Below are 100,076 nucleotides of genomic sequence, written 5' to 3'. Positions count from 1 at the left end.
TTAATTGCGCTTTTCTATCGAATAAAGGAAAAGCGCCTATATATAGAAGCGATCCTCAGTCTGATTCGAAATCGATCAGAAAACACGCGCGCACCCTATACCCAATGGTTTGGGCACCTAGAGGTGAGCAAGCACTGAGAATGGGGGCTTCAACAATAGATGGTGTCCCAGGGCAGGTTCGAACTGCCAACCTTCCCCTTAGGAGGGGGATGCTCTATCCAATTGAGCTACTGAGACACACGTTTTGATGCAGCAGACGCTGCATGACGAACGGCGTGCATGTTAACGACCGAACCGCGATTTGTCATGTCGTCCGCAGGCTTTTTAAGTGTAGGCAGGCGTCGTGCATTCCTGCGGGAAGAATTACCGTGCATTTTGCACTTCCAATAGAAAGCCAGCATTGCAGATTGCAATCCTCCTAACTCAAGAAATACGCTTAACCTATTGTTTTTAAAAGAATTAATAGAGGTTAGACTGTTGGCACGACGGCTGCTTTGCCTGTTTTATACAAGAACATTCGGAGCACGCCCCATGAACAGCACCCTTTTGCTTGCAAACGCAATTGCCCTGGCGGTTTTGGTGAGTTTTCACTTCATGGCCGACAATGGTGGGACGGCGCCATTGGCTCAGCGCATGCCGCATTATTTGCAGGTACAAAAAGCGCCACAACTGGCAGTGCTAAGCGATCAAGACACCCCTACCCCGCAAGCCGTCAGGAATTCTGAGCAAGCGCTCTCTGAACTGACGTCCGAACATCTGATTTTTTGAAATATCTTCAGGAGCAAAACATGTCCAAGTCAGCTGCGGGATTTCTGATCCTCGCCTTATTGAGTGGCGTGGTGCATTTATCGCTATTCGACGGAATCGAAATCAGCCCGCCACTGGTTGGTTGCGGCTTTTTTGCCGTGTTATTTGTGCTGGCATTGGCCGCGGGACGAAAAATCAAATTTGATCCGGTTTTACGCTGAGTTCAATCAACAGCAAAAGATTATTGACAGCCTCCGCCAGATTGCCAGAGTTATCGATGTGATGGGCCGGCCCATCACTTGAACGCCGATCCTTGAATAACGCATTGCGAGCCAGCCTTGCATCAATCTGCTCAAGCGTCTCCCGCCCACGAATGAGCAGGCGATCTCGTAACACCTCATCCTTGACCGTTAGCAAAACAGGTAACAGCGTAGGGTAGCGCTCCATCGCTTTTCGCAGATTCGCCCGAGAGCCATTCACTAAAACATGCACACCAGCATTCAAAAGCTGATCCATTTCCACGGGAATGCCATAGGCAAGACCATTGGCACGCCAAGCCAGCGAAAAATGGCCTGCTCGCTCGCGACGTTCGAATTCTTCCGATGTCACGCCAATTGCATCCTCCCCAACTGATTCGGCAGATCGCGTGATCACTCGGCGCATCACCTGGCAATTCAAAGCACGCAAGGGCTCCCGAGCCGCCCCAATCAAACTGTCCTTGCCTGAACCGGACGGCCCCATCAAATAAATCAGCTTGCCATCCATCCTGAAAAAGCCCTCCAGCAGTTGCCCGCCCCTAGTAAATCGGCAATTTGCCACTATCCTGTATAAGTAAGGAACAAGGATGCAGACCCGCACAGCATGCACGTTCTGATGCCTTCGGACATCAATTGATGTAGAGCAGGAAGCATACAAGGGCGCGGGTAGAGACGAAGATTTCAAACCAGTCCGCATTTCTGATGATTGGTGCTGGCATTACGCCTTTACCCAGCTCAATATTTGTCACAGAATTGACGCCAATGATCTGGCAATTTTGAGGCATGATGCGGGCCTCTTAACAATTCAGGTTGAACCATTTGGCGCGGATGCTTGTCCTACCACACATCCTGCGGCCAATCCCGAGAACCGCTCCCCTGAACTAACCGGTTAAATATATGCGCCCATTGAAACAGGCAATTTATTCCAGCCGTACGGCTGACAAGTTCGTCGTACGTCTGCCAGACGGAATGCGTGAACGCATTGCCGAGGTGGCTCGCAATCATCATCGCAGCATGAACTCCGAGATCATTGCGCGCCTTGAGCAGAGTCTTATTCAGGAAGGTGCGCTGGGCGAAGAGCTGAGCATGCGCCTGGACAGCCCGGAGCTGTCATTGCACGAGCGCGAGCTGCTGCAACGCTTCCGCCAGCTGTCTCACCGTCAACAGAACGCCTTGGTGTCCTTGATTGCCCACGACGCTGAAATGGCAGCCGACGCGTCCTGAGCATTCCGAACATCTCAAGCCAGCTTAATTGCTGGCTTTTTTTTGCGCGAATTTTGAGTTTTCCAGGCACAAAAAAGCCCGCCAGACTGGCGGGCTGTTTTTGCTGTAGCTGATCAGAGCAGGAAGATCGTCGCCAACCCAAGGAAGATGAAGAAACCACCGCTGTCGGTCATCGCAGTGATCATTACACTCGCCCCCATCGCCGGATCTCGCCCCATCTTAGCCAGCGTCATCGGGATCAACACCCCCATCAATGCAGCCAGCAATAGATTGAGCGTCATTGCCGCGGTCATTACCACACCCAACGACCAACTGCCATAAAGCAGATAAGCAACGACACCGATCACACCACCCCAGACCAAGCCGTTGATCAAGCCAACCGCCAGCTCCTTGCGCATCAGGCGCGAAGTATTACCGGTGCTGACCTGGTCGAGTGCCATGGCGCGAACAATCATGGTGATCGTCTGGTTACCGGAATTACCGCCAATACCCGCTACGATCGGCATCAACGCCGCAAGTGCTACCAGCTTCTCGATCGAGCCCTCGAACAGACCGATCACTCGAGACGCGACAAACGCAGTGATCAAGTTGATCGCCAGCCATGCCCAACGGTTACGCAGCGACTTCCAGACCGACGCGAAGATATCTTCCTCTTCACGCAGACCCGCCATGTTGAGCACTTCGCTCTCGCTTTCTTCACGAATCAAGTCGACCATTTCGTCGATAGTCAAACGGCCAATCAATTTGCCGTTCTTGTCGACTACCGGGGCCGAGATCAAGTCATAACGCTCGAACGCCTGCGCGGCGTCGTAGGCATCTTCGTCCGGGTGGAAACTCACCGGATCGCTGGCCATCACTTCGGCAACTTGTTTGTCCGGGTCGTTGACCAACAGGCGTTTGATCGGCAGCACCCCTTTGAGCACGCCGTCGTAATCAACCACGAACAACTTGTCGGTATGGCCCGGTAGCTCTTTGAGGCGACGCAGATACCGCAGAACCACTTCGAGACTGACATCCTCACGGATGGTCACCATCTCGAAGTCCATCAGCGCACCAACCTGCTCCTCGTCGTAAGACAATGCCGATCGCACGCGCTCGCGCTGCTGGTTATCCAGACTCTCCATCAGCTCATGGACGACATCTCGCGGCAGCTCGGAAGCCAAGTCAGCAAGTTCGTCGGCGTCCATGTCCTTGGCCGCAGCCAGGAGCTCGTGATCGTCCATGTCGGCGATCAGGGTTTCACGAACGGAGTCGGATACTTCGAGAAGAATGTCGCCGTCGCGATCAGCCTTGACCAATTGCCAAAGCGTCAGACGGTCGTCCAGCGGCAAGGCTTCGAGGATGTAGGCGACGTCGGCGGAGTGCAGATCATCGAGCTTGCGTTGCAGCTCGACGAGATTTTGCCGATGAACCAGGTTTTCGACGCGATCGTGATGCGCACCTTCCTGACGATGAGTCAGGTCTTCGACGACCCGCTGGCGCTGCAGCAACTCGACGACCTGAGCCAGGCGATCCTGCAGGCTTTCTTGTGTTTTCTTTACTTCGATTTCAGACATAGGCGAACTCCACTCCCAGCAGCGGGGCACGCCGGAAGAATCAATCAGTCAATTCATGATTGGTGAAACGGGCTACTGAGTAACTACTGGGTAAGTCCATGGAATTTTTCCATAAGCCCCGGCGGGGCTGACGGGCGCAATGATACACCGCCTGACGGTTTAAAACGTTAAAAAATCGCGGTCGAAACAAGCGCTTGCGAAACAAACCTGAGCGCCCTCCTGATCCTTGCTATGCGACGACTCATTCTGAAAAGAAAACACACCGGCGTCGAAAAATGCAGCGTCTACCCTTGAGCGTAGATCGTCATGGAGGACGTCGAATGCCCCTGAAAACATCTCACCTCGTAATCGCCAGCCTGCTTTGCTTTCCGCCTAGCGGGGCCGCCGTTACCCTACATCGCTGCGAAGCCGATGATGGCAGCATCACCTTCACCTCGATGAGCTGTGCGCACGGCGAGCGGCGCTCAGCACAGGAAGTTCATCCTTATGCTCCTGGATCAGTTGTGGCGGTGATGCCGGAACACAACCATGAGGTGATATCCGGCATGACTTCCAAAGCTCGTGCACCAGGGATTGTTGGCCACGCTGAAGACCGATGCGGAAACTTGATCGACGCCAGGCAACGTCGCGAAGCGATCATCAATCGCCGTGTCATTGCCGGTATGAGCCAGCAAGATGTCGAGAGCGCGCTAGGCAAGCCGGACAAGGTAAATATCCGAACATCGACGACGAGCTATCGATACGACCTCAAGCGAGGACGTTCGGCTCAGATTGATTTTGATGAGCAAGGATGCGTGAAGGCAAAAGCCAAATCCCGGACAGCAAAAAGCCCGCGTTGAACGCGGGCTTTTCGGTATATGGTGCACTCGACAGGATTCGAACCTGTGACCGCTCGGTTCGTAGCCGAGTACTCTATCCAGCTGAGCTACGAGTGCATTTGTGTTTTTAGACCAGACCACAACTGGTTGAAACCAAGTTATTCACATTGCTGCAACTAACTCTTAAATGGTGCACTCGACAGGATTCGAACCTGTGACCGCTCGGTTCGTAGCCGAGTACTCTATCCAGCTGAGCTACGAGTGCATTTGTGTTTGTTGGACCAGATCACACCTGGTTGAAGCCAAGTCATTTACATTGCTGTAACTGACTCTTAAATGGTGCACTCGACAGGATTCGAACCTGTGACCGCTCGGTTCGTAGCCGAGTACTCTATCCAGCTGAGCTACGAGTGCATTTGTTGCGCCGCATTATAGCCCGTCTAATCTCTATTCCAACCACTTTTTCTATTAATTTCAACAACTTACAGAAAAAGCCAGATTACAACGTACTAAGCAAATAATGGCGGAGAACGGGGGATTCGAACCCCCGACACCCTTGTGAGGTGTACTCCCTTAGCAGGGGAGCGCCTTCGGCCACTCGGCCAGCTCTCCGCAACACGGGGCGTATCTTAACCAACCTTTTCCCCGTTTGCAAACATAAAAATCGATAAAAATTAATGGCTTGGTTCTTCGTCCTTCTCTTTCTTTATACGCAGGTAAATTTCCTCACGGTGCACTGCAACCTCTTTCGGGGCATTGACGCCGATACGCACTTGGTTTCCTTTAACGCCGAGCACGGTCACGGTGATTTCGCCATCACCGATAATCAGGCTTTCTGCGCACCGACGAGTCAGAATCAGCATACCTTTCTCCTCACGCAATTCAGTTCAGGGACAACAGTCTGCAAAAAAAAGGCACCCGACCTACAACCGGAGCGATCGTAGCCCTACATGCCTGAGTATTGACCAGCGCGAGCAAAAGAACAGTTCAGGGCTCGCGCCATTCAAAAATAAAGGGCGCGGTCAGACCGCGCCCTTCAAGAAACGGAATTACTCGCCCTGACGGGCCGGAGCATCCAGTTCGAAAGCCGTGTGCAGGGCGCGCACCGCCAGTTCCAGGTACTTCTCTTCAATCACCACGGAAACCTTGATTTCCGAAGTCGAGATCATCTGGATGTTAATGCTTTCTTTTGCCAGGGATTCGAACATGCGGCTGGCCACGCCCGCGTGGGAACGCATGCCGACACCGACGATCGAGACCTTGGCAATCTTGGTGTCGCCGACGACTTCACGGGCACCGATCTCGCGAGCAGTGTTTTCCAGCACGGTTTGTGCGGCCTGGTAGTCATTGCGGTGCACGGTGAAGGTGAAGTCGGTGGTGTTATCGTGCGCGACGTTCTGCACGATCATGTCGACTTCGATGTTCGCGGCACTGATCGGGCCGAGAATCTTGAACGCCACACCCGGGGTGTCTGGCACGCCACGGATGGTCAGCTTGGCTTCATCGCGGTTGAAAGCGATGCCGGAAATGATCGGCTGTTCCATGGTTTCCTCTTCATCAATAGTAATGAGGGTGCCCGGACCCTCCTTGAAGCTGTGCAGTACGCGCAGCGGAACGTTGTACTTGCCGGCGAATTCCACCGCACGGATCTGCAGCACCTTGGAACCGAGGCTGGCCATTTCCAGCATCTCTTCAAAGGTAATCTTGTCCAGCCGCTGAGCGACCGGTACAACGCGCGGGTCGGTGGTGTAGACACCGTCAACGTCGGTGTAGATCTGGCACTCGTCAGCCTTCAACGCGGCAGCCAGTGCCACGCCAGTCGTGTCGGAACCGCCACGCCCCAGCGTGGTGATGTTGCCGTGCTCGTCGACGCCCTGGAACCCGGCGACAACCACCACGCGACCGGCCTTCAGATCACCACGAATCTTCTGGTCATCAATCTGCAAGATACGCGCTTTATTGTGCGCACTGTCCGTCAGGATCCGCACCTGATTACCGGTGTACGACACCGCCGGCACACCGCGCTTGATCAGCGCCATGGCCAACAGGGCAATCGTCACCTGCTCACCGGTGGAAACGATCACGTCCAGTTCGCGCGGAACCGGTTGAGTATCGCCACTGATTTGCTTGGCCAGATCGATCAGACGGTTGGTTTCGCCGCTCATTGCAGACAGCACAACCACCAGGTCATCGCCGGCATCGCGGAATTTCTTAACCTTGTCGGCGACCTGCTCGATTCTCTCGACAGTACCGACCGAGGTGCCTCCAAATTTCTGTACGATCAAAGCCATTTCAAAGCCGCCTCTGCCCATGAAGGGCGCCCAATAATCACTCGAACAGCCGCCCGGCCCACCACTAGACTGCGGGCCGGACGGACTGCCTTATAAACCCTGCTCGACGAATGGAACGGTCAGTGCCAGTGCGCCGTCCAGCGCGCCGGCGTCGACACCGCCGCCCTGCGCCATGTCCGGACGACCACCGCCCTTCCCGCCCACTGCCGCAGCAGCCTGCTTCATCAAATCACCGGCTTTGAGTTGGCCAGTCAGGTCCTTGGTTACGCCTGCAACCAGTACGACCTTTTCCTCATGGACACTGCCGAGCAGGATCACTGCGCGGCCGAGTTTGTTTTTCAGTTGATCGACCAGCGCCAGCAGCGCCTTGCCGTCCTGACCATCCAGACGTGCAGCCAGAACCTTCACATCCTTGACGTCCACTGCCGAGGCCGACAGATCGTCGCCCGCGGCGCTGGCAGCCTTGGCCTGCAACTGCTCGAGTTGTTTCTCCAGTTGCCGATTGCGCTCCAGCACAGCCGACAGCTTGTCGATCAGGTTGTCGCGGCTGCCCTTGACCAGGCTGGCCGCTTCCTTGAGTTGTTCTTCTGCCGCGTTCAAGTAGGCCAGTGCCGCAGCACCAGTGACAGCCTCGATACGACGCACGCCCGATGCCACGCCGCCTTCACTGATGATTTTCAGCAAACCGATGTCACCGGTACGGTTGGCGTGGATACCGCCGCACAGCTCGACGGAGAAATCGCCGCCCATGCTCAGCACGCGCACGCTGTCGCCGTACTTCTCGCCGAACAGCGCCATGGCGCCTTTGTTCTTGGCGGTTTCGATGTCGGTCTCTTCGGTTTCAACGGCGGAGTTCTTGCGAATCTCGGCGTTGACGATGTCTTCCAGTGCTTTGATCTGTTCCGGCTTGATCGCTTCAAAGTGGCTGAAGTCGAAACGCAGACGCTGGCTGTCCACCAACGAACCTTTCTGCTGAACGTGCTCGCCCAGAACCTGACGCAATGCAGCGTGCAGCAAGTGGGTGGCCGAGTGGTTCAGCGAAGTCGCGTGACGCACTTCGGCGTCGACGTGGGTTTCCACCGGCGCGCCGATGGTCAGGCTGCCCGAATCCAGCACGCCGTGGTGCAGGAACGCGCCGCCGGTCTTGGTGGTGTCACGCACATCGAAACGCGCGCTGCCTGCCTGCAGGAAACCGCAGTCGCCGATCTGGCCGCCGGATTCAGCGTAGAACGGCGTCTGATTCAGCACGATCACCGCCTCTTCGCCTTCATTCAAGACGTCGACCGACTGGCCATCTTTATAGATGGCGACGATTTTTGCCGAACCGCTGGTGTCCTTGTAACCGGTAAATTCGGTGGCGACATCAACCTTGACCAGGGTGTTGTAGTCCAGACCGAACGAGCTGGCCGAACGTGCACGAACACGCTGGGCTTCCATCTCACGCTCGAAACCGACTTCGTCCACGGTCAGGCCGCGCTCACGCGCGATGTCGGCGGTCAGGTCCATCGGGAACCCGTAGGTGTCGTAGAGTTTGAACACCACGTCGCCAGGCACCACGGTGCCTTTGAGTTCCAGCAGATCCTGCTCGAGGATCTTCAGGCCGTGCTCCAGCGTCTTGGAGAACTGCTCTTCTTCGGCCTTGAGCACGCGCTCGATGTTGCTCTGCTGCTTCTTCAGTTCCGGGAACGCTTCGCCCATCTCGGCGACCAGCGCCGCAACGATCTTGTAGAAGAAGCTGCCGGTCGCGCCCAGCTTGTTACCGTGACGGCAAGCGCGGCGGATGATCCGGCGCAGTACATAACCGCGACCTTCGTTGGACGGCAGCACGCCGTCGGCGATCAGGAAACCGCACGAACGAATGTGGTCGGAAACCACTTTCAGCGAGGATTGATCGCCGTTTTCGCAACCGATGGCTTCAGCCGACGCCTTCAGCAGGTTCTTGAACAGGTCGATGTCGTAGTTGGAATTGACGTGCTGCATCACCGCACTGATCCGCTCCAGGCCCATGCCGGTGTCGACCGACGGCGCTGGCAACGGATGCAACACGCCATCGGCGGTGCGGTTGAACTGCATGAACACGTTGTTCCAGATCTCGATGTAACGGTCGCCGTCTTCTTCTGGCGAACCCGGTGGGCCGCCCCAGATGTGGTCGCCGTGATCGTAGAAAATCTCGGTGCATGGGCCGCACGGGCCGGTATCGCCCATGGTCCAGAAGTTGTCGGAGGCGTACGGCGCGCCTTTGTTGTCGCCGATGCGGATCATGCGCTCGACCGGCACACCGATTTGTTGGGTCCAGATGTCATACGCTTCATCGTCGGAGGCGTAGACGGTGACCCAGAGTTTTTCCTTCGGCAGTTGCAGAACGCCGGTCAGGAAGGTCCACGCGTAGGTAATCGCGTCCTTCTTGAAATAGTCACCGAAGCTGAAGTTACCGAGCATTTCGAAGAACGTGTGGTGACGAGCGGTATAACCGACGTTTTCCAGATCGCTGTTCTTGCCACCGGCACGCACGCACTTCTGGCTGCTGGTCGCACGGGTGTACGCACGTTTTTCCTGGCCCAGGAAGCAGTCCTTGAACTGGTTCATCCCCGCGTTAGTGAACAGCAGGGTTGGGTCGTTGCCCGGAATCAAAGAGCTGGAGGCTACACGGGTGTGGCCTTGCTCTTCGAAGAAGCGAAGGAAGGCTTCACGGATTTCTGCGCTTTTCATTAGGTTCTTCCACGGAGGCTGCGGCCAAAGGCCTGTTCGAAACGTCAACAGACGAAGCGACGGCAAAGGGCCGCATTATATCGGCCCTGCGCGCGGGGTACAGCGTGTTTATACGATAGAAACGGTCAATTGGACGGCTAACGCTGTCACTTGCGCGAAAACTCGACGAATGTCGCGATCACTTGCTCGATTTGCGAGCGATTGACGTCCATGTGCGTGACCATGCGCAGACGCGCAGCGGCGCTCAACTTGATCCCGCGCTCGCTGGCAAACGCCTTGAGCGCTTCGGCTTCGTCGCCCATTTGCACATAAACCATGTTGGTTTGCACCGGTTCGACGATGAAACCTGCTTCACGCAGGCCGTCGGCCAGCAACTGAGCGTTGGCATGGTCGTCCGCCAGACGTTCGATATTGTGGTCCAGCGCATACAGCCCCGCCGCTGCCAGCAGCCCGGCCTGACGCATGCCGCCGCCGACCATTTTGCGCAGACGACGGGCCTTGCCGATCAGTTGTTCAGAGCCGCACAACACCGAGCCGACCGGCGCGCCGAGGCCTTTGGACAGGCACACCGACACCGAATCAAAGTACTGAGTGATTTCCCGAGCCTCGACGCCCAGCTTGACTGCGGCGTTGTAAAGGCGCGCGCCGTCGAGGTGCAGTTGCAAGCCTTTGTCCTGAGTGAAGCGGCGGGCGCGGGCCAGATACTCCAGCGGGAGCACTTTGCCCTGCATGGTGTTTTCCAGCGCCAGCAGACGAGTCCGGGCGAAATGGAAATCGTCAGGTTTGATCGCTGACGCGACCTGATCGAGATCCAGCGAGCCATCGGTCTGTACTTCCAGCGGCTGCGGCTGGATCGAGCCGAGCACCGCCGCCCCACCGCCCTCGTATTTGTAGGTATGTGCCTGCTGACCCACGATGTATTCGTCGCCGCGCTCACAATGCGCCATCAACCCCAGCAGGTTGCTCATGGTGCCCGTCGGCACAAACAAAGCGGCGGCGAAACCCAGTCGTTTGGCCAGTTCGGCTTCCAGACGATTGACCGTCGGATCTTCGCCGTACACATCATCCCCGGTATCCGCCGCAGTCATCGCGTCGAGCATGGCGGGAGTCGGTTGGGTGACGGTGTCGCTGCGAAGATCGATAACGCTCATGAACCTGGCCTCAAGTCAGCAGGGGAAATCCCTTTACGAATTGGAATTACTGCGGTCATCGCGCGGATTAATCAACCCTTGCGCAAGGAAAAGTCGTTTCGAATGGCCAGAAAACTCGATGGCAATCATCAGAAAGGCGCAATGCACAGAGCCACAATCTGTGTTAAAAACGCTGCGCTGCCCGAGAAAGGGCGGCAAAAACGTTCTCAGGGCGGGGTGCAATTCCCCACCGGCGGTAATTGCGCGCAATGCGCATAGCCCGCGAGCGCTTGGTGACGGACACAGCTTTGGCGGTGCACGGCGGCAAGGTCAGCAGACCCGGTGTGATTCCGGGGCCGACGGTCATAGTCCGGATGAAGAGAGAACGGGATTGACGCCAAAGGGCCGTCCGCGTGCATTCGTGCGTGCGCTCGTACCCTTGAATCCCTTTCGATTCATATCGCCCTGTTTTTCACACAAACAGGAGTCAGAACATGCAACCCACCGCTATCGACAGCAAAAGCAAACACCCTCAGGGCGAGCGCGTCGCGTTCATTCAAGCCTGCTGGCACAAGGAAATCGTCGATCAGAGCCGTAAAGGCTTCGTCGCCGAAATGATTGCCTTGGGTTATCAGGAATCGGACATCGACATCTTCGAAGTCGGCGGCGCCTTTGAAATGCCTCTGCACGCCAAGTTGCTGGCCAAGACCGGTCGTTATGCCGGCATCGTCGCGGCAGCGCTGGTTGTGGACGGCGGCATCTACCGTCACGAATTCGTCGCCCAGTCGGTGGTCAGCGGTCTGATGCAGGTGCAGCTGGAAACCGAAGTGCCGGTGTTCTCGGTATCCCTGACCCCGCATCACTTCCATGCTGGCGACGAACATCAGAAGTTCTTCTTTGAGCATTTTGTGCACAAGGGCCAGGAAGCGGCGCGGACTTGCGCCGATACGCTGCGCAAGGTTCGCGCATTGCGCCGTACCGAGCCGCATGCGGTAGCCGTGTAACGTCGAGTGAGTTTTTGACCTCACTCAAATCAAATGTGGGAGCGAGCCTGCTCGCGATGAGGGACTGCCAGCCGACGACAAGTTGACTGGTAGGCCGCTTTCGCGAGCAGGCTCGCTCCCACATTGGTTTTGTGCCGATTCAAATGTCGCTATCAGGCGAGGTTTTCGTCGGTGGTCGGGACGATCAGGATGCCCGCGCGCAAGCCGTTCTTGACCTTGGGATTGGGGAAGATGATCCGTGCGCCCTCTTCCTCGATGATCCAGCGGGTATTGGCCAGATCTTCGGCCAACACGTAGCCCATCTCCAGCTCGGAAAAGTTTTCGATGTCCTGCGGCAGGTTCAGGCGGAACGCATCGCTGTGCTTGATGATTTCCCGCGCAACGCTGAACAGCTGCAAACCATCCAGTCCCTGTTCCGCCATCTCCGGCTCGGTGCCTTCGATGATCTGTTGCAAGCGCGTTTCCAGCAACGCGACATTGACCCCGTCGTTCTGCCCGAAAGGCCGTGCCTTGCCCAGTTCCAGCGTGAAAGACTCGGCGCCAAGCTTGTCGTAGGTGTAAGAGCTGAACACGATCGACGGTTTATTCTGCAGCAACACCGCTTCCATCCCGGCAGCGCGCAGGCGTGCCAGTTGCAGACGCGAATGTTGACGTCCCTCCTTCCACGGATACAGTGCGAATTGTTCGATCTTCGAACCACGGATCGCCGTGTGCAGGTCGTAATGCAAACGCTGACGATCCGGCAGGCTGAAGAAACTCGCCGCCAGACGTTCCAGCTCACAGGCTCGCAGCGCTTCGCTGCCACTGCTTTGTTCATGACGGCCGTTGAACAGCCGATTGACGTCCTGCTCGACGAAACGCTCACCTTTGCGAATCGCTTCCGGGTTGCCGAACAGGAACAGAATGCGCGCGCGCGGCTTCAGATCGCCGCGGGCGATGTCGTGCAGCAGCCGATCAAGCAACTCGATCGGCGCCGTTTCGTTGCCATGGATACCCGCTGACAGCAGCAGGTCCAGGCCATTGTCGCGTGCTTCAGGTGGCCGGACTTCCAGCGCACCTTCGCTCAACCAGCGCATACGCACGCCTTCGACTGTCAGTTGAGTCTTCTCCGCCGGTTCGCGGCCGGCGAGGGTCAGTTCAAGCAGTTTGCCGAGGGCGAGCATAGAGCGGTTTCCTTAGTGGTCGTGGTTGCAATCCGGGCCGTGCACGTGGTCTTCATCGTCGCCGACGTCAGCCGGTTCCATTTCCAGTTGCAGACTTACCAGATTAGTCGCCAATGGGCGCAGCAGCAGGTTGGCGTACTCTTCGTCACCTTCCTCGACGTCCACGCCGATCAGCAGTTGGCCACGGCCGTCCTGCTGGATCCACAGCTCTTTGCCTTGCCACATGACCGCGACGCGGGTGCACGAGGTTTGCAGTTGCGTGCCGTCGGTGTCTTCAAGGATCAGCTGCAGGGAATCGCTCATGTTTTTACTCTCTTGGGGAGACAAGCCGCGCGCCACGTTCAGGCGACGCGCCGGCCATCAATTGATCTGGAATGGATAAACCGCGCCCAGTTTAAGGATTTGCGTCAGTTCATCCAGTGCCGTCCGGCATTCAAGCAGCAATTGCGGATCCGCCAGATCGGTTTCGCTCAGGCGGTCGCGGTAGTGCTTTTCAACCCATGCGGTCAACGAACCGTACAACGGTGGCGTCATGATAACGCTTGGGTTGACCGCCGCCAGTTCGGTTTCGTTAAGCGCGACGCGCAGACGCAGACACGCCGGGCCACCGCCGTTCTGCATGCTTTGCTTGAGATCGAAGACTTTCACTTCGCGAATCAGACCGCCGGAGCTGGTCAGTTCTTGCAGGTAAGTCCAGACGCGCTCGTTGGCCTGGCACTCTTGCGGCACGATCAGCAGCATCGAACCGTCAGGACGTGAGAGCAACTGGCTGTTGAACAGATAGGAGCGCACCGCGTCATCCACGGTGACTGCCGAACGCTGCACACACACCGACTGGAAGTTGCCGCCGACTTTGCCGAGTTTGCCTTGCAATTCGGCCAACATTTGATCGGTGTCGAGGAATGCATCCTCGTGATAGAACAGCACTTCCCCGTTACCCACGGCGATCACGTCGTTGTGGAACACGCCCTGATCGATCACGTTCGGATTTTGCTGGGCATAGACCACGCCTTCGTCTCGCAGACCGTGCAGACGGGCAACGGCTTGCGAAGCTTCAAGGGTCTGGCGCGCCGGGTATTTCTGCGGCGCCGGGAAACGGTTGTCGAACGCACTGCGACCGAACACAAAAAACTCGACGCCCGCCTCGCCGTATTCACGGCAGAAACGTGTGTGATTGGCCGCGCCTTCGTCACCGAACTGCGCCACTGCCGGCAACGCGGCGTGATGAGCAAAGTGCTGCTGATTGGCAAACATCGCGCCGAGCACGCGACTGGTGGTCGGGTGCTCGATGCTGCGGTGGTATTTGCAGTTGAGGTTGGCGGCGGTGAAGTGCACGCGACCGTCAGCGGTGTCGGCACTCGGGCTGACCGTGGCAGCGTTGGCTACCCACATGCTCGACGCCGAACAACTGGCAACCAGCAGCGGCATGGCTTCTTTGGCGGCGCGCTCGATCACTTGCGCATCAGTGCCACTGAAACCCAAGCGGCGCAGAGCGGCCACGTCCGGGCGTTCCTGTGGCGCCAGCACGCCTTGCTGAAAGCCCATTTCCATCAGCGCTTTCATCTTCGCCAGACCTTGCAGCGCCGCTTCCTTCGGATTCGATGACTGCTGGCTGTTGCTCTGGGAGGCAACGTTGCCGTAGGACAGGCCACCGTAATTATGGGTCGGCCCCACTAGACCGTCAAAATTGACTTCATAGGATTTCATCAGCGAGGCTCCACGAGAATCTGTTGTTATAGGCTTCAGGTAACAATTCAGTCAGACCGCGTCGCGGCTATCGCGAGCTGGCTCACTCCTACAGGTTTAGCGGTGAACACACATGTTGTGTACGACACATATCCTGTGGGAGTGAGCCTGCTCGCGATGGCCGTTACGCCATTTTCACGCCGGGCGTCAGGGCTGCTGGCAAAGTCAGGCTCGGGGTTTCCAGCGATGCCACCGGGTACGCGCAGTAATCCGCCGCGTAATAGGCACTGGCGCGATGGTTGCCCGAGGCCCCGACACCACCAAACGGTGCGCTGCTCGCAGCGCCGGTCAGCTGCTTGTTCCAATTGACGATGCCGGCACGACTTTCCAGCCAGAACTGCTGATAACGCGCTTCGGAATCCGACAACAGACCTGCGGCCAGGCCGTAAGCGGTGTCATTGGCTTCAGCGATCGCTGCTTCGAAATCGGCGTAGCGAATCACTTGCAGCAACGGGCCGAACAGTTCTTCGTCCGGACGCTCGGCCACCGCAGTGACATCAAGAATCCCCGGGGTCAGCAGCGCGGCTTGTGGCTGTGGCTGCGTCATCGCCAGCAGCGACACGGCGCCATTGGCCAACAGATGTTCTTGCGCATCCATCAGCGCTTTCGCCGCGCCGAGGGAAATCACCGCGCCCATGAACGGCGCCGGTTGCTGATCGAATGCACCGACTTCAATACTCGCGCTGACTTCCACCAGACGCTTGAGCAGGCTATCGCCCCAGGCGCCTTGCGGCACCAGCAGACGACGGGCGCAGGTGCAGCGCTGGCCGGCAGAAATGAACGCCGACTGAATGATCGCGTAAACGGCTGCGTCGAGGTCGGCGACCTGATCGACCACCAAAGGGTTGTTACCGCCCATTTCCAGCGCAAGGATCTTGTCCGGACGCCCGGCGAATTGCTGGTGCAGATGGTTGCCGGTGCGGCTCGAACCGGTAAAGAACAGACCGTCGATACCTGGGTTCGCCGCCAGCGCGATGCCGGTTTCGCGAGCGCCTTGCAGCAGATTCAAAACACCTGCCGGCAGACCGGCTTCGATCCAGCACCTGACTGTCAGCTCGGCGACTTTCGGAGTCAGTTCGCTGGGCTTGAACAGCACGCTGTTACCCGCCAGCAGCGCCGGCACGATGTGGCCGTTCGGCAAGTGACCCGGGAAGTTGTAAGGACCGAACACCGCGACTACGCCGTGCGGTTTGTGGCGCAGTACGGCAGTAGCATCGCCCAGCGGGCCACTCTTCTCGCCGGTGCGTTCGCGGTAGCTCTGCACCGAGATCGCGATCTTGTTGACCATGCTGGTGACTTCGGTCGCGGCTTCCCACAACGGTTTGCCGGTTTCCTCACCGATGGTGCGGGCCAGTTCGTCACTGTGGTTTTTCAGGGCGGCAGCAAACGCTTCGAGGACGCTGATGCGCTCCTCCAGCGTGCGACGTGCCCAACCCGGAAACGCCTGACGCGCAGCCTGCACAGCTGATTCAACCTGAGCTGTCGTGGCGCCCTCCCCTGACCACAGCACTTGCTGGGTCACCGGGTTCAGCGATTGAAAGGCTTCGCCCTGACCGGTCAGCCACTCACCTGCGATGTATAGCGAATTCATTATTTCGACTCCCGTGCAGCGGACAACGCTACGGCGCGCACTTGGTCGCCGGCGTTGAGTTGAAGACGTTTGGCGGTCTGCGGATCGACCACCAGCGTGCCGGCAGCGAGACGCGCCGGCGCAGCGGTGATGCGGCAGTCTTCGCGCTTGCGGTTATGGATGATGAACGGCGTGGCGTCATCGCCCGGCGTACCCACGGCCAGCACCAACGCTTCACTGTCACGCACGGCGCGGATCTTGCCGGTTTCGCATTCGATGGCCGGACCTGCGTCGAAGATATCGACGTAACCCTGATAACTGAAACCTTCGCTCTTGAGCATCGCCAGGGCCGGCTCGGTATCCGGGTGCACCTGCCCGATAACGTTACGCGCGCTTTCGGACAGGAAGCAGGTGTACAGCGGGAACTTCGGCATCAGTTCAGCGATGAAGGCCTTGTTGCCGACACCGGTCAGGTAATCGGCCTGGCTGAATTCCATCTTGAAGAAGTGGCGACCGAGGCTTTCCCAGAATGGCGAACGGCCGGCGTCATCGGAGACACCGCGCATCTCGGCAATGATCTTGTTGCCGAACAATTCAGGGAATTCAGCGATGAACAGCATCCGCGCCTTGGACAGCATGCGACCGTTCAGACCGTTGCGAAAATCGGCGTGCAGGAACAGCGAGCACAACTCGGAATTGCCGGTCAGGTCGTTGGCCAGAAACAGCGTCGGAATCTCGCGATAGATGTTCAGCTCTTGCGAAGCGCTGACGGTCAGGCCGACACGGAAGTTATACCAGGGCTCACGCAGACCGACGGCGCCAGCAATGGCGGAAATCCCTACCACACGACCGTCGTCATCTTCGAGCACGAACAGGTAGTCCGCATCGCCACGGCCAGCCTCGCCGCGAAAGGTCTTCTCGGCCCAGCCGACCCGGTGGGCCAGACGTTCTTCGTTGGCCGGCAATGTGGTCAGGCCGGTACCGGTGCTGCGTGCCAGGTCGATCAGCGCGGCTAAATCGCTGCTGCGTACGGGACGAACAATCATGCTATCTCCTCAAACGGGCCGCCTTCGCCACCCGTGAAACTCGCTAAGGCGTTAAACCGCCACCAGGCGCACGCTGGCACCTTCACCGACGCCCAGGGCTTCGGCCGCTTCCAGATCAAGAGTCACCGGTTTGCCCGGCGCGTAATCCAGCTCCAGCAACACCGCGCGGTAATCCTGCAACTGCGCGTTGGCCACCAGATACTGACGCCCGGCACCCTTGACCGGCTCGCCGATCTTCACCGGCACCACGCGGCTCTGGGCGATCGAACGGATCCCCGAAACACGCGCATGCAGGGTCGGACCACCGTCGAAAATATCGATGTAGTGATCGGTCTCGAAGCCTTCACGCATCAGGATGTCGAAGGTGATCTGCGCACGCGGGTGCACCTGGCCCATCGCCTCTTGGGCGGAATCCGGCAGCAGCGGTACGTAGATCGGGTAATGCGGCATCAGCTCGGCGAGGAACGTGCGGCTTTTCAGGCCGCACAGGCGTTCGGCTTCGGCGTAGTTGAGGTCGAAGAAGTTGCGACCGATGGCATCCCAGAATGGCGAGTCGCCGTTCTCATCGCTGTAACCGACGATCTCGGTCACCACCGAATCGGCGAAACGCTCAGGGTGGCTGGCGACGAACAGCAGACGGCCACGGGAATTGAGTTCGGACCATGGCGAACCGACCAGCTCGCGCTGCACGTAGAAACTGGTGAGCAAGCTGTTGCCGGTCAGGTCGTGGCACTGCGAAAGCACATGGATCTTGTTGTGGATCTTCAGCTCGCGCGAGGCGTGCACGAAGGTCTCGTTGCGAAAGCTGTAAAACGGCTCTGAATAACCGGCCGAAGCAACAATCGCCGAGCAACCCACCAGCTTGCCGGTGGTGGTGTCTTCGAGGACGAAGAAATAGCTTTCCTCACCGTTGAAGCTCACTTCGGCAGCAAACGACGCTTCGCTCGCCGCGATCTTGTCGCTCAGACGTTCCACGTCATCCGGCAAGGAAGTGACACCAATCGGGCTGTCCGCGGCCAGACGCTGTACCTCGCCCAGATCAGCCATTTGCGCAGGGCGCATCACCAGCATGGTGTCACTCCTTTCTCTTATCAATTCACAGAAAAAAACACCGGACACTGTGGGAGCGAGCTTGCTCGCGAAAGCGGTGTATCAGTCAGCATAGATGGCGACTGAAACTCCCTCTTCGCGAGCAAGCTCGCTCCCACAATGAATCTCACCGGCATCAAAAATTGGGTTCGACGCCTGAAAAACTCGAGGCGCCGAAAAGTCCATCAGGCTTGCGTCAACTTCGCAGCAGCGCGTTCGAAGCGGTCCAGACCGGCATCGATATCGGCGTCTTCCACCACCAGGCTCGGAGCGAAACGGATCACGTCCGGGCCGGCCTGCAGAATCATCAGGCCTTCTTGTTCAGCGGCGTTGAAGATGTCTTTGGCCTTGCCTTTCCAGGCATCGCTGAGCACACAACCAATCAGCAGACCGAGACCACGCACCTGAGTGAACAGGCCGTACTTCTCACCGATCTGCTCAAGGCGCGCCTTGAACTTGTCATGCTTGGCGTTCACGCCGTTCAACACTTCAGGGGTGTTGATCACGTCGATCACTGCTTCCGCAACAGCGCACGCCAGCGGGTTGCCGCCGTAAGTGGTGCCGTGTGTACCGACGACCAGATGTTTGGCCAGCGCTTCGGTGGTCAGCATGGCCGCAATCGGGAAACCGCCGCCAAGGCTCTTGGCGCTGGTCAGGATGTCCGGGGTCACGCCGTAATGCTGGTAGGCAAACAGCTTGCCGCTGCGGCCCATGCCGGTCTGCACTTCGTCGAACACCAGCAGCGCGTTGTTTGCGTCGCACAGTTCGCGGGCACCTTGCAGGTAAGCCAGTTCGGCTGGCAGCACGCCGCCCTCGCCCTGGATCGGTTCCAGCACGACCGCGCAGGTCTTGTCGGACACCGCTGCTTTCAGGGCCGCCAGGTCGTTATAAGGCACGTGGGTGATGCCAGTGATTTTCGGGCCGAAACCGTCGGAGTACTTCGACTGGCCACCGACGTTGACGGTGAACAGGGTACGGCCATGGAAGCTGTTCAGCGCCGCGATGATTTCGTATTTCTCAGTGCCGAAACGGTCGAACGCGACACGACGGGCCAGCTTGAACGCGGCCTCGTTGGCTTCGGCGCCGGAGTTGCAGAAGAACACGCGCTCGGCAAACGTAGCGTCGATCAGCTTGTGCGCCAGGCGCAGGGCCGGTTCGTTGGTGAACACGTTGGACACGTGCCACAGCTTGTTCGCCTGTTCGGTCAGTGCACCGACCAGCGCCGGGTGCGCGTGGCCCAATACGTTAACGGCAATCCCGCCGGCGAAGTCGATCAGCTCGCGGCCGGCCTGATCCCAGACGCGGGAACCGGCGCCACGCACCGGAATGAAAGCGGCAGGCGCGTAGTTGGGAACCATAACCTGGTCGAAATCGGCGCGTTGTACCGCAGCGTGCTCAACGGACATCGGAGTCTCCTGATGAGAAACACTCGCCTGAAACTGGCGAGCGATGGGGGGATTGTAAGGACAGTTTTGTGCCCGGCCTTGTCGCCAAGCGACAACTTCTTATAGCGCAAACCCCGGATTTTCCCGGGTTTACGGCAATGCGACATATAGCGTCGCAAAGGCGCAGTTTAAACGTCGCTGTCGATTTGCGGCAGGTCCGGGAGGATATCAACTCAACGATGCTTCACAGGTATATATATGTACCGCACGGTCGCTCCATGGTTCTGATTTGCTGGGTACTTTCTCAACGCCAAGGATTGGCCCAATGCCATCGACCGTACATTCGACTGCCGTCACAATCGACACGCCTTACGGGAAACAACCCGACACTCATTATCTGCACCTGCAAGCCAGCCTCCCCACATGGCTCGGCCACGCCTCATCAACCAGGCGCGAGGCATTGAAAAATACTCCGCCAACGATGCCCCTTCGGCTCCAGGCGCTTTCAGCTACAGAGCATCAAACCCTCAAGACACTCAATACCAGCCACTGGTCCGCACAAAACGACGTGGACCGGCAACTGGAGCAATTCCGCGACATCAACGCCTTTGCCGAACCGCTGCTCAAGGCCGAGATCAAGGCCCGCTTCGATCTGGAGCTGGACGTAAAGAAAACCCTGTTGCGTCTGTATGTCCCGGCCACCACGCCGCTGTTCGGCATCAAGACCGGAGCGCGCGCCTGGACCGTGTCGCTGCTGGAGGCGGCGCTGCATAACTTCGAGGAAAAAGAGACGAAGGACGATGCCTATAACGCCGCTTCAACGTACATTGTGCAGTCCATTCCTCCGGGGCAATCGGACGCTCGGCGCGCGATAACCGTGCAGCCCGACACTCAACCCTCGCCCCCCGTACAGTTCGAAACCCTGCCCTGGCTCAAGCAAAAACTGAGCATTCCGGCCTTCACTAAAATGTGCCGGGAGCTGGACATCGGCGCGCAGTACCAGAGCTATCTGGAAGATCACCTCGGCATCAGCAATGCCGAAAAAGGCGCGGCCCTGCGCAAAAATGTCGACAAAAGCCAAAAAGCTGCGCTCAAGGCAGCCCTGCAATTTGCTCGCTTGAACGGCGATATCAGCGGCGGTTACTTTCGCACGATCCAGGCCCTGATCGATGGCGTGCAACATCTGCGCGTCAAGCGCCAGCACTTGCAGAGTCAGGAGCTGACGATGATGGGCGCACCGCTCACCGGCATTCTGGTGTTTGCCCCGCAAGCCGATGAAGCGCGCACGCTGGCGCGGGTGGTGGCTTACGTTCCGGACGACCCGGAGCATCCGATCAAGGAGTACGCCTCTTCGGCGGAGCTGGAAAAGGAGCTGACCCGTCAGTTGCGCTCGAAGGACTATCAGAAGTTTTTCAGCCGTTTCGTCAACCACGAACATCGCGGCTTTTTCTTCTCCAGCCTGAACAGTCGCCTGAGCGAAGTGACGTGGCATACACCGGTGGCCGGCAGCCCGGACCCGGTCTGGCGAGATGAGCCGTTCGAACAGCCGGACCTGCAAGTGGCCGCCACGGTGATCCCGGGTGATTTGTGGCAGCACCAGTACCAGAAAAAACTCAACAAGATCCTCAATGATGGCAAGGTCATCGCGGTGCCCACCGCCACGGTCGACTCGAAAGCCCGCTGGGCGCTGTGGGATTCCTTCGTCGGAATCGCCTCGGCCATTTTGCAGACCGCCGCGTTCATCATCGCGCCGTTCGTGCCCGGGCTGGGAGAGCTGATGATGGCCTACATGGGTTATCAGTTTCTCGACGAAGTGTTCGAAGGCATCGTCGACTGGGCGCAAGGCCAACTCACCGAAGCGTTCAAGCATCTGGTCGGGTTGATGGACTCGGCGATTCAACTGGGATTGTTTGCCGTCGGCGGTTCGATTGCCGTGGGCGAGTTTCGTAAAGTGCTGCCCAAGGAAGTCATCGCGTTCATCGAGCGCTTCAAACCGGTGAAGCTGGCGAACGGCAAGACCCGCTACTGGGATCAGGATCTGACCCGCTATCAGCAGAAATCCCTGCCGCCCGCCGACTCCAAACCCTCCCCATCGGGTCTGCACGACCATCAGGGCAAACAGATTCTTCCCCTGGAAGACGCGCACTTCGCCGTCAGCGAGTCGGCAACCCCTGGTCGCTACCGCATCGAACACCCGACCCGACCCGAGGCTTACCAACCTGTGGTGCGCCACAACGGCGACGGCGCCTGGCACACCGAACTCGAGCAACCGCTGGAATGGGACAAAGCCACCGCGTTGCGCCGCATCGGCCATGAAATGCAAGCCTTCACCCCAGAGCGTCGTGAACGCATTCTGCAGGTCAGCGGCTGCAGTGAAGACGCGCTGCGCAAAATGCACGCCGATCAGGAAACCCTGCCGCCCCTGCTGGCCGACACCATCACCCGCTTCAAAATCGATCAGGATCTGCAAGTATTCATCGACCAAATGGCCAGCGACCAGCCCGAACAATACCGTCGCGCCGATGCGCAGACTCAACTGCAACTGCTTACGGAACACGGCCGCTGGCCGGCCGGCAAACGCTTGCGGTTGCTGGATGGACAGGGAGAAGTGATCTGGCAATCGTCGAGTGACGAAGCCTTGCCGGTGACCGATCTGCGACAGAACAGCCTGATCGACAATGATGTACTCACACCACTGCTGCAAGTCATGAGCGAGGAGGAGGCCAAAGCCTTGCTCGGCGAACCGTTCGGTGGCCCGAACCTGCCGCTGGACATCCGCACCGGTGAGTTGCGCAAACAACTGCTGCAATTGGCCAACGCCCAACGCGGCGATCTGTTCGAATCACGTTACAGAACCAGCGAGAACGTCGACGACCCATTGCACACCACCCTTGCACAGTTCGAACCGCCCCTGCCATCGCGTGTCACCGAGGAACTGCTCAATACCACCCGCAGTGATGAGTTGCTGCAAATCAGCGAAGGCCAATTGCCCGAGCGACAGCAGGCACTGATGCAGGTGGCCAGCGAAGAAGTTCGCGTCACCCGCGCTTTCGAAGGTCTGGAACTCGATTCGGTGAACAATCCGGACACCGATACCCTGATTCTGCACAGCCTGCGAAACTTGCCTGGCTGGAGCGGCGAGGTCCGCCTGGAAATCCGCGAGGGTTCTTTCGAGGGTAACGTGATCGACAGCACCGGGCGCGTTGATGCGCCGGAACGAAAGGTACTGGTGCGCAAACACGAGGGTACTTATCAGCCCTTCGATGATCGCGGGCAAGAGTTGCATGTGGCCACCGACATCTACTCCAGCATCCTCCATGCCCTGCCGGACACAGAGCGTCAGGCCATGGATATCCATATCGGTCAGACAGAAAAACTCAAGGCCGCCATCCGCGCACGGCCGTTCGATCGCAGCGATTTTCGCGTGGCGATAGCACCGCAATCCATACGTCAGCCGGCAGTGGACACCCTGCGTCTGCGCGGACAGGAGAGTTACGAGGGACCATCTCCCGTGGTAGACGTCGCTACGCCGCCGCACCTGAGGGGGGATCGGCTTCAGGATGGGATCCGCCTGATCTATCGCGGTTACAACGAAGAGGACGCGCGAGCCTTCGCCGCCAGGTTTGGGGAGAACCCGAGAGACATTGCCAATGAACTCACCCGCTTGAGAAACGAATTCACGCAACTGCGCGACAGCCTGCGTGAGTGGGAAACCCGTATTCCAGCGAACGACCCGCAGAGCGCAATCCCGCTGACAGAGACGCAACGGCGCGCGGCACAACAAAGCCGCCGGGCCTTCACAGAAGCAATCGAGCGCTGCTGGCGCCGGGAAACACGTGAACCGGCCGGATATCTGCTGCAGATCGAGGATCCGATCATGGGCGATCTACCGATCCTGAGTGGCGACTTCAGTCATGTCAGGTCGCTGATCTTGAAGGGCAGCGCCAGCACCCGTGGTCTTGAACCGTTTTTACGGCAATTCCCGGGAGTGCTGTCCCTGAACGTGCGCAACCTTCACCTGCCGAACCTGCCGCCAGCCCTGACCTCGATGCCAAGTCTGCAGCGACTGGTCATGAATGACTGCGGCATCTCCCTGTCACCGGCGAACCGGGCGACACTTGCGTCCCTGCCCCGCATCTCCGTGCTGGATCTTTCAAACAACCCGCTCGGTGAGCCGCTCGATGTTCACTCGATGCCCACATTGGGCTATCTCAACCTCGACAACACAGGCATTTCGACGGTGCCGGCTGGCATGCTTGAACATCCACGCCTGGTCACCGGCCGGTTCGCGGGGAACCAGATCACTGAAATCCCCGACGAATTTTTCAGCCTCGCCACCACACTCAGTGACGGATACCGCTTCGGCAACAACCCGCTGTCCGCGGCCAGCCGGGAGCAGGTGAAGCTGTACTATCGCTTGACCCGAAAGTACTTCGGCGTGCTGCCCGACCAGGCTGAAATACAACTGACCAGACGGCTGTTTCCTGCGGTCGACGCTAATCGCGCAGTGGAGCTGATTTATCAACTGCCCGGAACACTGGTTGAGGGCCGCGCCAGACTCCAGGCATGGGAAGCAGAGCTTGGGCGGTTACGCAACGGTCTCGCGAATTGGTGCAACCAAGTGCCTCACCGCTCTCCCGCTACCCAGGAACCTTTGACTGTCGGGGAGCGAAACAGCGAACGCCTGGCCAGGCTGGAATTCAGCCAGAAACTGGTCAATTTCTGGCGTGACCGATCACCATTCCCGCCCCACATCAGGAACAGCCAGCTGGAGCTGACCCTGGACTTCGTGGGCGACATGCCGGTGCTCGATACCGATTTCAATCATGTGGGCCGCCTGACACTCCATGGCAACAAAGGGGTAACCGGGGTACTTCCGTTCCTGCGAGGCTTTGAGCAACTGACATCACTGGAGCTGAGTTATTTCGACTTCGACCCGGCCTCGCTGACAGCGATCGACCTGCCCGAGCTGGAGACACTGCAACTGAAACATTGCGGTGTCGTGATGACACCGGAAAACCAGGCAAAGCTGGTTTCGATGCCGCAATTGAAAATGCTCGATTTGAGTGATAACCCGCTGGGCACGTTCCCCGACGTCACTCAGCTGCCCGAACTGACCCATATCGATCTGTCCAATACCGGTCTGACGCAGGTTCCCGCAGGGCTGGCCGATCATGCCAATCTGAGCATCAGGGTATTGAGCGGCAACCGCTTCACCGAACTGCCCGAAGCCTTGTTTGAACTGCCCGCCGATCGCACCGACGGCATCGACTTTGCCAATAACCCGCTATCACTCGCGACTCGCGAACAGATAAAAATCCATTACCGCAAAACCGGACAAGACTTCGATGTCCTGGCCGCCCCTCTAGACGTCGCGCTGGCGCAAACGCTGTTCCCGTCCCTGGACAAGTTCGAGGCCAGCCAAATCATCTATGACTTGCCTGGAACGCTTGCAGAGGCGCGGATCCGCCTCCGCACCTGGCAGGTCGAACTCGCTACATTGCAGGCGGATCTCACCGCCTGGGTGATTCAAGTGCCAACCCAACACCCCGTAACAGGCGAAGCGATCAGTGTCGCCGAACAACACATCAACCGCACCACCCGACGAGACTTTGCCCAGCGTGTCGAAGAGTTCTGGCGCAGCCGCTCAAGCACCTCCGGCATGCGCGAGGACGCCTTCGAGGCGAATCTGACGTTCCAGGGTGATATGCCCACGCTGACAGCGGACTTCAGTCATGTCGCACGGCTGGTACTGCGCGGCAACCCCGCGATCAGCGCAACCGGGCAATTCCTTGAGCGGTTCCCCACTCTGCAGATTCTGCAACTCCACGACTTCTCCCTGGGCGAAATACCTGCATCCCTGACACGTTTGCCGGAACTCAAGGAAGTCACGATGGCCAACTGCAATCTGACACTCACCAACAACGGCCAGTCCGTGCTTGAATCACTGTCTGAACTTGAGTTGCTGGATCTGAGCAGTAACCCTCTGACGCTGACTCCGGATATCACAAACATGCCGTCGCTCAATGACCTTCGTCTGTCTGGCAGCGGCATTACCGCAGTGCCGGACGGTATCGGCACGCATCCGAGCCTGCGCCACGCGCAGCTCGACAACAACACGATCACTGAGCTGCCCGAAGCTTTTTTCGATCTTGACCTTTATCTCGCCGATGCGACCAACCTGTCCGCCAATCCTCTGTCCCTGGCCGCAAGGGAACGCATCAAGGTTTATTACACGCAACGCGGGCGCAACTTCGGCATTCTGCCGGATCCGACCGACATCAGCAGGACACAGCAGTTGTTTCCAGCGCTGAATGTCGAGGACGCCGCGCACGTGGTTTATCGTTTGCCAGGGACGCTGGCCGATGGCACCGCGCAATTGGCGAACTGGGAAGCGGAGATCGGCACAATGCTCAGCGACCTCGAAACGTGGGTGCAGCGCATCCCTGTGCGTACCCCCGATGGCCAGATCATAGACATTACGGATCGCGCAACACAGAGCCTGGACAGGCAAGCGTTCAGCCGGAAGGTCGAGCAGTTCTGGCGTAAACGGTTTCACCCCAAGTCACAGCCCAGCTCCAGCAGCTTTATTGCCGAACTGACTTTTTTTGGTGAGTTGCCAGCGCTGACGGCTGACTTCAACCACGTCGTTCAGCTCTCCCTGACAGGCCACAAGGGGTTAACCTCCGCTGAAGGTTTCCTGCGGTGCTTTACCGGATTGAAGGCACTTGAAGTACGCGACTTCGCCCTGGGCAGGTTCCCTGAAGCTGTCGCCACCATGCCCGGCCTCAAAGCGCTGGTGCTGAGTCGCTGTGACATCGTTTTCGACGAACCCGCGCAGACGCGCCTGTCTTCCCTGAGCAACCTGCGATCGCTGGACCTGTATGACAATCCCCTGGGCCGGGTCCCGGACCTTTCCCAGCTGCCAGAACTCAGCGTCATCGACCTCGCCAGCACTGCCATCGACCAGTTCCCCATCGGACTCGCGGAACGCCCTCGACTCACCATGGCGATGCTCAGCGAAAACAACATCATCGAGCTTCCCGAAGCACTGTTCCGGGTAGCCGCAAGAATCAGTGACGGCTTCGATTTGAGCGGCAATCCGTTGTCAGAAGCCGCTCGCGACCGGATAAAAGTCTACCGTCGAAACACCGGAAGCGATTTCAGTGTTCCGGTCGAATACGAGGATATCGAACTGGCGCAGACACTTTATCCTCGCCTGGATGGCGCGCGCTTGAACGACATCGTCTACAGCCTGCCGGGAACACTCGCCGAAGGACGCCTTGAACTGGTGCGCCGCCAGAGCGAAATCGCCACGATGTCCCACGATCTTGAATCGTGGGTAAATACAGTACCCGTCGATCCGGTCACTCAGCTGCCGCTGGCCGGCGATGCGCTACAGCTGGAAACGGCCAACCGGACGGCATTCAAGGCAAGTCTGGAAGATTGCTGGCGGCGGGTTACCCACGACGACTCTTCAGAGTTCAAGTTCTCATCCAGCATTCCCATCACCGGTGAACTGCCAGTTGTGTCGGCTGACTTCGGGCATATTTCCAGAGTGAACCTGAGTTGTGAAACCGACATTGCCCCGCGTATCGGCCAATTTCTCAATCGTTTTCGCAATGTGAAAAAACTGTATATCCAAGGGTATCAACTGGGGACTATTCCCGAGGTGATCCTGGAAATGGAGCATTTGGCCGAGCTCAGCCTGCAGGAATGTGGTATCGCACTCACAGAGGAAACAGTTCAGGCCCTGAGCCGGATGAACACCCTCATCAGGCTGAGCCTGAAGAACAATCGGTTAACCGTCACACCGGATCTCAGTCAGATGACGGCATTGGTCTGGCTGGACCTGAGCGGCACGGGGCTCAACGCAGTTCCAGCAGGATTGCTCGACCGTCCTTACCTGGAGTATGCCGACCTGTCCAACAACGCCATCATTGAGTTGCCCGCCAACTTCTCGAGCGCCAAGATGACGAGCTTCAATTTCAGCGGCAATCCGCTCTCTGAAGAAAGCCTGCAATATGTGGAGGCGCAGCGACTGGCGAACGCAAACGCACTGGCCGAGAAGCAACGACTGCAGCAGGAAATCATCGACTTTTCCGGCTCGGACGTTTCCTCTGACAACGGCCACTCATCCACATCAAACGGACTCTCGGAATCGTCCGCCTGACAGGTCGCGTTTAGCTACGCTCTGCCGGCACTGACGACAATTCGAAAGGGCTGCTGCTGCGCCGCTGGTTGCGATCTTCCCGCGGCGTGGCTCCGAAGAAGTTGCGATAGGCGCTGGAGAAATGCGGCCCCGAAGAGAAGCCACAGGAGAGGCCGATCTGGATGATCGACTTGCTGGTCTGCATCAACATCTGCCGGGCCTTGTTCAGACGCAGCTCCAGGTAGTACTGGCTCGGCACACGGTTGAGGTATTGCTTGAAGATCCGTTCCAACTGCCGGCGAGACACGCACACATGCTGGGCGATTTCGTCGGTGGTCAGCGGTTCTTCGATGTTGGCCTCCATCAGCAACACCGCTTGGGTGAGCTTCGGATGACTGGAACCGAGACGGTTCTGCAACGGGATGCGCTGACGCTCGCCACCTTCGCGGATGCGTTCAACGACCAGTTCTTCCGAAACGGCGCCGGCCAGTTCCGCACCGTGATCACGGGCCAATACCGCCAGCAGCAGATCAAGCACGGACATGCCGCCGCACGCCGTCAGGCGATCGCGATCCCAGTCGAACAGGTGGCTGGTGGCGATGACTTTCGGGAAGCGCTCGGCGAAATCGTCCTGCCAGCGCCAGTGCACGGCGGCGCGATAACCGTCGAGCAAACCGAGTTGCGCCAACGGATATACCCCGGCAGACAGACCGCCAATGATCGTACCGGCACGTACCAATTGCTTGAGCGCACTGCTGAGTGCCGGCGCCAACGTGGTCGGTGGTTCATCAGCGAGCAGAAACAGTTTCTGGAAATTTTCGAGCTTTCCGGTCCAGCTTTCGCCGGGCAACTGCCAGGCACCTTCGACCGCAGCCGCTGTTACGGCTTCGGCCTGCAGGAACGACAGTTCGTAAACCACCTCCGGGTGCACCCGTTGAGCAACACGCAAGGCTTCCTCCGCCAGCGCCAGCGTCAACGGCTTAGTGCTGGGCCAAATCAGGAAACCAATTCGATGGGCAGTCATGGGCGGGCGATCCGAAACGAAGAACAGTGATGAAGATAAGGGCCAATGCTAGCCCGTAAATGAACACAAATCATGAGGCTGACAGAGATCCATTGTGGGAGCGAGCTTGCTCGCGAAGGCGTCGGATCAGACAGCAATGATGTCGACTGATATGCCGCTTTCGCGAGCAAGCTCGCTCCCACAGGGATCCGCGCCAATCTCTAGGTCGCGAAGCATGACCTGATTTGGTGCATAACGGCAGCGATTACTTGAGGCTGCCCGAAAGGAATTGTTGCAAACGTTCCGATTGCGGATTGACCAGCACTTCGCGCGGGTTGCCGCTCTCTTCCACCACACCTTTGTGCAGGAACACCAACTGGTTCGACACTTCACGGGCGAAACCCATTTCGTGCGTGACCACGACCATGGTGCGACCTTCCTGAGCCAGTGCTTGCATGACCTTCAGTACGTCGCCTACCAATTCCGGGTCGAGAGCTGAGGTCGGCTCGTCGAACAGCATCACTTCCGGTTCCATCGCCAACGCACGGGCAATTGCCACACGCTGCTGCTCGCCACCGGACATGTGCCCAGGGAACGCGTCTTTACGATGGGCCACACCGACCTTGTTCAGGTAGTACTCGGCTTTTTCGCGGGCTTCGTACTTGGGTACGCCCAGTACGTGAACCGGCGCTTCCATGATGTTTTCAATAGCGGTCATGTGCGACCACAGGTTGAAATGCTGGAACACCATCGACAGGCGCGAACGCATGCGTTGCAGCTGCTTCGGATCAGCGGCTTTCAGCGCGCCGTCCTTGTTCGCCACCAGTTTCAGCTCTTCGTTGTTGAGCAGAATCTTGCCCGCGTGCGGCTGCTCGAGCAGGTTGATGCAGCGCAGGAAAGTACTTTTGCCGGAGCCACTGGAGCCGATGATGCTGATCACATCGCCGGCTGCAGCTTTCAGGGACACGCCCTTGAGCACTTCGTGACTGCCATAGCGTTTATGCAGGTCTTGGACTTCAAGTTTGTACATGCGGTCGGTTCTCACAAAAACAGTCAGTCAGTCGTTGAGCAAGCGCCCGTGACGCAACGCTTCGCGCCCCGCCACCTTGGCCAGCCAGAAACCGGGTTGGGCATAACGCAGCCGTTCAATGGCAAACAGCACCCCGGAGGTACCAGCACACACCGTGCTGACCCGATCGGACAGAGGATCAATTACTTCAAAAATCTCGTCGCCCGCCTCGACCCATTCGCCGGGCTTGCGCAGAAAACTCACCACGCCCGGATGCGGCGCGAACAGCAACTCGGTGCCTTCGAACGGCATGCCTTCACAGGCTTCGTGTGCCGGGCTCGGCCACTCGCCGGTGATCAGGCCTTGCTCGGCGAGGAACGCGAGAATGCCTTCAGCATACGCGCAGGCTTCGGCGCGACCGGTATCGGCCTGACCGCCCAGTTCGATTGTCGTGGCCAGGCACGCCAACGGAATCTGCGCATCAGGGAACTGCCGCGACAGTCGCAGCCACGGCAGCGAGCAAGCCTCATCAAATGAGCTGCCACCGGAATCTTCCGCCAGCAAACCCACCTTCACATTCAAATGCGCAGCCAGCGAACGCCACTGCGGCCAGTGCTGTGGCAGCGCATACATGTGCAGCGCGGCTTCGGCATCGCAGTGCAGATCAAGCACCACATCAGCGGTGCAGGCATGGCTGAGCAACACGCGCTGCATGCCTTGCAACTGGCTGCTCGGCTCCGGCAATGCCGCGAGATGATCAGCCATGGCCTGACGAATCAGACGCACATTGGCGTGCGGATCATCCCCGAGACGCTCGGCCAATGCGGCCGCAACCGGCGCGCTCAGCTCGACGAAATCACGGTTGAAATTCTTGCCGCTACCGGCCTCGAAACGGCCCTGGTGATTGCCTTGCAGCAACTGCCCAAGCCCCAACGGGTTGGCGACTGGCACCAGCTCGATGACACCGTTGAGCAAGCCTTTGGCTTCGAGTTCGCCGAGGCGCTTTTTCAGCTCCCAGGCGGTGCGCATGCCCGGCAATTCATCAGCGTGCAGGCTGGCCTGAATGTAGGCCTTGCGCTCGCCATGACCGAAGCGGAAAACGGAAATCTTGCGCTCGCTGCCCAGGTGGCTCCACGGCAATACGTGGTCGATGCATTCCATATCAGTGCTTCCGCGGGGCCAGGTAGCTCAACCAGCGACGCTCGGCCAGTTTGAACAGTTTGACCAGAATGAAGGTCAGGCACAGGTAGAACACGCCAGCGGTAATGTACGCCTCGAACGGCAGATAGAACTGCGCGTTGACCGTGCGCGCCGCACCGGTGATGTCGATCAGCGTCACGATGGAGGCCAGACTGGTGGTCTGCAGCATCATGATCACTTCGTTGCTGTACTGCGGCAGTGCCCGGCGCAGGGCCGATGGCAGCAGGATGCGCTTGTACAGTTTGAAGCGCGACATACCCATGGCCTTGGCCGCTTCGATCTCACCGTTCGGCGTGGCCTTGAGGCTGCCGGCGATAATTTCCGCGGTGTAGGCGCTGGTGTTGACCGCAAAGGCCAGGCACGCACAGAACGTTGCGCTGGACAGCCACGGCCACAAGAAGCTTTCGCGTACCGCTTCGAACTGCGCCAGACCGTAGTAGATCAGAAACAGCTGCACCAGCATCGGCGTGCCACGGATCACGTAGGTGTACAGCCACGCGGCGCCGTTGACGACCGGGTTCTTCGAGACGCGCATCAGCCCCAGTGGCAGGGCCGCGAGCAGACCGAAAAACAGCGACAGCGCGAGCAGTTTGAGGGTGGTCACCAGCCCGCCGAAGTACAGCGGCAAGGCCTCCCAAATGACGTTGTAGTCGAAGATCATAGATCAGCCGCCCTTACGCCTACCGAGTAGCGCTTCTCAAGTTGACGCAGGATCAGCAACGAAACACTGGTGATCACCAGGTACATCGCCGCCACTGCGAGGAAGAAGGTGAAAGGCTCACGCGTGGCATCTGCCGCCTGCTTGGCCTTGAACATCATGTCTTGCAGACCGACCACGGAAATCAGCGCGGTCGCCTTGGTCAGTACCAGCCAGTTGTTGGTGAAGCCCGGAATCGCCAGACGAATCATCTGCGGCACCATCACCCGGAAGAACACCTGAAAACTGCTCATGCCGTACGCCATGCCCGCTTCGGCCTGACCTTTGGGGATCGCCATGAACGCACCACGGAAGGTCTCCGACAGGTACGCACCGAAGATGAAACCGAGGGTGCCGATACCGGCGGCCAATGGGTTCAGGTCGATGTAGTCGTCATAGCCGAGCATCGGTGCGACGCGGTTGAGCAAGTCCTGACCGCCGTAGAAGATCAGCAGGATCAGCACCAGATCGGGAATCCCGCGGATCACCGTGGAATACAGATCGCCCAGCCAGGCCAGCCAGCGCACCGGCGACAGGCGCAACGCGACACCGATCAGCCCGAGAACGATGGCCAGAGCCATGGACGACAAGGCGAGCTGAAGCGTCAGCCATGCGCCATCGAGGATGACAGCCCCGTAGCCTTTCAACATGATTCAGGTCCTCGAAAGTTGGGATGAAAAAATGGCGCAAACCGCAGAGATCCTGTTGCTTGCGCCATTTCCGACTTGTCGCAGAGACGAGTTACTTGCCGTAGATATCGAAGGCGAAGTACTTGTCCTGGATTGCCTTGTATTTGCCGTTTTCGCGGATGGCCGCGATGGCAGCGTTGATCTTGTCTTTCAGTGCGTCGCCCTTGCGCACTGCGATGCCTACGCCGTCGCCGAAGTATTTGACGTCGGTGAACTGCGGGCCAACGAAAGCAAAGCCTTTGCCCGAATCGGTGTTCAGGAAGCCATCTTGCAGCAGGGTGGCGTCAGCCACGGTACCGTCGAGGCGACCGGCAGCCACGTCGAGGTAGATTTCGTTCTGCGAGCCGTACGGCTTGATCTCGGCACCCAGTGGGGCCAGGACTTCGCGGGCGAAACGCTCGTGGATCGAACCGCGTTGTACGCCGATGTTCTTGCCCTTCAGCTCAGCCAGGCCTTCGCTGACCTGGGTACCGGCCTTCATGACCAGACGTGCCGGGGTGTTGTAGTACTTGTTGGTGAAGTCGACAGACTTCTTGCGGTCTTCAGTGATCGACATGGACGACAGGATCGCGTCGATCTTGCGCACTTTCAGTGCTGGGATCAGACCGTCGAACTCTTGCTCGACCCACACACACTTGACCTGCATCTGCTCGCACAGGGCGTTGCCGATGTCGTAGTCGAAACCGACGATGCTGCCATCCGGTGCTTTGGAAGCGAACGGAGGGTAAGCCGCTTCGATACCGATCTTCAGAGGTTTTTCGTCAGCGAAGGCATTCAGCGACAGCACGGACAGTGCCAGGGCGCCAAGCAGCACAAGTTTCTTCATCTTGGGACTCCATCGGTAAAGGGCAAAAACGGCAGAGTGAGCGACAGCCCAATATGCGAATGGGTGAATCGGGAAATCGGTTGCTGCATCGGCGGGAAGTTTCCCATTGAAACCGTCGCAGGTTTCAACGTCAGCCACGATGAGCGAGTGATCGGCATTCTAACGACAGGCCCGAAGTCGATATTTCTTCAATGCGACAACTAATTACAGATGCACAGAGAAAGCGACTTGAACGCATTGACAGCCTTGCAATTTCATGCAAGAGCGAAAGACAGTGAACCGATCCATGTTGCAAATTGCGGGCCTATTATTCGCAAACCCTTCTAATCCGGCAAGCGCAGCGTTGTGTCTTATTTTTCACTGGGGATTTAGAGGCTCTAAAACGGGGCAATGCGTTTCCCTTCGCCCCGCTCCGGAGCGGGCGGTTACACATTCGGTTACGTGAAAGGCGGCGGGTAACAGCGGGAAATGTCTTACGGGGGAGATCGATAATTATTGGTTGGGTGGATCTGGGTTCCGACGAGGGACTACACCGGCGACTGACAAATTGCTTTCGCGAGCAAGCTCGCTCCCACAGGGATCTGCATTTCGTCTGAAGGTACTCGGTCAAACTGTGGGAGCGAGCTTGCTCGCGAAGAGGCCAGCCCAGTCACCACAAAACCTCCGGACACAAAAAAGCCCCGCCCGGCAAAACCGGACAGGGCTCCTATGCTTCTAACGCTTAAGCCACATTCATCGTCTTGTGCGTATCTATCAAATGCTGCACCACCCCCGGATCCGCCAGGGTCGAGATATCGCCCAAGCCATCGTATTCCGCCGTGGCAATCTTGCGCAGAATGCGGCGCATGATCTTGCCCGAACGCGTCTTCGGCAACCCCGGCGCCCACTGGATCACGTCCGGCGAAGCAATCGGCCCGATCTCCTTGCGCACCCAGTTCTTCAGTTCCAGACGCAACTGCTCGGTCGGCTCTTCGCCATTCTTCAAGGTCACATAGACATAGATGCCCTGCCCCTTGATGTCGTGCGGCACACCCACCACCGCCGCCTCAGCGACTTTCGGATGCGCAACCATCGCGCTCTCGATCTCGGCCGTACCCATGCGGTGGCCGGACACGTTGAGCACGTCGTCGACACGCCCGGTGATCCAGTAGTAACCATCGGCATCACGACGCGCGCCGTCACCGGTGAAGTACATGCCACGGAAGGTCTTGAAGTAGGTATCGACGAAACGATCGTGATCGCCGTACAGCGTGCGCGCCTGACCTGGCCACGAATCAAGAATCACCAGATTGCCCTCGGCCTCGCCCTCGATAATGTTACCGAGGTTGTCGACCAGCGCTGGCACCACGCCGAAGAAAGGACGCGCCGCCGAACCTGGTTTCAGCGCGTGAGCACCCGGTAACGGACTCATCATGTTGCCGCCGGTTTCGGTCTGCCACCAGGTATCGACGATCGGGCAACGCGACTTGCCGACATTCTTGTAGTACCAGTCCCAGGCTTCCGGGTTGATCGGCTCGCCGACCGAACCGAGCAGGCGCAGACTGCTGCCATCCGCGCCTTCAACAGCGGCCTGACCCGAGGCCATCATCGCGCGGATCGCGGTTGGTGCGGTGTAGAGGATATTGACCTTGTGCTTGTCGACGATCTTCGCCACCCGGGTGATATCCGGGTAGTTCGGCACGCCTTCGAACAACAGCGTGGTCGCGCCATTGGCCAGCGGGCCGTAGACGATGTAGCTGTGGCCAGTGACCCAGCCGACATCGGCGGTGCACCAGTAAACTTCGCCCGGGCGGTAGTCGAACACGCGCTCGTGGGTCATTGCCGCGTACAGCAGATAACCGCCAGTGGTGTGCTGCACGCCCTTCGGCTTGCCGGTCGAACCGGAGGTATAAAGGATGAACAGCGCTTCTTCGGCGCCCATTTCTTTCGGCGCGCAGACGGTGCCCGCCACTTTCATCAGGTCTTCGTACCAGATGTCGCGATGCTGGTTCCACTTGATGTCGCCACCAGTGCGCTTGCACACGATGACTTTCTGGATGCTGCTGGTCTCCGGGTTGGTCAGCGCGTCATCGACGTTGGCCTTGAGGGAAATCTTCTTGCCGGCGCGAATGCCTTCGTCAGCGGTGATCACCACTTTCGATTTGCAGTCGATGATGCGACCGGCCAGGGCTTCCGGCGAGAAACCGCCGAACACCACCGAGTGAATCGCGCCGATCCGGGTGCAGGCCAGCATGGCGACCACGGCTTCGGGAATCATCGGCATATAAATGGTCACCACATCGCCGCGGTGCACGTCCTGACCCCGCAGGGCGTTGGCCAGTTTGCACACTTGTTCGTGCAGTTCGCGGTAGGTGATGTTGCGGCTCTCGGAAGGATCGTCGCCTTCCCAGATGATCGCGACTTGATCGCCGCGCTCGGCCAGATGACGGTCGAGGCAGTTGTAGGAAACGTTCAGGGTGCCGTCGGCAAACCACTTGATGTCGACATGGTGATCGTCGAACGACGTCTGTTTCACCGTGGTGAAAGGCTTAATCCAGTCCAGACGCTGGGCTTGCTCGCGCCAGAAGCCGTCCGGGTTGACGACCGACTGCTGGTACATGGCTTTGTAGGTCGCCTCGTCAGTCAGCGTATTAGCCAGAACCTCGGGACGAACGGGATACAGAGAAGCCGCACTCATCTTTCCTACCTCGGTGTAATAGTTGTTTTTGTATGACCCTGTTGTAACGGGGCGGGGGCCATAGAACCATTCGACGATGGTAGTAACAAGCCCCTACAAATCCTCCACCTACCCCGCAGCCAGGCCCCGCGCCGCTCATTTAGACACCCCACAACCCCTGTGGGAGCTTGCCTGCAAGCGATTCAGACAACTCGGTCCCACAGACAAAACACCCGGTTATCAATCTCCATCTCAAGGGATTGTTACCAAATCTGCCAAAGGTGTTTATCAAAACCCGCTCTGTTTACCCCCGCCCCTTCTCCCTAAAATTCACCTCGCCAACAAGGCAAACGCGATTAACAACGTTACAGCCCCCACGAAGGCCGTTAATCCAGCTCTCCAAGTAACGCATCAAATACTCAAGCTCCACACGCAACCCTAAAAAGGTTGCGTGACCCCACTCGACCTCAAAAAGGTGAATTAGAAATGAAAGCTTTATTGGTTCTGGCCCTCAGCAGTCTGTGCGCAACCGCCATGGCAGATGAGGTTCCGACTGATGTCGCGCAGCAACAACCGGTTATCGAGGAATACACTTACTCCACTCACCTGGATATCGCCAAAGTTGTCTCCTTGAGCGAAGTTCCGAATGTCTGCGAAGTGGTTCCGGCCAAAATGGAATACGACGACTCCAAAGGTCAGCGTCACATCTTGCGTTACAGCGTCATGGGTAACGGCTGCACCAATTGATGATTGAGACTGCACCGAATTGGACCTCCCAGCGCTTCATTGAGGGTCGATTCCAGCCCGACTTCGGTCGGGCTCAGTTGTGTTTGAAGCCGGCAAAAATGCTTGCAAAACACTAGATGTAGTGAAAAACCGGTTTTTTTGTTCGTTTTTTGAGCAAATTCACAATGGCGAGATTTTTACGAAAAAAAATCTATCCCCGGCAAAGCCCTGTAAACCCTCACTCTCGTCGAAAAACCACCCTCCTCGACCGCTCCATGCGCGGATTCGCCTCAGCACAGCCGTGTTTTTTTCCCTATAATGCCGCCCCATACGGGTCAGCAATATTCCCTTACAGGGAGCAAAAGCCATTCTGAAGCCCCGCAGCAGCGTTCAACGCTGATTGCGCCCATCAGAGGCTCTCGGAACCCGTCAAAATTTCTGTTTATTTGCCTGCGTGCATCGCTGCAAAAAACGACATCCAACGCGGCTTGTTTGGCCGTGTGAAAAACCAACCCATCAGGTTTCACACGGGCACAAGCCCTCACGCAGGAGACGACACGTCATGCTGAGCTGGGACGAATTCGACAAAGAAGACAGTGAAGTAGCAGCAGTGAAAGGCGCCAACGCCGGCCACGCTAGCGAAGCCAACATGGACCGCCTCGACAACGCCGGCGGCGCCGCTGCGCTCGAAGCCCGCGCCGTGACCGCCGACGACTCGGCCGCCGTGGCCCGCGCCAAGGCTGCACTGAACTCCCTCGACGTCGCCGAAGGCCTCGCCGAACTCGAAGGCGCCTCCGCCCGTGTCGCCGTTGACGAAAAGCGCATGATCAACTGCCGCGCCGACCTCAACCAACTCGTACCTTTCAAGTACGACTGGGCCTGGCAGAAGTACCTGGACGGTTGCGCAAACCACTGGATGCCGCAAGAAGTCAACATGACCGCCGACATCGCCCTCTGGAAAAACCCGGAAGGCCTGACCGACGACGAGCGCCGCATCGTCATGCGCAACCTCGGCTTCTTCTCCACCGCCGACTCCCTGGTTGCCAACAACCTGGTACTGGCCGTGTACCGCCTGATCACCAACCCGGAATGCCGCCAGTACATCCTGCGCCAGGCTTTCGAAGAGGCAATCCACACCCACGCCTACCAGTACTGCATCGAATCGCTGGCCATGGATGAAGGCGAGATCTTCAACATGTACCACGAGATCCCATCGGTCGCTAAAAAGGCAGCCTGGGGCCTGAAGTACACCCGTTCGATCTCCGATCCGAAGTTCGAAACCGGCACCCCGGACACCGACAAAGAGTTGCTGCGCAACCTGATCGCCTACTACTGCGTTCTGGAAGGCATCTTCTTCTATTGCGGTTTCACCCAGATCCTCTCCATGGGCCGCCGCAACAAAATGACCGGCGTCGCCGAGCAGTTCCAATACATCCTGCGCGACGAATCCATGCACCTGAACTTCGGCATCGACGTGATCAACCAGATCAAAATCGAAAACCCGCACCTGTGGGATGCCGAAATGAAGGAAGAAGCGACCCAGATGATTCTGCAGGGTACGCAATTGGAGATCGAATACGCACGCGACACCATGCCTCGCGGCGTACTGGGCATGAACGCGGCGATGATGGAGGACTATCTGAAGTTCATCGCTAACCGTCGTTTGTCGCAGATCGGTTTGAAAGAGGAATATCCAGGGACGACTAACCCGTTCCCTTGGATGAGCGAGATTATGGACTTGAAGAAAGAGAAGAATTTCTTTGAGACTCGCGTGATCGAATACCAAACTGGTGGTGCGTTGAGCTGGGACTAATAGTCTCGCTCGGCACGATTTGACGATTGCGGTTTGAGTCGGCGAGTCGAGAAAGCAAAAAGCCCCGAACTGATCGGGGCTTTTTTATGGGCGATAGGTGAACCTTTTTACGCCTACGCCACAGCGTTCAATCTCCTACAGCACTTACAGTCGCTTCCCATTGAAGCGTGCTGCGAGCACTACTAAGCTCTATCGCAGGTGCCTAAGAAACGCCCAACGTAGAAAGCTTGGTCAGTGACACAGACGTGTAATTCGTCGGTGGTAACTGCTCTGCTCGTTGGGATTTCTTAAGTCCGCTCTACGTTGGGGTCAGGCCCTCTCAAAATCTAAAACGTAGAGGTCATAGATATGTCTGATCCATGCTCGGTAACCGTCTTCTCTCGCCACAATCTTTCTCTGCATGCCCTTCTAATAGAAAACCAGCCTTGGTTCTCCGCCCGCGACGTCGGCCGTTTGATGGGGTTTCATCTGAATGATCGGGTGGTCAACAAGCTGGATAGCGATCAGCGCCGCGTCGTGTGGATTGAGTATTTTCGAGAACCAGAACAGCATCTGATGCTCAGTGAGTCTGGGGTGTACGCGCTGTTGGTGTATCACTACGTTCCGGGGAATCGGTTGTTGCGTGAGTGGTTGACCAACGAGGTCGTGCCAACCTTGCGGGATGCTACAGATTCAGGAGATTCGAATCGGCCAATGTTGAGTTTGTTGGATTGGCCGGAGATGTCTTTGAGTTTGCTGCATTGGCAGGATGAGGGCTGGATTCGGCTTCGGGATATGCCGCACCTATTAAATGATCAGCCGCGACAACGAACGATCGAAGCTAATCCTTGGTGGCGGCGGGTCGTAAATACGTTGCAGTTATCCATGCACTCGCTTAGGTCAAATCATCGAAAACCCAACGACCATTGAGAAGCCCTTTCAATTGCTCAACACTCAGTAATTGCTGAGGCTTTCTATGAACAATTGCATGGCAGTTTGCACAGAGAGGAATAAGGTCAGTCACTGGATCGACAACCTGTTCCTCTTCAAATTCGGAAATGGGTTTCACGTGATGTACATGAATAAAGCCCTTCGCGTGCACCCCATAGGCTTTCTCAAAGTCAAAATCACATGCTTTGCATAGAAGGCCATGAATAGCGATAGCCTGACGTCTAAGCTTGGGACAGCGCTCGTATCTCACACCGTAATAAGTAGATTTTTTACCTTCAGTACCAACGATTACGGTTTCAAAATCCTCCGTACCGTCAGCCTGGCTGAAGTCATCTGCCTGCGATGGAGTCAGCACAGCATTGGATGAGATCCGGTCGAACACAGTTTGATCAATGGACCGAACACCGTTACGCCAGTAATTGTTCCTTAGATTTGAGGGAATTTGCTCAAGGTACTCCCCCTCAAGCTTTATTGGGATTGCCGACTCAAACTGACGAAAATCCTCAATAGAGGCAAACAGGTCTCCTCGCTTACTGTTCTTGTCTGCATACACCCTTCCTATCCGGGCTAAACCAAAATAATGAGGCGCAGAACTCAAACGTAACGCTGCAAAAGCCTTATTTTTCAGTTTTCCTTTGTAGTAGAGAACCTCTGTTCCCTGAATAAGGATTTCCTTGTACCGCTTCGGGAAGTGGTAGAGAACCCCAGTTTGATCGGCCCATTTTGACAAATCATTCTCAGCAATTACGGCTGGCATCCACTCATCCTCTTATCAGAGGCTAGAGATTACCAAATCTAGAGAAAAGTCCTACACGACTTACGGAAGACTCTCACAACTGACTCAAGCCAACGTTTCAGCCTTTCGGTGAGACATGTGTTCCACGTCTCGCTCTTAAAATGAGTTGGCGGAGCCTAGAAAATGACCACATCACTGCACCAAAAAAAGAATTAGTAGGTGCACCACCACACGCCTCCCGCTATTAATACCCCACCCCCACTCAAGGATCCGAGCCCCACCATGAAATTCGATCTCGCCTACTGCCTCAGCCTCGACGACAAGTTGTCGATCTATGACGTTCGCGATCTCAATTTCGATGAGACGGTGGCGTTTGACTCTGCGAAGGAACACTTCCAGTGCCCCAATGATGCCTGTCGTTCGGCGTTCGATGCGTCGAACGAGTTGGGCACGTTCAACGCCAAAAACGTGAATTACGTGCGCACGCCGCACTTCAAGAATCTGCCCACTACGCAGCATGTGGCGGGTTGTCCGTATGTGAGTCTGAAGGCTTCAGCGTCTGGCGTTGAGACGGCGGATGGCGAGGTGGATGACGGTCGTGAGGAACACTTCCCATCGGAGTTGTTGCTGACCCGGCGTGAGTATGTGCGCAAGCCTGTCGCGCCAGCGGGGGCGGCGGATGTGTTGCGCGATGATCCGGTGCGGGCGGCGGCGGACAGTGGTAAAGAGTCGGCGAGTCGTGAGACTACGCCGGACAAGACCAGTGTGTTTGCGCATCCGGTGGAGTGTTTTGTTTCCAACTTCGCGGACAAGGAGTTGCTTAAGCGCATGCCGTTGAAGGTCGGCGAGCATTCGGCGCCGTACAGTTCGTTCTTCAAGAAGATCGAGTATCTGACGGACAACAAGGGGCTGATTTACTGGGGGCGGATCAAGAAGATTGAGGACTTCCACAGTGCCAGTTTTCGTATCGATTTCGAGGACAAGGTCTGGTTCAAGAAGCCCGAAGACAGCAAGAAGAAGCCGTATCCGGTCAGTGTTTATCTGAACAAGAAGCTGATCGACAACTACCGCAAGCGCAAGGCGTTTCTGGAAGAGATCAAGCATGCGGTGGATAGCGACAAGGCGTTGTTCTGTTTCTTTTATGGGGTGACGCCGGAGTTGAAGCAGGTGCCCGGCAAGAAGAACCCCGAAAAGCCTTTCGAGGTCTTCAATGCCAATATCGAGAACCTGGATCACTTCATTATTCGTGAAGCGCCGGGTCTGGAGTGACGGTTAGCCTTGGGGCAGTTGCAGTTTGACGGCGCCGGGGTGTTGTTTGATCAGCGAGTACGGCAGGATCGACCAGTCGGGCCTGTCGCAAGAGCGTTGCACGCGCGCGAAGTAGGCGCCGAGGTACAAGCCCTTCTCGGTGAAGTACCAAGGTGAAGTGCCCCAGATGCTCTCATCCTGGAAGTTGCAGTCGTCATCTCCCGTCGGTTTCTTCATTTCTGTGGGGTATAGGGCGGAGAATTGCGTGATTACCCAAGGTACCAACTCTTTGCTTACGTACTGATAGCGCGCGTTACTTTCGTCCTTGCTCAGCGGTTTGTCGCCCAGGCTGTCGCGCTCGGCATGCAAAATCGGCGTGCCCTTACCTACCCAAAAGACATCTTCGAGTGACAATGGGTGGCCGGTTTTCACATCAATGTTGAGCGGTGAATCACCGAAATCCGGATGCGCGCCGCCGCAGTAATAGCTGGTCGAGATATTCAGGCTGACCACGGCTGGCGAGATCATTTTCGGTTCTGCCTGTTGCATGAAATCGACGTTCTCTCCGCCACTCAATTGGCAACTGTGATAACGGATGACTTCAAGCCAAAGCCGCCCCAGCAATTGCTGATTGACCCGCTGCAGATCATCTTTCGGCAAACCGGATTCCACACTGAACAGGGCAATTTTCGAGTCGGGCTCCGTCCACCATTGCAGGGTGTAGCCCATGAAGGTCTCTTTCTTTGTCGCTTTGAGTTTGAGCCCCTGCACTCGCAAGTATTCGTACAACTCGCCGCTCGGCAGCGCGGCGATGATTGGCAGTGTGTTAGCGGTTGGCGTTGGAGTTTTGGCCTCGGTGAGTTGCACTGACAGTTTCTTGCCCTTCGGACTTTGCCACTCGCCTTGCCAGCCGTCGCCGGCCTCTTCCAGTTTCAGCGTTGGCAGCGGCTTGTCGTCGCCGTAACGATTGTTGCCCTCGGTCAAGGTCAGTGTGCTGTCCTGCAATGCGCCGCTGAGAGGCAAATCGCGATGATATTTCTCGTAGAAATACCGCCCAGTCACTTCATCCGGCTGTGTGGTATTAAGCTCCACGACAATCGGCGTTTTACCCAGCGTACCGGTAAATACGCGCCGGCCATCTTCGGCATGTGCAGTGGAAATCAGTGTGAATAGCGCCGCGGCATATGGCGCCAGGCGCATCAGTCCCTTGAGCATGAATCAATCCTTGAAGGAGTCGGAGGTCGCGTCGGCACACAGACGCCGACGCTGAAAAATACGCTGCGGATTATGGCGGGGGCGGCTTAACTATTCGAGTTTTCTTGCTCGTACTTTTTAAGCCAGGCTTCGTGCTCCAGCGCCGCAATTTTCCGAGCCATTTGTTGGCGACGCTCCTTGGCAGCATGAAGCTGGACGTCATCAAGAAAGCAGTAATGACGCAGCCAGTGAAGCGCCATTTCCTCATCCGGAAAGTAGTAAGACTTGGCGCCCTTGCTGTTCCTGGGCGTGTCATTCATTTGTTCGTCGAATACCATCGCCGTGACTTCATCCGGTGGCAAAGTCCCCGTATGGGCGACCTTGTCCTGGAAATTCCATGCAATCTCATCAATGTGTTTTTGCGCGCTGCGATGACTACGCCGATAGAACCGTTGATGCTCACAAGTCTGTTTCAACCGCGCCAACATCAACTCCGGGTCAAGCCACTGCCCGAGGTCATGATGATGTGCGTTGATCACTATCCCCTTGACCCAACGATCCACGAATCGATCAACAAAGTCTTCCGTGTCAGCCTTTTTCGCATCAGCGAAAATCAGGCAATAGCGGGTTTGGACGTGAATGACCAGCAGCACGTGCTTGCGTTGTACCGTTATCGCGTGCACCAGCCACTGCTCGTCAGCGCCGCTCAGCTCATCATCTTCAATGATTGCGGACGGCGGTTTAGCATCCACCGGCGTGATCTTTTTACCCTTGTGAACACGGCTGAAAAACTTGCTGGCGGCTTCGGTGCAATTGAAGATCAACATCCTGGTTTTCTGGTTATTGGTGGAGGACAGCGTTCAGTTATCGATTTTGGTTTCTTCCGCCCATTCAATTTCATAAGGCTGACGCACAGCTTCCGAAATCCTCTCACGCATCTCTTCGCTGAAGCCAGACAACTCCGCGTCGGTCAGCAAATCATGCGCGACCATCATGAGCAATGGAAGCCATACGTTTGAGCGGCTCATTCGCTGATCGAAGACTGCCGCCATGTCCTTATCTCGACTGCGAATGAGCCGATATAGCGTCAAGTAACGCGCATGCGCTGAAAGAGCGTCGTTTTGAGCGACGACCGTGGCCTCGGACAGAACTCCCTGACAAAAACGATCCAGTGCCACCTTGCGCAGTTCACGGTACTTTTTCCAGTCACTCTCCGAAACCGACATATCCCCTCCATTAGTTGAGTGCAGTGGAGCAATGCATCACTTTAGTGAAATGCACAGTAATACAATAATCAGCAATCCAATATAAACCCAGGCATGCACCCGATCCGGAATCCGCCCAATCCATGGCGCGGCCAATCGAATCCCGATGAGCGAGCCAACCGTCAGCACCGCAAACGCGAGCAAATCCACATACCCGACAAACCACGCGCCCAGGTCAGCCTGAGTGAACCCGGCCAGCGCCATATATGTCAGCGTTCCAGCCAACGCCACCGGCACGCTCAACGGATTGGCCATGGAGGTCGCTTGCGACATGCTCAGTCCACAACGACGCAACAGCGGCACGGTCATGACGCTGCCTCCTACACCCAGAAACGTCGCGATGGCGCCGATGCCTACACCGCCTGCGGAAGTTTCCGTGCTGCCAAGTCGGCGAGGGATGACGTCTGCGTTTTGAGTGAGAAAGCCGCGACGCAGCAGACAATCGATGATAGTCACGCCGAGGTAGCCGATGAAGGCGTAGCGGATCACTTCGCCGCTGACCCACACCGCCGCTATTGCGCCAACGATCGCCCCCATTCCGATAAACCCACCCAACGGCCATAGGTAATGACGGATGAGATTGCCGGCGCGGCGGTGTTTGTCAGCGGCGATCAGGGCATTGACGATCATCACGCAGGTCGAGGTGGCGACAGCGATGTGCATTGCCGATTGGCCGATCGGGTCATCGGCGCCGTGGCTGGTGGTGAGCAGGCGATACAGCAGCGGCACCACGACGAATCCGCCGCCGAAGCCGAACAGGACGGCGGTAATGCCGGTCAGGCAACCGAAGAGGGTCAGCAGTAAATAGAACATGTCGAGGCGTCCGTGTAGGGAGAGCGCTCGACGATAGAGCGGCAACGCTTGGCCCGCTTCAGCAACTCAGCCAATAATGTTTGCGTTTACGCCAACTGCCCGGAAACGCCTGATGCGCAATGTTTCAATCAATCGGCTGGATGACACACCGCGTGCGGTGGTGGCGATCGGTACGGATTATTCCCACGGTCACCTGTTGCCCTTTCACACGCATCGCCGGGCGCAGTTGTTGTACGGCGCGACCGGGGTGATGCAGGTCAGCACCCATGACGGCAATTGGGTGGTGCCGCCGCAACGGGCAGTGTGGATCCCGCCGGGAGTGGCGCATGAGGTGTTGATGCTCGGGGTCAGCACTCGTAGCGTGTACATCGAGCCGGGCGTGGTGAACTTGGGGGAGCGCTGCCAGGTAATCAGTGTGTCGCCGTTGATGCGACATTTGCTGATGGAGGCGGTGGAGTTGCCACTGACCTATGACTTGGGCGGACGCGATGGCGTGTTGATCGACCTGTTGCTGCATGAACTGACGCGCAGCGCACCTCTTCCGCTGCACATTCCGCTGCCGACTGACGGAAAACTCCTGCATCTGTGTCAGACCTTTCTGCATCAACCGTACGCCCATCAATCTCCACAGCAGTGGGCCGAGCAGTTACACATAAGCTTGCGCACCTTCAACAGACTGTTTCGGCACCAGACCGGATTGAGCTTCAGGCAATGGCGGCAGCAGGCGTGCGTGGTTATGGCACTGGCACGACTGGCCTCGGGAGAAGCGGTGACGCGCATTGCGCTGGACTTCGGTTATGAGAGCCCGGCGGCGTTCTCTACGATGTTCCGGCGGATCCTAGGACAGGCACCGTCCGTCTGGTTGCAGGCGGCGAACTAGCGCAAATCAAAAAATGCGTTTGATCCCGGCCGAAAACAACTGTACAAAAACACAGTACATTTTCAATCAGCACTCTTGAGCCCGGAGCACACCATGGCCTCTCTTGCGATGAATCACATCCTCGAACGCATTGCCCTTTTCCAGTTCACCCCGACGCACTGCGTCCAGGCCCGAGCGATGCTGGGCTGGAGCGTGGAACAGCTATCGCGGGAGGCTGAAGTTTCAGTTGAAGACATTCAACGCTTTGAAGTGCAGCAGGACGTGGCGGATGCGGCGCGACTGGCGCTGGCTTACCGGTTCGAGGCGCAGGGGCTGGTGTTTTTTCCCGGGTTTTCGCCGGGGCGTAGTGCGAGTATCCAGGGCGTGTCGTCGGAAGCGATGGGGCGTGGGGATTTTGCGATGGCTGAATAAGACGATCGCCCCCGAAGGGGCGAATTGGCGGAGAGTTGTCAGGCGCTTTGCACCACCCCCTCACTCTCCCCTTCAACCGCCAACCACCACGCCTCCCCGCGTTGCGGTTGAGCGATGTTAAACGCCTCACCCATTTGCGGCGTGGTAATGGAAATACTGCGTTCCCACGCCAGTGCCAGAATCCGGTCGAACGGTTCGTGCCAGGCGTGCATCGCCAGGTCGAAGGTGCCGTTGTGGATCGGGAAGAGCCAGCGGCCTTTGAGGTCGATATGCGCTTGCAGGGTTTCTTCTGGCTGCATGTGCACGTGTGGCCATTCGACGTTGTAGGCGCCGGTTTCCATCAGGGTCAGGTCGAAGGGGCCGTACTGTTCCCCGATGCGTTTGAAGCCGTCGAAGTAGCCGCTGTCGCCGCTGAAGAAGATTCGGGTGTCGCCGTCGATCATCACCCACGATGCCCACAGGGTACTGTTGCCGTCGAACAGGCCACGGCCGGAAAAGTGCTGCGACGGTGTGGCGATGAAGCGTATGCCGGCAATCTCTGCGCCCTGCCACCAGTCGTACTGGCGGACTTTGCTGGCATCGATGCCCCATTTGATCAGGGTATCGCCGACGCCCAGCGGCGTCAGGAACAGGTTGGTCTTGGCGGCCAGTCTGAGCACGGCCTCGTAATCGAGGTGGTCGTAATGGTTGTGCGACAGAATCACCGCTTCGATCGGCGGCAACTGGTCAATGCTGATCGGCGGCTGGTGGAAGCGTTTCGGCCCGGCCCACTGCACTGGCGATGCGCGCTCGGCGAAGACCGGGTCGGTGATAAAGAATTTGTCGCGCAGCTTCAGCAACAGGGTCGAGTGGCCGAGGCGATAAACACTGTGGTTGGGCGCCGCCAGCAACGCTTCCCGGGTCAATGCTTGCACTGGAATAGGTGCTGCGGGGCGGGTGTTGCGCGGTTTGTGGAAAATCATGTTCCACATGATCCGCAGCATTTTGCGCAGTCCTTCGCGTTGCACCGGCGCATGATTGCGAAACAGGCCTTGAACCTGTCGAGAGGCTTCAGGCGTGGAAGTTTGATCCGGGAGGGAAACAGGATTGGCCATGACTGAATGACTCCAGAAAAACCGCGCAATTCACGGTTTCTCCACGGTGGGACGATAAATGGCCAAAGCTGCACGCATAGGCCGAACTTCTGTTTTTTAAGTTGCGAGGATTAACGCAACATTACACTGATCGGTGTAGTTTCTAGGTTGCATCAAAGGGGATGACAAGTAAACTGCCAAGTGTAATTTCATCCTTTCTCTGCCGAAGCGTACTTATGACAGCTCCACAGCGCCTCACCGACCGTAAACGGGAAGCCATTATCCAGGCGGCGATTACCGAATTCCGTGCCCACGGTTTCGAGATCACCAGCATGGACAAAATTGCCGCAACGGCCGGAGTGTCGAAGCGTACGGTGTACAACCACTTCCCCAGCAAAGAGGAGTTGTTCGCCGAAATTCTCAACCAGTTGTGGGCACGCATCAGCGCTGAGCAAACGGTGATCTACAACGGCGATCAGCCCTTGCGCGAGCAATTGCGACAGATGCTGCAGGCCAAGTTGCAATTGATGGCCGACGAGAATTTTCTGACCCTGGCACGAGTGGCGATTGCCGCGACCATTCACTCACCGGAGCGCGTGCAGAACATGGTCGAGCGCATGGGTGAACGCGAGGAAGCGCTGACCGTGTGGATTCGCGCCGCACAGGCTGACGGGCGACTGCAACAGGTCGACCCGGAATTCGCCGCACATCAACTACAAGGTTTGCTCAAGACCTTTGCTTTCTGGCCGCAGATGTCGATGGGCCGCGCCGCCCTCGATGTCGACATGCAACACACCGTCGCCGAATCGGCGCTGGACATGTTTCTGGCGTGCTACCAGCTCTGATTCGATCTGCTTCGTGCACGACGACCTGTGCCCGGCTGCACAGGCTTGTGCCATAAACGAGCCACGCGGGGGCGTTGCAGCAATATCGTCATCCGCGCCTGCCAGAGTCGCGAGTGGGCCTGAGTATCAGTCTGGCGCGGCATCAATCTTGTACAAGGATGCATTCGACGGGCTGGACGCTGCTAACTAAGCGCTCTAGACCGCAATACACAAGGACCGAAACATGATCTGCGGGCCTTGAACCCAGGTCGCGACAGACAACGCCAGCGCCCAAAAAGTTATACAAAATTACAAATAATTACTTTCTTGTACAACTTTATGAAGTTTTGTATAAGTAGCCATCTGCCAGCTACGGAATGCTGGCATTGAGCAGTCATTGCCGAATGCCGTCCGCGCATTCGGTCTGCCGGCGCGGAAATAGGGACTGAAACCTCGATCTTCCCCACTTCCTGAGTACTGCGAGCATGTTCTTCAATCGCCACAAATCCGTCGTCGACGATCTTCAGCGCACCCTCACCGAACAAGCCGGCCTGCTCGATGCGATCAATCGCTCGATGGCGGTGATCGAGTTCGACCTCGATGGCGTCGTGTTGCGCGCCAATGACAATTTTCTCAAGACCATGGGCTACACCGCTGAACAAGCGATCGGCCAACCCCACCGACGCTTTTGCACACCGGAGTTCGGGCGCAGTGCTCAATACACTGATTTGTGGTCACGCCTGAAAAACGGCCAGTTTCAGTCCGGTACGTTTGAACGGGTCGACAGCAAGGGCCAGCCGATCTGGCTGGAAGCCAGTTATAACCCGATCAAAGATGCCTCGGGACGGGTGGTGAAAGTGGTCAAGTACGCCATGGACGTGACCGCCAAGGTGCAACAAGAGAGCGAAGCCAACGCCAAGTTGCAGGCGATTGACCGGGCAATGGCGGTCATCGAATTCAACCTCGACGGCAGTATTCTCACGGCCAATCAGAACTTTCTGACACGGATGGGCTACACCCTCGCTGAACTGAAAGGCAAACATCACCGTTTGTTCTGCACGCCTGCCCTGGTCAACAGCAGCGCCTATGAGGATTTCTGGCGACGTTTGAACCAGGGCGAGCTTTTTCAGGGTCAGTTCGAACGCGTGGATAAACGCGGGCAGACCGTTTGGCTCGAAGCCAACTACAACCCGGTTTACGACGCGGCCGGACGCTTGTGCAAAGTGGTGAAATTCGCTTCCGACGTCACCGCCCGGGTCGAGCGACACGAGCAGGACGCGCGCAGTGCCAGTGCGGCGTATCACATCTCCGTGGCGACGCGAAAAGTCGCTGAGCAAGGTACGCAAGTGATCCAGCAAGCGGCCAGCGAAATGCGCGAAATCGCCGAAGACATTGCTCAATCTTCCACGCTGATTGCACAACTGGGGGAACGCTCCGAGCAGATCACCGCCATCGTCAACACCATCCGTGCGATTGCCGACCAGACTAATTTGCTCGCGCTCAACGCGGCTATTGAAGCCGCACGGGCCGGTGAACAAGGCCGAGGATTTGCCGTGGTCGCGGACGAAGTGCGGCAATTGGCGGCTCGAACCAGCGGTTCGACCGCAGAGATTTCCAGCATGATCGGTTTGATCCAGAACGAGACCCGCTTGGCCATCAAGAGCATGGAAGGCACGCGGGGTCGTGCGGCAGAAGGGGTCGAATTGGCGAATCAGGCGGGGACGGTGATTCTGCAGATTCGTGATGGCGCCAGTGAGGCGGTGGATGCCGTGAGCATGTTTGCCAATGAGCGAGTGCCGGATTAAGCCTTGTGCAAGGCAGGTATTCCGCGTCGCGGCCTTCGCGAGCAAGCTCGCTCCCACAGGGATTAAGTCGATCACAATAGTTGTGAACACCCCGGCCACCTGTGGGAGCGAGCTTGCTCGCGAAGAGGCCGGCCGCCACAACGCAGGGCTATAGTGACTAAACGCCCCACGTCCTGCCGAGTGCATCATGACCACTGAAAAACCCGCAACGCCTCACACATCTACCGTCGATCACCTGCGCTTCCACCGCCCCCACGCCCACCTCAACACCACCTTCGGCAATGACAAGTTTGCTCTGCGGGCCGAGGCGTTTGCGCGGTTCTTCGGCACGCCGCTGTTTCTCGGCGCGCAGACCGTGATCGTCGCGGTGTGGATCGGCCTCAACGTGTCGGGCGTGACGCAATACGACGTCTATCCGTTCATCCTGCTCAACCTGGCGTTCAGCCTTCAGGCCGCCTACGCCGCGCCGCTGATTCTGCTGGCCCAAACCCGTCAGGCCGCGCGCGACAAGGCGCAGGCCGATGCCGACGCACAACACCGTGAAGCGCTGGCACAGGCCAATACCGAGCGTCAGGCCGAGGCCGCGAAGAACACCGCGCAACTGCTTGAGCTGCTGGAGCAGAACACCCGCCTGACCGAGATGACCAAAAACCTCACCGAACGCATCGCCAGCCTGACCAGCGAGCTGCACGATCACATGCGTCAGAACCCGCAGCGCTGATCACGGCAAACGCAGCGCCCGCCCCAACTCATCGAACAACGTCACCACCGAACGCAGGGCTCGGCAATCCGGGCGCGTCAGCAACCACAGCGCGGTGTCGTAACCGTGCAGCGGTTCGCTTAACGGCTGCATACCTTCGGTGATGAGAAAGTCCGGTAACGCCGCCACGCCGAGGCCCGCACGAACCAGCTCCGTCACCGACAGCATGCTGTTGCAGCGATACCCCGGCGTCACGCCGGGCAAGTGCTGGTGGCGCCAGGCGACGGTCGGGTGATCGGGAAAGAAATCGTCCGGGGCGATCCAGGTCAGCGCCGCCAGATCCGTCGCATCGAAGTTCTGCAGATAGCGCGCACTGGCGCAGACCCGGTAGGAAATCTTCGCCAGTTGCCGTCCGACCAGATGCTCCGGCGGTGTACGCGTCAGGCGCAGAGCGATGTCGGCATCACGGCGGCTGAGGTTGGCGAAATCATTCGAGGTGCTCAGCTCCAGGGTCAGCGCCGGGTAATTCGGCATGAACTGCGCCAGCGCCGGTAGCAGCAGGTTCTGCAATACCGAATCGGTGCAGGTCAGGCGCACCGTGCCGCTGACCACTTCGCCGCCCTGTTCCACGCCGATACGGGCCGCGTCCAGTGCCTGTTCGGCGCGTTCGGCTTGCTCGGCCAGTGTCTGCGCGAGGGTGGTCGGCAAGTAACCGGCACGGCTTTTTTCGAACAGTTGTTGACCGAGCGCGGCTTCGAGACGGCGCACGGCGCGGAACACCGTCGACACATCGACCTTCAACAACCTTGAAGCCCGGGCCAGAGAGCCGCCACGCACCAAGGCCAGAATCAGGGCCAGATCGGAGTAGTCGAGTTGATAGTGCGTGGCTGCATTGATCACTTGGGGAAACGCCAATATTGAGTGCGTGAACGCCAATCTATAGTGAGCGCTATCAATCAACAAGCGCAGGGAATCCCATGCAACATAGCGCCCTCCGTATCGCCCTGATCGGCGATTACGATCCGCAAGTCACCGCTCACCAAGCCATTCCTGTCGCCCTCGGACGGGTCGCCGAACACCTCAACCGGCACGTGCAATTCGAATGGCTGCCCACCGAGCAGATCCACGCCGATACATCGCTCGAACGGTTCGATGGTTTCTGGTGCGTACCCGCCAGTCCTTACAAAAGTGAAGAAGGCGCACTGCGAGCGATCCGTTTTGCCCGCGAACAGCAGCGCCCTTTCCTCGGCACCTGTGGCGGTTTTCAACATGCGGTGCTGGAGTTTTCCCGCAACGTGTTGGGTTGGGTCGATGCCGAACATGGTGAAACATCCCCCGATTCTGAACGCGCGGTACTCACGCCGTTGACCTGCTCCTTGGTCGAAGCGGTGGACAGCATCCATCTGGTGCCCGGTTCGTTGATCGCCAAGGCGTACGAAACGTCGCAGATTCGTGAAGGCTATCGCTGCCGCTACGGTGTGAATCCGCAGTTCGAACGGCAACTGTTGAACGATCGGCTACACGCCGTGGGTCATGATTCGTCAGGGGATTTGCGCGCCATTGAGCTCAAGGATCACCGGTTCTTTGTCGCGACGCTGTTTCAGCCGGAACGCGCGGCGCTCAAAGGGCAGATGCCACCTCTGGTGCGCGCGTTTGTCGAAGCTTGCGCGCAGGCACGTTGATGACTTCCTGCTTTGCGGTGATTTTTACTTCGACCCGAACCGCGGGTGACAACGGCTATGCCGACGCGGCTGAGCGCATGGAATTGTTGGTGCGCGAACAGCCGGGGTTTCTCGGGGTGGAATCGGTTCGCGGCGCGGATGGTGTCGGGATTACAGTTTCGTACTGGGAAAGCGAGGCGGCCATTCTGGCGTGGCGGCAGAACCCCGAGCATCGGTTGATTCAGCAGCGTGGACGCTCGGAGTGGTATTCGGCGTTTCATACGCGGGTGTGCAAGGTCGAACGCGAGTATCGGTTCAATCAATGATGTTAGTGATGAACTCACCGGCCTCATCGCTGGCAAGCCAGCGATGAGGCCGGGACAGCCACTAAAAAACTTCAGCCCCGCACCAGACTGCGCACCGCAACAATCTCCGGCACTTCAACCTTGCTCATATACACCCGTAACGGCGCGGTGATGTTGATCCGCTCGTCGATATTCTGATCCAGCAACAATTGAATCAACTCACGTTTAAGCGTCATGGTCTGCGCCGTTGCCGGTGCCCAAACGAATTCATTCACAGGAATAATGCCGTCATCCGCCACGTCCATGCCGAACGAATCTTCGCTGAAGCGCACGATGTATTGACCGGTCTTGCGGTTGAGGCCGACAAACCCCTTGAGATCGTCGGCAGCCTGGCAGATGAGTTGAGAGGTGATGCGCATGGTAAACCTCACGAAAAATGATCGATGGTTTACACGCAGGGCAACTGAGCGGCGCGCCCTCTGCCGGAGCGTCTGCCGTGGGCAAGCGTACTGCAAACCGCGCCACAAAAGTGCAGGAAAAATCGCATTTAATACGTTTATGTCGGTCTTGCGATAGCACGCAATCGATTCAGTTGTTAAAAGGTACGTCTTTGAAAATGCCCTGCGAAAGGAACTCGAACATGCCCGCTACTTTCACCAAAAGCGCTCTGGTCCTGAGCCTGCTGCTCGGCTTCGGTCAGGCGCACGCCGCCAGCCACAGCGATCCGAAGGCGATTGCTGCTGCCAACGGCATCCCGCACCCGGCGGTGATCGCTCACCGTGGTGCGTCCTTCGATGCCCCGGAATCCACCGCCGCGTCCTACAAACTGGCTCGCGACCTGGGCGCCGATTACCTGGAAATGGACCTGCAGCGCAGCAAGGACGGCGTGCTGTTCGCCCTGCACGACGACAATCTGCAACGCACCACCGACGTCGCCACCAAGTTTCCAGAGCGCAAGGACGCCTCGGCCACCGCGTTCACCATGGCCGAACTGAAAACCCTCGACGCCGGCAGCTGGTTCAACGCCAAGTACCCGGATCGCGCCCGCCCGTCCTACGCCGGGCTGAAAATTCTCACCCTCGATGAAATCATCGACATCGCCCAGGCCAATCCGCAACACAAGCCGGGTCTGTACATCGAGACCAAAGAGCCGCAACTGTTTCCGGGGATCGAGAAAGACCTGAAAGAGAAACTGCAGGATCGCGGCTGGCTGAGCCCGGCCGGTTCGAAACTGGCGAAGAGCGCACTGGGCGTTGGTCAGGGCAAAGGCAAGGTGATCCTGCAGACGTTCGAGAAAAACAGCCTCGCCCTGCTGGAAAAAGAAATGCCGCAAGTGCCGAAAATCCTCCTGCTGTGGGTTGGCGAAGGCAGTATCGAGCCGAAATCGAAAGTGACCTTTGCCGAGTCCGGCGAGAAAGACAAAAACGTGTTCTACGGTAAACAAGAGCCAAAGTCCGAAGCCGAATTCAAGCAATGGGTGGATTACGCCAAGGCCCAGGGTGCAATCGGCACCGGCCCTTCGGCGAAGTTGACCAAGGGCGGCGACCAGAGCTATTCGGATCTGGTGCAACCATGGATGAACCAATACACCCACGACCAGGGCATGCTGGTGCACGTTTACACTGTTGATGAGCCGGTGGACTTCGAGAAAGTCATGGCGGCCGGTGTCGACGGCATCTTCACCAACCGCGCCAGCGAACTGTTGAAATTCTACAAACGTCCGGCGGCCGGCAGTGTTGATCAGGTGTTGAAGAACAACGGGTTCTGATCCGAAACCCGGATGCCCGCATCGCGAGCAGTCTCACTCCCACAAGGGCACTGCGCGCGATGCGTTGTTTTAAGGGTGAATTAAGTTGCGCGAGCTAATCTGAACTCACTTCAACAGAACACGCACTTAAACAAGCAAGGAACGAACTTATGAAAACTTTGACTGCCCTGTTTACCGCCGCTGCCCTGACCCTCACCGCTGGCCTGGCCCAGGCTGATGTTCGCGTCGACCAGATTCCTGAACTGGTCAAGTCCGGCAAGATCAAGTCGCTGGAATCGATGAACGCCGAAGCGCTGAAACTGCATCCGGGTGCGACTATTACTGACACTGACTTGGATAACCACTTCAATGGTTATGAGTATGAAGTTGAATTGAAGACGGCTGATGGCAAAGAGTTCGACGTGGACTTTGATGCAACTACCGGCAAGGTGCTGAGCAACAAGCAAGACACTTGATTGAAAGCACCACCAAAAGCCGCACGATTGAAAGATCGTGCGGCTTTTTTGTGTCTGGTGTTTGGCTTTGTTGATGCGTTGCCAGTGAGATTTTCTCCCCCTCACCCCAGCCCTCTCCCCCAAGGGGGCGAGGGGAAAGGGAGCAGACCGCGGGCTATTCAAGGCCTGATTTCGACTCGATATTTCAGGTCGGCGTACCTCGAATAGTCACCACGGCCAGCCCCCCTCTCCCTCTGGGCGAGGGGAAAGGGAGCAGACCGCGGGTTATTCAGGACCTGATTTCGACTCGATATTTCAGGTCGGCGTACCTCGAATAGTCACCACGGCCAGCCCCCCTCCCTCTGGGCGAGGGGAAAGGGAACAGACCGCGGGCTATCCAAGGCCTGAGTAAGACTCGATATTTCAGGTCGGCGTAACTCACATAATCACCACGGTCAGTCCCCTCTCCCTCTGGGAGAGGGTTAGGGTGAGGGGAAAGGGCATCACGCCGAGGTGCTGACCAGCGAACCCGAAGTGCTCGAGTCGGAATCCTGCAACGCCTGCAACAGCGAGGCTGTTGCGGTGGACAGGGACGCTGAAGTAGCGGTGATCTGCGCTTGTGCGGCAGCCACCTCGGCGACCTTAGCATCAGAGTTTTCCTGCTTCGCCTGCGCCGCTTGCAAGGCTTGCTGCTCCTCCTGCAATTGCTTCTGCAGTTCGGCAATCTGCTTGCGCAGTTCTTTCACCGAATCCGATTCTTCACTGCTGGAATCGCTGTCACCCGCAGGTGCTGCACCACCGCCCGCAGCCACTTTGCTGGTGTCCGCTTTCACGCCAGTGCTGGCGGCTGCCGTGGTCGAAGTATCGTCACCGACGTCGCTGATCGCGGTTTTGCTGGTGGGTGTGGTGACGGTCTGATTGATCGAAACAGAAGTGATGCTGACCATGGAACGGCTCCAATGCCGGTTATAGATAACCGGTCATCGACCATGCTCACCAGCAATTGAGATCGACTGTGTACCGACTCGGTATCCAAACCGGTACATACGGAAAATGCTTGCAGTTGAGGTCATCCGGCGTTCACCAAATCGTCACACTCCCTCGCGATGATGCGGCTCAGGTCAATCTGTAAACCCTGCGCCAAACGCCCTACTCGCAGCGAGCCTTCATGAACCACAGTCTCGATATCAGCCATCGCGATCCCGATCTGTTTGGCCTGCTCTACGGCTATCGTTTTCTGCCCGGCGAACGCGGTCGTGAAGTCGATTCGGCCACGGCGTTGCGCTGTTTGCAGGACGACAGCGACAGCGGCGAATTTCTTTGGCTGCACCTGAATCTGGCGCATGCGGCATGCGAGCGCTGGATGAAAAGTCATCTGCAATTGCCCGAAGAGTTTTTCGAGGCGCTGCACGAAGGCTCGCGGTCGACGCGCATCGAACATGTCGACTCGGCATTGCTGGCGGTGGTCAACGATGTGGTGTTCAACCTCAGCAGCATGGTCTCCTCCGACGTGTCGACGCTGTGGGTCTGTGTGCGCAGCCAACTGATCGTCAGCGCGCGTCTGCAACCGCTGCATTCGGTGGACAAATTGCGCTCATCGGTGAAGGCCGGCGAACGCTTTCGTTCGCCTTCGGAACTGCTCGTGCATTTGCTGCGCGATCAAGGCGAAGTGCTGACGCAGATCGTGCGCAAGACCAGCATGAGCGTTGATCAGGTCGAAGACGAATTGCTCTCCTCGCGGCTGTCGACCAACCGTGCCGAACTCGGTGCCAACCGGCGGGTGCTGGTGCGTTTGCAACGGCTGCTGGCGCTGGAGCCGGGTTCATTGCTGCGTCTGCTCAATCGGCCACCGCCCTGGTTGCAGAAGGAGGACGTCAAGGAGCTGCGCAAATCCACCGAGGAATTTGCGCTGATCATCAACGACCTCACTGCCCTCGGCGAGCGGATCAAACTGCTCCAGGAAGAGATCGCCGCCAATCTCAATGAACAGAGCAACCGCACGCTGTTCACCCTGACCGTGGTCACGGTGCTGGCGCTGCCGATCAACATCATTGCCGGTTTCTTCGGAATGAATGTGGGCGGGGTGCCGTTGGCGCAGGATCCGCAGGGGTTCTGGATACTGGTCGCACTGGTGGCGACGTTTACCGTGATTGCCGGGCGTTGGGCGTTTCGTAAACGCGGAGATTACTGACCACGGAATGTACTACCACCACAGATACCCTGTGGGAGCGAGCTTGCTCGCGAAGACGGAGTGTCAGTCACCATCATTGTCGGATGACACACCGCTTTCGCGAGCAAGCTCGCTCCCACAGGGATCTTCTTCAGTCTTCAGATCAGCGGTGGGGCTAAAGCCGCAAACACTGACATGGCGCAGTCTCTCTGTAACATTCTGCAACGATCATGGGCGACACTCCTTCCCTCGCTCAGGATTGTCCTGCTATGGCTACTCCCTCCCTGACCGCCAGCCCTGCTCCCGCCGCCAGCGGCAGGCCGGCCCTTGATAAGAAAACCGGCCCGTTCACCTACGTGATCTTTTTCGCGGTGCTGGCCATGGGGATGCTGTTCACCGCCTACAGCCTGATGCACGACATGCACGAGCTGGGCACGGTGGTCACCACGTGGACGCCGTTTCTGTTGCTCGGTGTGGCGCTGCTGATTGCCTTGGGCTTTGAGTTCGTCAACGGTTTCCACGACACCGCCAACGCCGTCGCGACGGTGATCTACACCCACTCGCTGCCGCCAAATGTGGCCGTGGTCTGGTCGGGGTTCTTCAACTTCCTCGGCGTGCTGCTCTCCAGTGGCGCGGTGGCGTTCGGGATCATCGCGTTGCTGCCGGTGGAATTGATTCTGCAGGTCGGTTCGTCTGCCGGGTTCTCGATGATTTTCGCCCTGCTGATCGCGGCGATCCTGTGGAACCTCGGCACCTGGTGGCTGGGTTTGCCGGCATCGTCGTCGCACACCTTGATCGGTTCGATTATCGGTGTCGGTGTGGCCAACGCCTTGATGCACGGCCGCGACGGTACCAGCGGTGTCGATTGGGCGCAGGCGACCAAGATCGGTTACGCCTTGCTGCTGTCGCCGCTGGTGGGTTTCGGTTGTGCGGCGCTGTTGCTGCTGGCGTTGCGCGCATTCGTGAAAAATCGTTCGCTGTACAAGGCCCCGGAAGGCAACACCCCGCCGCCCTGGTGGATTCGCGGCTTGCTGATCGCCACCTGCACCGGCGTGTCCTTTGCTCACGGCTCCAACGACGGCCAGAAAGGCATGGGCCTGATCATGCTGATTCTGGTCGGCACCCTGCCGATGGCCTATGCCTTGAACCGCACCATGCCGGAAGAACAGTCGCTGCAGTTTGCCGCCGTGGCGCAAGTCACCCAGCAAGCGTTGATGAAAAGCGCACCGCTGCCGTCGCCGGCCGATCCGCGTGCGGTGCTCTCCGATTACGTGCGCAGCAAGGACGCCACGCCGCAACTGATTCCCGCCCTCGCCGCCATCACCGGGCACATCGGTGAAGAGGTCAAGGGCTACGGTTCGCTGGCGAAAGTGCCGGCCGAAGCCATGGGCAACGTGCGTAATGACATGTACCTGGCCAGCGAAAGCATTCGCCTGATGGACAAGAACAAGGTCGGCAATTTCGACGCTGACACCAGCAGCAAGCTGCAACTGTTCAAGCAGCAGATCGACAACGCCACACGCTTTATTCCGCTGTGGGTGAAGATCGCCGTGGCCATCGCGCTCGGGCTGGGCACCATGGTCGGCTGGAAACGGATTGTGGTAACGGTCGGCGAGAAGATCGGCAAGACCCATCTGACCTATGCGCAGGGCGCCTCGGCGGAAACCGTGGCGATGTTGACCATTGGCGCGGCGGACATGTTTGGTTTGCCAGTGTCGACGACGCATGTGTTGTCGTCCGGTGTGGCCGGGACCATGGTCGCCAATGGCGGCGGGTTGCAGATGAAGACCATCCGTAATCTGTTGATGGCGTGGGTGCTGACGTTGCCGGCGGCGATCCTGCTGTCAGGCAGCCTCTACTGGCTGTTCACCCAGATCTTCTGACCGACGAAGATCCCCTGTAGGAGTGAGCCTGCTCGCGATGGCGGTGTATCAGTCAACATTGATTGAACTGACACACCGCTATCGCGAGCAGGCTCACTCCTACAGTTTTGACCGGTGTTCAGGTTCAGAGCGCGGAGCGGATCAGATCGCCGAGCCAATCCATGAACACGCGCACTCGCAAAGGTAGGTGTCGCTGCCTGGCATAGAGCAATGAAATGCCCATCGCCGGCGCGGTGAATTGCGGCAGCACGGTGACCAGTTCGCCGTTATCCAGATGCGGCTGCAAGCCGGTGCGCGGCACCTGGGTCAGGCCGAAACCGCCCAGGCATGCCGCCTCGTAAGCATCGGTGCTGTTGACCGTGACACTGCCGGCCATCGGCAAGCGTTTAACCTGCCCGCCCTCCTCATACACAAACCCTTCCGAACGCGAACCGAGCACGCCGACGTAGTGCACCAGTCGATGCTGCGCGAGATCTTCCAGCGTCTGTGGCACGCCGTAGCGTGCGAGGTACGCGGGGCTGGCGCAGTTGACCATCTGGAAGTCGCCGAGGTGCCGCGCGACCACCGACTGATCCGGTTGCGCACCGATGCGCACCACGCAATCGAAACCTTCGCTGAGCAAATCGACGCGGCGGTCGGTGCTGCTGATTTCCAGCTCCAGATTCGGGTGGCGCTCCATGAACTGCGGCAGGCGCGGCATGATCAGGCGCCGCGCAAGAATGTTCGGCATGTCGACCCGAATGCGCCCGGTCAGCGCAGCCTCGTCCTGACGGAACAACCCCTCGATCTCGTCCATGTGCGAGAGCAAGTCCTTGCTGCGTTCGTACAGCACCAGACCGTCCTGGGTCGCCTGCACTTTGCGCGTGGTGCGGTGCAGCAGGCGTGTGCCGAGCAGGGTTTCCAGGGCCTGCACATGCTCGGACACCGTTGAGCGGGGCAGTCCGAGGTTCTCGCCAGCGAGGGTAAAACTCGACAGTTCGCTGACCCGGACGAAGGTGCGCAGCAATTCCAGTTTGTTCATGACAGGGCCTTTTATTGTTCGGATGAACCGACAAGTGATTCCGGTTCAGGTCTGTTTATCACCTCTGGCCGGACAAATAAACTTACTCCCGTCTCCACTGACCGCAATCGAGGAAGCCTTCATGAACCGCAAAATCGCATTGATCACCGGCGCCAGCCGTGGCCTCGGTAAAAACGCCGCGCTGCATCTCGCCGCTCAGGGCATCGACATTATCGGCACCTACAACAGCCGCGCCGATGAAGCCCAGGCGCTGGTAACCGAACTGCAGGCACTCGGCGCAAAAGCCGTGATGCTGCAACTGGACGTCGGCCGCAGCGAAAGCTTTGCCGATTTCGGTAAACACGTTGAGCAAACGTTACAGCAGACGTTCGACCGTCAGCGCTTTGATTTCCTGATCAACAATGCCGGAATCGGCGTGCATGCGCTGTTTGCCGAGACCACGCCGGAGCAGTTCGATCTGTTGATGAACATTCAGTTGAAAGGGCCGTTCTTCCTGACCCAGCAATTGCTGCCGCTGATCAACGACGGCGGGCGGATCATCAATATTTCCAGCGGCCTGACCCGCTTCAGCCTGCCGGGCTATGGCGCTTATGCGGCGATGAAAGGCGCGATGGAAGTGCTGACCCGTTATCAGGCCAAGGAGCTGGGTGCGCGGCAGATCGGCGTGAACATTCTCGCCCCGGGCGCGATCGAGACTGACTTCGGTGGTGGCACAGTGCGCGACAATTCGGCGGTGAATGCGATGGTTGCCAGCAACACCGCGCTGGGCCGTGCCGGGCAGCCGGATGATATTGGCGGTGCGTTGGCGCTGCTGCTGTCCCCGGGCGGACAGTGGATCAATGGCCAACGGGTTGAGGCCTCCGGCGGCATGTTCCTCTAACCAACGCTGAAACGTTGTCCCGTGTAGGAGCAGCTTGCGGCCGTTCCTACACGGGGGGTGTCAGTTCTGGCAGACGTCGCGGGTCACGAAGCGCTGACGCACGACGTCATAACCCCAGTGATACACATAGGTGTACGGCAGGAAAAACAGCAGCACACCGATGTCGAGCAAAAACGCCTGCCACAGGGTGACCGACAGCCACCAGGCAATCAGTGGCACGCCCATCACGATCAACCCACCTTCGAACAGCAGCGCGTGCACCACACGCACCCAGGCGTTGTGTGCAACGTTTATGCGCGCCAGCATACGGTCGAAGAAACGGTTGAACACCACGTTCCAGCCCAGCGCCAGCAACGCGATCAACACGGTCACCGCGCCCATTTCAAGCATCGGTTTTTGCATGACCCACGCCAGCAACGGGGTGCAGATCAGGATGGCCAGCAGTTCGAAACCAACGGCCTGAAAAATACGTTCCGTGAGGGATTTGTGAGCCGTCATGGCTTGACTCCTTGAGTGAAGATGATTGCCATGATCTCCGCTCACATCGATACTTCATAACCAATAACCATCGATCAAGGCGATAGTTGATGATCTCGCATGAAGTGCTGTTGGCGTTTGTCCAGGCGGCGACCCAAGGCTCTTTTTCGGCAGCAGCGCGCAAACTCGGGCGCAGTCAGTCGACCATCAGCGCGGCGGTGGCCAGCCTTGAGATCGATCTGGATCTGCTGTTGTTCGATCGCAGCAGCCGCAAACCGACCCTGACCCCGGCCGGGCACGTGATGTTGCAACGCGCCGAAGCGATTCTGGCGGCGAGCAGTCGTCTGGAAATGACCGCGCGGCAGTTGTCGCAAGGTGTCGAGCCGAAGCTGACCGTGGCGATTTCCGACACTTACCAGTCGGACCGTTTTGAAGCGGCACTGGTCGGGTTTGAGCAGCGTTATCCGGATCTGGAGCTGGAATGCCTGATCGCTGAGTGCGATGACCTGGTTGAATTGGTCCAGCGTGGTCGTGCGCATCTGGCGTTCGCCGAAATGCAAGAGAGCTACCCGCCGGATCTGGTCACCTCGACCGTGGCCGAACGCACGGAAATCGCCTTGTTCGTCAATCGCGACCACGCGCTGGCCAAGCTTGATCATGTTGACCAGCACATCCTGGAACAGCACCGCGAATTGCGTCTGGCGACCATCGTCAATCCCTACGACAGTCGCGGGAAGGGTCGGGTGTGGTCGGCGCCGAGTTATCTGATGCTGCTGGAAATGGCGGAGAAAGGTTTTGGCTGGGCGCCGCTGCCGCGTTGGCTGGCGCAGCGTTTTGGCAATGATCTGCTGGTGGAATTGAAGGTGCGCGGCTGGCCGAAACCGGTGTTTGTCGATGCCTTGTGGTCGCGCCTGTATCCACCGGGGCCGGCAGGGAGTTGGTTACTGAGCAAGATGCTGGAATAGCAGCGCTGCCAATCGCTGGCAAGCCTGAAGTCAAAAGCCCCTCACCCCAGCCCTCTCCCGGAGGGAGAGGGGGCCGACCGAGGTGTCTTGCGTCGTACATCGACCTGAGAGACCGAGTCGATTAAGGATTCACTACGACCTTAAACCTCAACCAGATTGGGTCGATTATGGATTTCATTTCGACCGTACCTCGACCAGATTGGGTCGATAATGGATTCAAAACCGATCGCTCAAGTCGGTGAACCTCTCCAATATCCCCCAATCAGTCCCCTCTCCCTCTGGGAGAGGGCTAGGGTGAGGGCAATTCCAGCGCCGAAAGCCGCCCTTCAATAAACCGCCGCTCCGGCTCCTGCCGGGTCAATTCCAACGCCCGCAAATACGCCGCCCTCGCCTCTTCCACCCTGCCCAACTGCCGACAAAACTCCGCCCGCGCCGAATGCGCCAAGTGGTAATCCTGCAACTCGCCGCGCTGCAAAATCCCCTCAATCAGATTCAACCCCGCCAGCGCCCCGTCACGCTTGGCCACCGCCACCGCTCGATTCAATTCAATCACCGGCGAAGGCACCGCGCGCAACAGCACGTCATACAAACCAACGATCTGCTCCCAGTCGGTTTCTGCTGCTGACGGCGCCTCGGCATGCACCGCCGCAATCGCCGCTTGCAGGCAATACGGCCCGAACCGCCGCGTGGTCAGCGCGCGCTCGACCAGCGCACACCCTTCGGCGATCAGATCGGTATCCCAGCGTGCGCGATCCTGATCATCCAGCAACACCAGTTCACCGTCCGGCGAAGTACGCGCCGAGCGTCGTGATTCGTGCAACAGCATCATTGCCAATAAACCCATGACCTCCGGCTCCGGCAACAACTCCATCAACAACCGCCCCAGCCTGATCGCTTCACGGGTCAGATCTTCACGGGTCAACTCCGCCCCGCCCGAGGCCGAATAGCCCTCGTTGAACACCAGATAAATCACCCGCAAAACGCTGTCGAGGCGCTCGGGCAATTCGCTCAGGCTCGGCACTTGATAGGGGATTTTCGCGTCACGGATCTTGGCTTTGGCACGCACAATGCGCTGGGCAATCGCCGCCGGGGCCGAGAGAAAGGCACGGGCGATTTCCTCGGTGGTCAGGTCGCAGACTTCGCGCAAGGTCAGCGGCACTTGCGCATCCGCCGCCAGCGCCGGGTGGCAGCAAGTGAAGATCAGCCGCAGACGATCGTCTTCCACGTCTTCGCCACTCCAGTCGGCCTGTTCGAGCTCTTGCAGTTGCGCCAACAACAACGGCTGCGAGGCCTTGAACCGTGCACGGCGGCGCAACACATCAATCGCCTTGAAGCGCCCGGTGGACACCAGCCAGGTGCGCGGGTTGTCCGGCACGCCGTCGCGCTGCCAGCGCTCGACCGCGACGAAGAACGCCTCGTGCAAGGCTTCTTCGGCGAGGTCGAAATCACCCAGCAAGCGAATCAGCGTGGCCAGAATCCGCCGCGAGTCTTCGCGGTAGACCTGCTCGACCCGCGCCCCGACCTCAGACATTCAACTGCCGAACGGGGCGCACTTCAACACTGCCCACCCGCGCTGCGGGAATGTTGCCGGCAACCTGAATCGCTTCGTTGAGATCCTTGGCATCAATCAGGTAGAAACCGGCCAGTTGCTCCTTGGTTTCGGCGAACGGGCCGTCGGTGATCGACAACTTGCCGTTGCGCATGCGCACCGTGGTGGCGGTCTGCACCGACTCCAGCGCTTCAGCGGCAACCATCCGCCCGCTGCCCTGAATCGACTCGGCGTAGGCCCAGCATTCGGCGTCTTCCGGGCTGTCGGGCGACGAATGCAGCAGGCGCTCATCGCTGTAGACCAGGCATAAATACTTCATGGCGTTCTCCTGAATCGGACGGATCAACTATGGCTGAAGATCAGGGGGTCACATCGAACAGGGTCGCGCCGCTCATCGGATCGAACGGCGCTGACCAGTGTTCGTGGGCGATTTTCCACGCCCCGCCGATCTGCCGATAGCAGGCGGTGACGCGCATCCAGCAGCTCTGGGTTTCGCCCTTCTCATTGGTGCCGCCGCAGTTCGCCACCCAGTGGGCGAAGGCGATGTTGTCGGCGCTTTCGATGGCGATTTCATGGAACTCGAAAATGTGCGGGCCGGGGCACATTTCCATGCACTCGACCCAATGTGCGCGGTAGGCGGCCTTGCCTTTGAATTGCAGGGCCTTGATTGCGTCGAAGGAGACGATGTCGTCGGCGTACAAGGCCATGACTTTCTCCACGTCCTTGGTCATGACGGCTTCGCGATAGGTGTTGATCAAGGTCTGAATTTCAGCGTGTGCGTTCATGGTGTTCTCCGTATTTTTTGTTGTGAAGACACTTCTAGTCGCTCGGCGAACGGGAAGATCGACAGGCGAAACAAAAAATTTCCGCAGAAGACAAAATCGCTAGAATCCGAGGCTCATCTTTGTAGGAAAAAGGAAATTCCCGTGTCAGCCCAACTCGTGCCGTACGACAGCCTGAACGCCTTGCAGCGTCAGCAAGTCGAGGCGATTGAAATCCATGCCGAGCAGATCAAGTTCTCCGGCGATATCCATGGCGCCTTGCACACCCTGCTGTCGAAACCCGGCCCCGGCGTAAAAGGTTTTGCGTTGCTGGCGGATGACGTACCGGTGGCATTTCTCTTGCTCAAGCGCCCGCCGGTGTTGCCGGCCTGGGCCGATCAATACAGCGCCACTTTGCACGCGCTGCAGGTCGATCGCCGGGCGCAGGGCAAGGGCTACGGCAAGGCGTGTCTGCAAGCGTTGCCAGAAGTTGCGCGGCAGGCGTGGCCGGAGATCAAGGGGCTGGAATTGTCGGTGGATGCCGACAATGACGCTGCAATTGCGCTGTATGCCAAGCACGGTTACGTCGACAGCGGCGAAGCATACAAGGGCCGGATCGGTTACGAACGGCGCATGGGCCTGTTTTTCTAAGTCATCGAGGGAAGCACGATGATCGATTCAATCGAAGCGCTGGAAGCGATTTACGGACTGCCCCACGAGCGGGCGGTGCGCAAGCAGATCGGTTTTCTTAACGAGGATTATCAGGCGATGGTGCGGGTCTCGCCGCTGGTGATTGTCAGCTCGGTGGGCGCCGATGGCCTGGATAATTCGCCGCGCGGTGACAAAGCCGGGTTTGTGCGGATTATTGACGAACATACGCTGGCGTTGCCCGATCGCCCGGGCAACAACCGCATCGATACGCTGCGCAATGTGCTGCATGATTCGCGGGTGTCGCTGTTGTTTATCATCCCAGGGATTGGCGAGACGTTGCGGGTCAATGGCACGGCGATGATCAGCGCCGATCCGCAGTTGCTGGAAAGCTTTGCGGTGAATGGCAAACCGGCGAAAACGGTGTTGCTGGTGACGGTGGAGGCGGCGTTTTTTCATTGTTCAAAAGCGTTCGTCCGCTCGGATGCGTGGAACCCGGAAACCCACCTGCCGCGCTCGGCCCTGCCCTCTGCCGGCGCTTTCCACAAGCGCCTGAATGACGGGCAGTTCGATGCCGAGACCTACGACCGTGAAGCCCCGAGAAGAGTAAACGACACCCTTTACTAAACGCGGATTTTCAAACGCCACAACACCCTGTGGGAGCGAGCCTGCTCGCGAAAGCGTCATATCAGTCAACAAATTGGTTGGCTGACACGGCCTCTTCGCGAGCAAGCTCGCTCCCACAGTTTTGATCAGTGCTGGGTCAGAGGGTCAGGATCATCTCGTGCCACGCCATCCCGCCGTGATCCGACTCCGACGGTTTGATATAGGCAAAACCAAACCCGGCATACAACGGAATATGCTGTTCCTTGCACATCAGATGAATCGTCGCCTTGTCCATCCCGCGCATCCGCTCGATGAACTCGGCCATCAAGCGTTTGGCCAGACCCTGGCCCTGATAATCCGGGTGCACCACCACCGACATGATTACCACGTTCGGCCCTTTCGGGTCATGGCCGATCAGTTCCTTGAACGCCTCGTCCGACATCTGCACATCGAACGCCGCGCCCGCGTTGACGAACCCGGCGACCTCGCCGTCGACCTCGGCAACGATGAAGCCTTCCGGCCATGTCGCGATGCGCGTGGCGATCTTTTCGCGGGTCGCCGCTTCGTCACCTTCATAGGCAACGGTTTCGATGGCGTAGCAGCGGTCAAGATCGGCGGCGGTGACGTTGCGGATAACGGTGTTCATGGCGGCTCGGAAATCAACAGAAGAAAGTGCCGAAAGCATAAAGGAATCGCGAGGGCATATCGATCCGCACGCGACGCAAACGAATGAGGCGGATCCTTTGATCCGCCTCATCGCGGTGGTCTCAAACCTTGGTATCGACCGGCACGCATATCTCCAGTTTGCCGGTGTGCAGCCGCGGATTGAAATCCGCGCTGTAACGCTCCAGTTCCGGGGCATTGAGCTCAACGTAGTGCGAGCCCGGCAGCCAGGTCTTGTAAATGTATTGCAGGGTTTGCGGCAATTGTTCGAGCGGTCCCTTGTGCTCGAACACTGCGTACTGCCGGGGCAGCACTTCGACCCACTGGTAGATCTTCTGGTCGAGGTCATCGAGCTTGCTGATTTCCACCCCGGCGATGTAATCGAAGCCGCCCTTGCCGTCGAAATTGCAACACACACCGTAAGTCACTTCGTTCTTTTGCCCCGGGATCTTCCCCAGGTGCGGCAAGAACTTTTCCCACAGCGCCGGAATGTCTTTGGCGGTGTCTTGGGTAAATCGACCGCGAAAACCTGCAATCAGCAGGAAGTGTCCATGTTCGAAGCGAGGTTCAGCCACTTCGACGCGTGTTTGCTCATCCATGACTCGGCTCCTGACGCAAAAGATGGGTACGGCTGGGAGTATAGAAAGCCCGATCCAATTCGCACGGTTACAGCGCGTGCAACTGCTCGACGGCGCCCGAACCGACGAATTCGTTATAGCCAGATACGATCACGTACACCGCGAAATAACAGAAGATCGCTGCCGATGCCAGGTAGGAATAGCGCAACAGCTTGTCGCCCAGCAGCTTGCCGCCGTGGCTCGCGGCGAAGCACAAACCGGCCGACCACAGCAGCCCGGCGCACAGGAACCCGCCGAGGAACAGCGCCGAACTCAGCGGGCCACCGCCGCCGGAACGGGCAATCAAGGTGCCGCCCACCGCCGCGAACCAGAGAATCGCGCTTGGCGATGACATGGCGAGAAAAATGCCCCGGAAGAACTCCTTGCGGTGGGAGTTCTGCCCCACCTCGGCTGTCTCGGCCAGTAGCGCCTCGTGATGGATGGCGGAGTAAATCATCTTCGCCGCAAAGTAGATCAGCAGCGCCGAACCACCGATCCACAGGACCCAGCGCACGGTTTCGTATTGCAGCAAAACGGTCATCCCGGCCAGCGCCAGCACCGCGTAAATCAGGTCACCGACGCAGGTGCCGAGGCCCAGCGCAAAGCCTTGAAAGTAACCGCGCTGCATCGCCAGCGTGATCATCGCGATGTTGGCCACGCCGATATCCAGGCACAGCGAAAGGCTCAGCAAGAAGCCGCTGGTGAATTCCATTAACCACTTTCCTTCGGAAAAAAATGTTTACAAACGGGCTGGACAGTATGCCATCAGCGCCCTTATCTTCCGCCACAGGTCACCGCAGTGACCAGCGTCGCTCGGACGGTTCCGGGCGCTTACGTTATCCGAGGCAACAATGGCCGAACAAGGTTCGCCGCGCCGCTTTGCGCGCATAGATCGACTCCCCCCTTACGTTTTCAACATCACCGCCGAGCTGAAGATGGCCGCCAGGCGTCGTGGTGAAGACATCATCGACTTGAGCATGGGCAACCCCGACGGGGCCACGCCGCCGCATATTGTCGAAAAACTCGTGCAAGTCGCCCAACGCGAAGACACCCACGGTTATTCGACGTCCAAAGGCATTCCGCGCCTGCGCCGGGCGATTTCCAATTGGTACAAGCAACGCTATGAGGTCGACATCGACCCGGAAAGCGAAGCCATTGTCACCATCGGTTCCAAGGAAGGCCTGGCGCATTTGATGCTGGCAACCCTGGATCAGGGCGACACCGTGCTGGTGCCGAACCCGAGCTACCCGATTCACATCTACGGCGCGGTGATTGCCGGCGCCCAGGTGCGTTCGGTGCCGCTGGTGCCGGGCGTGGACTTCTTCGACGAACTGGAACGGGCCATTCGCGGCTCGATCCCGAAGCCGAAAATGATGATCCTCGGCTTCCCGTCCAACCCCACCGCACAGTGCGTGGAACTGGATTTCTTTGAGCGGGTGATCGCCCTCGCCAAGCAGTACGACGTGCTGGTGATTCACGATCTGGCTTACGCCGACATCGTCTACGACGGCTGGAAAGCGCCGTCGATCATGCAGGTGCCGGGGGCCAAGGACATTGCGGTGGAATTCTTCACCCTGTCCAAGAGCTACAACATGGCCGGCTGGCGCATCGGTTTCATGGTCGGCAACCCGGAACTGGTCAATGCGCTGGCGCGGATCAAGAGCTACCACGACTACGGCACCTTCACTCCGCTGCAAGTAGCGGCAATTGCCGCGCTGGAAGGCGACCAGCAGTGCGTGCGCGACATCGCCGAGCAGTATCGCCAGCGCCGCAACGTGCTGGTCAAAGGTCTGCATGAACTGGGCTGGATGGTCGAGAATCCGAAGGCGTCGATGTACGTCTGGGCGAAAATTCCCGAAGCGTATGCGCATCTGGGTTCGCTGGAATTCGCCAAGAAACTGCTGGCCGAGGCCAAGGTCTGCGTCTCGCCGGGGGTTGGTTTTGGTGAGTATGGCGACGATCACGTGCGCTTTGCGCTGATCGAAAACCAGGACCGCATTCGTCAGGCCGTACGCGGGATTCGCGGGATGTTCCGGGCGGATGGCCTGGCCGCAAAAACTACCGCCTGACGCCTATCCCCCTGTGGGAGCGGGCTTGCTCGCGAAGGCGTCGTGTCAGCCGACATCAAAGCTGACTGACCCACCGCTTTCGCGAGCAAGCCCGCTCCCACAGGGTTTTGTGTTCAGCCGAGAAATCACATCCACAAAAAAACCGCATCGCTGCGGTTTTTTTGTGGGTGCTTGAAGCCGCTTAAACGAACAGCGACAACAGCAGGATAAAGCCCAACGCGACGATGGACAGGATGGTTTCCATCGCCGTCCAGGTCTTGAACGTCTCGGCCACGGTCATGTTGAAGTACTGCTTCACCAGCCAGAAACCGGCATCGTTGACGTGCGACAGGATCAACGAACCGGCGCCAGTCGCGAGTACCAGCAGCTCACGGTTGACGCCGGGAATCATCCCTACCACGGGCACGACAATGCCCGCGCCCGTGATGGTCGCCACCGTCGCCGAACCGGTCGCGATACGAATCACCGCCGCTACCAGCCACGCCAGCAGGATCGGCGAGATCTGTGCGCTGACCGCCATGTGGCCGATCACATCACCCACACCGCTGGTCACCAGCATCTGCTTGAAGCCACCGCCAGCACCGATGATCAGGATGATCGCCGCGGTTGGCGCCAGGCTCGCGTCGAGCCACTTGAGCATCTGCTGGGAGCCGATGCCCTGCTTGTACCCGAAGGTGTACAGCGACAGCAGCAACGCCAGCAGCAGTGCCGAGATCGGGTGACCGATCATGTCCATCCAGGTACGGAAGATGTGACCGTCCGGCAGCGCCACGTCAGCGAAGGTTTTCAGCAGCATCAGGAACACCGGCAACAGCACGGTGATCAGGGTGATGGTGAAGCTCGGCAGCTTCGCCGAGTCGTCGCTTTCGCGGGCCAGTTGATCGACCAGTTCCTGATTCGGGTGACCCGGAATGTGCTTGGCGATGAACGTACCGAAGATCGGACCGGCGATGATTGCGGTCGGCAGCGCAACGATCAGACCATAAAGAATGGTCTTGCCGATGTCGGCACCGAACACGCCGATGGCCAGCAGCGGACCCGGGTGCGGCGGCACCAGACCGTGCACGGCAGACAGGCCGGCGAGCAGCGGGATACCGATCTTGATGATCGACACACCAGTGCGACGGGCAACGATGAACACCAGCGGAATCAGCAGGACAAAGCCGATCTCGAAGAACAGCGGAATGCCCACCAGGAACGCGGCGAACATCATTGCCCACTGGACTTTGTCTTTACCGAACGCACGGATCAGGGTCTGGGCGATCTGATCGGCACCGCCCGACTCGGCCATCATTTTGCCGAGCATGGTGCCCAGCGCGAGGATGATGCCGACAAAACCGAGCACGCCACCGAAGCCGTCCTGGAACGCCTTGATGATGGTGCCGATCGGCATCCCGGAGGTCAGGCCGAGGAACGCCGCAGCGATGGTCAGGGAAATGAACGGGTGAAGCTTGAATTTGGTGATCAGGACGATCAGTCCAATCACCGTGACGACTGCATCGAGCAGCAGAAACGTGTCGTGGGACATGCCAAACATTGGGGGTGTCTCCTGGATTGTTGTTGTTATTAAAGCGGGTTAAACAGAAGTCGGGAGGACAGCGCTATCTCTTTCAACACACTCATACCGCCTGTTTCAGACCGTGGGCCTGCCACCAGACGTGAGCCTGGGACGCCAGTTCTTCAACGCTGTGGATCGAAGCATTCAACGCCAGCGTCAACGGCTCGCCCTTCGGCGATTCGAGGGTGGCGAACTGACTTTCGATCAACGTCGCCGGCATGAAGTGGCCCGGACGATGGGACACACGCTCAGCAGCGACTTCAGGGGTCAATTCAAGAAACACGAAGCCCAGGCCTGGCAAGGCGCTGCGCAACACTTCGCGATAACTGTGTTTAAGGGCCGAGCAGGTGAGCACCGGGCGTTTGCCCGAGGCATCGACGCGACGCAATTCATCGCACAGGCTGTCTAGCCAGCCGGCACGGTCGTCGTCGTTCAGGGGGATCCCCGCGCTCATCTTTTCGATGTTCGCGGCCGGATGGAAAGTATCGCCTTCAATGGCAGTGGCGCCGCTCAATTGGCACAGGGCCTCGCTGACGCACGTCTTGCCGCAACCGGCAACGCCCATGATGACCAGGGCGGTGATGGGATGACTCATATAACACCTCAGCGCGCAGACAGCGCTACCTTTGCTAGCTATGACTCTAGTGCACAGGCAGAAGTTGCCGACGCCTTCTTGTCGTTTTTTTGGGTTGCAGCAGGTTTGTTCCCAACGCCAAAAAGCGAAGATCAGGCAGGACCTCGCTTACGCATTTGCAGCTGCATCAGGACAGCGCTACCTTAGTGCCTTGATTTTTGTTTGGCAAGCCGCCCGATGACCTCCCCTAAAAACGATAAAAACACGCGCACCACCGGCCGTCCCACCCTGAATGAAGTTGCCCGTCTGGCCGGTGTCAGCCCGATTACCGCCTCCCGCGCTTTGCGTGGCGTCAGTACCGTGGCCACCGAACTGGTGGAAAAAGTCCAGAAAGCCGCCCTCGAACTCAACTACGTGGTCAACCCTGCCGCCCGTGCTTTAGCCTCGGCGCAGAGCCATTCGGTCGTCGTGTTAGTGCCTTCGCTGTCCAACCTGCTATTCATCGATACGCTGGAAGCCATTCATCGGGTACTCACGCCCAAAGGCTTCGAAGTGCTGATCGGCAACTTCCACTACTCGCGCGATGAAGAAGAAAACCTGCTGCGCAACTACATGGCCTATCAGCCGCGCGGTTTCCTGTTGACCGGATTTGATCGCACGGAAAGTTCGCGGCGGATGATCGAGGCGAGCAACATTCCCTGCGTGTACATGATGGAACTGGACAGTGCGGCCGGGGTGAATTGCGTGGGTTTCTCGCAGCTCAGTGCCGGTGAAACGGCGGCCGAGCATTTGCTCTCTCGCGGGCGCAAGCGTCTGGCTTATATTGGCGCGCAACTCGATCAGCGCACTCTGTTGCGCGGCGAAGGCTTTCGCAAAGCGTTGCAAAAGGCCGGGCGCTACGACCCGGATCTGGAAGTGCTGACGCCTCGCTCTTCATCGGTGGGCTTGGGCGGGGAACTGTTTTTGCAGTTGCTCGCGGCGCATCCGGATGTCGATGCGATTTTCTTTGGTAACGACGACCTGGCGCAGGGTGCATTGCTGGAAGCGCTGCGCAATGGCATCAGGATTCCCGAGCAGGTGGCGATTCTCGGTTTCAACGACTTGCCGATGTCCGAACACATGGTGCCGCGCCTGAGCAGCATCAACACCCCGCGTGAAGCGATTGGCCGGCGCGCGGCGGAGCAGATGCTGACGTTGATGGCCGGTAACAGCGTCGCCCGTCCGGTGGAAGACATGGGCTTTGAACTGAAGATCCGCGAGAGTACCTGACCTCCCACAGATTCAAGGTTGAAACACAGTTCCTGTGGGAGCGAGCCTGCTCGCGAAAGCGCTGTGTCAGATAAGCATGTGCCGACTGACACGACGCTTTCGCGAGCAGGCTCGCTCCCACATTGGATCTCCACAGTCGCTATTGGCTGAGCAGGTCAACGAGGGCCAGCGCACCTTTCTGTAGAGGCTGGCTCTTGAGCCACACCGCGTGCACCGGCATCACCAGACCGTTTTCGATGTTGCGGAAATTCAGCCGTTTCAGCCGCCCGGACTCAATCCGCGGCTGCACCACCGACAACGGAAAATTGCCCCAGCCCAACCCCGCCTCGACCATTTCCATCGCCGTCCCAAGGCTGTCGGTGCGCCAATACGACTGCGCCACCAGCGGCCGCGTTTCACTGATCGGCAAGTCGCAACTGGCGACGATGATCTGCCGCACATGCACCAGATCTTCCAGAAACAAATCCTGCCCCTGTAACAACGGACTGTCCGCCGCCAGCGTGGCGATCATCCGTTCGTTGCCGACAAACTGAAAACGCTCCAGCACATTCATGCTCAACCCGGCGAACGCCAGGCACAGGCTGATGCGGCCACTGTGCAGCATTGCCAGCACGTCGTCCTGCGGTGCGGTCAGCACTTCGATGTCGAGCAATGGATGGCGCTCGGCGATTACCTTGATTGCGGCCAGCAAAGGCCGACGATCGATGTCCGCGACCACACCAATCGACAACTTGCTTTCCAAACCCAGCGACAACTCCACGGCATGCACTTGCAACTGCTTGAGCTGCTCGGCGATCAGCCGCGCATGGGGTACCAGCGACAACGCCATCGCCGTCGGTTGTGGTTCGCGATGGCTGCGGTCGAACAGCAGATAACCGAGTTCGGCCTCAAGGTTGCCAATACTCATGCTGACAGCGGAAGGCACTCGACCCAACGCCCGCGCCGCTGCCGAAAACGAGCCGCGTTCAATCACGGCAAGAAACAGCTCGATGCTGTCGCTATTGAAATTCACCTCAAATACCTATCAATAGAACTGAAAGTAGCTGACTTTTTCTGTCAGCCCTATTGAAGCTATCTTTCGCCCCCTGCGCCAGTCCCCCTGGCCAACAAACGGCAAGAAAGAGGCAATTCCCCATGCAAGGCGTCAAACGCAAACTGGTTTATGTGTCGCTCTACGAAGTGATCGGCATGACCTTCTCCGCCCTCGGCCTGGCGTTGCTGTCCGGCACGTCACCCGGCAGCACCGGCCCGTTGGCGGTGATCATCACCACCATCGCCGTGACCTGGAACTTCATTTACACCTCGCTGTTCGAGCACTGGGAGAGCCGCCAAGTGTCGCGCACGCGCACGGTGAAACGCCGTATCGCCCACGCAGTCGGCTTTCAATTGACGCTGATCGTGTTCCTGATTCCGTTGATCGCCTGGTGGATGAACATCAGTCTGATACAAGCGTTCCTGCTGGATCTGGCGCTGATCATTTTCATCCCGTGCTACACGTTCGCCTTCAACTGGCTGTTCGACCGGATCTTCGGGCTGCCAGCGTCGGCGCTACCGGATTCGGCGGCAGCGGCATAAATCGTTAATTCGTAAGCATATATTGCAAAAAATCAGCGGTTTGGCTGCTCAAACCGCCGATATTCACAATCCATTAACTCCGATAGCAGGCTAAGCTTTTCCATCAATAAAAAATGGATCAGCCCATGACTGCACACGCCCCCGCCGCCGCGCACAGCGACGGCATCGACCCGATACGCGCCGCTGAGGTGTCCGCCCGCATTGATCGCCTTCCGGCAGTTGCGACGATCTGGCGGCTGGTGGCGTTGTTGTCGATCGGTGGTTTTTTCGAACTCTACGACCTGTTCCAGACCGCTTACATCAGCCCGGGGCTGATCCGCGACGGCATTTTTGCCACCGGCAATCAGGGCGTGTTCGGTTTCTCCGACCAAGCGGCGTTTGCCTCGGCGACGTTCCTCGGCCTGTTTTTAGGGGCCAGCCTGCTCAGTCCGTTGGCGGATCGCTTCGGCCGCCGCGCGATCTTCACCTTCGCGCTGGTCTGGTACACGGTGGCGACGGTGTTGATGGGGATTCAGAGTTCGGCGTTGGGCATCATCTGCATGCGTTTTCTGGTCGGCATCGGCCTGGGTATCGAGCTGGTGACCATCGACGCTTACCTCTCGGAACTGGTACCCAAACGCATGCGTAGCTCGGCGTTTGCCTTCGCGTTTTTCGTGCAGTTCCTGTCGGTGCCGGCGGTGGCATTGATGTCGTGGTGGCTGGTGCCGCAAGCGCCGTTCGGTGTCTCCGGCTGGCGCTGGGTGGTGCTGGCCAGCGCAGTGTTTGCGCTGTTTATCTGGTGGCTGCGCAAGCGTCTGCCGGAATCGCCGCGCTGGCTCGCGCAACATGGCCGCTTTGATGAGGCCAAGCGGATTCTCGACGACATCGAGGCCCGTTGCGAAAAGGATCACCGTAAACCACTGGATGCTCCCGAAGCCGTTCCCGTCGACGTCGAAGGCAAGGGCCGTTTTGCCGATATCTGGCAGCCGCCATATCGCCGTCGGGCATTGATGTTGATTGTCTTCCACATTTTCCAGGCCATCGGTTTCTTCGGTTTTGGCAACTGGTTACCGGCGCTGCTGTCCGGTCAGGGCGTCAGCGTCACCCACAGTTTGATGTACGCCTTCATCATCACCCTCGCCTACCCGCTCGGGCCGTTGCTGTTCGTCAAGTTCGCCAACCGCTTCGAGAACAAATGGCAGATCGTCGGCTCGGCCCTCGGCGCGATGACCTTCGGCACTTTGTTCGCCCTGCAGACCAGCCCATTCGGGCTGATCTTCTGCGGGGTGATGATCACCTTCTGCAACGCCTGGCTGAGCTTCAGTTATCACTCGTATCAAAGCGAACTGTTCCCGACCAACATTCGCGCGCGCGCCGTGGGTTTCTGCTATTCGTTCAGTCGTTTGTCGACGGTGTTCAGCAGTCTGTTGATCGGTTTGTTTCTGGACAATTTCGGTACGCCGGGGGTGTTGGCATTCATCGTCAGCAGCATGCTGATCGTGATGTTGACCATCGGCGGGTTCGGCCCGCGCACGCGCAATCTGGCACTGGAGAACATTGCCCATCGCTGAGAGTGGCAACGGTCATCCCCTGCCGCTTATCGGCAAGGGATGACCGCTACGCACACCTGATCAATGAACAACCTATTGAAATAAAACGACTTATTCAGAAGGCACGGTAATTGCTCCGATACGCGAGTCAGCAATTACCTACAGGTCCACACATCATGTTGATCAGTGCCAAACAACAGCAAATCATTCACTTGCCCAGAGCGCTGAATGACGATGCAACGTCCACCGCCGCGGCCGGTCTGCAAGGTGGCCTGCACGGCGCCATGCTGCAAACCCTGCAAAACCAGACACAGGCACAAACCGCCGAAGCCACGGCCAAGGTGCAGGATTCGGCCACACAGATCGCCACCCAGCAAGTCAGCGAAGCCACGCGCATCAGCGACAACGTCGACGAAGCCTTCGCCAAGACCCGCGTCAACCTGCAAGCCACAGACGCCACCACGGCTTCCGGGAAATCCGCCACCGATGAATTCAAGGATTACATGAGCAAGACGCCGGAACAGCGTCTGCGCGACAGTATCCTGCAGTCCATGGGCCTGACCGAAGACGACATCAAAGCCATGCCGCCGGAAAAACAACTGGCCATCGGCAAAGAAATCGCCGAGCGCTTGCAGGACAAGATGAAGCTGGCGCAGGCGGAGAAAGACAACGATGTGAAGGACAGCGACAAGCAGGCGGGCAAGTTTCTCGCGGCGCTCTGATCTCGGGTCAAATGATAATCCCTTGCAGGAGTGAGCCTGCTCGCGATAGCGGTTTATCAGTGACATCTTCGGTGACTGACTAACCGCTCTCGCGAGCAGGCTCACTCCTACAGGTTTGGCTGCGTTTTCAGTTCAGTTGCAAGGTCTCATTGAACTGGCTGATCGCATCCACCACATGCCGCGAGCCCTGCTGAATTTCCAGAATCACCTCCCCCGCCTCGTTCGCCAGCTCAACCCCGAGGCCGGTGCGGCTCAGACTTGATTGCATACTCGACACCGCACTCAACGACAGGTCGTGGTTCTTGCGCACCACTTCGACGATTTCCAGCGTCGCCTGACTGGTACGCGCCGCCAGGCTGCGGACTTCATCCGCTACCACCGCAAAACCCCTTCCATGCTCACCGGCGCGCGCCGCTTCGATGGCAGCATTGAGCGCCAGCAAGTTGGTCTGATCGGCAATGCCGCGAATGGTCTGGACGATGGTGCCGATGATGTCCGACTGTTTGCTCACCGCATCAATGCTGGAAGCCGCTTCGTTGAGGTCGCGGGAAATGTCCTGAATGATCTGCACCGTTTGCTGCACAACCTGTGAGCCTTTTTGCGCGCAGGCGTCGTTTTGTACCGAGGTGCTGTGGGCCGATTCGGCAGCGTTCTGCAGCGTGGTCATCTGATGGGTGATGTCGCTGGCGAACTTGACCACTTTGTACAAGCGGCCCTTGGCGTCGAACAACGGGTTGTAAGACGCCTCGAGGTAAACCATCTGCCCCGACTTGTTCTTGCGCTCGAAACGGTGCGAGTGATATTCGCCGCGATTGAGCGACGCCCAGAATGCCTTGTACTGCGCAGACTCGGCTTCGGCCCGATGGCAGAACAGGCTGTGATGATGGCCGACGATTTCGTTGAGCGAGTACTGCATGGTCTTGAGGAAGTTGTCGTTGGCAGTGATGACATTGCCTTGCGGGGTGAACTCGATCACCGCCATGGAGCGACCGATCGCCGCCAGCATGCTTTCCTCTTCGTGTTCCTTATTCACCCGGGCGGTGATGTCGGCGGCCACTTTGATCACGCTTTGGACTTGTTTGTCCGGACCATAGACCGGCATGTAACTGGCTTCGAGCCAGACCTCCCTGCCAGCCTTGTTCAAGCGCAGAAATGTGCCACTGATCGGCTCACCGCGAGCCAGATCACGCCACAGCTTTGCGTACTCTTCGCTGCGGTAAAAAGCCTCTTCACAAAACACCCGGTGATGTTTGCCACGCACTTCATCGGCGCTGTAGCCCATGGTCTTGCAGAAGTTTTCATTGGCATCGAGAACGATGCCGTCAGGGCTGAACTCGATCATTGCCATCGAACGGCTGATCGCAGCCAACTTGGCATTGGCCTCGGTCAAGGCGCAGCTGAAGCGCTCGATCTGCTGCAGGTCAGCCTTGTGATGTAGGTTGAACATGGTTGTATCACCTTCCGCGCGGACTTTTGATTTGATGAAAGTTCGGTTCTTTCACGATCCACCACTACGTTCCACAGAACAGGCACACGCATTCCTCCACGGGAGGAAGTTGTCAGGTGATAAATGATGATCAATCGGAGAGTCCAGGTAATGACGCTCTAATCAAGACATCCTTCTCTTGATAGCCCGCACGCGGGCCAGCCCTAACGCGTTGAAGAACTTCCATGTAAGTGACGCTCCTTGTTGGTTCAGTGTCGGTGCCTTGGGTTGCGCACTCTGGCAGCATGAATTCACGGACCAACGATGTGCATCAGCCAGGTTTTGACATGACGGTCGACATAGTTAGTTAGAAGTAGCATAGCCAGCACGAAGCCTTGCGCAAGGCCACTAGTCGGCCAGTATCTGGCACTTTTTGCACAAGAAACGGTTCAGCGCGGGGAGAAATGTTGCCGGGGCGGACGCTTTCGCGAGCAAGCTCGCTCCCACATTGGAATGCTCTCCTGTGGGAGCGAGCTTGCTCGCGAAGGCGTCATAAGAGGCACTACAGAAACAACAGAAATGACTTACAGACTTCCGCTCACCTTGGTCGCCACATCCGCAGGCACCCACGGCTTCCAGACTTGCGGCTGATCGCGCAAAAACGCCTCAGCCACCACTCTCGGCTGCAAACGTTTTTCGCTCATTCCGGCCAGGGTCTGGTTCAGCAGATCAATCGGCAAATCCACCTTTTCAAAGAACGTCACCAGCTCCGGATACTGCGCCTTGAACGGCGCCGACACGCCAATCGCCAGGCTCGCCGGCATCGAGCGGGTGCCTTTGGGGTTTGGATTGTTGGCATCCGCCAGAGTCTTCCACGCCTCGGCATCAAACGGCGGCTCTTCCAGTTTGACCAGTTTGAACCGGCCCAGCAGCGGCGTCGGTGACCAGTAGTAGAACAACACCGGTTTGCCACGCTTGATCGACGATGCCACTTCGGCATCCAGCGCCGCGCCCGAACCGGTGCGGAAGTTGACGAAACTGTCGTTCAGCGCATAAGCCTTGAGTTTCTGGCTGTTGACGATCTCCGAGGTCCAACCGGTCGGGCTGTTGAGGAAGCGTCCGCGAGACGGATCTTCCGGATCGCGGAACACGTCTTTGTAGCGCGGCAGATCGGCCACTGATTTCAACTCCGGCGCCAGCGCTTTGATGCCGCGCTCGGGGTCGCCCTTGATCACATATTCCGGCACCCACCAGCCTTCGGTGGCGCCTTTGACCGTGTCACCCAAGCCAAATACCTTGCCCTCGGCGGCCGCCTTGACCCACGCCGGACTGCGCCCGGCCCATTCTTCGCCGATCACCTGAATATCGTTTTTCGCCAGTGCGGCCTCAAGGCTCACTGTACTGCCGGGCAGCGTGTCGGTCGGGTAGCCGTAGCCTTTTTCAACGATCAGGCGCAGCACTTCGGTGATGAAACTGCCGCTCTCCCAAGTGATGTCGCCGAAGTGGATCGGCGCGGTTTTTTCCGTTGCCGAAACAGCACCGACGCTCAGGCTCAGGGCCAGCAGCGAGGTGCCGAGCAGGGTTTTGATCGATCTCATGCGGACCTCTTGTTTTGCAGGAATTGGTTGGCGCTGTGGCGATCGCACAGCGCTTGGGAACGGCTCATGTAGACGCTGACCGATCGCTGGGAGATGCCCAGTTCGGCAGCGATTTGCGGGTACGTCAGGCCGTCGATACGGGCGAGCAGAAACGTCGTGCGGACCTTGCCGGGCAAGCGCTGCAGGGTGTGATCGAGTCGATGGAGGGTTTGCGCCAGCTGGGCGAGGTCTTCCGGGGAGGCGGCGTCATCGACGTCGATCTGCTGGCGATGACGACGCTCCAGCTCACCCCGCCGCCAGCGCTGGTAGAGCAGGCGCTGAGCGATGGTCGTCAGCAAGGCGCGCGGTTCACGAATGGCCCTCAGCGCCGGGGCTTCGAGCAATTGCGCAAAGGTTTCGGAGGCAATGTCTTCACGGCTCGCGGCGTCATGCAGATGACGGCGCAGATAACTGCACAACCATGGGTAGTGGGCGCGGAACAAGTCGTCCACGGTGGGGCGATGGGATAGGTCGGTGCCGGACATAGGGGCTCCTGGGTTAGGGGTCGCTGAATGTCCGGTCGTCCGGTGGCGCGATCGTAGCAAGGCGCCTTATTCTTTAATAATATTTAAATTTCATTTTTATATTCTATTTACGAATAAAAGATCAAAAGAGCACAGCCTTCGGTAGCGCTTACACCCACCCTCTTAGCTGCAGAAGGCTGCAATCTTTCAGCGCAAGCGGCCATAGCCAAGTTCTACAGCCTCACGTTGGTAATCAAGCAGGATCTGATAATCGCTCTCGCTGGCTGCAAGCACTTCAGGCAATCCCAAGGCCCGCACGACATCGGGGAGTTCACGCAGGGTTTCGTTCATTACCTGCCGCAATGCCTCTACCTGCTTATCCGTAGCACTGCCAACGGTAATGAACGGCAGGGTCGGACTCAACGCACTACGCGCGACCACCCGCAAACCGCTGACCTCTTCCGGCGCATGCCGGGCGAGGTAGGCATAGGTGACGCTGTCGATAGCGGCGAGATCGCCAAGGTTTTCCCGCAGCCAGCGCAGACTTTCCCGATGGCCGCCACTGCTCACCACGGTCGAGAAGAATTGCCCATTGCGCTGCAACGGCGCCAGGCTCTGCCGCAACAGGTTCATGCCGCTGTTGGAATCTTCGCTGTTGATCACCCCGCGACTGTTGCGAAAGTCCGCCAGGGTTTTACGCGGATCATCAGCGCGGCTGAAGATCAGGCTGCAATGGCTGCCGGCACTGGCGTCGGGGAGTTCGTAGCGTGGGCGACCGACGATGCGTACTTGTCCGCGCAAAGCCGTCATCAGCGGATAGCCGCAGGTTTGCGTAAGCAGTAGATCCGGAGATAACCAGAGTTCGGGCAATGTCAGGCCTTCAGCGCTCAGGCGCGTATGCCCTAGCTGCTCAAGAATGCGTGCGATCCAGCGCTCGTTGGCCGCGCGGATCGGCTCGGGGGCGACGTACATCAGGAGTTCGGTGTGGTGTTGGGTCATACACATTTTCCCAGGGCTATACATATCCAATGTAGGAGTGAGCCTGCTCGCGATAGCGGCGCATCAGTGACATCGTCGGTGCCTGACACACCGCTATCGCGAGCAGGCTCACTCCTACAGGGTCTTGCGGTGGTCTTGAGATCAGTGAAAGGGATGCTCGGGACTGTCGATCGGCTCGAAGCCATGGCGCCGCCAGAACTCGCCATATCCTTGCACCAGAAAGCCGCCACTGCGCTCGATCCATTGCTCGCGATGCATCCGGTAAACCTTGGGCAAGTCGTACCAAGCAAGCTTGGGCAAGTCGTGATGCACCAGATGAAAATTCAGATTCAGAAACAGCCAGCGCCACGGCCAAGCCGCTTCGTTCAACACCGTGCGCTGTTCGGGTTGTGCGTGGGGACGGTGTTCATAGTAGGAGCGGATCATCGCGATCGACAGCGCTGGCACACTGATCAGCAACAAGTAATGCCAGACCGGCAGCACGCTGAAGCGGGCAATGAACCACAGCATCAATAACGTGAACAGGCCATGGGTCAGCCACATCAACCAGGCCTGGCGCTCGCCCTTCTTCAGCCGCTGCAACTCTGCTTTGGCCAGCGCCGTCAGCGCCAGCGGTGCACCGATCACAAAGCGCCCGAGCACGGTTTTGTTCAGCCAGTGCAGGCTGCGCTCGAACAGCGAACGGCCCTGCCAGTCAGCGCGGCTCAGGTAACGACTTTCCGGGTCGACGCCGGGCACGGTCAGGTTCTCATCGCGGTGATGCAGCAAATGGCTGTCGCGATACAACGTGTACGGATACCACACGGCAAAAGGCGCATAGCCAAGTACCTTGTTGAAGCGCACCCAGCGCGTCGGATGCCCGTGCAGCAATTCGTGTTGCACCGACAGCCACAACACCACCAGCGGAATCAGCAACAGCGTGCTCAAGCCACGGCCCAGCCAATGACTATTGAGGACAATCGCGAACCAGGCGCCATGGACGCCGATCAGCAACAGCCAGGTCGGCCACTCGGTACGGGCCGTGAAGCGTTGGCGCAGGGTTTCGATCTGCTGACGATGGGCGGCGTCGAAGTAATGGGACATGGCGTTGCTCGGAACGGGATTCTTGCCCCTCTGTGCAACGACGCGGTGCAATCTTGCAGATTATTTTCGGGTGCAGGCAGGAGCCCGAGAACCGGGCTCCGGAAAGGCGTGATCAATGACCGAAGATGTCGACTTTCTTGGCTTTCTTCTCCGCGCGTTTTTCAATCGCGGTCTTGGCCGGTTTCTTCTTCGCCGCTTTCTTTGAATCCATACCTTTGGACATGATGCGTACTCCACTCACAGGGGATGTAGGCTCAGGTATACACCTATCCTGTGGCGCGCGTTCTTTTATAATCGCCGCTTTGCGCGCCGACAGTCCGATCCCATGCCCGACACTCAATACAGCCTGCTCGACGAGTCATTATGGCCGTTGATGAACAAGTTTTACCGCAGCCACCAGTCCTCGATGAAAGCGGTTCGCGATGCGCAATTGTGGGTTGCGCGGCGGGGGGAGATTATCGGTGCGTTGTGCTTGCGGCCAGTGGCGGGCGGGCATTGGTTGACCGGGTTGTTTGTAGATCCGGGGTGTCGTGATCAGGGGATTGCCGCGCAGTTGATCGCGGCAGCGGTGCAGGATGTGAGCGAACCGGTGTGGCTGTTCTGTCATCCGGACTTGCGCGGTTTTTATGAGCGGCGCGGGTTCACGTTCGACCCGGCCCTGCCCCACGCGATGGCGGAGCGCTTGAGCCGCTATGCGCGGAGCAAGCCGATGATTGCGATGGAGCTCAAACCTTCAACCTGATGCAGATCCCAATGTGGGAGCGGGCTTGCTCGCGAAGGCGTCGTGTCAGTCAACAAATGTATTGAATAAAACGACGTCTTCGCGAGCAAGCCCGCTCCCACAGGGGATTTTAGTGGCTTCGGATCAGTCGTCAGCGCTGGGATCGAGATCCGGGAACATCACTTCGGTAAAACCGAACTTGCTGAAATCAGTAATGCGCGACGGGTACAAGCGGCCGATCAGGTGATCGCATTCATGCTGCACAACGCGGGCGTGAAAACCTGACGCGACACGCACAATCGGCTCGCCCTTCGGATCAAACCCTTCGTAGCGAATCTGCTGATAACGATCCACCGCGCCGCGTAAACCCGGCACCGACAGACAACCTTCAAAGCCCTCCTCCATCAACGGACTCAGCGGCGTGATCAGCGGATTGATCAGAATCGTCTGCGGCACCGCTTCAGCGTCCGGGTAGCGTTCGCTGTGTTCGAAACCAAAGATCACCAGTTGCAGGTCGACGCCGATCTGCGGCGCTGCGAGGCCGACGCCGCCGACGCTTTCCATGGTCTGGAACATGTCGTCGATCAGTTGCCACAGCTCAGGGCTGTCGAACATTTCGGCCGGCACTGGCGGGGCGATGCGCAGCAGGCGCTCGTCGCCCATTTTCAGAATTTCACGGATCATGATCAGACTTCGTCAGTGTCCGGCTTGAGCGAATGATCGCGGCCCAGGCCCGAAACGTGTTGTTTGGGATGTTCATCGAGTTCGCCGGGGACTTTCTCACCGGCATCCTTGCCCTCGCTGGACATGTGCTCGATCACCGCATTCATTTCGGCGCCGAGCAACAGCACGGCGGCGGAAATGTAAAAGTACAGCAACAGCACGATGATCGCCCCGATGCTGCCATACATCGCGTTGTAGTTGGCGAACGTCTTGACGTAAAACGCAAACCCCAATGAGGCGATGATCCACACCACCACGGCAAGCACTGAACCTGGGGTGATGAAGCGGAACTCCTGTTTGACGTCGGGCATGACGTAATAGATCAGCGCCACGGCGACCATCATCAGAATCACGATCACCGGCCAGCGCGCGATGGTCCACACGGTGACGATGAAGTCTTCCAGCCCCACCTGCGCGGCGATCCAGCCCATCACCTGTGGCCCGAGCACCATCAGCGCGGCTGCCACCAGCAGCATGCCGGCAATGCCGACGGTGTAGACAATCGACAGCGGGAAGCGCTTCCAGACCGGTCGGCCTTCAACCACGTCATACGCAGCGTTCATCGCGCTCATCATCAGGCGCACGCCGGCGGAGGCGGTGTACAGGGCAATCACGATACCGACGGACAGCAGACCACCCTTGGACTGCTGCAACTGATCAATCACCGGATTGACCTGCTCCAGCGCCTGCGGCGGCAGAACCAGTTCCGATTGCAGGCGCAGCCAGGAGAAGAAGTCCGGCAGGTGCAGGAAACCGATCAGCGCGATCAGGAACAGAATGAACGGGAACAGCGAGAACAGCATCTGGTAGGCCAGTGCCGAGGCATAGGTCGACATCTCGTCGTCGACGAATTCAGTGACCGTGCGCACCATCACCCGGTGCAGGGGCAGACCTTTCATGTCCGGAAAAATCATTCGCGTCTCCTTTCGCCGCAATACAGGTTGAAGTCGTGGCGACTCAGGGGCCGTTTTTTACATCACGGTAGCCTGTTTGGCGAACCTCGTCGGGCCGCTGCAGGCTTTTGACACAAAAACGGCCATCCTTGGATGGCCGTTCATGTATTTCGTTCAAGGCTGAATTACGCCTTGTCGACACCTTTTTTCACGGCGTCCTTGGCTTTACCCACCGCTTGCTGGGCCTCGCCTTTTTTCTCTTGAACCTTGCCTTCGGCTTGCAGCTTGCTGTTGTCGGTGGCCTTACCGACGCCTTGCTTGACGTTGCCGACGGCTTCGTTAGCCATGCCTTTTACTTTATCGCCTGTGCTACTCATGGTGTTTCTCCGTGATGCATAAAGGGGGAAAAGTCAGTACGTAATGATTGACTGGCCGGGTTTGCGCCAAGTTTCATTTATTTTCAGTGGCTCATTTCGTCGCGGCGTGCAGGTTGGGCTTTATGTTTGCTGCCCAACCCACGAGAATGCCCACCCTATGGGCGCTGTGCGCCAGAGACCGATCCCGCAGGAATGTTATGAAACTCGATAAAAAGCAGGCCATCGCCCGTCGCAACCAGGAACTGGGCGGCGCCGTGCTCGGCACCAACAACTGCCACTTCGCCGAACTGAACCGTAACCGCAACATCTGGTGGTTCGACCTGCCGGTGTCGCGTCTGGCCGTTGGTCAGTACGAGTGGATTCACTTGCTGATGCACACGCCGGCCACCGACGAACTGCTGCACCTGAAAGTGCCGACGGTGTTTCTGCGTGAAAAGCTTGAAGGACTGGTGATTCGCAACGAAGGCAAGCGTAAAGCGGCGTTGAGTCTGGAATTGAGTGCGGACAAGGATTCGTATCTGCAGGACATGCGTCCGGCGGGGACCAACGTGAATTTTGCGCCGTTTCGTCAGTAGGATTTGTGCAATGCCCCTTTCCCCTCACCCTAGCCCTCTCCCAGAGGGAGAGGGGACTGACCGAGGTGTTTGGGCGAGATATACCGACCTGAGATTCCTGAGTTGGCTCAGGTTCTGAAAGGCCCCCGATCGGCTCCCTTCCCCCTCGCCCCCTTGGGGGAGAGGGTTGGGGTGAGGGGGAGATTTACCAGACACTGCAAATTTACAGTCTGTGCCAACAAAAAGCCCCGCATCTGCGGGGCTTGGTGTTTCAGGCGGCGGACTTGGCCTTGATCTTCTTCAGCTCTTCATCACGCAACTCGCGGCGCAGGATCTTGCCGACGTTGGTGGTCGGCAGCGCATCGCGGAATTCCACCGAACGCGGCACCTTGTAGCCGGTGACATTGGCGCGCATGTGGTCCATGACCTGCTCTTTGGTCAAGGTCACGCCCGGTTTGGCGACAATGAAAATCTTGATCGCCTCGCCTGACTTCTCGTCCGGCACGCCGATGGCCGCGCACTGCAACACGCCCGGCAGGGTCGCCAGCACGTCTTCCAGTTCGTTCGGGTAGACGTTGAAACCGGAGACCAGAATCATGTCTTTCTTGCGATCGACGATGCGCATATAACCGTCCGGCTGGATCAGCGCGATGTCACCGGTCTTCAGCCAGCCGTCGCTGTCGAGCATTTCATCGGTGGCTTCCTGGCGCTGCCAGTAGCCCTTCATCACTTGCGGACCTTTGACGCACAGTTCGCCGATTTCACCCAGTGGCTGCTCGACACCGGCATCGTCGATGACTTTGCACAGCGTCGATGGCACCGGAATGCCGATGGTGCCGATCTGGATGTTCTGGATCGGGTTGACTGTGGCCACCGGACTGGTTTCGGTCATGCCGTAACCTTCGCAGATGGCGCAACCGGTGACCGCTTTCCAGCGTTCGGCAGCGGCCAGTTGCAAGGCCATGCCGCCGGACAACGTGACCTTCAGCGCCGAGAAGTCCAGCTTGCGGAAACCTTCGTTGTTGCACAGCGCCACGAACAGCGTGTTGAGGCCGACGAAACCGCTGAATTTCCACTTCGACAGTTCCTTGACCATCGCCGGCAGGTCGCGCGGGTTGCTGATCAGGATGTTGTGGTTGCCGATCAGCATCATCGCCATGCAATGAAAGGTGAACGCATAGATGTGATACAGCGGCAGCGGCGTAATCAGGACCTCGCAACCTTCATTGAGGTTGGAGCCCATCAGCGCTTTGCACTGCAGCATGTTGGCGACGAGGTTGCGATGGGTCAGCATCGCGCCCTTGGCCACGCCGGTGGTGCCGCCGGTGTATTGCAGCACCGCAACGTCGCCGCTGTCGGGATTGGCTTCGGCCACTGGCTGGCCCTGGCCTTTGCTGAGCACATCGTTGAACTTGACGGCTTTTGGCAAGTGGTAGGCCGGCACCATTTTCTTCACGTACTTGATGACGCTGTTGATCAGCAGACGCTTGATCGGCGGCAGCAGGTCGGCAACTTCGGTGACGATCACGTGTTTGACGCCGGTTTTCGGCACCACGGCTTCGGCCAGATGCGCCATGTTCGCCAGGCAAACAAGGGCTTTGGCGCCGGAGTCGTTGAATTGGTGTTCCATTTCCCGCGCGGTGTACAGCGGGTTGGTGTTGACCACGATCAGCCCGGCGCGAATCGCACCGAAAACGGCCACCGGGTACTGCAGGACGTTGGGCAGTTGCACGGCGATTCGATCGCCTGGCTGCAAATCGGTATGCTGTTGCAGATACGCGGCAAACGCACCGGACAATTCGTACAACTCACCGTAGGTGATTGTCTTGCCCAGGTTGCTGAAAGCCGGTTTGTTGGCGAAGCGTTGGCAGGATTGCTTCAACACTGCCTGAATGTTCGGATACTCGTCCGGATTGATGTCGGCAGCAATTCCAGCCGGGTATTTATCCTTCCAAAAGTCTTCGATCATGGAAGCCCACTCCTCAGCAACGCGAATTCTTCACCGCATTTGATGCGATTATTATTGGTGTGTGTTTGGTATTGGTGAATCTGGCTTTTACATAGGCCGAGAAGTCACAAAGCGCGCCGAGAGTAGCAGCTTTGCCAAGGGTCGACTAGAGCCAAAAACGGCCCCTACAGTCATTATCATGACTCAAGACTATCTAGCAGTCATTTTAGAGCAAAAATCCTAGAACACCTCGAAACCCTTTGAAATTGGGGACTTTCTCTCAAAAGCAGCGCGGGCAAGCCCGCTCCCACAGGATGACAGAGAACCTGTGGGAGCGTGGCTTGCCCGCGATCCGCGCGAAGCGCGGCCATTCACCGATTACGCGATATCGCGCAACTCGCGCCGCAGTATTTTCCCGACAGGCGTCATCGGCAATGACTCACGCAAGACAATGTGTTTCGGCACTTTGTAAGCGGTGAAATTCTCTTTGCAGTAGGCCTTGAGCTCTTCGAGGCTGACCCCGGTTTCCCGCGCCACTACGAACAGCTTCACCGCCTCGCCCGAACGCTCGTCCGGCACGCCGATCACCGCGCAGTTGGCCACCTTCGGGTGCGCCATTACCACGTCTTCGATCTCGTTCGGGTACACGTTGAAACCGGAGACGATGATCATGTCCTTCTTGCGATCGACGATGCGCACGAAACCGTCCGGATCGATCACCGCGATATCGCCAGACTTGAACCAGCCCTCGGCATCCAGCACTTCGGCAGTGGCTTCAGGCTTGTGCCAGTAGCCCTTCATGATCTGCGGGCCCTTGATGCACAACTCGCCGCGCTCGCCCATTGGCTGCTCGACACCGTCATCGTTGATCACTTTGAGCAACGTGCCCGGCACCGGCAATCCGACCGTGCCCAGCCGCGATTGATCGCCGTACGGGTTGGTGCAGGCCACCGGCGACGTTTCGGTGAGGCCATAACCTTCGGTGATACGGCAACCGGTCATCTGCTCCCAGCGCTCAGCGGTGGCTTTGACCAGCGCGGTGCCGCCGGAGTTGGTGAGCTTGAGACTGGAAAAATCGAGGGTCTTGAAGTCCGGGTGATCCATCAGCGCCACGAACAAGGTGTTCAAGCCCAGCAGCGCCGAGAAGCGCCAGTTCTTCAGTTCTTTGATAAACCCGGCAATGTCCCGTGGATTGGTGATCAGCACGTTATGGTTGCCGGAGACCATCATGCACATGCAGTTCGCGGTGAAAGCATAGATGTGATACAGCGGCAGCGGCGCGATCATCACTTCCTGACCTTCGCGCAACAGCGGCTGGCCATCGGGGCCGAGCTGCGCCAGGCAGGCGCGCACTTGCTGCATGTTGGCTACCAGATTGCCGTGGGTCAGCATCGCGCCCTTCGCCAGCCCGGTGGTGCCACCGGTGTATTGCAGCACAGCGATGTCGTCGAGGTTGACCTTCAGCGGCTTGATCCCCAGGCCGCGGCCCATGCGCAGCGCGCTTTTAAAGGAGATCGCCTGCGGCAGCGAATACGCCGGGACCATTTTCTTTACTTTGCTGACCACCGTGTTGACCAGCCAGCCTTTGGCAGTGGGCATCAGGTCGCCCATCTTCGCTTCGATCAGGTATTGAATGTCGGTGTCGCCCAGCACTTCCTGGACTTTCTGGCCGAACATGTTCAGGTACACCAGTGCCCGCGCGCCGGAGTCCTTGAACTGATGGCGCATCTCCCGCGCGGTATACAGCGGGTTGGTGTTGACCACGATCAGCCCGGCACGCAGCGCACCGAACACGGCAATCGGGTAATGCAGGATGTTGGGCATCTGCACGGCGATGCGATCCCCCGGAACCAGATCGGTATGCGCCTGCAGGTAACCGGCGAAGGCGGCGCTCTGGCGCTCAAGCTCGGCGTAGGTCAAGGTGATACCCATGTTGCTGAACGCCGGGCGATCCGCGAACTTCTTGCAGGAACGCTCGAACACCTCGATCACCGACTTGAACTCACCCATGTCGATGTCCAGCGGTACGCCGGCCGGGCGTTTGTCGTTCCAGAAATCAGGTTGCATTATTCTTGTCCTCTTTACCTGAGCCGATCCGGGGCCGCTTTCTGTCATTTCTGAAAAAGCGGAGCTTCACGGACACTAGCAGCTATGGCCATTGAGGCAAATATGGACAAAGCCGTCATTGACCGTGTGAATCTTCCTGCCGTGGCGTGAGCTGATCAGACGCGCTATACAATGTTCCGACTCTGAGCAAAGGAATCGCCATGATCCACGACACCCTATGGCTGGACGCGAGTGACCGCAGCCGCCTGTTCGTCAATCAATGGCTGCCCGCGGCGCCGTTGAAAGCGGTGATCCTGCTGGCCCACGGCATGGCGGAACACAGCGGCCGCTACGCACGACTGGCCGACACGTTTTGCGACAAAGGATACGGCGTGTACGCCCCGGATTTACGCGGGCATGGCAAAACCGCCAATCACGGCACCCTCGGGCACTTCGCCGATGACGACGGCTGGTGCAAAGTGCTCGGCGATCTGGCCAGCCTCAATCAATACATCGGTCAGCAGCACCCCGGCGTACCGATCATCCTGCTGGGTCACAGCATGGGCAGCTACCTTGCCCAAGCCTATCTGCTGCATCACAGCGCCAGCCTGCATGGGGCGATTCTCAGTGGTTCCAACTTTCAGCCCGTGGCGCTGTACCGCGCTGCGCGGCAGATCGCCCGCCTGGAAAAACTGCGTCAGGGCGGCAAGGGCCGCAGTGCGCTGATCGAATGGCTGTCGTTCGGCTCGTTCAATAAAAAATTCAAGCCGGTGCGCACGCCGTTCGACTGGCTGAGCCGCGATCCGGTGGAGGTCGACAAGTACGCTGCCGATCCTCTATGCGGCTTTCGCTGCACCAATCAACTGTGGATCGACCTGCTCGGCGGCTTGCAGCAGATCAGCAAAGCGTCCAATCTCGCGCAGATCGACCCGGGCCTGCCGCTGCTGGTAATCGGCGGCGAATGTGATCCGGTGAGTGAAGGCAAGCGTCTGACAGATCTGGCCAATGCCTTGCGCACGGCCGGCAGCCAACACCTGCAACTGAAGATCTACCCGCAGGCGCGGCACGAATTGTTCAACGAAACCAATCGCGACGAAGTGATCGCTGATGTGCTGGCCTGGATCGATCAGGCCCTGAGCCATCCGCGCCCTCAGCGCAGCGAATAATTTATTTGTGGATTCACTGAATCCGTCACAGGAATCGAGACCGATGACCCAGGTTACCAACATCCCTTACGAAGCCCTCGAAGTCGGCCAGACCGCCAGCTACAGCAAAACCGTCGAAGAGCGCGACATCCAGCTGTTCGCGGCGATGTCGGGCGACCACAACCCGGTGCACCTGGACGCCGAGTTTGCCGCTGCGAGCATGTTCAAGGAGCGTATCGCTCACGGTATGTTCAGCGGCGCACTGATCAGCGCCGCCGTGGCCTGCGAGCTGCCTGGGCCGGGCACTATCTATATCGGCCAGCAGATGAGTTTTCAGAAGCCGGTGAAGATCGGTGACACGCTGACAGTGCGTCTGGAAATTCTCGAGAAGCTGCCGAAGTTTCGTGTGCGTATTGCCACTCGCGTGTTCAACCAGCGTGATGAGTTGGTGGTGGATGGTGAGGCGGAGATTCTGGCGCCGCGCAAGCAGCAGACAGTGACCCTGCCGACTTTGCCGGCGATCAGCATTGGCTGATTGATTGGCGGGGTGTCAGTGAGAGCTTTCCCCCTCACCCCAGCCCTCTCCCCCAGGGGGGCGAGGGGGAAAGGGAGCCGATCTGCGCTGTTTTCAGATTTTGAGTTCGACTGAATATTTCAGGTCGATGTAGCTCGAAAAAACACCTCGGTCAGTCCCCTCTCCCTCCGGGAGAGGGCTAGGGTGAGGGGCTCTTGCTTTGGCTTTCCCCCAGACATAAAAAAACGCCAGACCAGCTGGCGTTTTTTATACCGACAAGCGCTTACGAACGAGCACGAGCCTGGTTACGCAGCGCTTTCACCTGGTCGTGATTACGTTGTACGCCGTGATACTGGCGTTCGACCAAGTCACGAATGCCGACCAGGTTGTGCTTGTTGATCTTCTCGATGGCTTCACGATAAGCCTTCAGCGCATGGTCTTCGCCGCGCTCGGCTTCATTCAGCACAGCCTCTTCGTCTTTGCCGGTGAACATGGATTTGACGTCGACCCAGCGACGGTGCAGATCACCGGCAACACTGGTAGAGGTTTCCGGATCACCGCCCAGCGAACGCACCTGAGCCTGCAACTCGGCGGCCGCAGTGGCGCAGTCAGCGGAGCGCTGCACAAACAGGGTTTTCAGCTCTGGATGCTTGATGTCTTCAGCGCAAGTCTTGAACCCTTCCTGACCGTCCTTGCAGGTTTCAATCAGGTCATTGAGTACAGAGATGGCTTCTTTATTCATGTCGGTCATTTTTCAATTCCTTGCGATGGGTTGAAGATGCAAGGGATATTGCAGTGTGCGTGCCAGTTTTTTATTTTTCAAAAAGCCTTTTAAATCAAATAGTTAAAGATAAGTGAACTATCTGTATCACGGTTATTTGCATGATCTGTCATTTGGCCTGCATGCAGAATGCCTGTATTTTCCAAGCTGATTTGAAGCCAGACGATCTCACTGATGAATCCCGAAAAACTCGAACTGCTGATCACCCGCGAAATGCCCTTCGGCAAATACAAGGGCCGGATCATTGCCGACCTGCCGGGGCCGTACCTGAACTGGTTTGCCCGTGAAGGTTTCCCCCACGGCGAACTCGGTGGCTTGCTCGCGCTGATGCAGGAGATCGACCATAACGGCCTGTCGGATCTGCTCGAACCGCTGCGCGCCAAACACGGCAAACCTGCCCCGCGCCATTAAAGCGCCCTCCTCTTTCAGAGTCAGCCGACCATGCCCGATAACACCCGCCGCGCCCGTGACGAAGCCTTCTGGCAAACGTTCGCCGATCGCTACGACATTCAACCCGGCCCCGTGAACCTGGAAAATGGTTACTTCGGGCGCATGTCGCGCACGGTGATCGAGGAATACCAGCGCAATATCGAGCTGATCAACAACAGCAACTCGGTGTACGTGCGCCAGCGTTTCGAACAGCACGACAACCTTGATATCCGCGCCCAACTGGCCGAGTTGATTGGCGTGCGTGCGCAGAGCGTAGCGTTCACCCGCAATGCCACCGAAGGCCTGCAATCGCTGATTCGCAACTACAACCGCTTGCAGCCGGGCGATCAGGTGCTGATCAGTGATCTGGAATACGACACGGTCAAAGGCGCGATGCGCTGGCTGGCCAGACATCGCGGCGCCGAGGTGATCGAGATCGCCCACGCGCACCCGGCGAGCTACGACAGCCTGCTGGAAACTTATCGCGAGGCGTTTATCGGGCAGCCGAAACTCAAGCTGATGGCCCTGACTCACGTCACTCACCGCACCGGTCTGGTGATGCCGGTGCAAGCCATCGCCGCGCTGGCCAAAGAGCATGGCGTCGATGTCATCCTCGACGGCGCCCATGCACTCGGTCAGATCGAGTTCGACCTCGACGCCCTCGGCATCGCGTTCGCCGGATACAACCTGCACAAATGGATCGGTGCCCCGCTCACCCTCGGCTTCCTCTATATTGCGCCGCAACGCCTGACCGACATTGATCCGGACATGGGTGAAATGCATTACCCGGCTAATGACATCCGCGCGCGCACGTCGTACAGCACGCCCAACATTCCAGCGCTGATGACCTTGCCACTGGTGTTCGAAGAGCACCGTTCCCTCGGCGGCGCACCGGCCAAAGGCGCCCGTCTCAATTATCTGCGCAACCTGTGGGTCAGCGCGGTGCGGCACTTGCCGGGCATCGAGGTGATGACGCCTGACGATCCACGGCTATATTGCGGCATCACATCGCTGCGCTTCACCCGTCATGACGATCAACAGGCGATGGCCGAGCGTTTGCTCAACGACTACAACCTGTTCACCGTGGTGCGCAACGGCGCAGCCAGCGGGCCAAGCATCCGCGTGACACCGGGGCTGACTACCACCGCTGCCGAAATGCAGCTGTTGGTAAGGGCGCTGAACGAGCTGCGCTAAAACACCGCGCCCGTGGGCTTTTCGTAGCCCGCAAGGCCGATCTGCGACGACACCGCAAAGGTGTCGACGCCGATCGTCAGGCTGCCGAAGTAGCCGTCCTCCACGCCCTCTCCGCCAATCGGTCGCAACACCAGCCGAGAGGCGTCATCCCCCGCCACTTCACAGGTACAGGCGTTGGGAAGATGCAGCAGCCCTGTCCAGGCCTCTTGATGTGACTGCGGGTGTTGATCATCACTGGCAATACACACGGTCATGGCGATGCAGGACGCACAACCCGACTGCCGATCCGGATAAATACTGGTAAACCGCACGATGCCTTGGCTGTCGGTCGACTGTGTGCCGTACAGACTGTCGGCGCCAATGCTCTGTTCGATCCGAACCTGGGCGGCAACCACGGGCTCACCCGTCATGGCGTCGACCAGGGCAAGACGCAATACCAATGGCAGGCCTTCGATGCCGCGGCTTATGTTACGCACGTTGTGTCCGGTTTCGCGCCAGTCAAGGCTGCCAACGATTTGGGTTGGCCGTTGATGCAGAGATGGGTGTTTCAAGGCTACAGATTGATGGTCGTCCATGAGGCGTTCTCTCTTCCGTAAGATGAACGCAGATTAGCGCCACGCAAACGCGGCTGTGCGGTAACTATGTATCGCTTGATGTCCTGGCACTTTCTTCCAGGCAAAAAAAACGGTGCACCGACCAAGCGCACCGTAAAGCCGTAGAACACACAACGAAGTGTCTGGTAACAATCAGTCCAGCAGCGCCAGTGCCTCAGCGGTGCAATCCTGAATACGGGCCCAGTCGCCGTTCTTGATCCACTCCGGATCAAGCATCCAGCTACCGCCCACGCACATGACGTTTTTCAGCGCCATGTAGCTCTTGATGTTGGCCGGGCCGACGCCGCCAGTCGGGCAGAATTTAACTTCGCCGAACGGGCCGCCGAGGGCTTTGATTGCTGCCACGCCACCGCTGACTTCAGCCGGGAACAGCTTGAAGCGGCGATAACCCAGGCCATAACCTTCCATGATGCCGGAGGCATTGCTGATGCCCGGCAACAGCGGAATCGGGCTGTCGACGCTGGCCTCGAGCAGGTCACGGGTGATGCCTGGGGTGACGATGAACTGCGAACCAGCGGCTTCGGCTGCCGCGAGCATGTTGCGATCGAGCACGGTGCCGGCACCGGTCATCAGCTCCGGACGCTGGTCGCGCAGGATCTGGATGGCCTTGAGGCCGAACTGCGAACGCAGGGTCACTTCCAGCGCGGTCAAGCCACCGGCAGCGAGGGCGTCAGCCAATGGCAGCACGTCCTGTTCGCGAGCGATGGTGATCACCGGCAGGATCCGCGCCTTGGCGCAGAGGCTGTCGATCAGGGCAACTTTGTCCGCCATGGAAACGGTCGGGGATGGGGTTGTCATAGCGGCTGTTCCTTGGCTCATGGGCACCAGTAAATCTCTAACGTAGGTTGCAGAAACGCGCGCACCGGCATGGCGGCGACGTCGTCGGATGCCAGTGCGGCATTCAGGGTGGTCAGTTTCGACTGACCGGAAATCGACAGAATCTTGTGTTTCGCCGAAGCCAGCAGCGCACGGCTCATGGTCAGGCGCTGACGCGGCACGCTTGGCGCCAGCATCGGCCAGCAACGGCGGCTGCCATCGACCTGCAACGCTTCGGCGAGGTTCGGGCTGTCAGGGAACAGTGACGCGGTGTGACCGTCATCGCCCATGCCCAACACCAGCACGTCAATCGGCGGCAATTCGGCGAGCAGGCGATCCGCCTGTTCGGCAGCCTGCTCGACGTTGGCCGCCGCGTTATACAGGCTGAGGAACTGCGCCTTGGCCGCCGGGCCTTTGAGCAGGTATTGCTTGAGCAGGCCGGCATTGCTGTCGGCATGTTCAACCGGTACCCAGCGTTCGTCGGCGAGGGTCACAACGACCTTCGACCAGTCCAGCTCCTGCTTGGCCAGGTGCTGGAAAAACGCCACAGGGCTACGACCGCCCGACACCACCAGAACCGCGTTGCCGCGTGCGGCAATGGCGTCGCTCAATTGCTTGGCGACGTTCAGCGCCAGACCTTCGGCCAACAGCACCGGGCTCTTGAATTCGTGAGCGTTCACGCCCGCAGGCAGTTGCACATCAGATATCGCCATACCACGACCTCCCGTCCCGCGTGATCAATGCAATGGAGCTCATCGGCCCCCACGACCCGGCCGCATACGGCTTGGGCGCGTCACCGGATTTTTTCCACCCGGCGATCAGCTGGTCACACCATTTCCACGCGGCTTCGATTTCATCTTTACGGACAAACAGGTTCTGATTGCCGTTCATCACTTCCAGCAACAACCGCTCGTAGGCATCGGGGATCCGCGCGCTACGCCAGGTGTCGGAGAAATTCAGTTGCAGCGGGCCGCTGCGCAGTTGCATGCCTTTGTCCAGGCCCTGCTCTTTGGTCATCACGCGCAGGGAAATGCCTTCGTCCGGTTGCAGACGGATGATCAGTTTGTTGCTGATCTGCAGGCGTTGTTCCGGCGCAAAAATGTAGTGCGACGGTTCCTTGAAATGGATGACGATCTGCGACAGTTTCTGCGGCATGCGCTTGCCGGTGCGCAGGTAGAACGGCACGCCGGCCCAGCGCCAGTTACGGATGTCGGCACGCAGGGCGACGAAGGTTTCAGTGTCGCTCTGGGTGTTGGAATTCGGTTCTTCGAGGTAACCCGGTACGGATTTGCCTTCGCTGTGGCCGGCGATGTACTGGCCGCGCACCACTTGCGTGGTCAGGCCTTCCGGACTGATCGGCGCCAGGGCCTTGAGCACTTTTACTTTCTCGTCACGGATACTGTCGGCGGAAAGGTCGGCCGGCGGGTCCATGGCGATCAGGCAGAGCAGCTGCAACAGGTGATTCTGGATCATGTCACGCAGCTGGCCGGCCTTGTCGAAGTAGCCCCAACGGCCTTCGATGCCGACCTTCTCGGCCACGGTGATTTCCACGTGGGAGATGTAATTCTGGTTCCACTGGGTTTCGAACAGGCTGTTGGCGAAACGCAGGGCGATCAGGTTCTGAACGGTTTCCTTGCCCAGGTAGTGGTCGATGCGGTAAGTGCGGTTCTCCGGGAAGAACTGCGCCACCGCGTCGTTGACCTTGCGCGACGACTCGAGGTCGGAACCAATGGGTTTTTCCAGGACCACGCGGGTGTTTTCTGCCAGACCGACTTTCGCCAGGTTCTCGCAGATCGCGCCGTACACCGCTGCCGGCGTCGCGAAGTAGGCAATCATGCGTTGTGTGCTGCCGGCCTGTTCGGCCAGCGCCACGTAATCTTCTGCCTTGAGGAAATCGACGTGCAGGTAGGTCAGACGCGCGAGAAATCGCTCGACCACGGCTTCGTTCAGCTCTTTGCCTACGTAACGGCGCAGTTCGGCGGCGATAAACGCCATGTGCTGTTGCTCGCTGCCAGCTTCACGGGCCAGCGCGATGATGCGCGTGTCCTCGTGGAGCAGGTCGGCGCCATCGAGGTGATAAAGGGCAGGAAACAGCTTGCGCAGAGCCAGATCGCCAAGCGCGCCGAACAAGGCAAAGGTGCACGGTTCAACCGTAATCGAAGGCATGATGTTTGTTCTTTTATCAAGTTAAGCTACAAATACCTTTTTTCAAGGCATCACTCAAGGGAAAATGTAGTAATAACCACAACATTTTCCCAAAATACACAATCCGAGTGGTGGTCGCCCGGACGCATCAGTAGGATAGGCCACCGTTACGGGCCATATCAAAGGCCCAATGTGCATAGCCCGGCGCACCTTTGCGCAGGTGAATTAGGAATTCCATATGGACCGCGTGCGAAATTTACTGGAACAGATCCAGAGTCGCCTTGAAGACCTGAACAAGGCCGAACGCAAAGTCGCCGAGGTGATCCTGCTCAACCCGCAGCAGGCCACCCGCTTCAGCATCGCCGCCCTCGCCCAGGCGGCCTCGGTGAGCGAACCGACGGTCAACCGTTTCTGCCGTTCGTTTGGTGTCAGCGGCTATCCCGAACTCAAGCTGCAGCTGGCGCAGAGTCTGGCCAGCGGCGCAGCTTATGTCAGCCGTGCGGTCGAGGCCGACGACAATCCCGAGGCCTACACGCAGAAGATTTTCGGCAGCGCCATCGCCTCGCTGGACAGCGCATGCCAGGCGCTGGACCCGAACCTGATCAGCCGCGCCGTCGACCTGTTGATTCAGGCGCGGCAGATCCACTTCTTCGGCCTCGGCGCTTCGGCACCGGTGGCGCTGGATGCACAGCACAAGTTCTTCCGCTTCAACCTCGCCGTGACCGCGCATGCCGATGTATTGATGCAGCGGATGATTGCGTCGGTGGCGCACACCGGTGAGTTGTTCGTGATCATTTCCTACACCGGCCGCACCCGTGAGCTGGTCGAGGTGGCGCGCATTGCTCGCGAGAACGGTGCTTCGGTATTGGGCCTGACGGCAGAAAACTCGCCGCTGGCCAAGGCCAGTACCTTGAGCCTGAATATTCCGTTGCCGGAAGACACCGACATCTATATGCCGATGACGTCGCGAATCATTCAGTTGACCGTGCTGGATGTGTTGGCGACCGGGATGACCTTGCGTCGCGGGGTGGATTTCCAGCCGCATCTGCGCAAGATCAAAGAGAGCTTGAATGCCAGCCGGTATCCGGTCGGGGATGAGTTCAACTAAAGATCAAAAGCCCCTCACCCCAGCCCTCTCCCGGAGGGAGAGGGGGCCGACCGAGGGGGCTGCGCTGTACATCGACCTGAAAAATAGAGTCGATTATGGATTCAGCGCTGCACTTTCACGTCGGCATAACTCTTAAGCATCCCGCATTCGGTTCCCTCTCCCCCGGGAGAGGGCTAGGGTGAGGGGCTACGATGTGGCTGACCCACTCAAGCCGCCGCCCACGCCTGCAAACTCAAATGCGCTTTCTCTCCCGGCGCCAGGTGCAGACTGTCAGTCCCCCCCGCCGCCGCTTCCACGCAAACGAATTCGGAAATCTCGTCCCAGCTCACCCCCAACAACGGCCGCGCCCCGGGATGCCACACCACCGTGTCGCCACTGTCACCGGTATCAATGCACAACTCACGCTGCCAAGCGTGATCCTTGAGCTGCAATTCACCGTCATGCTGGAACACCCGCTGGCACCCGCCGTCCACCCGCAACTCGCCTTCCTGCTGGCAAATCTGGCGACTCAACTGGTCATAACCCTGCGCCCCTTCGAGCCCAGACAGCGCTATCTCGCCGACATCGCCAATACGCCAGTAAGCGTGCAAAGCCTGGCTCAACTGGCACGGCATGTCGTCCTGATGCTCGGTGGCAAGGCGTAACTCCATGCGTTCGCCCAGATGTGCATGCAAGTCAACCTGCCAGTCGCACAGCTGCAATTGCCAGTGCAGGCGCACGCCGTCGTCGGCGCTGCTGCTGTCGAGCAACTTCCAGTCGAGTAGTCGCGCCCAACCATGGGATGGCCAGGCGTTTTCGCTCGGATGACGGCCATACCAAGGCCAACACACCGGCACACCACCACGGATCGCGCCGACATGCGGCCACTTCGCCGCACACCACAACCACGGCTTTTGCCCGCGCGGCTGAAAGTGCAGCAATTGCGCGCCCTGGCGACTGAACACCGCCTGACACAGCGGATGATCGATCACCAACACGTCGCGCATCTGATACCGCTCCCAAGCGAACACCGGGCGTTCACGCAGGGATTTGAAGAAGCGTTGCAGCGGATGCTCATGCATTTGCCACGATCCTGAACTCGTCTTTCACAGGGGTGCGCCGCCCCCCCAAAAAAAAGCGGACAGCCTTGGCTGTCCGCAAATATGCGCACATAGAGAGGAGCTTATCGCAGACGCGTCAGAACGTAGACTGAATTTTCAGGCCAGCGACCAATGCGTTGTCCACTTCATCCACACCACCCGGGTGAGTGATGTACTGCAGGTTAGGACGTACGGTCAGCCAGTTGGTGACGTGGAAGCCGTAGTTGATCTCGTAGTTGTATTCGGTTTCACGAATCGGCGAGAACACTGGATTGTCGTAGTCCGAAACACCGTTGGAAGCGTTCAGCAGCTCGGCGTTTTTCTTCACGTCATCGTTGACGTGGATACGCGCCGCGCCGATGCCGACGTCATCTTTCGGACGCGCATCGAACGGGCCTTTGTAGACAAACATCACCGACTGGTAGTTGTCGATGAAGTTGGTGTCCTTGTCGTGGAACGTGGCGTTGGCCGCAATGTTCAGACCGCGAGTTGCATCACCGTTGTGGCTGGTGAGTTGCTGTTGCGCCACGAACCAGTAGCCGCTTTTGCTGTTGTGCGTTTTGTAGGCGTCGCCAGTGGTTGCAGCGTCAAAACCGTTGACATCTTCACGAACGTCGTCGGCATCGGCCGTGCTCTTGTAGTAACCCACACGGTATTCGCCCGGCAAGCTGTTGACCTTCGGCGACCAGACCAATTCAACCGGAAGAACGGTACCTTTGGTGCCGCTGCCGCTGAGCTTGAAGCCGTTGCCGTGTTCCAGCTGCGACGGGTTCTGGTTGTATGCACCGATCTGCGCGTAGAGTTCGTCGTTGATGTTGTACTTCACACGGATCGCGGCCTGGCTGACCGGCCAGTTGTACCAGATGTTGGTCGCCCAGTTACCCACTTGCGAGCCGCAGAACGCGAGGTTCTGGAAGTCGCACGGGAAGGTGTTGAAGTCTTCGCCTTCGCCGAAGTAACCGGCCTTGACGTCGAGTTTGTTGTCGAAGAACTGGTGCTGAATCCACAACTGGGTCAGACGCACCATGTGGCCACGGCCGTAGACTTCTTGCGAGGACGACAGAGTGCCGGCACGCGGATCGCCAACGCGGTCGTTGGAGATGTTGTAGCCGTTACGATTGGTCAGCTGGATCTTCGCTTGCGTGTTGTCCCAGCCCCACAGCTTTTGCAGATCGAGTGCCACGCCCAGACCGAACTGGTCGCTGTAGCGGCCGGTCTTGTCATCGTTGTAGCCGCCGTGCAGGTTGGCACCCATTTCCCCAACGTAGTCGGCCTTGATGTCGATACCCTG

At 58.4% G+C, this 100,076-nt stretch carries 93 protein-coding genes, 5 tRNA genes, 3 pseudogenes and 1 riboswitch (1 of these 102 cut by a window edge); of the genes and pseudogenes, 38 read left to right on the top strand and 63 right to left on the bottom strand.

What is annotated here, in order from left to right:
• Positions 1 to 160: 160 nt before the first annotated feature.
• A tRNA-Arg gene (locus ACM6IV_RS00970) sits at positions 161 to 237 on the bottom strand.
• A gap of 294 nt (positions 238 to 531) precedes the next feature.
• Here ACM6IV_RS00970 and ACM6IV_RS00965 point away from each other — a divergent pair.
• Both ACM6IV_RS00965 and ACM6IV_RS00960 read left to right on the top strand, forming a co-directional pair.
• Positions 532 to 768 carry a hypothetical protein gene (locus tag ACM6IV_RS00965; protein WP_414868361.1) on the top strand — a complete coding sequence of 79 codons (237 nt, stop codon included), beginning with the start codon at positions 532 to 534 and terminating at the stop codon, positions 766 to 768.
• Positions 769 to 788: 20 nt separating this feature from the next.
• Positions 789 to 968 carry a PA3371 family protein gene (locus tag ACM6IV_RS00960; RefSeq protein ID WP_414868360.1) on the top strand — a complete coding sequence of 60 codons (180 nt, stop codon included), beginning with the start codon at positions 789 to 791 and terminating at the stop codon, positions 966 to 968.
• On the opposite strand, the gene phnN is transcribed toward ACM6IV_RS00960, so the two are convergent.
• Positions 943 to 1,512, bottom strand: coding sequence for a phosphonate metabolism protein/1,5-bisphosphokinase (PRPP-forming) PhnN (gene phnN, locus ACM6IV_RS00955; protein ID WP_414868359.1), 570 nt, complete (start codon positions 1,510 to 1,512; stop codon positions 943 to 945). The genes ACM6IV_RS00960 and phnN overlap by 26 nt on opposite strands.
• Before the next feature lie 389 nt (positions 1,513 to 1,901).
• Here phnN and ACM6IV_RS00950 point away from each other — a divergent pair, with 389 nt between their 5' ends.
• Positions 1,902 to 2,228, top strand: coding sequence for an Arc family DNA-binding protein (locus tag ACM6IV_RS00950; protein ID WP_003178899.1), 327 nt, complete (start codon positions 1,902 to 1,904; stop codon positions 2,226 to 2,228).
• A 113-nt stretch (positions 2,229 to 2,341) separates the two neighbouring features.
• Here the strand turns inward: ACM6IV_RS00950 and mgtE are convergent, their stop codons facing one another.
• Entirely contained in the window at positions 2,342 to 3,784 is a 1,443-nt protein-coding gene (gene mgtE / locus ACM6IV_RS00945) for a magnesium transporter (protein ID WP_150776409.1), read from the bottom strand.
• Between the two features lie 320 nt (positions 3,785 to 4,104).
• On the opposite strand from mgtE, the gene ACM6IV_RS00940 reads away from it, so the two are divergent.
• Positions 4,105 to 4,623, top strand: a complete 519-nt coding sequence (locus ACM6IV_RS00940; RefSeq protein ID WP_414868358.1) for a cell envelope protein SmpA — start codon at positions 4,105 to 4,107, stop codon at positions 4,621 to 4,623.
• A 19-nt stretch (positions 4,624 to 4,642) separates the two neighbouring features.
• Here ACM6IV_RS00940 and ACM6IV_RS00935 read toward each other — a convergent pair.
• The 8 genes from ACM6IV_RS00935 to ltaE all read right to left on the bottom strand — a co-directional run bounded on the left by ACM6IV_RS00935 (position 4,643) and on the right by ltaE (position 10,753).
• Positions 4,643 to 4,719 (bottom strand) — tRNA-Arg (locus ACM6IV_RS00935).
• Between the two features lie 71 nt (positions 4,720 to 4,790).
• Positions 4,791 to 4,867: transfer RNA gene (locus tag ACM6IV_RS00930), tRNA-Arg, on the bottom strand.
• 72 nt (positions 4,868 to 4,939) lie between these two features.
• A tRNA-Arg gene (locus tag ACM6IV_RS00925) sits at positions 4,940 to 5,016 on the bottom strand.
• 107 nt (positions 5,017 to 5,123) lie between these two features.
• Positions 5,124 to 5,214, bottom strand: a tRNA-Ser gene (locus ACM6IV_RS00920).
• 62 nt (positions 5,215 to 5,276) lie between these two features.
• Positions 5,277 to 5,465, bottom strand: coding sequence for a carbon storage regulator CsrA (gene csrA, locus ACM6IV_RS00915; RefSeq protein ID WP_002554426.1), 189 nt, complete (start codon positions 5,463 to 5,465; stop codon positions 5,277 to 5,279).
• A 186-nt stretch (positions 5,466 to 5,651) separates the two neighbouring features.
• Positions 5,652 to 6,893: an aspartate kinase gene (locus ACM6IV_RS00910; RefSeq protein WP_007919332.1), complete on the bottom strand. Its 1,242-nt coding sequence runs from the start codon at positions 6,891 to 6,893 to the stop codon at positions 5,652 to 5,654.
• Between the two features lie 90 nt (positions 6,894 to 6,983).
• Positions 6,984 to 9,602 (bottom strand): alanine--tRNA ligase, encoded by a 2,619-nt coding sequence (alaS, locus tag ACM6IV_RS00905; protein WP_414868357.1) that lies wholly within the window; start codon positions 9,600 to 9,602, stop codon positions 6,984 to 6,986.
• A gap of 146 nt (positions 9,603 to 9,748) precedes the next feature.
• Positions 9,749 to 10,753 (bottom strand): low-specificity L-threonine aldolase, encoded by a 1,005-nt coding sequence (gene ltaE / locus ACM6IV_RS00900; protein WP_414868356.1) that lies wholly within the window; start codon positions 10,751 to 10,753, stop codon positions 9,749 to 9,751.
• Between the two features lie 198 nt (positions 10,754 to 10,951).
• A riboswitch (FMN riboswitch) is annotated at positions 10,952 to 11,123 on the top strand.
• Positions 11,124 to 11,226: 103 nt separating this feature from the next.
• On the opposite strand from ltaE, the gene ACM6IV_RS00895 reads away from it, so the two are divergent.
• Positions 11,227 to 11,736 carry a 6,7-dimethyl-8-ribityllumazine synthase gene (locus ACM6IV_RS00895; RefSeq protein WP_414868355.1) on the top strand — a complete coding sequence of 170 codons (510 nt, stop codon included), beginning with the start codon at positions 11,227 to 11,229 and terminating at the stop codon, positions 11,734 to 11,736.
• Between the two features lie 152 nt (positions 11,737 to 11,888).
• Here ACM6IV_RS00895 and astE read toward each other — a convergent pair whose 3' ends face one another.
• The 7 genes from astE to ACM6IV_RS00860 form a co-directional block, all read right to left on the bottom strand.
• Positions 11,889 to 12,899: a succinylglutamate desuccinylase gene (gene astE / locus ACM6IV_RS00890; RefSeq protein WP_414868354.1), complete on the bottom strand. Its 1,011-nt coding sequence runs from the start codon at positions 12,897 to 12,899 to the stop codon at positions 11,889 to 11,891.
• A 12-nt stretch (positions 12,900 to 12,911) separates the two neighbouring features.
• Positions 12,912 to 13,202: a hypothetical protein gene (locus ACM6IV_RS00885; protein ID WP_027612641.1), complete on the bottom strand. Its 291-nt coding sequence runs from the start codon at positions 13,200 to 13,202 to the stop codon at positions 12,912 to 12,914.
• A gap of 57 nt (positions 13,203 to 13,259) precedes the next feature.
• Entirely contained in the window at positions 13,260 to 14,606 is a 1,347-nt protein-coding gene (astB, locus tag ACM6IV_RS00880) for an N-succinylarginine dihydrolase (RefSeq protein WP_414868353.1), read from the bottom strand.
• 163 nt (positions 14,607 to 14,769) lie between these two features.
• Positions 14,770 to 16,239 (bottom strand): succinylglutamate-semialdehyde dehydrogenase, encoded by a 1,470-nt coding sequence (gene astD / locus ACM6IV_RS00875; RefSeq protein ID WP_414868368.1) that lies wholly within the window; start codon positions 16,237 to 16,239, stop codon positions 14,770 to 14,772.
• Positions 16,236 to 17,261: an arginine N-succinyltransferase gene (astA, locus tag ACM6IV_RS00870; protein WP_414868352.1), complete on the bottom strand. Its 1,026-nt coding sequence runs from the start codon at positions 17,259 to 17,261 to the stop codon at positions 16,236 to 16,238. The genes astD and astA overlap by 4 nt, the downstream gene beginning before the upstream one ends.
• A gap of 51 nt (positions 17,262 to 17,312) precedes the next feature.
• Positions 17,313 to 18,332, bottom strand: coding sequence for an arginine/ornithine succinyltransferase subunit alpha (gene aruF, locus ACM6IV_RS00865; protein ID WP_414868351.1), 1,020 nt, complete (start codon positions 18,330 to 18,332; stop codon positions 17,313 to 17,315).
• A 203-nt stretch (positions 18,333 to 18,535) separates the two neighbouring features.
• Positions 18,536 to 19,756, bottom strand: coding sequence for an aspartate aminotransferase family protein (locus tag ACM6IV_RS00860; protein ID WP_414868350.1), 1,221 nt, complete (start codon positions 19,754 to 19,756; stop codon positions 18,536 to 18,538).
• 547 nt (positions 19,757 to 20,303) lie between these two features.
• Here ACM6IV_RS00860 and ACM6IV_RS00855 point away from each other — a divergent pair.
• The gene (locus ACM6IV_RS00855) at positions 20,304 to 27,908 is read left to right on the top strand and encodes a dermonecrotic toxin domain-containing protein (RefSeq protein WP_414868349.1); all 7,605 of its coding nucleotides are present in this window, start codon (positions 20,304 to 20,306) and stop codon (positions 27,906 to 27,908) included.
• A gap of 10 nt (positions 27,909 to 27,918) precedes the next feature.
• Here ACM6IV_RS00855 and argR read toward each other — a convergent pair whose 3' ends face one another.
• From argR to acs, 7 genes are all read right to left on the bottom strand, one after another.
• A complete protein-coding gene (gene argR / locus ACM6IV_RS00850; protein WP_414868348.1) occupies positions 27,919 to 28,911 on the bottom strand; it encodes a transcriptional regulator ArgR in 993 nt (330 codons plus the stop codon).
• Positions 28,912 to 29,155: 244 nt separating this feature from the next.
• Positions 29,156 to 29,920, bottom strand: coding sequence for an ABC transporter ATP-binding protein (locus ACM6IV_RS00845; RefSeq protein WP_007912705.1), 765 nt, complete (start codon positions 29,918 to 29,920; stop codon positions 29,156 to 29,158).
• A 27-nt stretch (positions 29,921 to 29,947) separates the two neighbouring features.
• Complete coding sequence (locus ACM6IV_RS00840) at positions 29,948 to 31,060, bottom strand: M14 family metallopeptidase (RefSeq protein ID WP_414868347.1); 1,113 nt, start codon at positions 31,058 to 31,060, stop codon at positions 29,948 to 29,950.
• Between the two features lies 1 nt (position 31,061).
• Complete coding sequence (locus tag ACM6IV_RS00835; RefSeq protein ID WP_414868346.1) at positions 31,062 to 31,760, bottom strand: ABC transporter permease; 699 nt, start codon at positions 31,758 to 31,760, stop codon at positions 31,062 to 31,064.
• On the bottom strand, positions 31,757 to 32,446 hold the full coding sequence (locus ACM6IV_RS00830) for an ABC transporter permease (protein ID WP_007912702.1): 690 nt from the start codon (positions 32,444 to 32,446) through the stop codon (positions 31,757 to 31,759). The genes ACM6IV_RS00835 and ACM6IV_RS00830 overlap by 4 nt, the downstream gene beginning before the upstream one ends.
• Positions 32,447 to 32,537: 91 nt before the next feature.
• Positions 32,538 to 33,311, bottom strand: a complete 774-nt coding sequence (locus tag ACM6IV_RS00825; protein WP_414868345.1) for an ABC transporter substrate-binding protein — start codon at positions 33,309 to 33,311, stop codon at positions 32,538 to 32,540.
• Positions 33,312 to 34,032: 721 nt separating this feature from the next.
• Positions 34,033 to 35,988, bottom strand: coding sequence for an acetate--CoA ligase (gene acs, locus ACM6IV_RS00820; RefSeq protein WP_034153332.1), 1,956 nt, complete (start codon positions 35,986 to 35,988; stop codon positions 34,033 to 34,035).
• 465 nt (positions 35,989 to 36,453) lie between these two features.
• Here acs and ACM6IV_RS00815 point away from each other — a divergent pair, with 465 nt between their 5' ends.
• The 3 genes from ACM6IV_RS00815 to ACM6IV_RS00805 all read left to right on the top strand — a co-directional run bounded on the left by ACM6IV_RS00815 (position 36,454) and on the right by ACM6IV_RS00805 (position 39,415).
• A complete protein-coding gene (locus ACM6IV_RS00815) occupies positions 36,454 to 36,714 on the top strand; it encodes a DUF2790 domain-containing protein (protein WP_414868344.1) in 261 nt (86 codons plus the stop codon).
• Positions 36,715 to 37,255: 541 nt separating this feature from the next.
• Positions 37,256 to 38,506 (top strand): ribonucleotide-diphosphate reductase subunit beta, encoded by a 1,251-nt coding sequence (locus ACM6IV_RS00810; protein ID WP_095126160.1) that lies wholly within the window; start codon positions 37,256 to 37,258, stop codon positions 38,504 to 38,506.
• A 348-nt stretch (positions 38,507 to 38,854) separates the two neighbouring features.
• Complete coding sequence (locus ACM6IV_RS00805) at positions 38,855 to 39,415, top strand: Bro-N domain-containing protein (RefSeq protein WP_414868343.1); 561 nt, start codon at positions 38,855 to 38,857, stop codon at positions 39,413 to 39,415.
• On the opposite strand, the gene ACM6IV_RS00800 is transcribed toward ACM6IV_RS00805, so the two are convergent.
• Positions 39,381 to 40,193: an HNH endonuclease gene (locus ACM6IV_RS00800; RefSeq protein ID WP_414868342.1), complete on the bottom strand. Its 813-nt coding sequence runs from the start codon at positions 40,191 to 40,193 to the stop codon at positions 39,381 to 39,383. The genes ACM6IV_RS00805 and ACM6IV_RS00800 overlap by 35 nt on opposite strands.
• A 261-nt stretch (positions 40,194 to 40,454) precedes the next feature.
• On the opposite strand from ACM6IV_RS00800, the gene ACM6IV_RS00795 reads away from it, so the two are divergent.
• Positions 40,455 to 41,441 (top strand): hypothetical protein, encoded by a 987-nt coding sequence (locus tag ACM6IV_RS00795; RefSeq protein WP_414868341.1) that lies wholly within the window; start codon positions 40,455 to 40,457, stop codon positions 41,439 to 41,441.
• Between the two features lie 3 nt (positions 41,442 to 41,444).
• Here ACM6IV_RS00795 and ACM6IV_RS00790 read toward each other — a convergent pair whose 3' ends face one another.
• The 4 genes from ACM6IV_RS00790 to ACM6IV_RS00775 all read right to left on the bottom strand — a co-directional run bounded on the left by ACM6IV_RS00790 (position 41,445) and on the right by ACM6IV_RS00775 (position 44,692).
• Positions 41,445 to 42,635, bottom strand: coding sequence for a hypothetical protein (locus ACM6IV_RS00790; protein WP_414868340.1), 1,191 nt, complete (start codon positions 42,633 to 42,635; stop codon positions 41,445 to 41,447).
• Positions 42,636 to 42,721: 86 nt separating this feature from the next.
• Positions 42,722 to 43,441 (bottom strand): DUF6933 domain-containing protein, encoded by a 720-nt coding sequence (locus tag ACM6IV_RS00785; RefSeq protein WP_414868339.1) that lies wholly within the window; start codon positions 43,439 to 43,441, stop codon positions 42,722 to 42,724.
• A gap of 33 nt (positions 43,442 to 43,474) precedes the next feature.
• Positions 43,475 to 43,840 carry a hypothetical protein gene (locus ACM6IV_RS00780; RefSeq protein WP_110718758.1) on the bottom strand — a complete coding sequence of 122 codons (366 nt, stop codon included), beginning with the start codon at positions 43,838 to 43,840 and terminating at the stop codon, positions 43,475 to 43,477.
• 36 nt (positions 43,841 to 43,876) lie between these two features.
• A complete protein-coding gene (locus ACM6IV_RS00775) occupies positions 43,877 to 44,692 on the bottom strand; it encodes a sulfite exporter TauE/SafE family protein (protein ID WP_414868338.1) in 816 nt (271 codons plus the stop codon).
• Between the two features lie 112 nt (positions 44,693 to 44,804).
• Between ACM6IV_RS00775 and ACM6IV_RS00770 the strand changes: the two genes are divergently transcribed.
• Together ACM6IV_RS00770 and ACM6IV_RS00765 are read left to right on the top strand one after the other, a co-directional pair.
• Positions 44,805 to 45,572, top strand: a complete 768-nt coding sequence (locus tag ACM6IV_RS00770) for an AraC family transcriptional regulator (protein WP_414868337.1) — start codon at positions 44,805 to 44,807, stop codon at positions 45,570 to 45,572.
• A 93-nt stretch (positions 45,573 to 45,665) separates the two neighbouring features.
• On the top strand, positions 45,666 to 45,983 hold the full coding sequence (locus tag ACM6IV_RS00765) for an XRE family transcriptional regulator (RefSeq protein WP_414868336.1): 318 nt from the start codon (positions 45,666 to 45,668) through the stop codon (positions 45,981 to 45,983).
• Positions 45,984 to 46,021: 38 nt separating this feature from the next.
• Here the strand turns inward: ACM6IV_RS00765 and ACM6IV_RS00760 are convergent, their stop codons facing one another.
• Positions 46,022 to 47,077 carry an MBL fold metallo-hydrolase gene (locus tag ACM6IV_RS00760; RefSeq protein ID WP_414868335.1) on the bottom strand — a complete coding sequence of 352 codons (1,056 nt, stop codon included), beginning with the start codon at positions 47,075 to 47,077 and terminating at the stop codon, positions 46,022 to 46,024.
• A 215-nt stretch (positions 47,078 to 47,292) separates the two neighbouring features.
• Here ACM6IV_RS00760 and ACM6IV_RS00755 point away from each other — a divergent pair, with 215 nt between their 5' ends.
• The 4 genes and pseudogenes from ACM6IV_RS00755 (at position 47,293) to ACM6IV_RS00740 (ending at position 50,406) form a co-directional block, all read left to right on the top strand.
• Positions 47,293 to 47,901: a TetR/AcrR family transcriptional regulator gene (locus tag ACM6IV_RS00755; protein WP_414868334.1), complete on the top strand. Its 609-nt coding sequence runs from the start codon at positions 47,293 to 47,295 to the stop codon at positions 47,899 to 47,901.
• A 464-nt stretch (positions 47,902 to 48,365) separates the two neighbouring features.
• Positions 48,366 to 49,139: pseudogene (locus tag ACM6IV_RS00750) on the top strand (PAS domain-containing protein); the annotation flags it as partial.
• A 51-nt stretch (positions 49,140 to 49,190) separates the two neighbouring features.
• The gene (locus ACM6IV_RS00745) at positions 49,191 to 49,685 is read left to right on the top strand and encodes a methyl-accepting chemotaxis protein (protein WP_414868367.1); all 495 of its coding nucleotides are present in this window, start codon (positions 49,191 to 49,193) and stop codon (positions 49,683 to 49,685) included.
• Positions 49,686 to 49,872: 187 nt separating this feature from the next.
• Positions 49,873 to 50,406 carry a DUF1003 domain-containing protein gene (locus ACM6IV_RS00740; RefSeq protein ID WP_414868333.1) on the top strand — a complete coding sequence of 178 codons (534 nt, stop codon included), beginning with the start codon at positions 49,873 to 49,875 and terminating at the stop codon, positions 50,404 to 50,406.
• Here the strand turns inward: ACM6IV_RS00740 and ACM6IV_RS00735 are convergent, their stop codons facing one another.
• A complete protein-coding gene (locus tag ACM6IV_RS00735; protein ID WP_414868332.1) occupies positions 50,407 to 51,348 on the bottom strand; it encodes a LysR family transcriptional regulator in 942 nt (313 codons plus the stop codon). It lies immediately after the preceding gene.
• 14 nt (positions 51,349 to 51,362) lie between these two features.
• On the opposite strand from ACM6IV_RS00735, the gene ACM6IV_RS00730 reads away from it, so the two are divergent.
• Both ACM6IV_RS00730 and ACM6IV_RS00725 read left to right on the top strand, forming a co-directional pair.
• The gene (locus ACM6IV_RS00730) at positions 51,363 to 52,067 is read left to right on the top strand and encodes a CTP synthase (protein ID WP_414868331.1); all 705 of its coding nucleotides are present in this window, start codon (positions 51,363 to 51,365) and stop codon (positions 52,065 to 52,067) included.
• Positions 52,067 to 52,372 carry an antibiotic biosynthesis monooxygenase family protein gene (locus ACM6IV_RS00725; protein WP_414868330.1) on the top strand — a complete coding sequence of 102 codons (306 nt, stop codon included), beginning with the start codon at positions 52,067 to 52,069 and terminating at the stop codon, positions 52,370 to 52,372. The genes ACM6IV_RS00730 and ACM6IV_RS00725 overlap by 1 nt, the downstream gene beginning before the upstream one ends.
• Positions 52,373 to 52,443: 71 nt before the next feature.
• On the opposite strand, the gene ACM6IV_RS00720 is transcribed toward ACM6IV_RS00725, so the two are convergent.
• Complete coding sequence (locus tag ACM6IV_RS00720) at positions 52,444 to 52,770, bottom strand: DUF2025 family protein (protein ID WP_414868329.1); 327 nt, start codon at positions 52,768 to 52,770, stop codon at positions 52,444 to 52,446.
• Between the two features lie 221 nt (positions 52,771 to 52,991).
• Between ACM6IV_RS00720 and ACM6IV_RS00715 the strand changes: the two genes are divergently transcribed.
• Both ACM6IV_RS00715 and ACM6IV_RS00710 read left to right on the top strand, forming a co-directional pair.
• Entirely contained in the window at positions 52,992 to 54,119 is a 1,128-nt protein-coding gene (locus tag ACM6IV_RS00715; RefSeq protein ID WP_414868328.1) for a glycerophosphodiester phosphodiesterase, read from the top strand.
• A 149-nt stretch (positions 54,120 to 54,268) separates the two neighbouring features.
• Entirely contained in the window at positions 54,269 to 54,574 is a 306-nt protein-coding gene (locus tag ACM6IV_RS00710; RefSeq protein ID WP_007917758.1) for a PepSY domain-containing protein, read from the top strand.
• A 482-nt stretch (positions 54,575 to 55,056) separates the two neighbouring features.
• On the opposite strand, the gene ACM6IV_RS00705 is transcribed toward ACM6IV_RS00710, so the two are convergent.
• Complete coding sequence (locus tag ACM6IV_RS00705) at positions 55,057 to 55,500, bottom strand: hypothetical protein (RefSeq protein ID WP_414868327.1); 444 nt, start codon at positions 55,498 to 55,500, stop codon at positions 55,057 to 55,059.
• A gap of 221 nt (positions 55,501 to 55,721) precedes the next feature.
• Here ACM6IV_RS00705 and ACM6IV_RS00700 point away from each other — a divergent pair, with 221 nt between their 5' ends.
• Both ACM6IV_RS00700 and ACM6IV_RS00695 read left to right on the top strand, forming a co-directional pair.
• Positions 55,722 to 56,744, top strand: a complete 1,023-nt coding sequence (locus ACM6IV_RS00700) for a transporter (RefSeq protein WP_414868326.1) — start codon at positions 55,722 to 55,724, stop codon at positions 56,742 to 56,744.
• A 248-nt stretch (positions 56,745 to 56,992) separates the two neighbouring features.
• Positions 56,993 to 58,606, top strand: coding sequence for an inorganic phosphate transporter (locus ACM6IV_RS00695; protein ID WP_414868325.1), 1,614 nt, complete (start codon positions 56,993 to 56,995; stop codon positions 58,604 to 58,606).
• Positions 58,607 to 58,730: 124 nt separating this feature from the next.
• On the opposite strand, the gene ACM6IV_RS00690 is transcribed toward ACM6IV_RS00695, so the two are convergent.
• On the bottom strand, positions 58,731 to 59,627 hold the full coding sequence (locus tag ACM6IV_RS00690; RefSeq protein ID WP_414868324.1) for a LysR family transcriptional regulator: 897 nt from the start codon (positions 59,625 to 59,627) through the stop codon (positions 58,731 to 58,733).
• Between the two features lie 121 nt (positions 59,628 to 59,748).
• On the opposite strand from ACM6IV_RS00690, the gene ACM6IV_RS00685 reads away from it, so the two are divergent.
• Positions 59,749 to 60,507: an SDR family NAD(P)-dependent oxidoreductase gene (locus ACM6IV_RS00685; protein ID WP_414868323.1), complete on the top strand. Its 759-nt coding sequence runs from the start codon at positions 59,749 to 59,751 to the stop codon at positions 60,505 to 60,507.
• Between the two features lie 60 nt (positions 60,508 to 60,567).
• Here ACM6IV_RS00685 and ACM6IV_RS00680 read toward each other — a convergent pair whose 3' ends face one another.
• On the bottom strand, positions 60,568 to 61,005 hold the full coding sequence (locus ACM6IV_RS00680) for a multidrug/biocide efflux PACE transporter (RefSeq protein ID WP_414868322.1): 438 nt from the start codon (positions 61,003 to 61,005) through the stop codon (positions 60,568 to 60,570).
• 89 nt (positions 61,006 to 61,094) lie between these two features.
• Between ACM6IV_RS00680 and ACM6IV_RS00675 the strand changes: the two genes are divergently transcribed.
• Entirely contained in the window at positions 61,095 to 61,949 is an 855-nt protein-coding gene (locus tag ACM6IV_RS00675; protein WP_414868321.1) for a LysR family transcriptional regulator, read from the top strand.
• A 289-nt stretch (positions 61,950 to 62,238) separates the two neighbouring features.
• On the opposite strand, the gene ACM6IV_RS00670 is transcribed toward ACM6IV_RS00675, so the two are convergent.
• From ACM6IV_RS00670 to ACM6IV_RS00660, 3 genes are read right to left on the bottom strand one after another with little or no spacing between them, the layout of a single operon-like run.
• Positions 62,239 to 63,480 (bottom strand): RNA polymerase sigma factor, encoded by a 1,242-nt coding sequence (locus ACM6IV_RS00670; protein ID WP_414868320.1) that lies wholly within the window; start codon positions 63,478 to 63,480, stop codon positions 62,239 to 62,241.
• Positions 63,473 to 63,817: a YciI family protein gene (locus tag ACM6IV_RS00665; RefSeq protein ID WP_008081988.1), complete on the bottom strand. Its 345-nt coding sequence runs from the start codon at positions 63,815 to 63,817 to the stop codon at positions 63,473 to 63,475. The genes ACM6IV_RS00670 and ACM6IV_RS00665 overlap by 8 nt, the downstream gene beginning before the upstream one ends.
• Before the next feature lie 40 nt (positions 63,818 to 63,857).
• Positions 63,858 to 64,283, bottom strand: a complete 426-nt coding sequence (locus ACM6IV_RS00660) for a YybH family protein (RefSeq protein WP_414868319.1) — start codon at positions 64,281 to 64,283, stop codon at positions 63,858 to 63,860.
• Between the two features lie 141 nt (positions 64,284 to 64,424).
• On the opposite strand from ACM6IV_RS00660, the gene ACM6IV_RS00655 reads away from it, so the two are divergent.
• Together ACM6IV_RS00655 and ACM6IV_RS00650 are read left to right on the top strand one after the other, a co-directional pair.
• Positions 64,425 to 64,910, top strand: a complete 486-nt coding sequence (locus ACM6IV_RS00655; protein ID WP_414868318.1) for a GNAT family N-acetyltransferase — start codon at positions 64,425 to 64,427, stop codon at positions 64,908 to 64,910.
• 18 nt (positions 64,911 to 64,928) lie between these two features.
• A complete protein-coding gene (locus tag ACM6IV_RS00650) occupies positions 64,929 to 65,534 on the top strand; it encodes a pyridoxamine 5'-phosphate oxidase family protein (protein WP_414868317.1) in 606 nt (201 codons plus the stop codon).
• Positions 65,535 to 65,670: 136 nt separating this feature from the next.
• Here the strand turns inward: ACM6IV_RS00650 and ACM6IV_RS00645 are convergent, their stop codons facing one another.
• From ACM6IV_RS00645 to ACM6IV_RS00635, 3 genes are all read right to left on the bottom strand, one after another.
• Positions 65,671 to 66,159, bottom strand: a complete 489-nt coding sequence (locus ACM6IV_RS00645; protein ID WP_414868316.1) for a GNAT family N-acetyltransferase — start codon at positions 66,157 to 66,159, stop codon at positions 65,671 to 65,673.
• Positions 66,160 to 66,280: 121 nt separating this feature from the next.
• A complete protein-coding gene (locus ACM6IV_RS00640; protein WP_414868315.1) occupies positions 66,281 to 66,775 on the bottom strand; it encodes a GyrI-like domain-containing protein in 495 nt (164 codons plus the stop codon).
• A 67-nt stretch (positions 66,776 to 66,842) separates the two neighbouring features.
• Positions 66,843 to 67,505, bottom strand: coding sequence for a LysE family translocator (locus ACM6IV_RS00635; protein WP_041479200.1), 663 nt, complete (start codon positions 67,503 to 67,505; stop codon positions 66,843 to 66,845).
• Between the two features lie 139 nt (positions 67,506 to 67,644).
• Between ACM6IV_RS00635 and alaC the strand changes: the two genes are divergently transcribed.
• Complete coding sequence (gene alaC, locus ACM6IV_RS00630; RefSeq protein WP_414868314.1) at positions 67,645 to 68,862, top strand: alanine transaminase; 1,218 nt, start codon at positions 67,645 to 67,647, stop codon at positions 68,860 to 68,862.
• Between the two features lie 181 nt (positions 68,863 to 69,043).
• Here the strand turns inward: alaC and ACM6IV_RS00625 are convergent, their stop codons facing one another.
• Together ACM6IV_RS00625 and ACM6IV_RS00620 are read right to left on the bottom strand one after the other, a co-directional pair.
• Complete coding sequence (locus ACM6IV_RS00625) at positions 69,044 to 70,399, bottom strand: GntP family permease (protein ID WP_414868313.1); 1,356 nt, start codon at positions 70,397 to 70,399, stop codon at positions 69,044 to 69,046.
• Positions 70,400 to 70,481: 82 nt separating this feature from the next.
• Positions 70,482 to 71,015 carry a gluconokinase gene (locus ACM6IV_RS00620; RefSeq protein WP_007917804.1) on the bottom strand — a complete coding sequence of 178 codons (534 nt, stop codon included), beginning with the start codon at positions 71,013 to 71,015 and terminating at the stop codon, positions 70,482 to 70,484.
• A gap of 216 nt (positions 71,016 to 71,231) precedes the next feature.
• Here ACM6IV_RS00620 and ACM6IV_RS00615 point away from each other — a divergent pair, with 216 nt between their 5' ends.
• Complete coding sequence (locus ACM6IV_RS00615) at positions 71,232 to 72,263, top strand: LacI family DNA-binding transcriptional regulator (protein WP_414868312.1); 1,032 nt, start codon at positions 71,232 to 71,234, stop codon at positions 72,261 to 72,263.
• A gap of 139 nt (positions 72,264 to 72,402) precedes the next feature.
• Here ACM6IV_RS00615 and ACM6IV_RS00610 read toward each other — a convergent pair whose 3' ends face one another.
• A complete protein-coding gene (locus ACM6IV_RS00610) occupies positions 72,403 to 73,275 on the bottom strand; it encodes a LysR family transcriptional regulator (protein ID WP_414868311.1) in 873 nt (290 codons plus the stop codon).
• 122 nt (positions 73,276 to 73,397) lie between these two features.
• Between ACM6IV_RS00610 and ACM6IV_RS00605 the strand changes: the two genes are divergently transcribed.
• The 3 genes from ACM6IV_RS00605 to ACM6IV_RS00595 all read left to right on the top strand — a co-directional run bounded on the left by ACM6IV_RS00605 (position 73,398) and on the right by ACM6IV_RS00595 (position 76,089).
• Entirely contained in the window at positions 73,398 to 73,838 is a 441-nt protein-coding gene (locus tag ACM6IV_RS00605; protein ID WP_414868310.1) for a PACE efflux transporter, read from the top strand.
• 125 nt (positions 73,839 to 73,963) lie between these two features.
• Positions 73,964 to 75,388 (top strand): MFS transporter, encoded by a 1,425-nt coding sequence (locus ACM6IV_RS00600; RefSeq protein ID WP_414868309.1) that lies wholly within the window; start codon positions 73,964 to 73,966, stop codon positions 75,386 to 75,388.
• Between the two features lie 155 nt (positions 75,389 to 75,543).
• Positions 75,544 to 76,089 carry a hypothetical protein gene (locus ACM6IV_RS00595; RefSeq protein WP_414868308.1) on the top strand — a complete coding sequence of 182 codons (546 nt, stop codon included), beginning with the start codon at positions 75,544 to 75,546 and terminating at the stop codon, positions 76,087 to 76,089.
• Between the two features lie 127 nt (positions 76,090 to 76,216).
• Here ACM6IV_RS00595 and ACM6IV_RS00590 read toward each other — a convergent pair.
• The 6 genes and pseudogenes from ACM6IV_RS00590 to ACM6IV_RS00565 all read right to left on the bottom strand — a co-directional run.
• Positions 76,217 to 76,636 (bottom strand): annotated as a pseudogene (locus tag ACM6IV_RS00590) (methyl-accepting chemotaxis protein); the annotation flags it as partial.
• 123 nt (positions 76,637 to 76,759) lie between these two features.
• Positions 76,760 to 77,536: pseudogene (locus ACM6IV_RS00585) on the bottom strand (PAS domain-containing protein); the annotation flags it as partial.
• Between the two features lie 563 nt (positions 77,537 to 78,099).
• Positions 78,100 to 79,113, bottom strand: coding sequence for an ABC transporter substrate-binding protein (locus tag ACM6IV_RS00580; protein ID WP_414868307.1), 1,014 nt, complete (start codon positions 79,111 to 79,113; stop codon positions 78,100 to 78,102).
• On the bottom strand, positions 79,110 to 79,637 hold the full coding sequence (locus ACM6IV_RS00575) for a sigma-70 family RNA polymerase sigma factor (RefSeq protein ID WP_414868306.1): 528 nt from the start codon (positions 79,635 to 79,637) through the stop codon (positions 79,110 to 79,112). The genes ACM6IV_RS00580 and ACM6IV_RS00575 overlap by 4 nt, the downstream gene beginning before the upstream one ends.
• Before the next feature lie 186 nt (positions 79,638 to 79,823).
• A complete protein-coding gene (locus ACM6IV_RS00570) occupies positions 79,824 to 80,615 on the bottom strand; it encodes a phosphate/phosphite/phosphonate ABC transporter substrate-binding protein (RefSeq protein ID WP_414868305.1) in 792 nt (263 codons plus the stop codon).
• Positions 80,616 to 80,756: 141 nt separating this feature from the next.
• Entirely contained in the window at positions 80,757 to 81,698 is a 942-nt protein-coding gene (locus ACM6IV_RS00565; protein ID WP_414868304.1) for a fatty acid desaturase, read from the bottom strand.
• Between the two features lie 325 nt (positions 81,699 to 82,023).
• On the opposite strand from ACM6IV_RS00565, the gene ACM6IV_RS00560 reads away from it, so the two are divergent.
• Entirely contained in the window at positions 82,024 to 82,440 is a 417-nt protein-coding gene (locus tag ACM6IV_RS00560) for a GNAT family N-acetyltransferase (protein ID WP_414868303.1), read from the top strand.
• 123 nt (positions 82,441 to 82,563) lie between these two features.
• Here the strand turns inward: ACM6IV_RS00560 and def are convergent, their stop codons facing one another.
• The 3 genes from def to ACM6IV_RS00545 all read right to left on the bottom strand — a co-directional run bounded on the left by def (position 82,564) and on the right by ACM6IV_RS00545 (position 84,412).
• Positions 82,564 to 83,103: a peptide deformylase gene (def, locus tag ACM6IV_RS00555; protein ID WP_414868302.1), complete on the bottom strand. Its 540-nt coding sequence runs from the start codon at positions 83,101 to 83,103 to the stop codon at positions 82,564 to 82,566.
• A gap of 2 nt (positions 83,104 to 83,105) precedes the next feature.
• Positions 83,106 to 84,056, bottom strand: a complete 951-nt coding sequence (locus ACM6IV_RS00550; RefSeq protein WP_077574243.1) for a YihY/virulence factor BrkB family protein — start codon at positions 84,054 to 84,056, stop codon at positions 83,106 to 83,108.
• Positions 84,057 to 84,220: 164 nt separating this feature from the next.
• Positions 84,221 to 84,412, bottom strand: coding sequence for a CsbD family protein (locus tag ACM6IV_RS00545; protein WP_414868301.1), 192 nt, complete (start codon positions 84,410 to 84,412; stop codon positions 84,221 to 84,223).
• Positions 84,413 to 84,609: 197 nt separating this feature from the next.
• Between ACM6IV_RS00545 and ACM6IV_RS00540 the strand changes: the two genes are divergently transcribed.
• Positions 84,610 to 84,987, top strand: coding sequence for a hypothetical protein (locus ACM6IV_RS00540; protein WP_041068691.1), 378 nt, complete (start codon positions 84,610 to 84,612; stop codon positions 84,985 to 84,987).
• 250 nt (positions 84,988 to 85,237) lie between these two features.
• Here ACM6IV_RS00540 and fadD1 read toward each other — a convergent pair whose 3' ends face one another.
• Together fadD1 and fadD2 are read right to left on the bottom strand one after the other, a co-directional pair.
• The gene (fadD1, locus tag ACM6IV_RS00535; protein WP_414868300.1) at positions 85,238 to 86,935 is read right to left on the bottom strand and encodes a long-chain-fatty-acid--CoA ligase FadD1; all 1,698 of its coding nucleotides are present in this window, start codon (positions 86,933 to 86,935) and stop codon (positions 85,238 to 85,240) included.
• 357 nt (positions 86,936 to 87,292) lie between these two features.
• Positions 87,293 to 88,981, bottom strand: a complete 1,689-nt coding sequence (gene fadD2, locus ACM6IV_RS00530; protein WP_414868299.1) for a long-chain-fatty-acid--CoA ligase FadD2 — start codon at positions 88,979 to 88,981, stop codon at positions 87,293 to 87,295.
• A 200-nt stretch (positions 88,982 to 89,181) separates the two neighbouring features.
• Here fadD2 and ACM6IV_RS00525 point away from each other — a divergent pair, with 200 nt between their 5' ends.
• Positions 89,182 to 90,126 carry a lysophospholipase gene (locus ACM6IV_RS00525; protein ID WP_414868298.1) on the top strand — a complete coding sequence of 315 codons (945 nt, stop codon included), beginning with the start codon at positions 89,182 to 89,184 and terminating at the stop codon, positions 90,124 to 90,126.
• A 43-nt stretch (positions 90,127 to 90,169) separates the two neighbouring features.
• Positions 90,170 to 90,640 (top strand): MaoC family dehydratase, encoded by a 471-nt coding sequence (locus tag ACM6IV_RS00520; RefSeq protein WP_003227420.1) that lies wholly within the window; start codon positions 90,170 to 90,172, stop codon positions 90,638 to 90,640.
• Positions 90,641 to 90,902: 262 nt separating this feature from the next.
• On the opposite strand, the gene ACM6IV_RS00515 is transcribed toward ACM6IV_RS00520, so the two are convergent.
• Entirely contained in the window at positions 90,903 to 91,370 is a 468-nt protein-coding gene (locus tag ACM6IV_RS00515) for a ferritin-like domain-containing protein (protein ID WP_414868297.1), read from the bottom strand.
• A 204-nt stretch (positions 91,371 to 91,574) separates the two neighbouring features.
• Between ACM6IV_RS00515 and ACM6IV_RS00510 the strand changes: the two genes are divergently transcribed.
• Together ACM6IV_RS00510 and ACM6IV_RS00505 are read left to right on the top strand one after the other, a co-directional pair.
• Positions 91,575 to 91,811 carry a DUF3820 family protein gene (locus tag ACM6IV_RS00510; protein WP_003227425.1) on the top strand — a complete coding sequence of 79 codons (237 nt, stop codon included), beginning with the start codon at positions 91,575 to 91,577 and terminating at the stop codon, positions 91,809 to 91,811.
• 30 nt (positions 91,812 to 91,841) lie between these two features.
• Positions 91,842 to 93,023 (top strand): aminotransferase class V-fold PLP-dependent enzyme, encoded by a 1,182-nt coding sequence (locus tag ACM6IV_RS00505; protein WP_414868296.1) that lies wholly within the window; start codon positions 91,842 to 91,844, stop codon positions 93,021 to 93,023.
• Here ACM6IV_RS00505 and ACM6IV_RS00500 read toward each other — a convergent pair.
• From ACM6IV_RS00500 to zwf, 4 genes are all read right to left on the bottom strand, one after another.
• Positions 93,020 to 93,499, bottom strand: coding sequence for a hypothetical protein (locus ACM6IV_RS00500; RefSeq protein ID WP_414868295.1), 480 nt, complete (start codon positions 93,497 to 93,499; stop codon positions 93,020 to 93,022). The two genes, ACM6IV_RS00505 and ACM6IV_RS00500, sit on opposite strands and share 4 nt — an antisense overlap.
• A 270-nt stretch (positions 93,500 to 93,769) precedes the next feature.
• Complete coding sequence (locus ACM6IV_RS00495; RefSeq protein ID WP_414868294.1) at positions 93,770 to 94,435, bottom strand: bifunctional 4-hydroxy-2-oxoglutarate aldolase/2-dehydro-3-deoxy-phosphogluconate aldolase; 666 nt, start codon at positions 94,433 to 94,435, stop codon at positions 93,770 to 93,772.
• A 17-nt stretch (positions 94,436 to 94,452) separates the two neighbouring features.
• Positions 94,453 to 95,166: a 6-phosphogluconolactonase gene (gene pgl / locus ACM6IV_RS00490; RefSeq protein WP_414868293.1), complete on the bottom strand. Its 714-nt coding sequence runs from the start codon at positions 95,164 to 95,166 to the stop codon at positions 94,453 to 94,455.
• Complete coding sequence (gene zwf, locus ACM6IV_RS00485) at positions 95,153 to 96,619, bottom strand: glucose-6-phosphate dehydrogenase (protein WP_414868292.1); 1,467 nt, start codon at positions 96,617 to 96,619, stop codon at positions 95,153 to 95,155. The genes pgl and zwf overlap by 14 nt, the downstream gene beginning before the upstream one ends.
• A 226-nt stretch (positions 96,620 to 96,845) precedes the next feature.
• Between zwf and ACM6IV_RS00480 the strand changes: the two genes are divergently transcribed.
• Complete coding sequence (locus ACM6IV_RS00480) at positions 96,846 to 97,706, top strand: MurR/RpiR family transcriptional regulator (protein ID WP_171057240.1); 861 nt, start codon at positions 96,846 to 96,848, stop codon at positions 97,704 to 97,706.
• A 206-nt stretch (positions 97,707 to 97,912) separates the two neighbouring features.
• On the opposite strand, the gene ACM6IV_RS00475 is transcribed toward ACM6IV_RS00480, so the two are convergent.
• Together ACM6IV_RS00475 and ACM6IV_RS00470 are read right to left on the bottom strand one after the other, a co-directional pair.
• A complete protein-coding gene (locus tag ACM6IV_RS00475) occupies positions 97,913 to 98,767 on the bottom strand; it encodes a D-hexose-6-phosphate mutarotase (RefSeq protein ID WP_414868291.1) in 855 nt (284 codons plus the stop codon).
• Positions 98,768 to 98,882: 115 nt separating this feature from the next.
• Positions 98,883 to 100,076: the 3' portion of a carbohydrate porin gene (locus ACM6IV_RS00470; RefSeq protein WP_322844545.1), read on the bottom strand. It continues 156 nt past the right edge of the window; only the last 1,194 of its 1,350 coding nucleotides appear in the window; its start codon lies off the right edge, out of view; its stop codon occupies positions 98,883 to 98,885.

The sequence above is a fragment of the Pseudomonas sp. IT-347P genome (genome assembly GCF_949768005.1).
GTDB lineage: Bacteria > Pseudomonadota > Gammaproteobacteria > Pseudomonadales > Pseudomonadaceae > Aquipseudomonas.
The sequence above is the reverse complement of the archived record's forward strand: the minus strand, read 5'-3'. Positions and strand labels throughout refer to the sequence as shown.

Coding starts and splice junctions, on each gene's coding strand:
- astE (WP_414868354.1), bottom strand. CDS start 12,899: ATGCTCGCCCTCGGCAAACTGCTTGAACTGACCCTCGCCGGCCGCGAA.
- ACM6IV_RS00495 (WP_414868294.1), bottom strand. CDS start 94,435: ATGACAACCCCATCCCCGACCGTTTCCATGGCGGACAAAGTTGCCCTG.
- ACM6IV_RS00910 (WP_007919332.1), bottom strand. CDS start 6,893: ATGGCTTTGATCGTACAGAAATTTGGAGGCACCTCGGTCGGTACTGTC.
- ACM6IV_RS00600 (WP_414868309.1), top strand. CDS start 73,964: ATGACTGCACACGCCCCCGCCGCCGCGCACAGCGACGGCATCGACCCG.
- ACM6IV_RS00895 (WP_414868355.1), top strand. CDS start 11,227: ATGCAACCCACCGCTATCGACAGCAAAAGCAAACACCCTCAGGGCGAG.
- ACM6IV_RS00775 (WP_414868338.1), bottom strand. CDS start 44,692: ATGTTCTATTTACTGCTGACCCTCTTCGGTTGCCTGACCGGCATTACC.
- ACM6IV_RS00515 (WP_414868297.1), bottom strand. CDS start 91,370: ATGACCGACATGAATAAAGAAGCCATCTCTGTACTCAATGACCTGATT.
- ACM6IV_RS00570 (WP_414868305.1), bottom strand. CDS start 80,615: ATGACCCAACACCACACCGAACTCCTGATGTACGTCGCCCCCGAGCCG.
- ACM6IV_RS00795 (WP_414868341.1), top strand. CDS start 40,455: ATGAAATTCGATCTCGCCTACTGCCTCAGCCTCGACGACAAGTTGTCG.
- astB (WP_414868353.1), bottom strand. CDS start 14,606: ATGAAATCCTATGAAGTCAATTTTGACGGTCTAGTGGGGCCGACCCAT.
- ACM6IV_RS00740 (WP_414868333.1), top strand. CDS start 49,873: ATGACCACTGAAAAACCCGCAACGCCTCACACATCTACCGTCGATCAC.
- ACM6IV_RS00660 (WP_414868319.1), bottom strand. CDS start 64,283: ATGAACGCACACGCTGAAATTCAGACCTTGATCAACACCTATCGCGAA.
- ACM6IV_RS00845 (WP_007912705.1), bottom strand. CDS start 29,920: ATGTACAAACTTGAAGTCCAAGACCTGCATAAACGCTATGGCAGTCAC.
- ACM6IV_RS00725 (WP_414868330.1), top strand. CDS start 52,067: ATGACTTCCTGCTTTGCGGTGATTTTTACTTCGACCCGAACCGCGGGT.
- ACM6IV_RS00680 (WP_414868322.1), bottom strand. CDS start 61,005: ATGACGGCTCACAAATCCCTCACGGAACGTATTTTTCAGGCCGTTGGT.
- ACM6IV_RS00695 (WP_414868325.1), top strand. CDS start 56,993: ATGGCTACTCCCTCCCTGACCGCCAGCCCTGCTCCCGCCGCCAGCGGC.
- ACM6IV_RS00625 (WP_414868313.1), bottom strand. CDS start 70,399: ATGTTTGGCATGTCCCACGACACGTTTCTGCTGCTCGATGCAGTCGTC.
- ACM6IV_RS00760 (WP_414868335.1), bottom strand. CDS start 47,077: ATGGCCAATCCTGTTTCCCTCCCGGATCAAACTTCCACGCCTGAAGCC.
- phnN (WP_414868359.1), bottom strand. CDS start 1,512: ATGGATGGCAAGCTGATTTATTTGATGGGGCCGTCCGGTTCAGGCAAG.
- ACM6IV_RS00770 (WP_414868337.1), top strand. CDS start 44,805: ATGCGCAATGTTTCAATCAATCGGCTGGATGACACACCGCGTGCGGTG.
- ACM6IV_RS00645 (WP_414868316.1), bottom strand. CDS start 66,159: ATGAACACCGTTATCCGCAACGTCACCGCCGCCGATCTTGACCGCTGC.
- ACM6IV_RS00765 (WP_414868336.1), top strand. CDS start 45,666: ATGGCCTCTCTTGCGATGAATCACATCCTCGAACGCATTGCCCTTTTC.
- ACM6IV_RS00705 (WP_414868327.1), bottom strand. CDS start 55,500: ATGGTCAGCATCACTTCTGTTTCGATCAATCAGACCGTCACCACACCC.
- ACM6IV_RS00550 (WP_077574243.1), bottom strand. CDS start 84,056: ATGATTTTTCCGGACATGAAAGGTCTGCCCCTGCACCGGGTGATGGTG.
- ACM6IV_RS00520 (WP_003227420.1), top strand. CDS start 90,170: ATGACCCAGGTTACCAACATCCCTTACGAAGCCCTCGAAGTCGGCCAG.
- ACM6IV_RS00785 (WP_414868339.1), bottom strand. CDS start 43,441: ATGTTGATCTTCAATTGCACCGAAGCCGCCAGCAAGTTTTTCAGCCGT.
- astA (WP_414868352.1), bottom strand. CDS start 17,261: ATGATTGTTCGTCCCGTACGCAGCAGCGATTTAGCCGCGCTGATCGAC.
- ACM6IV_RS00835 (WP_414868346.1), bottom strand. CDS start 31,760: ATGATCTTCGACTACAACGTCATTTGGGAGGCCTTGCCGCTGTACTTC.
- ACM6IV_RS00780 (WP_110718758.1), bottom strand. CDS start 43,840: ATGTCGGTTTCGGAGAGTGACTGGAAAAAGTACCGTGAACTGCGCAAG.
- fadD1 (WP_414868300.1), bottom strand. CDS start 86,935: ATGATCGAAGACTTTTGGAAGGATAAATACCCGGCTGGAATTGCTGCC.
- ACM6IV_RS00690 (WP_414868324.1), bottom strand. CDS start 59,627: ATGAACAAACTGGAATTGCTGCGCACCTTCGTCCGGGTCAGCGAACTG.
- ACM6IV_RS00510 (WP_003227425.1), top strand. CDS start 91,575: ATGAATCCCGAAAAACTCGAACTGCTGATCACCCGCGAAATGCCCTTC.
- ACM6IV_RS00580 (WP_414868307.1), bottom strand. CDS start 79,113: ATGAGATCGATCAAAACCCTGCTCGGCACCTCGCTGCTGGCCCTGAGC.
- ACM6IV_RS00640 (WP_414868315.1), bottom strand. CDS start 66,775: ATGGATGAGCAAACACGCGTCGAAGTGGCTGAACCTCGCTTCGAACAT.
- ACM6IV_RS00650 (WP_414868317.1), top strand. CDS start 64,929: ATGATCGATTCAATCGAAGCGCTGGAAGCGATTTACGGACTGCCCCAC.
- ACM6IV_RS00720 (WP_414868329.1), bottom strand. CDS start 52,770: ATGCGCATCACCTCTCAACTCATCTGCCAGGCTGCCGACGATCTCAAG.
- ACM6IV_RS00605 (WP_414868310.1), top strand. CDS start 73,398: ATGCAAGGCGTCAAACGCAAACTGGTTTATGTGTCGCTCTACGAAGTG.
- ACM6IV_RS00755 (WP_414868334.1), top strand. CDS start 47,293: ATGACAGCTCCACAGCGCCTCACCGACCGTAAACGGGAAGCCATTATC.
- alaS (WP_414868357.1), bottom strand. CDS start 9,602: ATGAAAAGCGCAGAAATCCGTGAAGCCTTCCTTCGCTTCTTCGAAGAG.
- ACM6IV_RS00615 (WP_414868312.1), top strand. CDS start 71,232: ATGACCTCCCCTAAAAACGATAAAAACACGCGCACCACCGGCCGTCCC.
- ACM6IV_RS00635 (WP_041479200.1), bottom strand. CDS start 67,505: ATGGAATTCACCAGCGGCTTCTTGCTGAGCCTTTCGCTGTGCCTGGAT.
- ACM6IV_RS00575 (WP_414868306.1), bottom strand. CDS start 79,637: ATGTCCGGCACCGACCTATCCCATCGCCCCACCGTGGACGACTTGTTC.
- aruF (WP_414868351.1), bottom strand. CDS start 18,332: ATGCTGGTGATGCGCCCTGCGCAAATGGCTGATCTGGGCGAGGTACAG.
- ACM6IV_RS00960 (WP_414868360.1), top strand. CDS start 789: ATGTCCAAGTCAGCTGCGGGATTTCTGATCCTCGCCTTATTGAGTGGC.
- acs (WP_034153332.1), bottom strand. CDS start 35,988: ATGAGTGCGGCTTCTCTGTATCCCGTTCGTCCCGAGGTTCTGGCTAAT.
- ACM6IV_RS00790 (WP_414868340.1), bottom strand. CDS start 42,635: ATGCTCAAGGGACTGATGCGCCTGGCGCCATATGCCGCGGCGCTATTC.
- ACM6IV_RS00595 (WP_414868308.1), top strand. CDS start 75,544: ATGTTGATCAGTGCCAAACAACAGCAAATCATTCACTTGCCCAGAGCG.
- ACM6IV_RS00805 (WP_414868343.1), top strand. CDS start 38,855: ATGTCTGATCCATGCTCGGTAACCGTCTTCTCTCGCCACAATCTTTCT.
- ACM6IV_RS00885 (WP_027612641.1), bottom strand. CDS start 13,202: ATGAGCGATTCCCTGCAGCTGATCCTTGAAGACACCGACGGCACGCAA.
- ACM6IV_RS00840 (WP_414868347.1), bottom strand. CDS start 31,060: ATGGAATGCATCGACCACGTATTGCCGTGGAGCCACCTGGGCAGCGAG.
- zwf (WP_414868292.1), bottom strand. CDS start 96,619: ATGCCTTCGATTACGGTTGAACCGTGCACCTTTGCCTTGTTCGGCGCG.
- ACM6IV_RS00505 (WP_414868296.1), top strand. CDS start 91,842: ATGCCCGATAACACCCGCCGCGCCCGTGACGAAGCCTTCTGGCAAACG.
- ACM6IV_RS00940 (WP_414868358.1), top strand. CDS start 4,105: ATGCCCCTGAAAACATCTCACCTCGTAATCGCCAGCCTGCTTTGCTTT.
- ACM6IV_RS00965 (WP_414868361.1), top strand. CDS start 532: ATGAACAGCACCCTTTTGCTTGCAAACGCAATTGCCCTGGCGGTTTTG.
- ACM6IV_RS00825 (WP_414868345.1), bottom strand. CDS start 33,311: ATGAAGAAACTTGTGCTGCTTGGCGCCCTGGCACTGTCCGTGCTGTCG.
- ACM6IV_RS00950 (WP_003178899.1), top strand. CDS start 1,902: ATGCGCCCATTGAAACAGGCAATTTATTCCAGCCGTACGGCTGACAAG.
- ACM6IV_RS00710 (WP_007917758.1), top strand. CDS start 54,269: ATGAAAACTTTGACTGCCCTGTTTACCGCCGCTGCCCTGACCCTCACC.
- ACM6IV_RS00665 (WP_008081988.1), bottom strand. CDS start 63,817: ATGAAGTATTTATGCCTGGTCTACAGCGATGAGCGCCTGCTGCATTCG.
- ACM6IV_RS00560 (WP_414868303.1), top strand. CDS start 82,024: ATGCCCGACACTCAATACAGCCTGCTCGACGAGTCATTATGGCCGTTG.
- ACM6IV_RS00810 (WP_095126160.1), top strand. CDS start 37,256: ATGCTGAGCTGGGACGAATTCGACAAAGAAGACAGTGAAGTAGCAGCA.
- ACM6IV_RS00620 (WP_007917804.1), bottom strand. CDS start 71,015: ATGAGTCATCCCATCACCGCCCTGGTCATCATGGGCGTTGCCGGTTGC.
- ACM6IV_RS00540 (WP_041068691.1), top strand. CDS start 84,610: ATGAAACTCGATAAAAAGCAGGCCATCGCCCGTCGCAACCAGGAACTG.
- ltaE (WP_414868356.1), bottom strand. CDS start 10,753: ATGAGCGTTATCGATCTTCGCAGCGACACCGTCACCCAACCGACTCCC.
- def (WP_414868302.1), bottom strand. CDS start 83,103: ATGATCCGTGAAATTCTGAAAATGGGCGACGAGCGCCTGCTGCGCATC.
- ACM6IV_RS00475 (WP_414868291.1), bottom strand. CDS start 98,767: ATGCATGAGCATCCGCTGCAACGCTTCTTCAAATCCCTGCGTGAACGC.
- alaC (WP_414868314.1), top strand. CDS start 67,645: ATGGCCGAACAAGGTTCGCCGCGCCGCTTTGCGCGCATAGATCGACTC.
- ACM6IV_RS00565 (WP_414868304.1), bottom strand. CDS start 81,698: ATGTCCCATTACTTCGACGCCGCCCATCGTCAGCAGATCGAAACCCTG.
- mgtE (WP_150776409.1), bottom strand. CDS start 3,784: ATGTCTGAAATCGAAGTAAAGAAAACACAAGAAAGCCTGCAGGATCGC.
- csrA (WP_002554426.1), bottom strand. CDS start 5,465: ATGCTGATTCTGACTCGTCGGTGCGCAGAAAGCCTGATTATCGGTGAT.
- pgl (WP_414868293.1), bottom strand. CDS start 95,166: ATGGCGATATCTGATGTGCAACTGCCTGCGGGCGTGAACGCTCACGAA.
- ACM6IV_RS00715 (WP_414868328.1), top strand. CDS start 52,992: ATGCCCGCTACTTTCACCAAAAGCGCTCTGGTCCTGAGCCTGCTGCTC.
- ACM6IV_RS00730 (WP_414868331.1), top strand. CDS start 51,363: ATGCAACATAGCGCCCTCCGTATCGCCCTGATCGGCGATTACGATCCG.
- ACM6IV_RS00700 (WP_414868326.1), top strand. CDS start 55,722: ATGAACCACAGTCTCGATATCAGCCATCGCGATCCCGATCTGTTTGGC.
- fadD2 (WP_414868299.1), bottom strand. CDS start 88,981: ATGCAACCTGATTTCTGGAACGACAAACGCCCGGCCGGCGTACCGCTG.
- ACM6IV_RS00545 (WP_414868301.1), bottom strand. CDS start 84,412: ATGAGTAGCACAGGCGATAAAGTAAAAGGCATGGCTAACGAAGCCGTC.
- ACM6IV_RS00685 (WP_414868323.1), top strand. CDS start 59,749: ATGAACCGCAAAATCGCATTGATCACCGGCGCCAGCCGTGGCCTCGGT.
- ACM6IV_RS00860 (WP_414868350.1), bottom strand. CDS start 19,756: ATGTCCGTTGAGCACGCTGCGGTACAACGCGCCGATTTCGACCAGGTT.
- ACM6IV_RS00800 (WP_414868342.1), bottom strand. CDS start 40,193: ATGCCAGCCGTAATTGCTGAGAATGATTTGTCAAAATGGGCCGATCAA.
- ACM6IV_RS00670 (WP_414868320.1), bottom strand. CDS start 63,480: ATGTCTGAGGTCGGGGCGCGGGTCGAGCAGGTCTACCGCGAAGACTCG.
- ACM6IV_RS00830 (WP_007912702.1), bottom strand. CDS start 32,446: ATGTTGAAAGGCTACGGGGCTGTCATCCTCGATGGCGCATGGCTGACG.
- ACM6IV_RS00815 (WP_414868344.1), top strand. CDS start 36,454: ATGAAAGCTTTATTGGTTCTGGCCCTCAGCAGTCTGTGCGCAACCGCC.
- ACM6IV_RS00675 (WP_414868321.1), top strand. CDS start 61,095: ATGATCTCGCATGAAGTGCTGTTGGCGTTTGTCCAGGCGGCGACCCAA.
- argR (WP_414868348.1), bottom strand. CDS start 28,911: ATGACTGCCCATCGAATTGGTTTCCTGATTTGGCCCAGCACTAAGCCG.
- ACM6IV_RS00525 (WP_414868298.1), top strand. CDS start 89,182: ATGATCCACGACACCCTATGGCTGGACGCGAGTGACCGCAGCCGCCTG.